General features: G+C 66.9%; 82 protein-coding genes, 3 tRNA genes, 1 other RNA gene and 1 pseudogene (2 of these 87 running past the window's edge). 57 read left to right on the top strand and 30 right to left on the bottom strand.

The window, feature by feature from the left end; translation table 11 throughout:
• On the bottom strand, positions 1 to 1429 hold the 5' portion of the coding sequence (gene dnaK / locus Pla108_RS15885; RefSeq protein ID WP_146445936.1) for a molecular chaperone DnaK. The gene continues 479 nt to the left of window position 1, outside the view; only the first 1429 of its 1908 coding nucleotides appear in the window; the start codon lies at positions 1427 to 1429; its stop codon lies beyond the left edge, outside the window.
• 418 nt (positions 1430 to 1847) lie between these two features.
• Here dnaK and pheA point away from each other — a divergent pair, with 418 nt between their 5' ends.
• The 9 genes from pheA (at position 1848) to Pla108_RS15840 (ending at position 8198) form a co-directional block, all read left to right on the top strand.
• The gene (gene pheA, locus Pla108_RS15880; RefSeq protein WP_146445935.1) at positions 1848 to 2822 is read left to right on the top strand and encodes a prephenate dehydratase; all 975 of its coding nucleotides are present in this window, start codon (positions 1848 to 1850) and stop codon (positions 2820 to 2822) included.
• An 89-nt stretch (positions 2823 to 2911) separates the two neighbouring features.
• Positions 2912 to 3937, top strand: a complete 1026-nt coding sequence (gene aroF, locus Pla108_RS15875; protein WP_146446022.1) for a 3-deoxy-7-phosphoheptulonate synthase — start codon at positions 2912 to 2914, stop codon at positions 3935 to 3937.
• 144 nt (positions 3938 to 4081) lie between these two features.
• A complete protein-coding gene (tpiA, locus tag Pla108_RS15870; protein ID WP_146445934.1) occupies positions 4082 to 4834 on the top strand; it encodes a triose-phosphate isomerase in 753 nt (250 codons plus the stop codon).
• Positions 4835 to 4956: 122 nt separating this feature from the next.
• Positions 4957 to 5418, top strand: a complete 462-nt coding sequence (gene secG / locus Pla108_RS15865; protein WP_146445933.1) for a preprotein translocase subunit SecG — start codon at positions 4957 to 4959, stop codon at positions 5416 to 5418.
• A 46-nt stretch (positions 5419 to 5464) separates the two neighbouring features.
• Positions 5465 to 6352, top strand: coding sequence for a YicC/YloC family endoribonuclease (locus Pla108_RS15860; RefSeq protein WP_146445932.1), 888 nt, complete (start codon positions 5465 to 5467; stop codon positions 6350 to 6352).
• A 91-nt stretch (positions 6353 to 6443) separates the two neighbouring features.
• Complete coding sequence (gmk, locus tag Pla108_RS15855) at positions 6444 to 7052, top strand: guanylate kinase (protein ID WP_146445931.1); 609 nt, start codon at positions 6444 to 6446, stop codon at positions 7050 to 7052.
• A 94-nt stretch (positions 7053 to 7146) separates the two neighbouring features.
• The gene (locus Pla108_RS15850; RefSeq protein WP_146445930.1) at positions 7147 to 7407 is read left to right on the top strand and encodes a DNA-directed RNA polymerase subunit omega; all 261 of its coding nucleotides are present in this window, start codon (positions 7147 to 7149) and stop codon (positions 7405 to 7407) included.
• Positions 7408 to 7491: 84 nt separating this feature from the next.
• Positions 7492 to 8037, top strand: a complete 546-nt coding sequence (locus tag Pla108_RS15845) for a flavoprotein (RefSeq protein WP_146445929.1) — start codon at positions 7492 to 7494, stop codon at positions 8035 to 8037.
• 88 nt (positions 8038 to 8125) lie between these two features.
• A tRNA-Asn gene (locus Pla108_RS15840) sits at positions 8126 to 8198 on the top strand.
• A gap of 135 nt (positions 8199 to 8333) precedes the next feature.
• On the opposite strand, the gene Pla108_RS15835 is transcribed toward Pla108_RS15840, so the two are convergent.
• The gene (locus tag Pla108_RS15835; RefSeq protein ID WP_146445928.1) at positions 8334 to 9143 is read right to left on the bottom strand and encodes an SDR family oxidoreductase; all 810 of its coding nucleotides are present in this window, start codon (positions 9141 to 9143) and stop codon (positions 8334 to 8336) included.
• A gap of 150 nt (positions 9144 to 9293) precedes the next feature.
• Here Pla108_RS15835 and Pla108_RS15830 point away from each other — a divergent pair, with 150 nt between their 5' ends.
• The 3 genes from Pla108_RS15830 to Pla108_RS15820 all read left to right on the top strand — a co-directional run bounded on the left by Pla108_RS15830 (position 9294) and on the right by Pla108_RS15820 (position 13073).
• Entirely contained in the window at positions 9294 to 10598 is a 1305-nt protein-coding gene (locus Pla108_RS15830; protein WP_146445927.1) for a glucuronate isomerase, read from the top strand.
• Positions 10599 to 10788: 190 nt separating this feature from the next.
• Positions 10789 to 12084, top strand: a complete 1296-nt coding sequence (locus Pla108_RS15825; protein WP_146445926.1) for a lactate racemase domain-containing protein — start codon at positions 10789 to 10791, stop codon at positions 12082 to 12084.
• A 329-nt stretch (positions 12085 to 12413) separates the two neighbouring features.
• On the top strand, positions 12414 to 13073 hold the full coding sequence (locus Pla108_RS15820; RefSeq protein WP_197526614.1) for a PEP-CTERM sorting domain-containing protein: 660 nt from the start codon (positions 12414 to 12416) through the stop codon (positions 13071 to 13073).
• 118 nt (positions 13074 to 13191) lie between these two features.
• Here the strand turns inward: Pla108_RS15820 and Pla108_RS15815 are convergent, their stop codons facing one another.
• Positions 13192 to 14031 carry a sugar phosphate isomerase/epimerase family protein gene (locus Pla108_RS15815; protein ID WP_146445924.1) on the bottom strand — a complete coding sequence of 280 codons (840 nt, stop codon included), beginning with the start codon at positions 14029 to 14031 and terminating at the stop codon, positions 13192 to 13194.
• Between the two features lie 121 nt (positions 14032 to 14152).
• On the opposite strand from Pla108_RS15815, the gene Pla108_RS15810 reads away from it, so the two are divergent.
• Positions 14153 to 15847: a divalent metal cation transporter gene (locus Pla108_RS15810; protein WP_146445923.1), complete on the top strand. Its 1695-nt coding sequence runs from the start codon at positions 14153 to 14155 to the stop codon at positions 15845 to 15847.
• A 178-nt stretch (positions 15848 to 16025) separates the two neighbouring features.
• On the opposite strand, the gene Pla108_RS15805 is transcribed toward Pla108_RS15810, so the two are convergent.
• Both Pla108_RS15805 and Pla108_RS15800 read right to left on the bottom strand, forming a co-directional pair.
• Positions 16026 to 17102, bottom strand: coding sequence for a Gfo/Idh/MocA family protein (locus Pla108_RS15805; RefSeq protein WP_146445922.1), 1077 nt, complete (start codon positions 17100 to 17102; stop codon positions 16026 to 16028).
• Between the two features lie 66 nt (positions 17103 to 17168).
• Positions 17169 to 18170, bottom strand: a complete 1002-nt coding sequence (locus tag Pla108_RS15800; RefSeq protein ID WP_146445921.1) for a sugar phosphate isomerase/epimerase family protein — start codon at positions 18168 to 18170, stop codon at positions 17169 to 17171.
• Positions 18171 to 18334: 164 nt separating this feature from the next.
• On the opposite strand from Pla108_RS15800, the gene ssrA reads away from it, so the two are divergent.
• Positions 18335 to 18706: a transfer-messenger RNA gene (gene ssrA, locus Pla108_RS15795) on the top strand.
• Positions 18707 to 18812: 106 nt separating this feature from the next.
• On the opposite strand, the gene Pla108_RS15790 is transcribed toward ssrA, so the two are convergent.
• Positions 18813 to 19793, bottom strand: coding sequence for a hypothetical protein (locus Pla108_RS15790; protein ID WP_197526613.1), 981 nt, complete (start codon positions 19791 to 19793; stop codon positions 18813 to 18815).
• Between the two features lie 235 nt (positions 19794 to 20028).
• On the opposite strand from Pla108_RS15790, the gene Pla108_RS15785 reads away from it, so the two are divergent.
• Positions 20029 to 20691: a tetratricopeptide repeat protein gene (locus Pla108_RS15785; RefSeq protein ID WP_146445919.1), complete on the top strand. Its 663-nt coding sequence runs from the start codon at positions 20029 to 20031 to the stop codon at positions 20689 to 20691.
• Between the two features lie 33 nt (positions 20692 to 20724).
• Here the strand turns inward: Pla108_RS15785 and Pla108_RS15780 are convergent, their stop codons facing one another.
• On the bottom strand, positions 20725 to 21888 hold the full coding sequence (locus tag Pla108_RS15780) for a thioredoxin family protein (RefSeq protein ID WP_197526612.1): 1164 nt from the start codon (positions 21886 to 21888) through the stop codon (positions 20725 to 20727).
• Between the two features lie 1331 nt (positions 21889 to 23219).
• On the opposite strand from Pla108_RS15780, the gene rho reads away from it, so the two are divergent.
• From rho to Pla108_RS15735, 9 genes are all read left to right on the top strand, one after another.
• Entirely contained in the window at positions 23220 to 24545 is a 1326-nt protein-coding gene (gene rho / locus Pla108_RS15775) for a transcription termination factor Rho (RefSeq protein ID WP_146445917.1), read from the top strand.
• Positions 24546 to 24786: 241 nt separating this feature from the next.
• A tRNA-Ser gene (locus tag Pla108_RS15770) sits at positions 24787 to 24869 on the top strand.
• A gap of 306 nt (positions 24870 to 25175) precedes the next feature.
• Positions 25176 to 32786 (top strand): hypothetical protein, encoded by a 7611-nt coding sequence (locus tag Pla108_RS15765; RefSeq protein ID WP_146445916.1) that lies wholly within the window; start codon positions 25176 to 25178, stop codon positions 32784 to 32786.
• Between the two features lie 38 nt (positions 32787 to 32824).
• Entirely contained in the window at positions 32825 to 34681 is a 1857-nt protein-coding gene (locus Pla108_RS15760; RefSeq protein ID WP_197526611.1) for a biotin/lipoyl-binding protein, read from the top strand.
• On the top strand, positions 34644 to 35582 hold the full coding sequence (locus Pla108_RS15755; protein ID WP_146445914.1) for an efflux RND transporter periplasmic adaptor subunit: 939 nt from the start codon (positions 34644 to 34646) through the stop codon (positions 35580 to 35582). The genes Pla108_RS15760 and Pla108_RS15755 overlap by 38 nt, the downstream gene beginning before the upstream one ends.
• A 29-nt stretch (positions 35583 to 35611) precedes the next feature.
• Complete coding sequence (locus tag Pla108_RS15750; RefSeq protein ID WP_146445913.1) at positions 35612 to 37789, top strand: site-2 protease family protein; 2178 nt, start codon at positions 35612 to 35614, stop codon at positions 37787 to 37789.
• 102 nt (positions 37790 to 37891) lie between these two features.
• Entirely contained in the window at positions 37892 to 43594 is a 5703-nt protein-coding gene (locus Pla108_RS15745; protein ID WP_146445912.1) for a protein kinase domain-containing protein, read from the top strand.
• A 123-nt stretch (positions 43595 to 43717) separates the two neighbouring features.
• A tRNA-Lys gene (locus Pla108_RS15740) sits at positions 43718 to 43790 on the top strand.
• Positions 43791 to 43949: 159 nt separating this feature from the next.
• The gene (locus Pla108_RS15735) at positions 43950 to 44954 is read left to right on the top strand and encodes a tyrosine-type recombinase/integrase (protein WP_146445911.1); all 1005 of its coding nucleotides are present in this window, start codon (positions 43950 to 43952) and stop codon (positions 44952 to 44954) included.
• 3 nt (positions 44955 to 44957) lie between these two features.
• On the opposite strand, the gene Pla108_RS15730 is transcribed toward Pla108_RS15735, so the two are convergent.
• The 4 genes and pseudogenes from Pla108_RS15730 to Pla108_RS15715 all read right to left on the bottom strand — a co-directional run.
• On the bottom strand, positions 44958 to 45200 hold the full coding sequence (locus tag Pla108_RS15730) for a helix-turn-helix domain-containing protein (protein WP_146445910.1): 243 nt from the start codon (positions 45198 to 45200) through the stop codon (positions 44958 to 44960).
• The gene (locus tag Pla108_RS15725; RefSeq protein ID WP_146445909.1) at positions 45197 to 46720 is read right to left on the bottom strand and encodes a hypothetical protein; all 1524 of its coding nucleotides are present in this window, start codon (positions 46718 to 46720) and stop codon (positions 45197 to 45199) included. The genes Pla108_RS15730 and Pla108_RS15725 overlap by 4 nt, the downstream gene beginning before the upstream one ends.
• Positions 46721 to 46729: 9 nt before the next feature.
• Complete coding sequence (locus Pla108_RS15720; protein WP_146445908.1) at positions 46730 to 47236, bottom strand: hypothetical protein; 507 nt, start codon at positions 47234 to 47236, stop codon at positions 46730 to 46732.
• Between the two features lie 219 nt (positions 47237 to 47455).
• A pseudogene (locus tag Pla108_RS15715) lies at positions 47456 to 48552 on the bottom strand (IS3 family transposase); the annotation flags it as partial.
• 389 nt (positions 48553 to 48941) lie between these two features.
• Between Pla108_RS15715 and Pla108_RS21040 the strand changes: the two are divergent.
• The 9 genes from Pla108_RS21040 (at position 48942) to tsaE (ending at position 58264) form a co-directional block, all read left to right on the top strand.
• Positions 48942 to 50471, top strand: coding sequence for a hypothetical protein (locus Pla108_RS21040; protein WP_197526610.1), 1530 nt, complete (start codon positions 48942 to 48944; stop codon positions 50469 to 50471).
• A 1-nt stretch (position 50472) separates the two neighbouring features.
• Positions 50473 to 50832 (top strand): DUF7674 family protein, encoded by a 360-nt coding sequence (locus tag Pla108_RS15705; RefSeq protein ID WP_146445907.1) that lies wholly within the window; start codon positions 50473 to 50475, stop codon positions 50830 to 50832.
• Between the two features lie 106 nt (positions 50833 to 50938).
• A complete protein-coding gene (locus tag Pla108_RS15700; protein WP_146445906.1) occupies positions 50939 to 51565 on the top strand; it encodes an IS110 family transposase in 627 nt (208 codons plus the stop codon).
• A 619-nt stretch (positions 51566 to 52184) separates the two neighbouring features.
• On the top strand, positions 52185 to 52598 hold the full coding sequence (locus Pla108_RS15695) for a hypothetical protein (RefSeq protein ID WP_197526609.1): 414 nt from the start codon (positions 52185 to 52187) through the stop codon (positions 52596 to 52598).
• 699 nt (positions 52599 to 53297) lie between these two features.
• Complete coding sequence (locus tag Pla108_RS15690; protein WP_146445904.1) at positions 53298 to 54542, top strand: outer membrane protein assembly factor BamB family protein; 1245 nt, start codon at positions 53298 to 53300, stop codon at positions 54540 to 54542.
• Positions 54543 to 54723: 181 nt separating this feature from the next.
• Positions 54724 to 55179, top strand: coding sequence for a hypothetical protein (locus Pla108_RS15685; protein ID WP_146445903.1), 456 nt, complete (start codon positions 54724 to 54726; stop codon positions 55177 to 55179).
• 179 nt (positions 55180 to 55358) lie between these two features.
• Positions 55359 to 56741: a trypsin-like peptidase domain-containing protein gene (locus Pla108_RS15680; RefSeq protein ID WP_231934529.1), complete on the top strand. Its 1383-nt coding sequence runs from the start codon at positions 55359 to 55361 to the stop codon at positions 56739 to 56741.
• Between the two features lie 144 nt (positions 56742 to 56885).
• Entirely contained in the window at positions 56886 to 57812 is a 927-nt protein-coding gene (thiL, locus tag Pla108_RS15675; RefSeq protein ID WP_197526608.1) for a thiamine-phosphate kinase, read from the top strand.
• A complete protein-coding gene (gene tsaE / locus Pla108_RS15670) occupies positions 57809 to 58264 on the top strand; it encodes a tRNA (adenosine(37)-N6)-threonylcarbamoyltransferase complex ATPase subunit type 1 TsaE (protein ID WP_146445901.1) in 456 nt (151 codons plus the stop codon). The genes thiL and tsaE overlap by 4 nt, the downstream gene beginning before the upstream one ends.
• On the opposite strand, the gene Pla108_RS15665 is transcribed toward tsaE, so the two are convergent.
• From Pla108_RS15665 to hslV, 3 genes are all read right to left on the bottom strand, one after another.
• Positions 58261 to 58992: a hypothetical protein gene (locus Pla108_RS15665; protein ID WP_146445900.1), complete on the bottom strand. Its 732-nt coding sequence runs from the start codon at positions 58990 to 58992 to the stop codon at positions 58261 to 58263. The two genes, tsaE and Pla108_RS15665, sit on opposite strands and share 4 nt — an antisense overlap.
• Before the next feature lie 185 nt (positions 58993 to 59177).
• On the bottom strand, positions 59178 to 60524 hold the full coding sequence (hslU, locus tag Pla108_RS15660; protein ID WP_146445899.1) for an ATP-dependent protease ATPase subunit HslU: 1347 nt from the start codon (positions 60522 to 60524) through the stop codon (positions 59178 to 59180).
• The gene (gene hslV, locus Pla108_RS15655) at positions 60517 to 61080 is read right to left on the bottom strand and encodes an ATP-dependent protease subunit HslV (RefSeq protein ID WP_146445898.1); all 564 of its coding nucleotides are present in this window, start codon (positions 61078 to 61080) and stop codon (positions 60517 to 60519) included. The genes hslU and hslV overlap by 8 nt, the downstream gene beginning before the upstream one ends.
• Positions 61081 to 61411: 331 nt before the next feature.
• Here hslV and Pla108_RS15645 point away from each other — a divergent pair, with 331 nt between their 5' ends.
• On the top strand, positions 61412 to 61993 hold the full coding sequence (locus tag Pla108_RS15645; RefSeq protein ID WP_146445896.1) for an isochorismatase family protein: 582 nt from the start codon (positions 61412 to 61414) through the stop codon (positions 61991 to 61993).
• A 134-nt stretch (positions 61994 to 62127) separates the two neighbouring features.
• Here Pla108_RS15645 and Pla108_RS15640 read toward each other — a convergent pair whose 3' ends face one another.
• The 4 genes from Pla108_RS15640 to Pla108_RS15625 all read right to left on the bottom strand — a co-directional run bounded on the left by Pla108_RS15640 (position 62128) and on the right by Pla108_RS15625 (position 65228).
• Entirely contained in the window at positions 62128 to 63081 is a 954-nt protein-coding gene (locus tag Pla108_RS15640; RefSeq protein WP_146445895.1) for a cell division protein FtsQ/DivIB, read from the bottom strand.
• Positions 63082 to 63157: 76 nt separating this feature from the next.
• Entirely contained in the window at positions 63158 to 64039 is an 882-nt protein-coding gene (murB, locus tag Pla108_RS15635; RefSeq protein WP_146445894.1) for a UDP-N-acetylmuramate dehydrogenase, read from the bottom strand.
• A 124-nt stretch (positions 64040 to 64163) separates the two neighbouring features.
• On the bottom strand, positions 64164 to 64640 hold the full coding sequence (locus tag Pla108_RS15630) for a tRNA (cytidine(34)-2'-O)-methyltransferase (RefSeq protein ID WP_146445893.1): 477 nt from the start codon (positions 64638 to 64640) through the stop codon (positions 64164 to 64166).
• Positions 64641 to 64904: 264 nt separating this feature from the next.
• Positions 64905 to 65228, bottom strand: coding sequence for an HU family DNA-binding protein (locus Pla108_RS15625; protein ID WP_146445892.1), 324 nt, complete (start codon positions 65226 to 65228; stop codon positions 64905 to 64907).
• Between the two features lie 302 nt (positions 65229 to 65530).
• Here Pla108_RS15625 and Pla108_RS15620 point away from each other — a divergent pair, with 302 nt between their 5' ends.
• From Pla108_RS15620 to Pla108_RS15560, 13 genes are all read left to right on the top strand, one after another.
• Complete coding sequence (locus Pla108_RS15620) at positions 65531 to 69616, top strand: outer membrane protein assembly factor BamB family protein (RefSeq protein ID WP_146445891.1); 4086 nt, start codon at positions 65531 to 65533, stop codon at positions 69614 to 69616.
• Positions 69617 to 69653: 37 nt separating this feature from the next.
• Positions 69654 to 70691, top strand: a complete 1038-nt coding sequence (locus Pla108_RS15615; RefSeq protein ID WP_146445890.1) for a prenyltransferase/squalene oxidase repeat-containing protein — start codon at positions 69654 to 69656, stop codon at positions 70689 to 70691.
• Positions 70692 to 70737: 46 nt separating this feature from the next.
• On the top strand, positions 70738 to 71784 hold the full coding sequence (locus Pla108_RS15610; RefSeq protein WP_146445889.1) for an AAA family ATPase: 1047 nt from the start codon (positions 70738 to 70740) through the stop codon (positions 71782 to 71784).
• The gene (locus Pla108_RS15605; protein WP_146445888.1) at positions 71750 to 72739 is read left to right on the top strand and encodes a DUF58 domain-containing protein; all 990 of its coding nucleotides are present in this window, start codon (positions 71750 to 71752) and stop codon (positions 72737 to 72739) included. Before Pla108_RS15610 ends, Pla108_RS15605 begins: the two co-directional genes overlap by 35 nt.
• Before the next feature lie 95 nt (positions 72740 to 72834).
• A complete protein-coding gene (locus Pla108_RS15600) occupies positions 72835 to 75030 on the top strand; it encodes a BatA domain-containing protein (RefSeq protein WP_197526607.1) in 2196 nt (731 codons plus the stop codon).
• On the top strand, positions 75027 to 77369 hold the full coding sequence (locus Pla108_RS15595) for a vWA domain-containing protein (protein ID WP_146445886.1): 2343 nt from the start codon (positions 75027 to 75029) through the stop codon (positions 77367 to 77369). The genes Pla108_RS15600 and Pla108_RS15595 overlap by 4 nt, the downstream gene beginning before the upstream one ends.
• A gap of 29 nt (positions 77370 to 77398) precedes the next feature.
• Positions 77399 to 79582 carry a hypothetical protein gene (locus Pla108_RS15590; RefSeq protein WP_146445885.1) on the top strand — a complete coding sequence of 728 codons (2184 nt, stop codon included), beginning with the start codon at positions 77399 to 77401 and terminating at the stop codon, positions 79580 to 79582.
• Positions 79583 to 79687: 105 nt separating this feature from the next.
• Complete coding sequence (locus tag Pla108_RS15585; protein ID WP_146445884.1) at positions 79688 to 81148, top strand: hypothetical protein; 1461 nt, start codon at positions 79688 to 79690, stop codon at positions 81146 to 81148.
• Between the two features lie 50 nt (positions 81149 to 81198).
• Positions 81199 to 82287, top strand: a complete 1089-nt coding sequence (locus tag Pla108_RS15580; protein ID WP_197526606.1) for a hypothetical protein — start codon at positions 81199 to 81201, stop codon at positions 82285 to 82287.
• Positions 82288 to 82316: 29 nt separating this feature from the next.
• Positions 82317 to 83561 carry an NPCBM/NEW2 domain-containing protein gene (locus Pla108_RS15575; protein ID WP_146445882.1) on the top strand — a complete coding sequence of 415 codons (1245 nt, stop codon included), beginning with the start codon at positions 82317 to 82319 and terminating at the stop codon, positions 83559 to 83561.
• Positions 83558 to 85288, top strand: coding sequence for a S1C family serine protease (locus tag Pla108_RS15570; RefSeq protein WP_146445881.1), 1731 nt, complete (start codon positions 83558 to 83560; stop codon positions 85286 to 85288). Before Pla108_RS15575 ends, Pla108_RS15570 begins: the two co-directional genes overlap by 4 nt.
• Entirely contained in the window at positions 85285 to 86328 is a 1044-nt protein-coding gene (locus Pla108_RS15565) for a S1C family serine protease (RefSeq protein ID WP_146445880.1), read from the top strand. The genes Pla108_RS15570 and Pla108_RS15565 overlap by 4 nt, the downstream gene beginning before the upstream one ends.
• Positions 86325 to 87362, top strand: a complete 1038-nt coding sequence (locus Pla108_RS15560) for a S1C family serine protease (RefSeq protein WP_146445879.1) — start codon at positions 86325 to 86327, stop codon at positions 87360 to 87362. Before Pla108_RS15565 ends, Pla108_RS15560 begins: the two co-directional genes overlap by 4 nt.
• Before the next feature lie 71 nt (positions 87363 to 87433).
• Here Pla108_RS15560 and Pla108_RS15555 read toward each other — a convergent pair whose 3' ends face one another.
• The 5 genes from Pla108_RS15555 to Pla108_RS15535 all read right to left on the bottom strand — a co-directional run bounded on the left by Pla108_RS15555 (position 87434) and on the right by Pla108_RS15535 (position 92490).
• Complete coding sequence (locus Pla108_RS15555; RefSeq protein ID WP_146445878.1) at positions 87434 to 88120, bottom strand: PEP-CTERM sorting domain-containing protein; 687 nt, start codon at positions 88118 to 88120, stop codon at positions 87434 to 87436.
• Between the two features lie 519 nt (positions 88121 to 88639).
• Positions 88640 to 89239 (bottom strand): amino acid kinase family protein, encoded by a 600-nt coding sequence (locus tag Pla108_RS15550; RefSeq protein WP_146445877.1) that lies wholly within the window; start codon positions 89237 to 89239, stop codon positions 88640 to 88642.
• Positions 89232 to 90302, bottom strand: a complete 1071-nt coding sequence (locus tag Pla108_RS15545; RefSeq protein ID WP_146445876.1) for a hydantoinase/oxoprolinase family protein — start codon at positions 90300 to 90302, stop codon at positions 89232 to 89234. The genes Pla108_RS15550 and Pla108_RS15545 overlap by 8 nt, the downstream gene beginning before the upstream one ends.
• Positions 90303 to 90424: 122 nt before the next feature.
• Positions 90425 to 91441: an ATP-grasp domain-containing protein gene (locus tag Pla108_RS15540; RefSeq protein ID WP_146445875.1), complete on the bottom strand. Its 1017-nt coding sequence runs from the start codon at positions 91439 to 91441 to the stop codon at positions 90425 to 90427.
• Positions 91441 to 92490, bottom strand: coding sequence for a lipoyl synthase (locus tag Pla108_RS15535; protein ID WP_146445874.1), 1050 nt, complete (start codon positions 92488 to 92490; stop codon positions 91441 to 91443). Before Pla108_RS15535 ends, Pla108_RS15540 begins: the two co-directional genes overlap by 1 nt.
• 94 nt (positions 92491 to 92584) lie before the next feature.
• Between Pla108_RS15535 and Pla108_RS15530 the strand changes: the two genes are divergently transcribed.
• The gene (locus Pla108_RS15530) at positions 92585 to 92824 is read left to right on the top strand and encodes a hypothetical protein (protein ID WP_146445873.1); all 240 of its coding nucleotides are present in this window, start codon (positions 92585 to 92587) and stop codon (positions 92822 to 92824) included.
• Between the two features lie 47 nt (positions 92825 to 92871).
• Here Pla108_RS15530 and Pla108_RS15525 read toward each other — a convergent pair whose 3' ends face one another.
• Complete coding sequence (locus tag Pla108_RS15525; protein WP_146445872.1) at positions 92872 to 93927, bottom strand: ABC transporter ATP-binding protein; 1056 nt, start codon at positions 93925 to 93927, stop codon at positions 92872 to 92874.
• A gap of 333 nt (positions 93928 to 94260) precedes the next feature.
• On the opposite strand from Pla108_RS15525, the gene Pla108_RS15520 reads away from it, so the two are divergent.
• The 5 genes from Pla108_RS15520 to Pla108_RS15500 all read left to right on the top strand — a co-directional run bounded on the left by Pla108_RS15520 (position 94261) and on the right by Pla108_RS15500 (position 103921).
• The gene (locus Pla108_RS15520; RefSeq protein ID WP_146445871.1) at positions 94261 to 95892 is read left to right on the top strand and encodes an AMP-binding protein; all 1632 of its coding nucleotides are present in this window, start codon (positions 94261 to 94263) and stop codon (positions 95890 to 95892) included.
• A gap of 115 nt (positions 95893 to 96007) precedes the next feature.
• Positions 96008 to 97009 (top strand): acyl-CoA desaturase, encoded by a 1002-nt coding sequence (locus Pla108_RS15515; protein ID WP_146445870.1) that lies wholly within the window; start codon positions 96008 to 96010, stop codon positions 97007 to 97009.
• A 67-nt stretch (positions 97010 to 97076) separates the two neighbouring features.
• On the top strand, positions 97077 to 97931 hold the full coding sequence (locus Pla108_RS15510; protein WP_146445869.1) for a deoxyribonuclease IV: 855 nt from the start codon (positions 97077 to 97079) through the stop codon (positions 97929 to 97931).
• Positions 97932 to 98226: 295 nt separating this feature from the next.
• On the top strand, positions 98227 to 98781 hold the full coding sequence (locus tag Pla108_RS15505; RefSeq protein ID WP_146445868.1) for a GNAT family N-acetyltransferase: 555 nt from the start codon (positions 98227 to 98229) through the stop codon (positions 98779 to 98781).
• An 832-nt stretch (positions 98782 to 99613) separates the two neighbouring features.
• Complete coding sequence (locus tag Pla108_RS15500; RefSeq protein WP_146445867.1) at positions 99614 to 103921, top strand: PAS domain-containing protein; 4308 nt, start codon at positions 99614 to 99616, stop codon at positions 103919 to 103921.
• Between the two features lie 81 nt (positions 103922 to 104002).
• On the opposite strand, the gene Pla108_RS21650 is transcribed toward Pla108_RS15500, so the two are convergent.
• The 4 genes from Pla108_RS21650 to Pla108_RS15485 form a co-directional block, all read right to left on the bottom strand.
• A complete protein-coding gene (locus Pla108_RS21650) occupies positions 104003 to 104239 on the bottom strand; it encodes a hypothetical protein (RefSeq protein ID WP_390615857.1) in 237 nt (78 codons plus the stop codon).
• Positions 104209 to 105423, bottom strand: coding sequence for an IS4 family transposase (locus tag Pla108_RS15495; RefSeq protein WP_390615855.1), 1215 nt, complete (start codon positions 105421 to 105423; stop codon positions 104209 to 104211). The genes Pla108_RS21650 and Pla108_RS15495 overlap by 31 nt, the downstream gene beginning before the upstream one ends.
• 393 nt (positions 105424 to 105816) lie before the next feature.
• On the bottom strand, positions 105817 to 106827 hold the full coding sequence (locus tag Pla108_RS15490) for an FHA domain-containing protein (protein ID WP_146445866.1): 1011 nt from the start codon (positions 106825 to 106827) through the stop codon (positions 105817 to 105819).
• An 87-nt stretch (positions 106828 to 106914) separates the two neighbouring features.
• Entirely contained in the window at positions 106915 to 107559 is a 645-nt protein-coding gene (locus tag Pla108_RS15485; protein ID WP_146445865.1) for an RNA polymerase sigma factor, read from the bottom strand.
• 244 nt (positions 107560 to 107803) lie between these two features.
• Between Pla108_RS15485 and Pla108_RS15480 the strand changes: the two genes are divergently transcribed.
• Both Pla108_RS15480 and Pla108_RS15475 read left to right on the top strand, forming a co-directional pair.
• Positions 107804 to 108439 carry a hypothetical protein gene (locus tag Pla108_RS15480; RefSeq protein WP_146445864.1) on the top strand — a complete coding sequence of 212 codons (636 nt, stop codon included), beginning with the start codon at positions 107804 to 107806 and terminating at the stop codon, positions 108437 to 108439.
• On the top strand, positions 108436 to 110427 hold the full coding sequence (locus Pla108_RS15475) for an Hsp70 family protein (RefSeq protein ID WP_146445863.1): 1992 nt from the start codon (positions 108436 to 108438) through the stop codon (positions 110425 to 110427). The genes Pla108_RS15480 and Pla108_RS15475 overlap by 4 nt, the downstream gene beginning before the upstream one ends.
• Positions 110428 to 110486: 59 nt before the next feature.
• Here Pla108_RS15475 and Pla108_RS15470 read toward each other — a convergent pair whose 3' ends face one another.
• Positions 110487 to 111368: a hypothetical protein gene (locus Pla108_RS15470; protein ID WP_146445862.1), complete on the bottom strand. Its 882-nt coding sequence runs from the start codon at positions 111366 to 111368 to the stop codon at positions 110487 to 110489.
• Between the two features lie 206 nt (positions 111369 to 111574).
• Between Pla108_RS15470 and Pla108_RS15465 the strand changes: the two genes are divergently transcribed.
• Together Pla108_RS15465 and Pla108_RS15460 are read left to right on the top strand one after the other, a co-directional pair.
• The gene (locus Pla108_RS15465) at positions 111575 to 112522 is read left to right on the top strand and encodes an FHA domain-containing protein (protein WP_146445861.1); all 948 of its coding nucleotides are present in this window, start codon (positions 111575 to 111577) and stop codon (positions 112520 to 112522) included.
• 125 nt (positions 112523 to 112647) lie between these two features.
• On the top strand, positions 112648 to 114609 hold the full coding sequence (locus Pla108_RS15460; RefSeq protein ID WP_146445860.1) for a TolC family protein: 1962 nt from the start codon (positions 112648 to 112650) through the stop codon (positions 114607 to 114609).
• Positions 114610 to 114619: 10 nt separating this feature from the next.
• Here the strand turns inward: Pla108_RS15460 and Pla108_RS15455 are convergent, their stop codons facing one another.
• Positions 114620 to 115343, bottom strand: the 3' portion of a protein-coding gene (locus tag Pla108_RS15455; RefSeq protein ID WP_146445859.1) for an HD-GYP domain-containing protein. It continues 446 nt past the right edge of the window; 724 of the gene's 1170 nt are visible here — the last part of the coding sequence; its start codon lies beyond the right edge, outside the window; the stop codon is at positions 114620 to 114622.

The following is a 115343-nucleotide window of genomic DNA, read 5'->3' as shown; positions in this document are numbered from 1 at the left end:
TGGCGTCGATGTCGAACTTGACCTCGATCTGCGGCACGCCGCGCGGCGCCGGCGGGATGCCGTCGAGGTTGAACTGGCCGAGCAGGCGGTTGTCGGCGCACATCTCGCGCTCGCCCTGGAAGACCCGGACGGTGACCGCTTGCTGGTTGTCGTCGGCCGTGCTGAAGACCTGCTTCCGCTCGGCCGGGACCGTGGTGTTGCGCTCGACGAGCTTCGTCATCACGCCACCGAGGGTCTCGATGCCGAGCGACAGCGGCGTGACGTCGAGCAGCAGGATGTCCTGGACCTCGCCGGAGAGGACGCCGCCCTGGATCGCGGCGCCGATGGCGACGACCTCGTCCGGGTTGACGCCCTGGTGGGGGTCCTTGCCGAAGATCTTCTTGACGACTTCGCGCACCTTGGGGATGCGGGTCGAGCCGCCGACGAGCACGACCTCGTCGATCTTCGACGGGTCGAGCTTGGCGTCCTCGAGCGCCTTGAGGACGGGGCCCCGGCAGCGCTCGATCAGGTCATCGACGAGCTTCTCGAACTCGACGCGCGTGATCGACATCTGCAGGTGCTTCGGCCCGCTGGCGTCGGCCGTGATGAACGGCAGGTTGAGGTCGGTCGACTGGGCGCTCGACAGCTCCTTCTTGGCCTTCTCGCACGCCTCTTGCAGGCGCTGCAGGGCCATCGTGTCCTTGCGGAGGTCGATCCCCTGGTCCTTCTGGAACTGGTCGGCGACGTAGTTGATCAGCGCCTCGTCGAAATCGTCGCCACCGAGGTGGGTGTCGCCGTTGGTGCTGATGACGCGGAAGACGCCGTCGGCGACTTCGAGGATCGAGACGTCGAACGTACCGCCACCGAGGTCGAAGACGCAGATCGTCTCCTGGCCCTTCTTGTCGAGGCCGTAGGCGAGGCTCGCGGCGGTCGGCTCGTTGATGATGCGTGCGACCTCGAGGCCGGCGATCTGGCCGGCGTCCTTAGTCGCCTGACGCTGGGCGTCGTTGAAGTAGGCCGGGACGGTGATCACCGCCTTGTTGACCTTGTGGCCCAGGTAGCTCTCGGCGGCTTCCTTGAGCTTACGGAGCGTCTTGGCGGAGACCTCCGGGGGGGTCATCTCCTCGGCGCCCGCTTTGACCTTCACGTAGTCGGTGTCGCCGCCGACGATCTCATAAGGGACCATCTTCTCTTCGCCCTTCACCTCGTCGTGGCGACGACCCATGAAGCGCTTGATCGAGTAGATCGTCCGCTTCGGGTTGGTGACGGCCTGGCGGCGCGCGGGCTCGCCGACGAGGACGTCGCCCTTGTCGGTGAAGGCGACGACCGACGGGGTGGTGCGGTTGCCTTCGGCATTGGGGATGACTTTCGCTTCGCCACCTTCCATGACGGCGACCACGCTATTGGTGGTGCCCAGGTCGATGCCGATGATTTTTTCTCCAGCGGCCATGCTTACAGCTCCTTGGCGTGAGGTGGCGTTTTTTGCGCTATGGGTTGGTTTCGCCTGACCCTCCGCCGGCGGCAGGTCGCCGGTCCGGCAGAGGGGGGCGGGGTGGATTCGTCGAGCCGAGTCGTCCCGAGTGTTCTGTGGGGCAAGCCTCCAGACGTACCCGTAGCGACTCGTGCCTCTCCCATTGGGCAAAGAGCGTGCCAGCAGGGACAATTCGGGGCCGCTTGACTTAAGCCGCTGTGGGGGCAAGAGTTACGTCACGGGCCGCCAGTGGCCGCAGACGGCAGCCGGCTGCCAATTTGGTGGCCTCCCACTGCCGCCCGCCGCGCCGTGGTGAGCGAGAGTTGTCAGAATGGCAGTCGCGATCCCTGGCGGATGACCCAAGTCCCGTCGCTGTAAACCGTTAGGCGTTCCCCCGATGGCGAAGAAGGCCCCGTCCAAGACCGAGTCGCCGACGCCTGAGATGGGGGCGCGGGAGCGGCTCGACCTGCTCGATCGGCAGATCGCCGACGCGCTGGCCCAGCGGCAGGCCCTGGTGGCCCAGCTGGCGGGGGGCGTGCGGCGGGTGGCGTATCTCGGCCCGGAAGACTCATTCAGCCACCTGACGGCGCTCGAGCGGTTCGGTGAGGCGGCCGACCTCGTCCCCGTCGCGACGATCCATGCGGTGTTCGAGGAGGTGGCGGGCGGGTCGTGCGAGTTGGGCGTGGTTCCGCTCGAGAACTCGACCCACGGCCGCGTGACCGACACGCTGGAGGCCTTCGCCGGCACGGCGGTGGCGATCTGTGGCGAGGCGCCGATGCGGATCCACCATTGCCTGTTGGGGCAGGGCCCGCGGTCGGCGATCGGCCGCGTCGTGAGCAAGCCCCAAGCGCTGGCCCAGTGCAGCCACTGGCTGGCGGAGCACCTGCCGGGCGTCGAAACCGTTCCCTACGGCAGCACGAGCGACGCCGCGCGGCTGGCGTCGGAGGACCCGAGCGTCGCCGCGATCGCCAGCAAGCAGGCGGGCCACCGCCACGGTTTGGAGGTTTTGGCTCCGAACATTGAGGACCAGAAGGACAATGTCACCCGGTTCGCGGTGATCGGTCCCAAGGCGGCTGCGCCGACGGGGGACGACAAAACGGCCCTAATGTTCGAGCTGGCCCACGAGCCGGGGGCCCTGGCCGACGGGATGGCGGTCTTCAAGAAAGAGCAGCTCAACCTTACCTGGATCGAGTCGTTCCCGATCCCCGGGAGCCGGACGGCGGACCTCTCGGGGGGGCGGTATCTGTTCTTCGTCGAGCTGGTGGGGCACCAAGACGACGCCGGAGTCGGCCGGGCCGTGGCGTCGCTGGGGGAGAAATGCTTGCAGCTTCGGGTGCTGGGGTCCTACGCGCGGGGTAAGGTGCTGGGTTAAAGTGCTGGGCTCGCAACAGCGGTCCCGGGTCAACGACGGTCCGGCGCGTGAAAGCCTCTCAGCCACTGGTCTCCAGCCTCAGCCTCCCGATGCTCATCATCCTGCGGGAAACCGCGACCGACGCGCAGATTGACCACGTCGTGCAGCGCGTCGAGACGCTCGGCCTGAAGGCCCACCTCAGCCGCGGCACTTACCGCACGGTGATCGGCGTCATCGGCGACGAAGAGATCATCGCATCGGCCCCGCTGGCGGCGATCCCCGGCGTGTCGGAGGTCGTGGCCGTGCAGCCCGCCTTCAAGCTGGCCAGCAAGACCGCCCACCCCGAGCCCTCGATCGTGTCGGTGGGCAAGGGCAAGACCGCGGCCAAGTTCGGCGGCGGGCACATTGGCATGATCGCCGGCCCCTGTGCGATCGAGTCGGCCGAGCGCCTCGACGAGATCGCCGGCGCCATCAAGGCCGCCGGCGCGACCGTCCTCCGCGGCGGCGCCTACAAGCCACGGACCAGCCCCTACGCGTTCCAGGGCCTTGGCGAAGAAGGCTTGCGGATCCTCCGCGAAGTGGGCGACAAGCACGGCTTGCCGGTCGTGACCGAGGCGATCGACCCGCGGCACGTCGAACTCGTCGCCGAGTACTCGGACATGATCCAGCTCGGCGCGCGGAACATGCAGAACTTTGTCCTGCTGACCGAGGTCGGCAAGACCGACAAGCCGGTCCTCATGAAGCGTGGCATGGCCGCCACGGTGAAGGACCTGATGATGTCGGCCGAGTACGTCCTGTCGCAGGGCAACCCGAACGTGGTGCTCTGCGAACGGGGCGTGAAGGGCTTCGACAACGCGTGCCGCAACATGTTCGACGTAGCGGCGGTGCCGCAGGTGCACGAGCTTTCGCACCTGCCGATCATCGTCGACCCGAGCCACGCCACGGGCCGCCCCGAGCTGATCCCGGCGTGCGCCCTGGCGGGTGTCGCGGCCGGAGCGGACGGCGTCCATATCGAGGTCCACAACCTGCCCGAAGACGCCATGTCCGACGGCCCGCAGGCGCTGCTGCCGGAGCAGTACGCCGAGCTCGCCGCTCAGATCAAGAAGGTCGCCGAGGCGATCGGCAAGACGATTTAGTGATAGTCCCCCTCCCCTTGATGGGGAGGGGTTAGGGGAGGGGTGACGACACCGGGTACCCGCTTCATCCCCCCTCCCTAACCTCCCCACCAGGGGGAGGGGCATAAACAGAAACTCTTACTCCGGCCCAAAGAATCTTGACCCATGCGTAAAACCCTGATCGCCGGCAACTGGAAGATGAACACCGACCGCGCCACCGCGGTCGCGCTCGCCAAGGCCGTGGCCGAAGGCGCTGCGGAGGTCGAGGGCGTCGACCTGCTGGTTTGCCCCCCCGCGATTTATCTATCGGCCGTCGGCGAGGCGCTCGCCGGCAGCCCGGTCGCCCTGGGCGCCCAGAACATGTCGCCCGAGGACAACGGCGCGTTCACCGGCGAGACGTCGGCCACGATGCTCGGCGACGTCGGCGCGGAGTACGTCATTCTTGGCCACAGCGAGCGGCGGACCTTGTTCGGCGAGACCGACCTCGACGTCTGCAAGAAGACGCACAAGGCTCTCGCCGCGGGCCTCGCCCCGATCGTCTGCGTCGGCGAGTTGTTGGAAGAGCGGGAGGCGGGCAAGACCGCCGAGGTCATCAAGTCGCAGTTCGAGGCCTCGCTAGCGGACATCAGCGAGACCCAGATCACCAGCATCGTGATCGCCTACGAGCCGGTTTGGGCGATCGGCACCGGCAAGGTCGCGTCGCCGGAGCAGGCCGAGGAGGTCCACGCTGATCTTCGCCGGCTGCTCACCGAACGCTACACTGCGGAGATCGCCGAATCGATCCGACTGCTGTACGGTGGCAGCATGAAGCCCGGCAACGCGGCCGAACTGCTCGCCAAGCCGAACGTCGACGGCGGCCTGATCGGCGGCGCCGCCCTAAAGGCCGAGGACTTTCTCGGCATCGCCAAGGCGAAGTGAGTTCAAGGAGGGACGAGGGATCACGGACAGGCGGCGAAGGCGCCTTCCTTCGGACCCGCAGCGTGTCACGGTCCTGTGATCTTTCCCTCGTTACCTGCCCCTAACCCCTATCCCCCGTCGCTATGAGCAGCTTTCTCCAATCGGGCGCCGCGGCCTTGCTGATTCAGCTCGTGCTGTCGATCACGGCCATCTTCATCATCCTGCTGGTGCTGGTGCAGCGGGGACGCGGTGGCGGTTTGGCCGGCGCCCTCGGTGGCCCCGGCGGGTCGAGCGCGTTCGGCGCCAAGGCGGGCGACACGTTTACACGCATCACGATCATCGTCGTGTCGATCTGGATCGTGATGTGTCTGCTCGCCTCGATCTGGGCCGCCCATCGCGGCGACGCCTTCGCTGGCAGCGACGCGGCTCTGGCCGGATCGGTCAAGACCGCCGAAGAGCCCGGTATCGGCGCCGCGACCACCGATGAGACGTCCGCCGACGAGACGGCGACCGAGGGCGAGACGACGGCCGATGGCCCGTTCCTCGGAGAGGGCGCCGCTACGGAAGAGAACGCCGCCGCCGACGACCAGCCGGCCGACGAGTGACCCCCCTGTGGCCCGCTAGGTCGGGCCGCCAACCGGAGAATCGTCGATGCTGCTGAGTATGACCGGCTTCGGCGAAGGCCGCGCCGAATCGCCGACGATCGCCGTTGTTGCCGAGCTGCGGAGCATCAACAACCGCCACCTCAAGATCAGCTACCGCTCTAGCGACGGCTATCACGGCCTCGAGCCCGAGGCCGAACGCCTCGTGCGGGACCGTGTCCGTCGCGGCACGGTGCAGCTGAATGTCCGTGTCGACCGTCGCTCAAGGGCAGGGGACTACCGGATCAATCACGAGGTGCTGCTCGCCTACCAAGAGCAGCTGACCGAACTGGGGGGCGTCCATGTTCAGCCGACCCTCGACAAGCTGCTGACGCTCCCCGGTGTGATCAGCGCCCCCGACGCTACGGGCGCCGACCCCGAGGCCGACTGGCCGACCATCCAGAAGGCGATCAACGCGGCGCTCGAGTCGCTCGACGAGATGCGCCGCCGCGAAGGCGAAGCCCTCGCCGCCGACCTGCTCGCCCAGACGGCGGCGGTCACGACAGAGCTTGCCGGTATCGAGGTCCGTTCCCCGCTGGTGGCCGACGCCTACCGCGAACGGTTGCAAGAACGGGTTGGCCAAGCGATCGAGAAGGTCGGCGTGACGCTCGAGCCGTCCGACTTGGTGCGCGAGGTCGCCCTGTTCGTCGACCGCAGCGACATCTCCGAAGAGATCGTCCGCCTGCGGAGCCACTTGGTGCAGTTCGAGGCCACCATCACCGAGGCGGCGAAGAGCAAGGACGGCGTCGGCCGCAAGCTCGAGTTCATCGCCCAGGAGATGGGCCGTGAGGTGAACACGATCGGCTCCAAAGCGAACGATTCGGAGATCTCGGCCCGCGTCGTCGAGATGAAGGCGGCGCTCGAGCGAGTCCGCGAGCAAGTCCAGAACGTCGAGTAGACACGAGCCACCACCGAGACGGAGCGACCCGGCCCCGGCTGTTGGCCGCTCGGTCGGCGCCCCGGCGGTCGCGGCTCGAACTTCCAAGAACATGGCCCCCACACCCGGCAAACTTGTCGTCCTCTCCGGTCCTTCGGGCGTCGGCAAGAGCACGATCGTGCGCAAGCTGCTGGCGATGACGGGCGACCGAATGCGACTCAGCGTGTCGGCGACGACCCGCGACCCCCGTCCCGGCGAGGTCGCGGGCCGGGAGTACCACTTCCTGACCGATGACGAGTTCACCCGCCGCCGCGAGGCGGGGGAATTTCTCGAATGTGTCGAGGTTTTCGGCCGCGGCCACTGGTACGGCACGCTTCTTGCAGAGGTGACTCCTAGCCTGCTGCGGGGCCAGTGGGTACTCTTAGAGATCGATGTCGATGGGGCGAAGCGGGTTCTGGCGGCCTACCCGGGGGCGGTGAGCGTCTTCGTGACGGCGGCGCCGGACGAGGCTCAGGCCCTTGAGGTGCTCCGCGAGCGCCTCCAAGCCCGGGGCACCGAAGCCCCCGACGCCATCGAACGCCGCTTGGAAGTCGCGAAGCACGAGCTCCAGCAGGCCTCTCAATACCAGCATATTGTCGTCAACGAAGGCCTCGACGACGCCATCGACCACATCCACGAGCTCCTCATCGCGGCCGGATTGCCGTCGAAAGAGATTCCCTGAGAAGAGGTTGGGGCGCTCTCCCTGAGTGACGCCCCAACGTCCTACCGCCCGAGGCCCGCGCCTTGGGCTCAAGACCCCTTGCCCCCCCACTCGCATGATCGAAGCGCTGAAAGAAGAAGAGATCGTCAACAAGGTCGGCGGCCGCTTCAAACTGTCGACGCTGATCCAAAAGCGCTTGGTCGCCATCAACGGCGGCGCCCGCCCGTTGGTGCATGTCGACACCAATGACAAGATGGAGATCGTCGTCCAGGAGATCCTCCAGGATAAGATCTACCTCGACGCCGCCAGCGAAGTGCAGATGACCGGTGACGTCCCGCGCAGCGGGCCGGTTGATTTCGACTTCGACAGCATCTGAGGCGGACGGCTAGAGCCGTACGTCTGGAACGATCCGGCGCGGCGCACCCCTCACCTCTCAGGACTCGAGCCTCATCGTCTCCCGATGGCAGAAATCCTCCTTGGCGTCTCTGGCGGGGTGGCGGCTTACAAGGCCGCGTACCTGACGAGCCGCCTCGCCCAGGCAGGAAACGCTGTCACGGTGGTGCTGACCGCGTCGGCCGAGCGGTTCGTTGGCGTCGCGACGTTCTCGGCGTTGTCGGGCCGGCGGGTGCATACGGACGCGTTCGACCTGTCGGACCACCCGCTGGGACCGCACATCGAGCTCGCCCGCCAGGCCGACCTGCTGGCGATCGTCCCTGCGACCGCAGACGTGATGGCGAAGGCGGCCCACGGCCATGCCAACGACCTCCTGAGCACGCTGCTGCTGTCTTTCACAGGACCGGTTGTCTACGCCCCGGCGATGAACAGCGAGATGTGGCGGAAGCCGGCGGTGCAGCGCAACCTGGAGCAGCTCCGGGAAGATGGCGCCGTGATCGCGGAGCCGGGTGACGGCTGGCTCAGCTGCCGCGACCAAGGCCCCGGAAGGATGGCCGAGCCCGACGAGATCGCCGCTCTGATCGCGGCAACCCTCGCCAGCGGCGCATCCTGACCCGTCGGCCCGAACCCGAGCCCCCAATCAGGCGTCCCTAGGTCTAGACGGGCCCCGCCGGTGACGACATAATTTTCACTGCTACTGATCCCCTGTAGCTCAGTTGGTAGAGCAGGCGGCTGTTAACCGCCTTGTCGCAGGTTCGAGTCCTGCCGGGGGAGCTTCGTTGGACTTATCGAGCCCCGTGAACGCAAGGTTCACGGGGCTCTTTTTTTTGAGAGGCGGAAATCAGGCGTTGGACCCCGCTGGGATCCTTGAGATCTCAGTCGTACGGGGCGCCGCTAGTTCGATCCGCTCTAGATCGTGGTTGATGAGAAGCCGCCGTCGACGACGATGTTCTGCCCTGTCACGAACGACGAGCCGTCGGACGACAGCCACGCCACGGCGCCCGCCAGTTCCTCGGCCCGGCCGAACCGCTTCATTGGCGTGTGCTGGATGATTTGGCCGCCGCGCTCGGTGTAGCTGCCATCGTCGTTCATCAGGAGCTTGCGATTCTGGTCGGCGGGGAAGAAGCCGGGGCTGATCGCGTTGACGCGGACCCCCTTCTCGGCCCATTCGCGGGCCAGGAACATCGTCAGGTTGATCACCGCCGCCTTCGCCGCCGAGTACGCGACGACGCGCGACAGCGGGATCATGCCGCTCATCGACGCGATGTTGATGATCGAACCCGCGCCGCGCTCGACCATCTTGCGACCGAAGGCCTGTGAGGGGAGCAGCGATCCGCCGACGAGGTTCAGGTCGAACACGTCACGCCAAGCGTCGAGCGGCAGCTCGCAGAAGTCGGCGCCCGGCGGCAGCGTCGCCTCGGGCCGGTTGCCGCCGGCGGCGTTGACGAGGGTGTGGACCGGTCCGAAATCGGACTCGATCCGGGCGGCGGTCTCGGCCGACGCGGCTGGATCGAGGGCGTCGAGCTGGAAGAAACCGGCCTCGACGCCTGATTTGGCTAGCTCGGCGACCCGAGCTTCGCCCCGCTCTTCATTGCGGCCGCAGATGGCGACGCGAGCCCCGGCGTCTCCGAGCGCCGAGGCCATCGCCCCGCCGAGCGTGCCGGTTCCACCAATGACGACCGCAACGCGGCCATTGAGATCGAAGAGCGAGGACGCCATAGGGGGACCAGTTCCAACAAGAGGGCTGAGGGGGCGGACGCCGTACCGCCCGGCGTCGCGTCCGGATAGTCTGTACGGAGCCGCCCTTGAACGCTACCGAGGGGGTCGGAAAGCAAGCCCAATCAAAAAGAGACCCAATTTCGCCAAGATATGCCTGCCCTCACACCATCAGCGATCACCACCGCCGTCGAGCAAGCGGTCTCCGAGGCGTCGGTCTGGGATTTTCACACCCACCTCTACCCTCCCGCATTCGGAACGGCGATAGGACGGGGTGTGACGGCCGACCCGCAAGGCCTGTTGCTGTGGGGCATTGATGAGCTGCTCACCTACCACTACCTGATCGCCGAGGTTCTCCGCGAAGCGGCCGGCGACGGGCTCACCGCCGAACGCTACTACGCCCTCTCGAAGACCGAGCAGGCCGACCTGATCTGGCGGAAGTTGTTCGTCGAGGCGACCCCGCTCTCCGAGGCGTGCCGTGGCGTGGTGACGACGCTCACCAAGTTGGGCCTCGACCCCAACGAGGCGACGCTCGACGGCCACCGCCGCTGGTTCGCCGAGCAGTCGCCCGAGGAACAGATCGACCGCACGCTCGAGTTGGCAGGCGTCGATACGGTCACCATGACTAACGACCTGTTCGACGACAACGAACGGCAGCGCTGGCTTGCCGACCCGGCGCCGCTCCGGGCCGACCCACGGTTCCCGACGGTCCTGCGGTTCGACGCCTTGGTGACCGACTGGGAGCACGCCGTCCCGCGGCTCAAAGCGTGGGGCTATGACGTCGATCGGCCGCTCTCCGCCGCCGCGATCGATGAGGTCCGGCGCTGCCTGTCGGACTGGATCACCCGCATCGGCCCCGTCTACTGCGCGATGAGCCTCCCACCGACGTGGCGGTATCCGAGCGACGACCCGGGAGTCCGCTGCCTTACCGAAGCGATCCTCCCCGTCTGCGCCGAGCACGGCCTGCCGCTGGCGCTGATGATCGGCGTGACGCGGCAGATCAACCCGGCGGCCCGCTTGGCGGGCGACACCGTTGGGTCGGCCGACGTCGAGTCGATCGCCCTCTTATGCCGAGACTTCCCGGAACAGCGGTTTCTGGTGACGCTCCTTTCGCTAGAGAACCAGCACGAGCTCGCCGTCACGGCGCGCAAGTTCGCCAACCTCACGCCGTTCGGCTGCTGGTGGTTCCTCAACAACCCGTCGCTGATCGAAGAGATTACGCGGATGCGGCTGGAACTGCTCGGTCCGACGTTCATACCGCAGCACTCCGACTGCCGGGTGCTGGAGCAGCTGATCTACAAGTGGGACCATTCGCGGCGTGTGATCGCTGCGGTTTTGGGCGATCAGTATGCAAAGCTCGCCGCCGCCGGCTTGGTCGTTACCGATAGTATGATTGAGCGCGACGTCCAGCGCCTGCTCTACGGCAACGTGGCTGGCCTCCTTCAGAAGGACACTTGATGAAGGGGGATGGGGGGATGAATTGGGGATAAGGAGATGGCCTGTCCAACTGCTTGCCGCTAACGATAGCCAGACATCCACATGAATATTTTCTCTTCTATTCGTAGCCATTCCAAGAAACGCCGCCCCACGAAATACCATCCCCCCATCTCCAATTCATCCCCTTATCTCCCTTCCTAACGCATCTCCCATGAACGCCGCTGACGAACCGTCGCTGCTCGCTGACCTCGGGGGCCCCGAAGGGCTCGACTCGTGCGACCTTGAGGACATTGTCGAGCGGATCGCCGACAAGTGGGTCCTGCAGGCGGGCGTCGAGCGGCTGCTGCTGCTGCCGCCGGACCACACACGGCTCTATTCGCAGGCGGGGCGGATCACCGACTCGCTCTGGAAGCTGCTGTCAGACCGCGTCGCGATTGATGTCATGCCGGCACTCGGCACGCACCACCCGATGAAGCCCGCGCAGCTGCGGATGATGTTCGGCGACGCGATTCCGCTGGAACGCTTTATCGCGCACAACTGGCGCGACGACCTCACGCCGCTAGGGGTCATCCCGGGCGAACGTCTCGGCGAGCTCTCCGGGGGGCAGATGAACGACCCGGTCGAGGTGGCGGTCAATAAGCGAATCGTCAGCGGCGAGTACGACCTCGCCCTCTCGATCGGCCAAGTGGTGCCGCACGAGGTGATCGGCTTCGCGAACCACAGCAAGAATGTCTGTATCGGCTGCGGCGGCGGCGGCATGCTGCACCAGTCGCACTTCCTCGGCGCCGTCTGCGGCATCGAGCAGGTGCTGGGCGTCTCCGATACGCCGGTTCGCCGGCTGATGAACCAGGGGTTCTACGACTTTGTCCGTCCCAAGGCCGACGTGCGGTTCGTGCTCACCGTCGTCGAGGACAAGCCGACCGGCCCGCAGCTCGCCGCGGTCACCGCCGGCGCCGGGACGGCCTGCTTCGACTGGGCCGCCGCCTTGGCGGGAGATCGGAACCTCAACCACCTCGACCGGCCGATCGACCGGGCCGTCGTGTGGCTCGACCCGCGCGAGTTCACTTCCACCTGGCTCGGCAACAAAGCGATCTACCGCACGCGCAAAGCGATGGCGGACAACGGCGAGCTGATTGTCCTGGCGCCGGCGGTCGACACCTTTGGCGAGGACAAGACGATCGACATGCTGATCCGTCGCCACGGCTACTGCGGCACGCCGGGGACGCTGGCCGCTTTGGAGAGCGACCCCGAGTTGGCCGCCAACCTCTCCGCCGCCGCTCACCTGATCCACGGCTCGACCGAGGGCCGCTTCAACGTCACCTACTGCACGGGCGACGGTCTCAGCGCCGAAGAGATCCGTAGCGTCGGCTACGAGCACCGCCCCGTCGCCGAGGCGATGGCCGCCTTCGGCGTCAGCGACAGCCTCGCCGATGGCTGGCAAGACGCCCCCGACGGCAAGCCGTTCTACTTCATCCGCAACCCGGCGCTGGGGCTGTGGACGAGTTAGCCGATTGGTTGGTCCGCAGCTTAGCTCGCCTCCTTCGGTCTCTCGGCCCTTCCCCAGGTCAGCGGATCGTTTAGCCCGGCGATTGTCGCGCTACTTCGGGTTGGAATCCGTAGGAGACGGTGGGGCCCGGCGATTTTTCGCTCTCGGCGGCCGGCAGCCAGACGGCTTAGTCCAAGCGAAAGTATAAAATAAATGCCGTTTTTCGGTCCGCCAGAAGGACGGGCTGGTTATTCTGCTGGAGGAATCCAGGGGCGGGTCCCAGCTCATCAACCTAGAGAATTGACGTTCGTCAACTGATGTCCTCCTCTCACATCTTGGAGCAATTGCTAATGTCTCGTCATGAAGTAAGCCTCTCGCTAGCGAATCCGTTCGCTGTAGCGGCCGCGATTCTGGTTGTGGCGACCAGTGCCCAGGCAGAGCTTATCACCTCGTTCAACAACCTTGATTTCGACGCCGGTGTGGCGAATATCGGCGGTTTCGATAACCCAGGTGCTGATGTCCCGGGTTGGATGGATGGCGGGCCCATAGTCGATGCCGGCGTTGAAGGGCCAGGCGCTTGGTGGGCCCCCCACGAAGATCACGCCGCCTTCATGAGTAGTGGAGACTCTGCTTACACGATGAGCACCTATACCATTCAGACAGGCGACGTTTACGAGATCGGCTTTTATGCGAAGCATTGGGAATGGACCGGCACCGGCGAATGGACGGCCACCCTGTTCTACGACAATCCCGCCAATGTGATCGGCGCCTACACCCAGGGTGGTCTCCCCGACAACGGATCCTGGAATCAGTTTTCTGATCCGGTTGGGATCGCAGCGACTCCCGCCTCGGTCGGTGGCACGCTTGGTATCCTCATGACGAGCACGGGGACAGGCATCGCGCAGGTGGACGAGATCACTGTGAATCTCGTTCCAGAACCAGCGACGACCGGTTTGGTTAGCCTCTGTGGCGCGGCCCTTTTGTTGATCCGCCGCCGTGCGGTTTGCTAGGTCTTCCTAGCTCCCTACGATTCAGACGATGCCCGGCCGTCGAAATGACGGCCGGGCATTTTGTTTGGATAGCAGTTCGCCCGACAGCAGTTCGCCCGACAACCGTCGCGCGGCGAATCTATCCCGCGGCGACAAGGTTCGCGTAGCTAATCCGTGCAATCTCTTCCGGCGACGGTTCGTAACGAAAAACCTCGACCGAGACCCAGCCGTCGTAGCCGGTTGCTTCGAGCGCCTGGTAGATCGGCGGGAAGTCGACTTCGCCCATGCCGGGGCCGAGCAGGTTGGGGTCGTTGGCGTGGAAGTGGGCCGTGTGGGCGGCGTTGGCGGTGACGATGTCGACGATCGGCGTCGGCTCGCTCGCCATCGCCTTGACGTCGAGGTGGAGCCGGCAGGCGGGCGAACCGAGCCGGTCGGCGAGCGCCACCGCCTCGGCGGCCGTGTTGAGGAAGTCCCCTTCGGCGGGGCCGAGCGGCTCGAGGGCGAGCGTCACGCCGCGGTCCTCGCAGACCGGCAGCATCGCCCCCAGCACCGTCGCGGCGTGGTCGGTCGCTTCTTCGAGCGAGACGCCCGGCAGCCGGTTGCGCTGCTGCGGCGAGCCGAGCACCATCACCTTGCCGCCAAGATCCGCACAAAGAACGGCGAGGGCGGCCAGGTAGTCGGCGGTCGCCTGCTGCACAGCGGGGTCGGGCGACGTCAGGTAAAAACCCTCGGTCTTGGCGAGCAGCCAGTGGAGGCCGACGACTTCGAGGCCGGCGTCGGTTGCGGCGGCTTTGATCTTTTTGCGGTCACTTGCGGAGAGTTGCCGGGCGTCCCGCAATTCACCACCGCCCGGAGCGGCGGGATCACCAAGCGTGAACGGCGCTAGTTCGATCCCCGTGTAGCCGATCTCCGCCGCTAAATGAAAACCGTCGGCGAGGGGGCGGTCGGCAAAAGTCTCGTTGCAGAGGGCGAATCGCATCGGTGGAGTGGTTCGGGGGTTGGCGGTGAATCTGGCGTCAGGGGGTCGCTTCGTTTAGTTTAACGCCGCAACGGGTCTCTTCTCACCGCCTCTCGCTATTTCTGTCAATCCGACCGACCGCATGTCTGAAAGCTCACGTCTCGATCGCGACCGCGCCGCCCTTGAGGCCGTTGCCGACAAAGGGCCCGCCGCCAAAGCGGGGACCTACCTGCGGATGTCGGGGCCCGGCTGGCTGCAGAGCGCCATCACGCTCGGCGGCGGCTCGCTCGCCGGCGGGCTCTATCTGGGCGTGCTGAGCGGCTACGGCATGATGTGGCTGCAGCCCCTGGCGATGCTGTTGGGCGTCGCGATGCTCTCGGCGATCGCCTATGTGACGCTCTCGACGGGGCGCCGGCCGTTCCGGCTAGTGGTCGAAGAGGTGAATCCCGTGCTCGGTTGGGCGTGGGCCATCGCGACGCTGATGGCGAACGTCGTGTGGTGCCTGCCGCAGTTCTCGCTCGGCACCGCGGCGCTCCAGCAGAACCTGGCGCCCGGCCTGTTCGGCGGCCCCACCGGAAAGGCGGTCGCGGTGACGTTGCTCGGCGTCGCGGCGCTGCTGACCATCATCTCCTACGAACGGGGCGGCGGCGGGATGAAGGTCTTTGAGAGCATTCTTAAAGTCCTCGTCGGCGTCATCGTGCTTTGCTTTATCGGCGTGGTCGTAAAGCTCACCGGCGTTGTCGGCGGCATCGACTGGTCCGAAGTGTTCCGCGGTTTTATCCCCAATTTTGCCTCGTTGGGGGGCGTCCCCACCGCGTTGCAAGAAGCCGCCGACGCGACGGGCGACGCCGGGTCGTTCTGGGCGGGCCTGGTGAAATCAGAGCGGCAGGACGTGATGCTCACCGCGGTCGCGACGGCGGTTGGCATCAACATGACCTTCTTGCTGCCCAACTCGCTGCTCGATCGCGGGTGGGACAAGAAGTTCCGCGGCCTGGCGACGTTCGACCTGGCGATCGGCCTGTTCGTGCCGTTCCTCATCGCCACGAGCTGTGTCGTTATCGCGGCCGCCGCCCAGTTCCACGGCAAGTACAACGAGGGGGTCGTCACGGCCGAACCGACCGCCGCGGCGGTCTCCGCGGTCAGCACCGGCAAAGCGGCCGGGAGTTACCTCGGCCTGCTCGACCGGAGGCTCGCTTGGGAGCATGGCGCCGAGACGGTCGCCGAGTGGAATAAGAGCGACGAGATCGTCGCCCAGCGGGCCGCCCTCTCGCCGAGTGACCGCAAGATGGCCGCGATCCTGGTGCAGCGCGACGCCGACGACCTGGCCGACGCCTTGACGCCGCTCACGGGCAAAGCGGTCGCCCAGTTGGTGTTCGGCGTCGGCGTGTTGGCGATGGCGCTATCGACCATCGTTGTGCTGATGCTGATCAACGGCTATGTCTTTGCGGAGATCTTCGGCGCGCCGCACCGCGGGGCGGTCCACTTTGTCGGGACCTTGATCCCGTTGGCGTTCGGCGCCGTGGCGCCGTTCGTCTGGACCAAGGCGATGTTCTGGCTCGCGGTGCCGACGTCGGTCTTCGGCATGGTCCTATTGCCGATCGCCTACGTGACGTTCTTGATGCTGATGAACAACCGCCGCGTCCTCGGCGACGCCACGCCAACCGGCGGCAAACGTGTCGCGATTAACACGATCCTCGGCGTCGCCGTCACGCTGGCGACGATCGGCGCCTGCACGAGCATCTACAGCAAGACGGGCTGGGCTGGGTTCGCCGTCGCCGGGGCGTTGATTGCTTTGGCGCTGGTCTTCCGCCGGCGAGAAACGCCAGCGGTCGTGTAGACATTCGCACGGCGACAGCGTCGCCAAATCCCCTTCCCTCTGGTGGGGAGGCCACTTCCCCGGATAAATGGGGGGAGGGGGGCGTCCCTGGTACCCGGGTTCCTCACCCCTCTCCGACCCTCCCCATCAAGGGGAGGGAGCTGAGGCGACGACGTCGCCAGGAGAAGGTCAGCACAACCTAGCCAATGGTCGCCACCGTGACGGGTTTACCCGACTCGGCCGATTCGTAAATCGCCCGGATCACAGCGAGCGCCTTCCAAGCCTCGCCGGCGTCGATCGACGACGGCTTGCCCGCCTCGATCGCCGACAAGAAGTCGGCTAGGTTGCGGGTGTGGTTCGAGTAGTCGATCGCCATCGGGTCGGCGCCGCCCCCCTTGCCCGCCTTGTTGGTGAACTTGGCTTTGACCGCTTCGTCATCGGGTTGTTCGTCGCGGAACGCCCAGGTGATGAGCTCTTGCTCGTGGACCTCGATCGTGCCGTCGCGGCCGCCCAGGTGGAACCGCATCGCCCCGCCGGGCCACATCGCGGTCGTGCCGAGGATGACGCCGACGGCGCCATTCGCGAACCGCACCGTCGCGGCCGCCGCGTCCTCGACCTCGATATGCTCGGGGTTGTGGCAGAGCAGACTCGTGTAGCCAAACACCTCGACCGCCCGGCCGGCGCCGGCCGCTTCGGCGAGCCAGAGCATCGCGTCGATGGCGTGGATCGACTGGTTGATAAGGGCGCCGCCGCCGTCGAGTTGCTTGGTCCCCTGCCACCGGTTGGGGCCGTAGTAAGCGTCGTCTCGCCACCAAGGGACGTAGGCGTTGGCCACAGCGAGCTTGCCGAAACGGCCCGCCTTGGCGGCGTCGTGGGCCGCGACCACAACCGGGTTGAACCGCTGCGGAAAGATGCCGCCCAGCGTGGCCGACGACGCCCGCTCGGCGTCGATCATTTGCTGGGCGCGTTCAAGGTTGATCTCGATCGGCTTCTCGCAGAGGACATGAATGCCCCGCTCGAGCGCCGCGATAGCCGGCTCGAGGTGCGCGCCGCTCGGGGTGCAGACCGTCACGACGTCGGGCTTGGCTCCGTCGAGCAAGGCCTCGGCCGTCGGATACCACTCCCCGCCGTACTTTTGGCAGAACTGGCGGCCTTTTTCTTCCGACCGGCAGCAGGCGGCGACCAGCTCGGTCCCCTCAATGTCGCCCAACGCCTTGGCGTGCATCCCCGCGATGGCGCCGACGCCAATGATTCCGATACGGTGCTTGGTAGCCATTTGTCACCACAGAGAGCACGGAGAGTAGAGAGGACACGCAGAGAACGGCGGATGTCCTCGCAAGGTTCAGAGCAGATCGTCGGCCGTCTTTAGATCGTGCGACAGTCCGAGGTAATCGATCAGGTCGCAGAGCGAACGCAGGGCGATCCCCATGCCGTCGGCGCCGCTGTAGCCACCGAATTGGCCGCCGCCCCGGACATGCGGTTCGAGATCGAGCAGCACGCCCGGCAAGCCGATCTTCTTCATCCGCTTCAGCATCGGGCCGCCAGCCGTCTCGGCCAGGTCCCGCAGCACACGCTCGTAAACGCCACTGCCGCGGCTGACGGGGCAGAAGTCCTTGAGGGCGTCCTCGTCGATGTGCCCGCCCCGCGCGGCCGACTTCATGGGGCGGTAGTCCTTAACATGGATCCACCCGAGGCCCGCCTTCATCGCCTCGTACTCGGCGAACGATTCGTCGGGCGAGTAGCCTTGCGCCAGCAGGTTGCCGGCGTCATAGATCAGAACCATCGCCGGGTGGTTCACTTGCTTATGGATCTGCTGCAAGAGCTGTCCGGTCTGGCCAACGAGGTTAGCCTCGACTTCCAGTCCAAAGACCAAGTCGGCGGCGGCGCACGCCTCGGTAATCTGTCCGAGCTGATCGACTACCTGCGCCAAGTGATCACCTGGCTCGGTCCCTTTGGGGTGATAGTAAGAGAAGCCTCGAACGAGCTTGGTCCCCACACCGGCAGCGATGTCACACGCCTTGGCGACATCCTGCTTGAGGTACTTGGGGAACGGGATGTACTGGTTGGAGGTGCCGTCCTCGACATCGAGGAGCTTGACTTTGCCGATCGGCGAGCCGAGCGTCGCGACCTCGAGGCCGAAGTCGTCGAGCCGCTGGCGGACCTGCTTGACCTCTTTCTTCGTAAGGGCCATTGCGTTCTTGACGCCGTCACCCAGGTCGACGAACCGCAACGAACATCGCCGCAGGCCGATGGCCGCCATCGCCGCCAGCTCTTCGCCGATCAGCTTCGTCGCGGAGGCTTCGTCGGCGAAACCACTAAGAAGGAACGGTGGGAGCGTGGCCATCGGCAGATTCGTTTGCGGGGCGGGAGCTAGTGAAGAAGCGGCGATAAGCCGGCTAGTTTCGCCAACCCGTCGGACGGCGTCTACCGGCGCCGACAGCCTTCTCTCAAGGCCCCCGTGCGTGTAGGATAAGGTGTCGGCCGTGTCACGGCGGCCGGGGCTATCCTGGGGGCGAACTGGGTTCGACCGGGTTGTCGAAGCGTGAGTGGCGTGTCGTGGTTGATCGGTGGCCCACGTAAAAAGCCGATCACACACCTTCAATTGCCGAAGGTAACTACGCTCTCGCTGCCTAGTTTAGGCTAGTTCCAGCGACGTAGCCTGGTCGCTCGCCGGAAGCTTCCAACGCAACGTATAACCCCCTCCGGACCGCTGTGATTCACCGCCCAGTACGGTCACAGTTAAAAAAGTTCTGAGCTAGTGCGGCGGTAGCCGGGTCCGTGAGGGCGCCCGCCGTGCGAAATCAAATCCACGGGACACACACGTAGAAGCTCCCGTGGAGCGATCGCGGGACGCGGGTTCGATTCCCGCCGCCTCCACTTTCTTCACCGGTTGTCCCCTTCAGGGCCAACCGGTTTTTTTGCGCTGTGACATCGCTGCGTTTGACATCGATGTAATGCCACACGCCGTTGGATCACCGCGCGCCGGTCATCTTGGCGAGACGCGGATCTCTTCGTCGGTCGCCGAGACGTCCAGGCCGGCCGCTTCACCGATGGCGGCGAGGAGCTCTTCAAGCGTCGCCTGACGCACCTCAAAGCTGGCGCGCTGATTGGGATCGTTAAGGGCGTCGGAAACGCGCAGTTGGCGTCCCAGTTGATTGGCAAGCTGTCGCAGGACCGGCACGACCGGTTGTTCCACGACGCGAATCGAGTAACGGCTTTCGCCAACGACGCCGTCGTCCGACTTCAGCAGCGAGGCGAGCGACGCCGGCGGCTCTTGGGACGCCGCCTCGAGGGGCTCGAGCCGGATCGTGTTGGCGTCGCTGGCGTCGCGGGTCCAGCGGAGTCCGAAGCCGAGGGCGACGAGCGTGAGGCGGTCGCCCGCGGCGAGCCGGGGCGTCGATCCGGCCGGCCAGAGGTCGTGCGGGATCGCCTCGGGGTTAGCGAGCTGACAGCCCGCCTCGGCGGCGATCTGTTCGACGAGTTGTTTTGGCGACGTGAGCCGGGGCCAGTCCATCTTGTTGGCGCGTCGCATCCCGCGGGGCGCGCCTTGGCGCCACTGCTCGGCTAAGCGGGGCAGGGCGGCGGCCGCGTCGGCAGGTCCGACGTAAACGATCCCGTCGATCGCCGCGACGCCGAGCCCGGCCTCAGCGGCGATCGCGTCGAGCAGCGCTGCGATCGGCTCGCCGTTCGACGAGAGATCGATCGTCGTGCGGGGGTCCGTACGGCGATCGATCCAGAGGGGCGTCGCGGTCTCCGCCGCGAAGCGTCGCAACGCGTCGCGCGTGGGGACGTCGCGCCAGTGCAGCGTTGCCGGCGTCGCTAGCCGTCGCAGCAAGAGCACGGACGGTTGCTGGGCGGCCGCTACGGGGGCGAGTAGCAGCGACAGCGTCGCCAGCCTAACGAGGCGACGCAGCGGCTCGCCGCACAGACGCTTTGCCCCGTCCAATGTCAAGCGAAAACTGGTCAAGTCGATCGCCTTTCGTGCGGTCACTTCTTTTTGATTGAGCGGATCGCTGACCTGATTAAACTCGGGACTGCAGGAGAGGTCACGCCCCTGTGGGACCTCGCCAGACGGCTTGCGGCCCCGCGCCCCTGACCGAACTCGTAGCGGCACGAAGCAAGGCCCAACCAATCCGACGGCGAGCAGTGAGCGTTGGATCGCTTGCCGAGCCCGAACGCCAAGAACCGAAAGGCTTCGATCCGTGGAAGACCGATCCCTCCAGCCGCCACTGATCGTCGCCGCCTACGAGCGGTACCTGCACGATCAAGACTCGGCGACTTTCATCAAAGAAGTCGCGGGCGCCTACACGTGCCCGACGCTTGAGCGCTTGGCCCAGATGTCGGATCGAGCCGGCCGCCGCGCGGCGGTGTTGGCGCTGGGCTTCATGGGAGATTACGGTTCGAACTCCGTTGTCGGCCGCGCATTGACCGACCGCGACCGCGGTGTCCGGACGATCGCCGAGAACGCCGTCCAAGACCTGTGGCGCCGCGTCGGCAGTCGCGAGCAGCGGTTGACGCTCCGCTGCATCGAGCGGATGAACCTGACGAAGCGCTACGACGAAGCGATCCGGATGGCGACCGACCTGATCCACGAGTCGCCCTGGATCGCCGAGGCGTGGCGGCAACGGGGGGCGGCGCACTTCCACCTCTCGCAGTACGAGGCCGCGATCCGCAACTGCCATCAGGCGTTGGAGATCAACCCGTACCACTTCGCCGCCGCCGCCGGCATCGGCCAGTGCTACCTGATGCAGGACAACCCGGTGGCGGCGCTCGACTCGTTCCGGCGGGCGTTGCGATTGAACCCCGGCTTGGAAGATGTCCGCGCCGAGGTCATCAAGCTCCAGCGTTCGATGCGCGACGAGTAAGGTAAAAGCCGCCCCGATCGAATCGCCCCGCCTCTAGCGGATAAACGCCGCGTCGGCGGGTAGCGAAGCAACCCGCTGGGCGCCTTGGGCGTAGGCGGTTGGGTTGCTCCAGAACTTCTCGAGCGTCTGCTCGTTCGAGAACATGTAGAAGCGGCCCTCGAACTCGACGGCGAATTCACGCACGCCCGGCACGCTCTGGCGTTGGTCCACCGCGGCGACGGGGTCCGAGCCGGCCAGCACCGGGCTGTAGGCGTCCGGCTTGCTCAAGAAGGCCTGCTGCGCTTCCTGGCTGGCGAATAGGTAGGTGCGTCCCTCGTGGATGGCGCCCCAGCGGACGTCTCCCTTCGCCCAACGCCATTCATTCTTCATCGTGACGGGGCAGTAGCCGTCGAAGCCCAGGGCGGGGCTCCCCTGCGGCAGCGCCGGCGTCGTCTTGGCCATGACCGGCTCGACCTGCTGGCGTGGCTGCTGGGCCACGGGCGCCGGGGCTACCGGCTGTTGCGGCGCGGCGGCGTACTGGTTGGCTTGCGGCGCGGCGGCTTGCTGAGCCGCGGTCGTCGGAGGCGTCGCCGTTGTCGGCTGACTGGCGTACGGATTGCTCGCCATGGTGGTCGCCGGAGCGGCCGCGGCGGGGCGGTTGAACGATGCGTAGGCAGGGTTCGCCTGCGAATCGCCGGGGCCGGCGTTGGTGGGCGTCGTGGTCGCGTTCGACTGGAAAGCCGACCCGGAATCGGGCGCGCCGGCGGTCGCCGCGGCGTACGCCTGCCCTGACTGCGTGTGGTAATAGGCCGCGACCTGGGTGGTCGCGCTGATGTACTCCATCGGGGTCGCCGGGCTGACGAACGACTGGACTACCTGCCCCTGCGGCGTGACGACCACGTCGGTCGGCACACGGGTGACGCCGTAGGCCTGAGCGAGCTGCTGCGCTTCGTTCGCGTTGACCTTGACCGGGACGAACTCGTTACTGACCGCCATGCCGACCTGCGGCTGGTTGAAAACGCGGGCGTCGAGCAGCTTGCACGGGCCGCAGCTTTCGGTCCAGAAGTGAACCAGCAACAACTTGCCGGTCTGCTGGGCTTCGGCGCGGGCCGCCTGGTAGTCGGACCGCCAAGGCATTCCCTCGGATTGGGCCAGGGTGGAGGTCACGCCGAGCGCGACCAACCAAAGAGCGACCGAGTTGCAAACCAAAGCACGCATGGCGGAGACCCCAGGACGGGCGATTTCGTAGAAAAACAGGAGGGCACGGCTGACTCGACGGTGAGCTTGAGCCGATCCGCGCCTAGTCTGTACATCGGCCGCTGGCGGGCCGGTCTTTGTGCGATTTCGACGGATTGTTCGGGGTTTTCGGATTGGGAGGATCGTGCTGACGGCGCGTCGCTCCCCCCGGCGAAGGGGCAAAAGTGCTGACTCTTGCGCTTGACAGGCCTGCATTGGGGGGGAATACTCCCGGAAGTGACGCGTCCCGAGTGCTTCCGCCTCGTTGCGACGGAAGACGGTTTCCCTTGCGTTCGGTTTCCTTTGCAAGGGTCGCCGGGATACCCCCCGCCAGTCCGTATTGACTGGTGGATTGTCGCTCTCCCCGCTTCAGCCCGGTTATTGTGGCGAAATAGGCCAAGCTTCTTCGTAAGCTGCCTTGCCTTGACCGTGTGCCGGGACGATGAGAGCAACCGACTCGCGTGCGTCACGACCGAGTGGCCTTCTTGGCCCGGTGGCGATACTCTCCGAGTGTCTTCGCTGGAACTCCATGGAGAGTCCGCCCAAGAGAATCGTTCGAGTCGGGTCCTCTCGGGGCCCAAGCTAGCTCGCGGCGAGCACCAACGCTTGCCGTATCGGAAGCGTTCGGTTACCACACCAGTACCTCGGCGCGTGCCGACTTGTTGGAGAACCGTCGCTGCGAGAGTCGGTGAGGTCCAGTTGGCTGCGTTCCCTTTTGGGTGACGTGGCTCCGGTGGTCCAACCGAGCTTGTTCTTTCGTAACGCCCGGCCCGTTGTTTCGCGGACCCGATGGATTGGTTTCCTGAGTGGTTGAAAGTTGCGAGGCGGTCCGGCCGGACAGCTACTACCAGATCTTTGGGGCGTCCCCTAGAACGGCGTGACGTCGCGTTTGACCGTCACGTTCTTAGTAGGAACGCACGATCCCAAAGGCCGCTTGCTTCGTAGGAGAACCGGCAGGACGCCTGCTCCGTCTGTGGAATTGTCCACGAGCCCTTTAAGACACCGTGAGTTTCGTTTCGAAACGATTCTCACTACCGCCAGCACAGGATGCCGCTGGGCGAACCCTTCGCTAGGCCGACCGACGCCGCCTCGATAGCGCAACCGGACGCCTTCTGACGCGAAACGAATCGCCCCCACCGTCTCAAATTGACGTCTTTCTGCACCGCGGCCGCGTTCGGCCGCGATCTCCCCCCACGGCGATCTTTCAAGAAGAAAAAAGTCGACTCCTCCGACGCAACGTTTGACCCCGATCGCCCTTGGTGGCGAGGCAGTCAGGCGGGCGTCTCCTTTGAAGTGTTTCCCCCCTTATGGCGATGGCGAGTAAGAAGCGATCTGGCGGCCGATTCCGCGGCCGGAATAACAACCAGAACAACAATCAAAACAACAACCAGGGCGGCGGCCAGAACAACGGCCGCGGCGGGTACCGTGGCGGGCGTGGTCAACGCCGCCGGGGTGGCGGCCAAGGTGGCGGCTACGACCAGCAGAACGACCAGGAAGGCGACTTCCAGGTTTCTGCCGACCTGGTCCCCGCTTCGGGCGTGCTGGAGATGCACCCCAACGGCTACGGCTTCCTCCGTGACCCCTCGACAAACTTCGTCCGCGAACGGACCGACCCGTTCGTCCCCGGGACGATCATCGAGAAGTACGGCCTCCGCGAGGGAATCCTCCTCAGCGGCATGGTGCAGCAGCAACGCCGCGACCAAGGCCCGCGGATGCGCGAGTTGCTGGATGTCGAAGGCTTGACGCCGGACGATTATCTCTCGGTCAAGGCGTTCGACAGCCTGACGCCGATCACTCCGCAGGAGTGGTACCGACTCGAGACGGGCGCCGAGCCCCTCACCACCCGTGTGATGGACCTCCTCTGCCCGCTCGGCAAGGGCCAACGGGCGTTGCTCGTGGCTCCGCCGCGGACCGGCAAGACCGTGCTGACGCAACACATCAGCAACGCGATCGCCGAGAACTACCCGTACGTGAACCTCATCGTGCTGCTCATCGACGAGCGGCCGGAGGAAGTCACCGACATGCGACGCAGCGTCAACGGCGAGGTGCTCGCGAGCAGCCTCGACTGCGACGTCGAATCGCACGTCCGCCTCGCTCAACTCACGATCGAGCGTTGCAAGCGCCTCGCCGAGATGGGCAAGGACGTCTTCCTGCTGATGGACTCCATCACACGGTTGGCGCGGGCCTTCAACAAGTGGGTCGGCAACACGGGCCGCACCATGTCGGGCGGCGTCGACATCAAGGCGATGGACATCCCCAAGAAGCTCTTCGCGACCGCCCGGGCGTTCGAGGAGGGGGGCTCGCTGACCGTCGTCGGCACCGCGCTGATCGACACCGGCAGCCGGATGGACGACCTGATCTTCCAGGAGTTCAAGGGGACCGGCAACATGGAGGTCGTCCTCGACCGCCGTCTCTCCGACCGCCGCATCTGGCCGTCGATCGACATCGATCAGTCGGGCACCCGCCGGGAAGAGAAGCTCCTCCCGCCAGAGATGCTGCACGCCGCGACGATGCTCCGCCGCACGCTCAGCACGATGCACCCGATCGACGCCATGGAGCAACTCACGACGAGGCTCGGTAAGTTCAAGACCAACGAAGAGTTCATCGCCTTGATCCAAGGCGCCCGGGTGATGGACTGATTCGCTGGCGGCTGACACCGACGCTTCGCTTCGGCTAGAATCCCGCCCGCGAGCGGGAACTCGCCCAAGGCGAGGCGAGATCTTGGCGAAGCCAAGTCGAGACCGCCCAGGCAGCGTTTGGTTCCGGCTCCGCTCGGCTAACACCGAGACGTCGCTTCGGCTAGAATTCCGCCCGCGAGCGGAAGCTCGCCCAAGGCGAGGCGAGATCTTGGCGAAGCCAAGGCGAGACCGCCCAGAAAACGGAGGGTAGGCGAATTGGCTAGCGGCCTGATTGGAATTCAGGTGCCGGGCAACCGGTTGCGGGTTCGAGTCCCGTGCCCTCCGCTGACTGAACAACACGAAGGGCGGCTCCGAAAGGGGCCGCCCTTCGTCGTTTTTTCGCGATGAGACTTGGCGTCATTCGGGCCGAAATGACCATCCCTCAGGTCCTCATGCGGCCATCCTCTTTTCTGACAGAGGGGCCGTTTCGCCGGCACTCTTGGGTGGGCTGGCCGCGTTAGTTTGACAGTTTTGCCGCCTGTGATTATCACGGCGATAGCCGTTTTCTCTTCGCGGCGGCGGCCCGTGGTGCGTTTCTGGGCGGGACCGGCGCCGCGGCCGCGTCACGCCAAGCCCCTCAGGCGCTCCTCGATGGACCCGTTTCGCGCCGTCCGGCGGCTGTTGTCTCGCGCCCGGCAAGACTGGGAAGAAGCGGTCGAGGGGCTGTTCGCCCGGCCGGCCCGCCCGCCGGGGCCGCGACCTCTGCGGATCATGCGGCTCGAGCGCCGGCGCGTCCTTAGCGCCGACTTTACGCTCACCGCGTCGGGACTAGTTCTCAGCGGCTTCGACGGCGCCGATGGCGACACGCTGGCGATCACCCAGCAAGACGACGCCTACCAGTTCACCAACTCGGGTGGGTGGGAGCAGCCCCCGGTCGAGCAGTTGCCCGTGGGGGTCGCGATCGAGGGGAACACCCTCTCGATCGACCGCGGCTTGCTGGCGTCGCTCGACGACGGCCTGGTGGTGCAGAACGACCTGGGGCGGCCGCTCGACGTCCGCTTCGGTGACGTCGATTTCTCAGCACTCTCCGGGCCCGTCACACTGGTCGGACCGTCCGCGGTTGGGCAACAGCAGCCGTTCGCGTTGCTCACAGCTCCGTCCGACGGCTTCCGCCTCGCGGTGGCGCCCTCCGGGACGGTGATGTCGAGCATCAGCGTTTCGGGCGACATCGAAGTCCTTGCGTTCGGCTCGATCACCGACGCCCCCGGCACCCAGATTAACGTGACGGGGAACGCCACGTTCATCTCTCGCGCTGCGAGTCCGGCGGGCGATTTCAACGGCGACCGCTTCGTCAACGACGGCGACTACGCTCTTTGGGCGTCCGCGTACGGGATGACAACGGGCGCGTCGAAATACGACGGCGATGCGAACGGCGATGGCCGAGTCGACGCCGCCGACTACACGGTCTGGCGGGATACGGTGGGGCAACTCGGCCAAGGGGGCATCCAACTCGCCGATACGCCGGGTGACCGCCTCGTGATCGGCGGCGTTGCGACCTTCGACGCGGCCGAGCCGGCGGGCGTCCACGATGTGCTGATCGGTGGCGAGGGGTGGACCGAGTTTGGCTCCATCAACGCCTATGGAGCCAACGTGTTGATTTCAGAAGATGCGACGCTTGAAGACGTTGCGAACGGGTCGCCGACCACCATCGTGGGCACGATCGAGGCGTACAACCTCAGTCTCACCACGGCGGGCCAGATCGAGGTCGGCGCCGGCGCGCGGATTGTGGTTGAGAGCGACGCCTCGTTGACCTCGTCGTACGCCGACTTCCGCGCGGATTTCAACGGCGACCAAGTCATTGACGCCGCCGACTACGCCATCTGGGAAGCGTCGGGCGTGATCGCTTCGGGCGCCATGCGTTCTGACGGCGACGCCAACGGCGACGGCGCCGTCAACGGCGCCGACTATGTGATCTGGCGTGACGACGCGGTGGTGTTTGGTGGAATCGTTGACCCGGCCATGGCCGCCCGCGGCGGAATCCACGTCGCCGGACAACTCGAGGCGGGCGGATTGGTTTCGCTCGTCGCAACCGGTGGGGAGGCGCCTGAGGACCGCTTTGAGATTGCGGTCGACGATGCGGCGACGGCGAACTTCGGCAGCCTCAAGGCAATCGGTGGCGCCGTCACCGTTTACGAAGACGGCGGTACGTTCAAGCCGCACCGCGACGGCTCACAAGCGGGCACGCACCTTGACAGTGTGACGGCGCAGCAACTGCGGCTGGTGTCGGCTGGCCCGATTACGGACCGTGCGGGGGCGGAAATGACGGTCGGCGGCGGCGAGTCGGTTGGTCTTGCCCCGGACGCGACCTTTATCGTCTCGGATGCCGCGCTGATCGCCGATGGCGGACTCGTGCAGGCGATTGTGCTCGCCGATCAAACGACAGGCAGCGTCCGCATCGAAGGCGTCGCGACCTTTATCGTCGAGCCAGTTGCTACCGCGTCGCCTCTGTATGACGGGCCGAAGGGGATCGACGTTGGCGTCGCCGCCAACGGTGCGCCCGCCGTCGCGTTGTTCAATGCGGGTAGCCTGCGGTTCTCGGCGCCGGGGGCGTCGGTGCGCATCGCGGAGGACAGCGACACGGTCTTGGCCGGTTGGGGCGTCTCGACGGAGGCGTTCGCCGCGATCACCGCCTCGCCGATTGCGAGCACCGCCCAAACGCTGGAGCTGTACTCCGCCGGCGGGATTACTGACGACTCCAACGCCGTGGTCATCGTCACGGGCGTCGCGGCCGACGGCAGTCCCCAAACGGACCCCACCGCGAATGCGACGTTTTTCGCTAGCGGGGTCATCAACCTAGCGAACGAAGGACCTAACAACACGCTTTCGGTCGACGGATTGGCGACCTTTGTGACGACCCTTGGGATTTCACGGCCTGGGTTGCTGCTTGGTGTTACGCCTTCCTCGACACCTGCAGAAGCCGATTTGAATTTCGGCCGCCTTCGATTTTACGCCCCGGGCACCGGCGTCACGATCGCCGAGGATAGCGGCGTGCTGTTGGCGGGCTGGGACGCCGACCCGCTGTCCCCAATCGTCGTGGGAATCGCGCCGACGATGAGTCGAGCGCTCAATTTAGAACTCGCTTCAGCGGGTTCAATACGCGACGAATCGACGTCGGACCTTCGCGTTGGCGCCCGCGGTGGATCCGCTACGTTTGTCGCCGCGGAAGACATCGTCCTCGTCGATGGTGGCGCTGGCAATTCTTTGATCGTTGCGGACTCGGCGACCTTTGTTGCCGGACTCGGACGCACCCTGACGGTTGGCGTCATTCCGACTGGCATGGCCGCCGCGGGCGTCTTCGAGTCAGGGTCCCTACGCTTCGCCGCGCCGGGTGGCCTAGCTCGCATCGCGGAGGACGGAGCCACCATTTTGGCGGGTTGGCCGATGGGATCGACGTCGGCTTTGATCGCCACGCCGCCGATGGCGAACGAAGCGCGGACCATCGAGATTACCTCCAGCGGCGCTATCACCGACGCGGTCGATGCGGTCGTGCTGGCGACCGGCCGCAACGCCACGGGCGACCGCGTCTACGACCCCACCGCTTCGGCGAGCTTCGTGAGCGGGTCGTCCATCACGCTCGCCGATCAGGCGGCGAACAACAAGCTCATCGTCGATGGTCGGACGACTTTCGTGGCGTCAGCCGGCGTGTCGGTTGGCGTGACGAACGCAACCACCGTGGCCGCCGCGGAGTTCGTCGCGGGGAGCCTCCGCTTTTCCGCGCCCGGCGCCGCGGTGCGGATCGCCGAGGATGCGGACGCGACCTTCAAAGAAGTCGCCTACACCGAAACCCCCGGCACGCATCTTGCTGGCTGGACGGGACCCGTGGCGTCGCAACAGCTCGCCTCGCCGCCCTCCCGCAGTTTGTCGCAGTCGCTTGAAATCGTCTCGGACGGTCCCCTCACGGACGCGGCCGACGCCATTATCGAAGTGACCGGTGACGCCGGCTTCCGGGTGACGGGCGAGGATTCTCTTCCCCCGAACACGGCGGCGATCGACCTCGCCAATGGCGGCGGGTCGAATCAACTCCTCGTGACGGGCGCCGCGACGTTCGTCTCTGCAGGCGGCCTGTTGGTCGATATCCGAGTCGGCGTCGATACGTCCGGCGCGGCGGCGGCAGCGACGTTCAACGCCGGCACACTTCGATTCCATGCGATCGAAGGCGACGTCTTCGTCGCGGAGGATAGCCCGGCGGTGCTTGGCTCATGGAACAACTTGAACATCGGGCTGATTCGGACGGCAGCAATCAGCGACCTGAGCTGGGCAGGATCGTTCGAGTTGCTGGCGACCGGATCGATCACCGACGCCGACACCGCGATGCTGCGTGTGAGGGACGCGACGTTCGTTTCACAAGGAGGGGTGTCGGGCGATCCCTGGCGGATCAACGTCGCGGACACCGCAAGCAGCCGGATTGTCGTTGAAGGAGTCGCCACCTTTGTCGTGCAAACGCAAGGGAAGGGCGTCAGCGTTGGCGTCAACAGTGGGGGCACGCCCACCGAAGGCGCCTTCTCTGCAGGCTCGATTCGTTTTTCAGCTCCCACCGGCGACGTTCGTGTTGCCGAGGCCCGTACGGTGACCCTCGGGGGTGGGACCTATGGCCTGAATCCTGGGACGGTGCTCGCCGGTTGGCCCGCGACAGGTCTGTCACCCCTGATTGGCTCGCCGACACCGACCGAAAGTTCGGCGCGCTCGCTCGATCTCGTTTCCGTCGGATCGATCACCGACGCGATCGACGCCCGGGTGGCGATCACCGAAAACGCCGCCTTGCTTGTCAGGGAGGCGGCGAACGTCGGCGTCGGCGGCACGGCGATCCGGCTCGCGGACGACAACACGGCCGGTTCTCCCAATTCGTTCCTCGTCGGGGGCGACGCATCCTTCATTTCGCAGGGGGCGTGGGGCATGGACCTAGGAGTCGTTGCCACTACCGGCGCGCCGGCTGCGGCGACATTCCAGACCGGGGCGATCCGCTTCTCGAACACCGGCGGCCTCATCCGGATCGCGGAAGACAACGGCGTCCAACTAGCCGAGTGGAGCGATCTGACGGGCGGCGTCCTTGGGCAATCGGCGGGTCTGGTTCAGAGCTCGGCTGGCGCTCTCGAAGTCGCCGCCGCGGGAGCGATCATCGACGAGCCCGGCGCCGCGGTGGTTGTCCTCAACGACGCGACGTTCCGGGTTCTTGCCATTGCAGGGGTCTCAGGTAACAAGGCGATCCAGCTGGCGGACAGCGGAGCCGCGAATCGCTTGGTCGTGAACGGGCTGGCGACCTTCGAGGTCGTGCAAACGGCGACCAACCCCAACGCTAAGGGGATCGACGTCGGCGTGATCGAAAGTGGCGCTCCGGCCAACGCGACATTTACGGCCGGCTCGCTCCGCTTCCGCGCGCCGGGCGGCATGGTGCGGATCGCCGAGGACAACGGCACGCTTCTCACCAACACGACGGGCGACGCCAGTCTGGCCGACGAGCTGTTGCTGCAAACCAACGGCGTCATCACCGACTCGCCAACCGCCAACTTGCAAATAACGGGCGACGCGACGTTCCGTGTCCTCGCCACCGGCGACCTTTCCAACACGGTGGTGATTGTTCTCGCCAATGCGGGGTCGGCCAATCAATTGCTTGTTGACGGCGTCGCGTCGTTCGAGGTCGTGCAGCCGGGCGCCAAGGGAGTCGATGTCGGCGTCGCCGAGACGGGCGCCCCCGCAGCGGCGATTTTCCAGGCCGGGTCGCTCCGCTTTCAGGTCGATGGCGGAAGGGCACGATTCGCGGAGGACAACGACACGATGGTCGCCAGTGGCCAGAGTTTGGCAAGCGACCTTGAGTTGTTCGCCATCGGCTCGATTGGCGACGACGACGACGCCACAACTACCATTGAGAATACGGTCGCCTTGAACGCTTTCGCGACAGGTGACGACGCGCCGCTGGGCGACGTGGTGCTCGGCGACGGACCGGCAAAGTTCTCGATCACCAACACGCAAATCTTCGACGACGCCCAGTACCTGGCAGTCCGTGCGAACAGCGTTTCGGTCGAGGCCGACTCGGCAATCAACGTTCTGACCGGTTCGGAGGCGCTGCCGAATTTGGCGGGCTACGGGCAGTTTGCGGGCGTGTTTTATCTGTCGGCGAAGAACGCCGTTTCGCAAGTGAACCGGGGCGAGCTGACTCCGCTGTCGGCCTCCCACGTTTCGGTAGCTTCGGACAACAGCGCGGTGTTGCTGCGGTTGCTCGAGGTGACGAGCACCGACGGCGCCCCGAACCTGCAGATCAAGGCGGGCGCTCCCGAGTCGATCGGTAGCCCGCTGGCGGCGGGAGGGACGATCTCGGACCGCTTCGAAGTCGCCGCGATCCCGACGCCGAACAACTCGGTGGTCACGCCGGTGATCGTCGAGATCGACAGCCCTGTGGACGGCAGCCGGCCCGATCAGGCGCCACGAAACCCCGACCGCGGTCGGCCCGTACCCGCCGGCACGACGCCGCGCACCGATCGCGGCTTTGAGGACTTGCTCACGTCGACCGGGGACAACGCCCAGCTGTTCGAAACTCGCAGCGACGGCACGAACGCCAACACCGGCGTCGCGGTCGCGCGGACCATCGACGACGCTTACTCGGCGATCGTCATCGTCACTGGCGACGTGGTGGTAGGCGACGTCGCCGACCCGGCGGGCCGAGCGGTCGACGCCGACGCGGCCCGTGGCTTTGTTGTCGATGAGGTCGGCAACGCTTACTTGGCGACGCAGGACGGCGGCGACGTGCTCTTCACCAACCGCGGCCGGCAGGGCGATGATTCGCCCGACGCGACCGTCGTGCAGATGGCGGGGGGCGTCTTCACCGCTGTCGCCGCCGGGGCGTTGACGATCGACACCGTCGAGCCCGACCAGCAAGGTTCCGAGTCGGTCGTCTACCGCACGACCAAGTTGCAGAGCAAGACGGGCGTCGTGACGAGCGTCGCGGCGCAGGACGGCGTCGACTCGTACGGCCCGCGGGCGATCCTCGACCCCTCGAGCGAACGGGCCAACGCGGCGACCACCGGCCTCGTGCGGGCCGACCAAGACTTCGAGCAACGGCTGACGCTCGCCCTCGGCTCGCGCGGCGAAGATAACTTGCTGGTCGAGATCGAGTGGGCCGACGTGGCCGACATCCGCGAGGCGAGCGAGGCGAACCCGCGTGACCTGCCGCGCGACCCGAACGGACCGGTCAACGAGGTCGGTTCGACCAGCGTCCCCGGTACGACCGAGCACGCCGACCTGACCCAGGTCGTTCGCAATGAGATCGAATCGAACGTCGCCGATCCCGACGTGACCGGCTACGAGTACCAGCAGCTCGAGGGGGAGTTCCGCGTCGGCACGCTGCGGCACCTCTACTCGCGCGAGTTCGTGCCCAGCAACCCCGCGCAAGACACGCTGCCGACGACCGTCCGCGTTTACAACGACCCGGCGATCAACCTCTACGACCAGGGGGGCGCCCGCGATCTCAACAGCGCAAGCTTCGTGATCGCCCCGCGGATCATCACGCTGCCCCCTCCGGGGTACTTCCTCATTTCGCAGCCGGACTTGCCGCAAGAGTACGAGCCGGTGACGACGCCGGTCGCCCGGAGCGAACCGACAGCGACGGGACAACAAACTAGCGTCGATATCGGGAAGGCCGCCGTCGCCTCGACCGCCGAAGAGGTGCTCTACGGCCGGGTCGATAGCGACAACGAGTGGCTCACCGACATCCCGGGCGAGTCGTGGCCCCAGTCTCGCGACGATGCCGAGGGGAACTTCTTGCGAGAGATCCGCGACGAGATCGACGACGGGCCCTACTCCGAGGGCCGTTACATCATCAAGGTGGTGACGCCCCGGAGCGAACAACTGCTCGAAGAGTGGGTGAAGGGGGACGACGGGGAGTCGGAAGCGGCCGCCACGCCGGTGGATGCGATCGACGTCCCGGTTGACCCAGTCGCCCCAGAGGGCCCGATTGACGGAGCCGATGGGAACGCCGTCGGCGATCCCGTGGACGCCGCGGCGCCGCTGATCCAGCCGGTCGACAGCCCGCTCGGGGCTGACTTGACCGGTGGCGCCGAACGTAGGGCCGCCGGCAACGCCGCTTTTGCCGCGATGGCCGCGGTTGGCGTCTGGCGGCGTCGCCTCGATCAGACCGGACCGTTTACACTGGACGCCGATGGCGTGGCGTTTACTCGATTGAAACGACAGCGGCGGAAGCACGGCGGCTAGCGAGCCGCCGGCCCTCCGTGGCGAGGGCCCAAGAGTCGATGACGGAAGTCGATGCGTTCCTTGACGACCTCGACCGTCTCGCCGCGACATCGGCGACTGACGCTCCCGCGGCGTTCTATCGCCAGCTGCTCCCCGCCGCCGCCATGGCGCTCGGGAGCGACGCGGCGGAATGGTTCCCCCTGGCAAGTGGCGGCGACCTGCCGACACGCTGGCCGGCGCAACCCGGCAAAGCGACGCCGCTGATTGATTCCGAGCGCGTCGAACGGGTCCGCTTCGACGGAATCCCTCGCATCGTCGTTGGCGAAAATGGCGCCCCTGCCGTTGTGGCTCCTGTCGAGGGCGCCAGCGACGTCGTCGGCGTGCTGGCGATACGGCTTGGCGATGGCGCCGCGACTCCCGAACGGAGCGTTGAACTCGCCGCGGCTGTCGCCGAGATCGCTAGCCGCTACGAGCTCCGCCGCGAAGCGGACCGGGTGGCCGCCGCCCAGTCGCGGCTTGCCCGTGTCGAAAACCTGCTCGTCCGCTTGCACTCGCGGCGGGGACGTTCAGCCATCGCCCGTGAAGCGGCGGACCAAGGGCGCCTGCTCGCCGGCTGCGACCGGCTGACGGTGCTCGCTCCATCAGGCGGCGGTTGGCGGATCGTTGCGGTGAGTGGGGTCCAGCAGGTGAGTCGCCGCAGCGACGCGGCACGCCGCATCGAAAAGCTCACGCAGGCGGGCCTCGCGGCGGGCGAGCCGCTGGTGGTCCCCGTTCCGACCGGCGCCGAACCGCCTCCGCAGTTGGCCGAACAGGTCGACCGTTACTGCGACGCGGCGGGCGTCCGGGCTCTCCGCGTGCTGCCCTGCGAACCACCCGCCGAAGCCGACGAGGCGCCGAGCCGCCCCCGCCTGGCTCTGATGGCCGAGTGGTTCGACGAAGCGATCGATCCGGAGGCCGACGCCCTGCTCGCGGCGCTGGCCCGCCACCTCGGCGTCGCCTCCCAGCGCGACGGCGCCGGCGGCGGATGGCGCCTCGGTCGGACGGCGACGGCGCTCGTCCTGGCGGGGCTGCTTGCCGCGGGTGCAATCATCGCGATGGCGACGCCCGCCACGCTCTGGCTGCCGGTCGACGGCCGTTTCGAGCCGATTGACCACGCGCGGGTGTTTGCGCCGCTCGACGGCGTTGTCGAAGAGGTCCTCGTCAAACAGGCCGATCACGTCACCGTGGGCCAGCCCCTCGTTCGGCTCGCGTCACCCGACCTGCTGCTCAAGCAAGAAGAGGTGGCCGAGGCGATCGCGGCGACCGAGGCGGAGATCGCGTCGCTCGAGACCGAGAAACTGCGGGCGTCGCTGCCGGGCCGCAACGAAGACGCCGCCGACGCCACCACGCTCGCTAGCCGCGTTGCGGCGTTGCGCGAGGGGCTCGGCCATCAACAGCGTCAACGCGAATTACTCGAGGCCGAGGCGGCGAAACTCGTCGTCGCGAGCCCGCTGGAGGGCGACGTCGTCAGTTGGCGCCCCGACGATTACCTGGCGGACCGGCCGGTCCGGCGCGGGCAACGCCTGCTCGAGATCGCCGCCGAGGGGCGTTGGCGGATCGAGCTCGAGGCGCCCGACCACCGGACGGGGCCGCTGCTACGTGCCCACGAGATGGGCGAGCCGCTTCTCGTCGAGTACGTGGTGCGGGCCGACCCGGCTTCGACCCACACGGGCCGGGTGGCGTCGGTCGCTCCCTCGACCCACGCCGACGCCGAGGGGAGTCCGGTTGTGCGGGTTGTCGTGGACCCCGACGACGCCCCCCGGGCGAATCCTCGCAGCGGATTGGGGGTCTCGGCTAAGATCGATTGTGGTGAACACTCCCTGGCTTACGTCTGGCTGCATGAAGCGATCGAGGCAATCCGTCGTCGCTGGTTCTGAAGCGTGGCGTGCTTGCGCCGCGACGCTGGCGCTCGCTCTTTGCCTTTCATCGGCGTCGCTTGAAGCCGCCGAGGTCTCCGTCGCCTCGTCGATCCTCACCGTCTCCGAGACAGTGAAGGTCCCCGCCCCGGAAGCGGGCGTGCTCCGCGAGTTGTCGATCCACGAGGGCGCGCGGGTCCGACGGGGCGACCGCATCGGCGAGGTCGACGCCCGCGAACAGCAGCTGACCGCCGAAGTCATCGAGCAAGACCTCCTGCTGGCGCAGCGAGAGTCCGAGAGCGACGTCCGCGTCCGCCTCGCCGAGAAAGAAAACAAAGTCGCCGAGGCGGAGCTGATCCGCGCCACGTCGATCAACGCCGAGTTGCCAAACACGGTCTCAATCAAAGAGGTCGACCGCTTGCGGTTGGCGATGGAGCGGACCGAGCTTGAGATCGAGTTCGCCCGCTTCGAGCGCGACCTGCTGGGGGCGAAGCTCAAACGGATCGAGGCCGACTTGCGGCTGGCGCAGCACCGCGTCGAGCGGATGAGCGTGACGGCGCCGATCGCCGGCGTCGTCGCCGAGGTGTACCGCCATTCGGGCGAGTGGGTCGATGCGGGGGAACCCCTGGCGAGGCTCGTGCGGGTCGACCGCCTCCGCGCCGAGGGGTACGTCGGAATCGATGACGCCTTGTTGGGGTTGGTCAACCGGCCGGTGACGGTCGAAGCCGACCTGCCTAGCGGCGAGACCCTCCGCGCGACCGGCCGTGTGGTGTTCGTTAGCCCCGAGGCGGAGCCGGTCGACTCGAAGGTCCGCTTCTGGGCCGAGATCGACAACCGGGCGATGCGGCTGCGACCGGGGCTGACGGCGCGGGTCGTGATCCTCGACGCGCCGATCGAATCCGACGCCTTGTCGGTCAAGTAAAACCCCCCGCCGTCCCACCGAGCGATTCTGTGAATCGAGCCGCCTGGTTGACGAACGGCCGCCTCCGGGCGCGACGCGACCTGCTGCTGTCCGCCAGCGGCGAAGCGACCGTCGTCAAAGACCCGCTGTCGCTTGAGTACTTCCGGCTTGGCGACCGCGAGCGCTTCTTGCTAGAGACGCTCCGCGAGCCGATGACCATCGGCGAGCTCACACGCCGTTTCCAAGGGCGTTTCCCCAATGAACGGGCGACGGGCGCCCAAGTGCTGGGGTTCTGCGCGTCGCTCTACGACTGCGATCTGCTGCAATCCGACCAGCCAAGTGCGGTCTCCGCCGCGACGCAACGCGCCGTTGGTCAGTCGCCCTGGTGGGCGCCGGCGCTCAATCCGCTGGCGATCCGGCTGCCTGGGTTCGACCCCACACGGCTCTTGCATTGGCTGACGCCTCTCGGGCGGCTCCTCTTCAGCCGTGGCTTCGCTGCGACCTTGTTGATCGCCGCGATCATGGTTGGCGTTACTCTGGTGGGACGTGCCGAGGAACTCGCCCTCGAACTCCGACGGCTGCTCGATCTCTTCGACCCCAGCCACGCCGCGCTGGCGGTCGCCGCGGTGGTGATCGCCAAGGCGTGGCACGAGTTGGGGCACGCGCTGGCTTGTCGGCGGATGGGGGCGGAGTGCCACGAGGTGGGCGTGCTTCTGCTGGCGCTGATGCCGTGTTTGTACTGCGACGCGTCGGACGCCTGGACCTTGCCGAGCCGATGGCGCCGGACGCTGGTGGCGCTCGCCGGGGTTTACTTTGAGTTGATCCTCTCCGTCGCCGCGGCGGCGGCGTGGCTAGTCCTGGCGCCGGGGCCGACGCGTGTGCTGGCGCTCTACCTGGTGGGGGTGGCGTCGGTCTCGACCCTCTTGGTGAACCTCAACCCGCTGCTTCGTTTCGATGGCTATTACGTGCTGGCCGACCTTTGGGGGGTCGCCAACCTGCACCAAGCGAGCCGCGAAACTCTCTGGGGTCCGGTGCGTCGCTGGATACGGGGCGAGATGCGCCCGCCCGAGCCCGCCCCCGCATCGCCTTGGCTGCTCGCGTTGTATGCCTTGGCGTCCACGGTTTACGGCTGGGGCCTGCTCGCCGTGATCTTGTGGGTGACGCACCTCGCGCTGACAGACGCCGGGTTCCGCGCCGCCGGCGATTTGGTCGTCGCGTTAACACTGACAGGGGTCGTCTTCGGGATGGTTCGAGCGCTCGCCGCCGTCACGCCAAAGGGGCCTCATGGCCGGGCGTTGGGGATCAGCCTACGACTCGGCGTGGCGGTCGTTCTGGGGCTGGTAGCGTTGTGGGGGATTGCATCGATTTCGTTCGATCAAACGCTCCACAGCGTCTGCCGGGTCGAGAGTCAGTCGTTCGCGGATGTCGTCGCCCGTAGCTCGGGCGTCTTGAGCCATCGCGTCCGGTACGGCGACGTCGTCGAGCCGGGCCAGCTGCTGGCGGAACTGGAAGACGCCGACGCGCGACTCCGGCGGCTCGAGCTGCTCGAACGCGAGGCGTCGCTCGAAGCACAGATCAACGGCCTTCGGACACGGTCGCAACGCGACGCCCGGTTGCTGGCGGAGATCGCCCGCCTTGAGCCAATGCGGTCGGAGACGCGGCGGCAGCTTCGGTCGCACGACGAGCTGACGGAACGCCGCCGTCTGCGGGCGCCGATCGCGGGGCGTGTCGATCCGCCGGCGCAGAGAACGGCGACTGCCGACGCCGAGACGCCTGACGGCGATCTCCCGACTTGGAGCGGCGCGCCGCTCGACCCGGCGAACGACGGTTGCTGGCTCGAAGCGGGCGAACCGTTGTGTCGCGTCGCCGGCGCGGGGGTTCGAGTCGTCCTGTTGCTCAGCGAAGACGATAGCGGTCTGGTGCGGCTCGGCGCGCCGGTCCGCGTGGCGCTCGATCGCGCGCCGGGGGAGACCTTCCAGGGGGAGGTCACCAGCGTGGCGTTGGCGGCGGCCGACGCCGACCTCGCCGACCCCGAGCGTCGTGTCGAGGAAGGGCTCCGTGGACCGCTAGAACGGGGCGCCACCTATCGGCTGACCGTCGAGCTGAGCGGCGACTCGTCGCCGTTGCTCCAGCCGGGGGCGATCGGTCAGGCCCGTGTTGTCACCGGGCGCGAAACGCTCGGCGGCTGGCTCGCCCGCTGGCTACGCCGGCTCGTTCGTCTGGCTTGAAGACGCAGAAAACAAGGCATTTAGAGGCGGTAACCCCCTCAGCCGACTAGACTGGGGAGCGGTCCCACCACGCCGCCAACGGTTCGTCGAAGAGACGTCACAATGATCCACTGCCCCCACTGCGACGCCGAGCTGACCGCCGAAACGCTCAAGGGGAGCAGCGACCTGTTCTGCCCTTCGTGTGGCGAGCCGCTCGCCACCGACTCGGACGATTTCGGTCTCTCGAGTCTCGGCGGGTCGCCCGCCGACCAGACCGCCCGGCCCGACGCGGGGGGCTCTTCGTCGAGCCTCGGCGGCTCGAGCTTCGCCAACTCGGGCTTCTCGGAGCTTGAGTCGGCTTCCGAGGATATCTCGGGCGACGAGCCGCGCGACGCCACGCTCCAGGCCTCGGACGGAGAGCCTTCAGAGGAAGCGTCCGACGACGATCCCCACGACGTCACGATCGCCTTCGGCGAGCGGTACGACGCCGGCGAAGAGTCCGAGGACCTCCTGCTGCTGAGTGATGACGAGGACGAATACGCCGACCTCGCCGCCCGCGACCCGGGCGAGAGCCTCAACGCGACCGTTGACTTCGGCAGTTTCGAGCGGCTCGATCGCGAAGCGGACGACGACTCGGGCGCCGACTTTACGATGGCGCTGGGGGGCAAAGAGCCGACGCCGCGTCCCGACAAGCCGGCGCCGAGCGACAGCGACGCCCCCGACCTGACCCAAATGGTGGGCAGGCCGGGAATACTCGATGGCGGTCGGCCTCAGCCCCCGTCGGACGCCACCTTGCCCGTCGACCCCAATCTCCTCGCGGCGGGCCTCTCCGATTCGGGCGCCTCGGGATCGAGCGATTCGGCTGGCGGCGACTCGGCCGGCGACCGGACCGAGTCTCCCAGCACCCACGCCGAGGGGGCGGGCTCGTCCGAGCGCGACTCAGCGACGCTGGCGTTCGACTCCGAGCGTCGCAGCGATCGGGTCAGCACACCGCAGCCACTCGACATCACGGGGCTTTCGAGCGGAGGCACGATTCCCCGTGGCCCGCTCGAAGAGGGACGCGGCTCGCAGCTCATGAAGCCGGGCGACTCGCAGATCGTCGGCGACGAGTCGGTCCGGCTGCGGGCGTTCATTCTCGCGGCGCCGGAGGGGGCCGATCCCTTCGGCATCGACTACGCCCTGGTCGGCGAGGCCGGCAAGGGGGGAATGGGCGTCGTCTACAAGGCCCGCCAGCAATCGCTCAACCGGCTGGTCGCGATCAAGCAGATCAAGTCGGACCTCGGCGCCAGCGTGTCGGACTGCAACAAGTTCATTAGCGAAGCGGTCATCACGGGCCAGCTAGAGCACCCTAATATCGCGCCGCTCCATGACCTGGGCCTCGCGGCCGACGGGTTGCCGTTCTATGCGATGAAGTTCGTCGAGGGCGCCGATTGGGAGGACTCGATCAAGGGGCTCAGCGAGGAGGAAAACCTCGCGATCTTGATTCAAGTGGCGCAGGCGATCGCGTTCGCCCACTCGAAGAACGTGCTGCACCGCGACCTCAAACCGGGCAACGTCCGCTTGGGGGCGTTCGGCGAGGTCCTGGTGATGGACTGGGGACTCGCGGCGCGGCTCGACGACGGGTCCGAGATCCAGCCCGCGGGGACGCCGATCTACATGCCGCCCGAGACGGCGTTGGAGTACCTCGACTACGCGAAGGGACGCGTTGTCGGACGCAAGGTCGAGTCGTCGCGGCGCCGCATGCCGGCGGGCACGTACTGCGACGTTTATCTGCTGGGGGCGTTGCTCTTCAAGATCGTCACCGGCCGGGCGCCGCATCGCGGCAAGACGACGTTCGAGTGCCTGAAGGCCGCCGCGAAGAACGAAATCGTCAAGGTCAAGCGCTCCAGCGAGCTGCTCGACATCGCTTACAAGGCGATGGCGACCGACCCCGAGAACCGCCACACGTCGGCCCTCGAGTTCATTGAGGCGATCAAGGCGTACCAGGCGCATGCGCAGAGCATTAAGATCGCACGCCGCGCTTCGCAAGAGCTCCGCTCCGCCGAGAAACTGGTCGAGTCGCCCAGCGCCGACGCGACCGAAGTCTACGCCTGCTACTCGCGCGCCCAGCACGGCTACCAAAACGCCCTGGAGTTGTGGAGCGAGAATAGCAAGGCGCGCCGCCGGCTTAAACGGACCCTGCGTAGCTTCGGTGAGGCGGCCTATCGCAACGGCGACTTCGACCTGGCGCTGTCGCTCCTCGACGACCCGACCGGTGAAGACGACGCCTTGCGGGCGTCGATCGTTAAGGATCAAAAGTCGCGGAAGTCGCGGCTCGCTTGGTTCAAAACACTGCAGTACGCCACGGCGGCGTCGCTGATGGTGGCGCTGGGGTTCATCGCGTATAGCGTCGTTCTGCGCCAAGACGCGATCAGCTTGACGGCCGACCTCGAGGACAAAACAAAACTTGTCCAGCAGCGTGAAGCCGAAGCGACGCAACTCGCGGCCGAGGCCGAGACGCAGCGAGGGATCGCCGAGGAACAGACCCTGATCGCCGCCGCCAAGACCGACGAGGCGGCGGCGAAGACGGTAGAAGTCGAGCGGCTTTCCAAGCTCGCGAGCAGCAAGGCGAAGGCCGCCGAAGAAGCGACCCTTTTGGCCGATGAGAAGCAGCAAGAAGCGGCCGACGCGATCCGCCTCGCCGAGGCAAAGTCGCAGGAGGCCCGTGAACAGTCTTACTACGCGGCGCTGGGACGCATCCGCGCCGTGCTGGCCGACAACGGCGTGTTCGCCGCTTGGAAGGAGATGCAGGCCACCCAGGATTCGATCCCGCAAGAGCGCACGGACGACCCGGAATGGGTGTCGCTGAGCCGACGCATCGACTGGCGGTCAGAAGCGACCGAGTTGGTAGGCGAAGCCGCCGCCGTGGGGCCCACGTACGCCGCGGTGTCGAGCGATGGGTCGACGCTCGTGACCGCCGCCAACGCCAAGGGGGGCCGGATTTTACTAACGGTTTACCGAGAGGGCGTCGCCGCGGGTCCGTTGACGGTTGAGGGTCCGCCGATAACGGAGTTGGCGATTGACGGCGCCGGTCGCTACGCCGCCCTTGTCGGGGGAGGGCTGCGTCTGCTGGACCTCCAAACGAGCGCCCCGATCGAGGTCATCGACGCCAAGCAGGCCGGCGACGCGGCGTGTGTCGCGTTCCACCCGAACCGCCCGGAGCTCCTGGTCGGCGACGCCAACTCGCGCGTCACCAGCTGGCGGCTCGAGGGCGCCACGCTGCGACTCAACCGGACCGACCCGGTGGTGAACGCCGGCTCGGTCACAGCCGTGGGGTACTCGCCCGACGGCCAACAGCGGTTCTCAGTGGACGATCGCGGGCGGATCGTCCTTTGGCGGACACAAGACTCAGGGACGCTCGACTCCCGCGAGACCTATTCCCACAGCGAAGTCGCTTCGGGTTCGCCCCATATCACGGGGGCCGTGATGTCGAGTGACGATCGCGGAAGGATCGCTTACGGTTGCGCCGACGGCGCGATTTACGAAGTGGCCGGCTGGTGGCCGGCAGAAGATCAGCCAGCGATCGTCATCGACGAGGCGACCGGCCAGCAACGCCCCGCAACGGCGTCGCGGCTCGACGGCAGTGGATTTCTCGACGCCCGGCCGACCCGTCTGACGGCGACGCACGCCGGCGCGGTTGAGCAGATCGCCTACGCCGAGGACGAGAGCGTCCTGCTGTCGGCTGGCGGCGATACGCTCCTCGTGCAGCGTTCTCCGACCCGGCTCGAGGGCGAGGCGACGAAGGTCGAGCGGCGTTACCACGACCAACGCGTGCTCTCGCTTGCCGTCACCGGCGACGGCCAAGCGGTCAGCAGCGACGAGGCCGGCCGCGTCGTGCGGTGGCGTGTACGCGTGGCGCCGGATCAGTACGCCGTCGATGGCGAGGCGACCTCCGGCGTCGTCGCCATGCGATTCGAACCGGGCGACGGCGGAGCCGGGACCCTGGCGGTCGCCGACGAAGCCGGCTTCGTGCGTCGCTGGGCGGATGTCGCCCTCCCTGCTCAGAGCGTGACGCAGTACGCCGGGCACGCCGACAACCGCGACATGCAGGCGTGGCGGATCGGCGGGACCGACCCCCAACTACTAACGGTTGCCGCCGATTCGCGGACTGTTCAAGACCTCGATGGCGTACCGCGATCGGTCGCGATCGCCCGGGCGTGCCTGTGGGACGGACAAACGGGTCTGCTGCGGCGATCCATCGATCTCGGCGAACGGCGAATCGTCGCCTACGACGACGAACGCCGACTTCTCTACGCCGCCTGCGCTGGCCGAAAAATCGACGCCCGCGACTCCCGGGCGGTCGCGATGGCGTTCTCGCTTGATGGCGGAGAGCCGATCCCGCTTTGGAATGAAAAAGCCCGGGTGTCGGCGATCGAGCCACTCCACGGGCAGACGCCGCGCGGCGCAACCGTCGCCGTTGGCTTGCGCGACGGCCAGGTTTTCTTGTGGGGCGCCGAAACGGGCCGAATTGAGTTGGTCCGCTCGTCCTTCCGACCCCATTGGCGGCCGATCCGCTCGCTCGCTTACGACCCCGCATCGAAACGTCTTTACTCGGGGGACACAGTGGGCCTCCTCGCCGCTTGGCCGATGGAGGGGGGCGATCCGACAACCACCCTCTTAGCCGCAGGCGCGAGCGGCGTCGCGCCGATCGTCCGTCTCACGCCACACGACGGCAAAGGCGTGCTCGCCGTGCAACGTCGCGGCAGTCGGCTGGTGACGCCCATTCTTCTCGACGAAACGCTCCGGACGGTCGCCACGGCCGGCTCTGCCCTCGACTCAGCCATCGATGCGGCGATCGACCCGGTCACGCAACAACTCGTCGTCCTCGGGGAAGGAACCAGGGCAAGCGAAATCGCGTTCATGCAGCGGGGAGCGACGTCGTGGACAAAGCAATCGTCCGTCGCCTCGACAGAGAAGCTCACGGGACTCACTGCCGAACCGGAGGGCCTCTTGGTGTGGGGTGACGGGGTCGTCGAGTGGCGACCGAGCGACGGCGGCAGCTACGCTGTGGCGACCCGCGTGACCTCCCGCCCGCGACCTCTCGCGTTCGTATCCGGCGCCGACGATAACGGGTTGGCGGCTTTGACGACGGTCGGCTCGATCGACGCCTGGGACGCCGCGGGTGACCTCGTCTCGCAGCGCCCGTATGGCGAGGGATCGCGACCAACAGCAATCGCCATGGGCGAACGTCGCGACGAGTGGTTGGTGGCGCAGACAACCGGCAGCGGCGCGACGCGTCTGGAACGGTGGGACGCCGCCACCCGTCAATCGATCGGCGTGGTCGTCGACGAACTCCCCGGCGTTTGCGTCGCGCTCGCGTCGGCTGGCGGCAAGGTCTTCGTCGCGTTGCCCGACAGGGTCGCCATCGTCCCGGTCGGGGGAGGCGCGCCTACGGAAGTCGATTTCCCGCCCACGGTCGGCGCTCCGCTCGCGATCGCGGCTCGGCCCGACGGGGAGGGCTTCGCTCTCGCGACCGAGTCGGGCGCCCTCTGGATCGCCCGCCGCAACGCCGGCGCTTGGCGTCTCGCCCCGGCGGACCAAGCGGGGGTCACGTCGGTCGCCTACACGCCTGCCGGCGACCGCTTGCTGACCGGCGTCGATAGCGGCCGCGTCTTGCTCTTAGAGGTCTCGGGTCTGTCGACCGACGGCGTGACGGCGCGGCCGCTGCTGAGCTATGCGGGTCATAACGACCGGGTAACGCGACTCGACGTCGCTGTGACTCCCGCGGGGACCTCTACCCTGGTGAGCGGCGACGCGTCGGGCCGGGTGATCGTCCGCTCGCTCTGACCGGGCGCGTGGCGGACCCTCGCTTGGCACGCTACGAGTTGGTGGACTAAACTACGCCTTCGGTGAACACCGGCGCCCTTTCGCCGGTCCTACCGAGAGCCGCCCCCCGATGGGGCGGCGAGCGAGCCTGTAGCTCAGTCGGTAGAGCAACGGACTTTTAATCCGTTGGTCGTGGGTTCGAGTCCCACCGGGCTCATAAGGACTTACGTCAATTGCGGTTGCCTCGTGGCACGGTAATTGGCACGGTATTGGGAAGCGAAGAAGCCCCGCCCGGGTTGCCGCCCGGGTGGGGCTCGGCAGCAAGCCTTCGGCTCACTGGACACTGGTTTGTCTCAGTAGCTTTGGAGGTTTGAAGATGGCTCGACGAGCGAAACCCTGGCTCCGCAAGGGGCGAGGCTGGTATGTGCAGCATCACGGCAAGCAGATCGCCCTTGGTAAGGACAAGGCCGCGGCGTTCCTGCGGTACCATGAACTGATGCAGCAAGGCCCCTGCCAAGCAGTGGCGGGCGACTCTTTCTTCGCGGTCTGCGATGCGTTCCTCGAATGGACCCACCAGCACCGCGCCCCACGCACGTACGAGTGGTATGTCGACCGCCTGGGGTCGTTCGCCCGCTCACTGAGCCGTTCTGGTGGCGAGATCCGTATCGCCGCGGTCCGGCCGCTCCACGTGCAGCAATGGCTCGACGAGAACCCACGCTGGGGGGCCACGACGCAGCGGCAAGCGATTGTTGCGGTCCAGCGCTGCTTCAATTGGGCTGAGCGGATGGGGTACCTCGATCGATCCCCGGTGCGGCAGATCGAGAAGCCCCGTGCCAACGTTCGGGAGACGATCATCCGCCCCGCCGAGTACGCCGAGATTCTGCAGACGGTGGGTGACGACGCCTTCCGTGATTTGTTGGTCGTCTCTTGGGAGACCGGTTGCCGGCCCCAGGAATCGCTGCGCGTCGAGGGGAGGCACTTCGACCGGGCCAACTCGCGATGGGTCTTCCCGCCGTCCGAGGCGAAGGGACGGCGCAAGCCGCGTCTCGTCTACTTGCCCGAAGCGTCGCTCGCGATTACTCAACGCCGTCTCTCTGAGTTCCCGACCGGGCCCCTCTTCCGCAATACGGCGGGCAGGCCGTGGCAGGCTTACGCCGTGAACTGCCGGTTCCAGAGGTTGAAGAAGAAGCTGGGACGTTCGCACTGCCTCTACCAGTTCCGCCATTCGTTCGCCACGCGGATGCTCGAATCGGGACTCGACGCCCTCACCGTCGCGCTGCTGCTAGGTCACTCCAACCCCGCCATGCTCTCGACGACCTACCAGCACCTGGCCCACAACCCCCAGCACCTGCTGGGGCAGCTCTCGTCGGCCACCAAGTAGGTGTTAGAACCGCAGGTGCCGGAGCCGCCGCGCTGGTGGCTTCGGCGCTTGCGTGTTGTTCGCTGCGGTATCACGGCACCGCTGGAGGTACGCCGCGAGCTCATCTTCGGAGACTCGGATCGCGCCGCGTCCGCCACCGATCCGGTGGGCGCCGAGCTTTCCCGACTCGACGAGTTGGTAGACCGTCGTTCGGCTGACTCGTAATCGTTCGGCAACCATTGCGACCGTCAATAGAGGCGGCGTCATAGGCCCAGCCCTCCGAGGCCCTTTTCGATGATCCGACGCGTGATCTCGTCGGCCATGTTCCGGTCGATGATGAACGCCGCGATCAGGTCCATTGTCACCGCTAGGAAGTCGTGATTGGTTTCAATGGGGTATCCCATCTCAACGATTGCCGTCTTGAGGACCCCGACCGCCACCGCCAACCGCTGCTGCGGATCGATCGCCAGGGAGGGGAGCGGGGTCATGTCGGCGCCGAGGGGTTGTCCGTAGCATTCTTCGAACAAGACGCGAGCCGCTTCCCAGGCCGGGTGCGTCGGCGTGCGATCGGCGTGCTTGCGATCGACCGGGCCGCTGGTGAGACGGAACCAACTCGTCATCAAGTAGTTCACGACGTCGGACCGTTTGGCGATCCAGTCCTCGACCGTGTCGACCCCTAGCTTCTTGAGCCTTCCTCGTCCCAGCTGAAACTCGATCCGGGTCGCCAAGTCGGGCAGACCTGCCCATCGCGCGGTAGCGAGCAGTTCGAGCTTGAGTGGTCGCTTTCGGGACTCGTGGAGTTTGTCGTAGACCCGCAGGCCCAGCGGTGACTTGCCCACGCTGAACCCGGTGTCTTTATGGCCATCGAAGTGACGGCCCGCTGAGAGACCGTCCTCGTGGCGGCGCCGTTTGCGCGCCCGGGTGATGACCCAGCCGCGATCGAAGGGCTCGGTGAACACCGCGACCGACGTGCCTGGCAAGTCGAGACAGGGATCGACTCGGGAAAGCTTGTTGGAGACGATCGTCGCCCCGAGCTGTTCGATCAGGTACTGGAAGAGACCCCAGACGCCGGCGAATCCGAGACGCATCAGCGGGGCCGACGGCGCGCTGATCTGGACGCTTGGGTGGGTGCGGTGAGGGACGGCGCGGTCGGCAATCAGGAGGGTGATGCCGTGGTCGGTGGCGACACGGAAGGGCACATAGAAGGCTTTATCACCCGATCCGACCCGGGCACCGCCGGGGGCGACTAGGCCGGTGATCTCACCTAGCTGGATGACGTTGGCTTCGCTGCCGCGGATGGCGGCTTCTCGCGCTTCGAAGAGCTGGTTTCTTATGACAGTAAAGCTTTCATACTCCAGGTAGAAATTGACGGTTAGGTAATCCTCTCCCCCTAATGTGGTTTTTGGAGGGGGTGTGTTACTGAGACTACCCCCTCCGTCGAAGATGGCCGGGTCGAACGCTGTCGCCGCATCGATAGCGGACTGCTCCGCAGTAGGGTCTTCGCCTTTGGCGGTTGCTGGGGCGCCCCCCGCCGTCTCCCCAGACCCCTGACCCGCCACCTCTTCTCTGTGCCGTGGGGACGCCTCTCGGTTTTCCGCCGCTCCTCGCGGCTTAGGCCGCCGCTGTGCGCGGTCGTCGGCCGGGTCGTCCGCTTGGCTCGGGGAAGTGCTCTCGTCTTCGCGGTCGCGATCGAGCGGCCCGTCGGCCGCCGCTCCTCGCTCCTTACGTCGCTGTGGGGCGTCGTCCGCCGGGTCGTTCGATCGATCGCTGGGGTTTTGAGTGCTCATGCCCCAAAACTACGCGGCCCATGCCCTCAGCCCCCGGACCACCGCAGGAAGAGTTTTGTCCGGGTCCAGCCACTCGCCTAGTTTGTTGCGCTTTCGGAGGATCTGCTTCTGTAAGGTGGCGTCGTTCTTTGGCAGACCGGGCTCACGTTTTTGGCGTCTGCCGCTGCGCCAAGCCTCAGCGGTATCAAACAGTTCGCGGATCTGATTGGCTGTTAGCGGTTGCAGCAGGCTGTACGAAAAAAAAGAGATCAGACCTGCTAGAACGATCATGACCTCGCTGCGGGTTGGCGCCTTACTCGGCCGGGTCAGGCTTTTGGCGCCATGTCTAAACCGCTTTGCGGTCTCGTCGCGATCCCGGTCGAAAAGCACCGGGCGGACGGCTTCCGAACGAATGAGGTCGGGATCGTACGCAAGGAGGCTGTCGAGCGTACGGAGGTGTCCGCGTTGCCCCGATGTCGCCTTGTGATAGGCGGTCTGGGGGCATCTGTATTCGGCGACGACATGTGGAATCGCCACTCGGAGCAAGTAGGCGATCGCCTGATTACCAAAGATTTCGTTCAGCAGCTGCTCTGGTGGCTCTTCTGGGTCTGGTCTTCCCCCGATTCATGTACCAGTCGCTATGAGAGAATCGAGATGATTTGATAGTAGTCCGTTGGGCTGCTGGAGCGGAGGGGCCTGCGAAGCCGTAGGCTGAGCAGGGCCCGGAGCGGAAGCGGCCCAACGGGCGGCGAACTCGGCCGGAGGGGTGTACCCCAGCGAGCTGTGCGGCCGGTAGTGGTTGTAGTCCAGACGCCACCGATCAACGCACCAGCGGGCGTCTTCTAGCCCCAAGAACAGCTCGCGGTCCAGCAGCTCTTGGCGGAAGCGGCTGTTGAAGCTCTCGATGTAACCATTCTCCCAAGGGCTCGCCTTGGCCACGAACAGTGTCTGCACACAGGCTCGATCGAGCCAGCGACGGATGCTCTTGGCGACGAACTCGGGGCCATTGTCGCTTCGGATGTGCTCCGGGGCACCACGCACCGCGAACAGGTAGCCCAGCACGTCCTGCACCTGCCGGGCCGTGAACGACTTCTGCACCTCGATCGCCAGGCTTTCGCGGGTGAACTCGTCCAGCACGCACAGCATCCGCAGCTGACGGCCACGCTCGGTGAAGTCGGTGACGAAGTCGTAACTCCAGATGTGGTTCGGGTACTCAGGCCGCTTCCGCACGCAGCTGTTCTCGCTCCCGCCCAGCGATAAACGCAGCCGTTTGTGGCGTTTCTTCGGCACCTGCATCCCGTGCTCACGCCACAGGCGTTCGACCCGCTTGTGGTTCACCTCGTGGCCACGCCGACGCAGGGCCTCGTAAACCTGAGGGCTGCCCCAACAAGGCCTCTCCGCGGCAAGGCTCCGCATCTCCTTGAGCAACTCCGCGTCGAGCGTCGGTCGCCTCGACTCGTAACGCTGCGTCGACCGTGGCTGATCCAGCACGCGGCAGACGCGACGCTGCGATGCCTTCTTGGGCCCCAAGCGGCGGCGGACCGAATCGACGGTCCGCCGCTTCCGCTCGGGGCCTACCAGTTTCCCTTCGCGGCTTCCTTCAAGATCTCCATGTCGAGCGCTTGATTGGCCACCAGCCGCTTCAGACGAGCGTTCTCCTTCTCAAGCGAACGCATCTGCTTCGCCAGGTCGGGGGCCATGCCCCCGTACTTCTGACGCCATCGGTAATAGGTCTGCTCGGTGATCCCAAGCGTCTTGCAGACCTCCGGGACCTTCTGCCCCTTCCCGAGAGCTACATCCGCCTCACGCAGCTTCTCGATGATCTGCTCCGTCGTATGTCTCGTCCTCTTCATCGCAAGAATCCTCCAAGAACCGGGGACCGCCCGGCACGGGATTCTCTCATTCAGAATGGCTTGGTTTCAGGGGGGAAGACCAGGTATTCGAAGCGTTCTTGAGCAGCAACAAGAGCTGGTCGAAGGGATCGGCCAGCGAAACGGTGACGCACAGCGCTGAGGGCTCGTCGGGGTCGGCCAAGAGCAGCGCGGAGGGGGGCTTCGACGACGCGACTGTACAGTTCACGGAGGGGAAGTTCTATGAAACAACGGCTGAAACACGTACAGGCACCAAGCAAGATTGGAAATCGAGTTCGAGCTACACCTCGTCGCACGAGAACGGCCTCCATGGCGCCAAGGGTGGGCAGTACGACTCGAGCCGCTCTTTCGAGCAGTCGACCGCCGACTACTTGACCTCGAAAGTACACGGGCAGTCCACCATAGGGGAGGCCTCCGGCGGGTCGTTCGGCGACGAGTACGACCGCATGTACACGTACAATCGCTACCTCACTGACGCCGACGGGGCGGTGACGGGTTCGGCAAGCGACGAGACCTATTACCGGAGCCACACCTCGGATAAAGGGAAGTACGAAGACACGGCGCAGGGCCGTCAAGAGACGGGGAAGCAGACGACTTCGACCCTCTCCCGGCAGGGGCTCACGATCGATCGTTGGGACGAGCTGTACTACCAGAATTACGCTCCCGACGAGCTGATGGAGACGGGCGAGTGGCATTTCCAGAGCAAGACCTCGAGCCGATCGACCACGGAGGTCGACTACTCGCCGGACGCGTCGAGCTCGCAAAGCTCGTCAACCAGCGACACCAAGGAGGAGCACAACAAGGTCATCGAGCTTTATGCCGACTTTGGCGAGGGCAGCGAGGTTGAACGCCGACTGGCTGAACGCCTGGAGGAAGAGCTGCAATCGACGACGAAGGTCACCGACGGGGCCGCGTCGGGGCGTGAAAGGTACTGGAAGCAGACGACCGACTACGCGGCCGATCCGACCACGGTCACGTTGAGCTCCTACAACTACAACGTCACCTGGCCCGAGACCAGCTCCGCCGCCATGGCGATGGGGGGCGGGGGCGATGAGCCGGGCGACGATGAGCCGATGGTCCCGGCGCACCAGGAGCAGCAGGCCAATGGCCAACCGACTCCCGGGGGAGGCGTGGAGGGGCGGCTCAACACAATCAAGGTTGATAGGCAGGGGGCCGCGGTTGGCTCACCGCCGGAATCGCCGACAACGAGTGGCCTGGATGAAATCAAAGCCGAACGGAACGGCAAACTTCGAGCTGGCTTTACTCCGCGGTATTTTGACCACCAACGAGCCGCTAACGCCGCGGATGCGGGATTGCGTGGGATCGGCGGTCCCGTCAACACGGCCCGAGACCTCTATGAACTCGGCACACAAGAACGCTCGCTCGACAGCAAACCGCTCACGCTTGGGGACAACGCAGAACGCGTGGTCGAGCAGGCCGGGACGTTGGGGTGGCTGATGGCCTTCCTGCGAAGGGGCAAGGGGAGTCAGGCCGCTGCCGTGGTTGAAAATGCGGTCGAGGCAGCGGATGATGTCAAGGACGGTCGAAAGGCATTGGGAGGGTCCAAGCCCGTTGCGGCGGTTAAATCGGCGGCAAAAACTGCCCCAAAGACGTTGCCTATCCCTAATGTTACCGATCCAAAACTGAAGAACTATGTAAACGACTTGTACAAGGGTGCTAAAGGTCCGAATCCGATTGGAACGGGATCAACGGCTGATGCGGTACGAAATGAGTTGCGGACAGGTTTGCCGACGCATGGAAGGTTTCATTCAATAAAGGCCAAGGAAGTCATCAACGGTCTGACGAACTGGCTGCGCAAGAACCCGAATGCGTCACATCACGACCGCTTGGTCGCCCAAAGCCTGTTGGATGATCTGAAGGCGGCATTAGGAGGTAACTGATATGACACAAGATTCAGAGGATTATAAAACGCCCCCTGAAGGCGTTGCCTTCGTTGAAGATCTTGTCGAACGTTTTGACGACCTCCGTACGATTTTTCAGGAGCATGTCGCTGACAACGACGAAATCCTTCCTCACCTATTCATGGGGGACGTAACACGATACGTCCTTTCTGGCGGCTCCCAGCGCCAGGAGCTTGTGCGTCATCTCAATGACGCTTTGAGGACAGGAGAGGAGTACATCGAGAACCTGATTGCGGTTTCGTTTGTTGAGAATCTTGAAAGTGAGGAAGAACTGGAGCGTGCGTTGCGAGACGCTCAGGCAGACGCACTGCGCGAAGAGTGGCGTCGCCAACGTTTATAGATCGCCGGGTGAACCTATGAGAGGAGGCCGCGCCGAGTAGGCGGTTCTTCGGATTGGTGGTAAACGAGGGTAGTCACCCTCCCCGTTTCCCCCGCAGGAGACCGTCATGAATTACGTCGGCGTGGACCTCCACAAGAAGTCGATCAGTGTCTGTGTCGTGAGTCAATCGCGTGAGGTGCTCCAGTCGCGGCGGTTCTGGTGCGTCGAGCCCGATCGAATCGAGGCCTTCTTCGGCGAATTGGGGCCCCACGAGGTCGTCGTCGAGGCGACCGTTGGCTACGAGTGGTTCTTGCGGCTGGTGGAGCCCCACGCCCAGCGGGCCGTGCTCGCCCACCCGGGCATGCTCCGCGTGATCGCCCAGAGCACGCGTAAGAGCGACAAGCTCGACTCGCGGGTGCTCGCCGAGTTCCTCGCCGGGCGCCACTGCTGTCGCTGCTATCGCCAAGGGGTTCACGGCGTAGTGTGCCACTGGCTCCGCCAGTGCGAGGTGGGATCGGACTCCAACCTTGGCTCTCACTGGCGGAGCCAGTGGCACACATCAAGGCTGCCAGGGCCACCCGCCGGGTATATTCTGGCGGGGCCCTCTTCACAAGCTCTCGCCTTGGAACCGGTTGGGGGTTGGGGGTTGGGTTGCAGGCAAGGTTCTGAAGGCGGCCCTGCCGGTGATCAAGAGCACCCACCCGAAGGCGAGAGAGGTTCTGGAGCAGGTCGCGGGTGGCCCCGACTGTCGTGAGCGAGCGGTGTTGCCGGCCGAATCGTTCTGCCCGAACGATCGTCGGGGTGCGTAGCAACAAGAGGCGATCGACTCTCGCCCCCTCAGGTGAGACGCCCCGGTAGCGTCCCTTGCCGGCCACGCACTCAACTTCCATTCGCATAGAATCCCGCCTGCGCCTCTCAACGAGCCGAGGTGAACAAGCCCGACGGCACGCTAAGTGGCACGGAATCGCTGGCCAACCACGCTACCGCTGGTAAGATACGGCCTCGTAGTGAGTACGCTGGCTCGGTTGTCGCTTCCAAGAACCGTTTTCTCGTAGGGACTTTCGCCGATCGGATGACGTCGAGAGTCCTTTGCGGCCCTCGACTTTTAATCCGTTGGTCGTGGGTTCGAGTCCCACCGGGCTCACTTTGTTTTCCTTGTGGCTGGATTCTGGCCGTCGCCTTTTCTCGGGCGGATTTAGCCTGCGAGCTGAGGATAAGCCTGGCGCCAGGCGCCAGGCGCCATGCCCACGCTCGCGTGGGCATGTAAGCTAAGGCGAACTTGCCCGTACGGCTCATGGCCACGCAAGCGTGGCCTCCTCTCATAGGTTCACCCGGCTCGGAGTTCCGCAAGCAGCAACGCAAGTATTGGCAAGATGAGTTTGACAGCGGGCGATTCGATGAGCTTCTTGATTAGCAGAGAGTCCCCCGACAGCCGCTACACGCTCGTCATCGAAGATAATGGACGAGTGGCCTACGCCTACTTGCAGGAAGGCGATGGTATTGTGTCGGACGTTTGGCTCTACAATCGCTGTGAGACACCTGTGGAACCCGAGTGGCGGAATCGAACGAAGATGCCGTTTGCGAATCCGCTCGGCTTTGGCAACGAGAATGATCTCGGGCCTATCGAATCGGAAGCCGATGTGAAGGTGCGGTGGGAAGGACCAACGGCCCAAGTCGAGCTTCATGGATTGTTGTGGGCGATCCTCCAGAACGGCGATAAGCCTGGACGTTGCCGCTTGGCCTTGAAGAATGGACCGCTCGCAAAACTTCTGGGTGAAGCATCATGAAGGCTCGGGAGATTCTTGAGAACCGACAAGGTGAATTAACCGGCGGCGTCCTAACTTCTCGCGGGTGGCCCCGGCTGTCGTGAGCGAGCGGTGTTGCCGGCCTAATCGTTCTGCCCGAACGATTGTCGGGGTGCGTAGCAACAAGAGGCGATCGACTCTCGCCCCCTCAGGTGAGACGCCCCGGTAGCGTCCCTTGCCAGCCACGCACTCAACTTCCATTCGCATAGAATCCCGCCTACGCCTCTCAACGAACTGAAGGGGACAAGCCCGACGGCACGCGAAGTGGCACGGAATCACTGGCCAACCACGCTAACGCTGGTAAGATACGGCCTCATAGTGAGCACGCTGGCTCGGTTGTCGCTTCCAAGAACCGCTTTCTCGTAAGGACTTTCGCCGATCGGATGACGTCGAGAGTCCTTTTCACCCTCGACTTCTAATCCGTTGGTCGTGGGTTCGAGTCCCACCGGGCTCACTTTGTTCTTCTTGCGGCTTTGTTTTTTCTTGCGGCGGGTTTCTTGTCGCCACCTTTCTGCGGGATGGGTTGGGCCTGCGGTCCGGGCCAGCGGGCTGGGGTTGAGGCGCCGCTCTTTTCGTGGGTCGGTGGGGCCGTCTGGTAGCTTGCCGCCGTTCTGTCGCTGGCGGAAATCGGGTTCGTCGCCTACAAAAAGTTGCCTGCCAACTTTCTTTGGAGCCGACCCGATGCGTTTTTTTTCGATAGCGCTGGCCCTGTTCCTCGCCTCGGCCGTTGACGCCCAAGATTGGCCTCAGTGGCGGGGGCCGACTGCCGACAACCACGCCGCCCCCGGCGCCACGGCGCCGGTGGCTTGGTCAGAAGACAGCGGGCTGGCTTGGAAGACGCCGGTCCCCGGGCGGGGCCACTCGTCGCCCACGCTGGTCGGCGACCGCATCTACCTGATCACGGCCGACGAGTCCGCCCAGACGCAGTCGCTGCTCATCTTCGACCGCTCGAGTGGCGAGTTGCTCCGCGAAGTGTTGACGCACCGAGGCGGACTCGCCGCGCGGATCCATCCGAACAACACGCACGCCAGCTCGACCGTCGCCTCGGACGGCGAGCGGGTCTTCGCGTTGTTTTGCAACGAAGACGCCGCGATTGTCACGGCCTACGACCTGGCGGGCGACAAGCTCTGGCAGAAACGGGTCGGTGGGTTTGATCCGCAGCAGTTCCAGTTCGGTTTTGGTTCGTCGCCGCGCTTGGTCGATGGCCTGCTCGTCTTGTCGACGGAATACGACGGCCCGGAGAGCGGCCTCTACGCGGTCGATCCGGCGACGGGCGATACCGTTTGGTCGGCGCCGCGCGTCAAAGAGCTGTCGTACTCGACGCCGTCGATCACGCCGGTCGATGGCGAGAAGCAGTTGCTGATGAGCGGCAACTACTCGGTCTCGTCGTACGACCCGCAATCCGGCAAAGAGCTCTGGAGCGTCGAGGACATCACCGCCCGCGCGACGTGCGGCACGATGGTGTGGGACAAGTCGCTCGGCTTGGGATTCGCGAGCGGGGGTTTCCCCGACCCGTTCACGCTGGCCATCGAACTCGGCGGCGACCACAAGGTTGTCTGGCAGAACAGCGTGAAGTGCTACGAGCAGTCGTTGCTCGCGGCGGACGGACACGTTTACGCCGCGTCAGACAACGGCGTCGCCTACTGCTGGCGCGCCGGCGACGGCAAGGAGATGTGGAAGAGCCGGCTTGGCGGCAAGTTCAGTTCGTCGCCGCTGCTGGTCGGCAAGGCGATCTATGTCACGAGCGAGCAGGGGACGACGCACGTCTTCGAGGCGAACCCCGAGCGGTTCGTCCGGCTCGGCGAGAATCAGCTGGGCGACTCGGGCTTCGCGACGCCGACGCCGGCCGATGGCCGCCTCTATCACCGCTACGGAAAGACCGAGGGGGGCAAGCGGCAGGAGTACCTCGTGGCGATCGGCGAGTAATTGGCGATACGCAAGTCGTCGTGAATCGGCCGCTGGGCGGCGCCTTCGACAGTGGGCTTGCTGACGAATTGTGAAGCTGGGCAAGGTCTGCCGGTTTTGCCGAAGAGGGCGGCCATAACGGCCGATACCTCTGAGGAGCCGCTCGGTCGTCGGGCGGCGGGTTCCTCCTTCGGCGTCAACGATGCGACTCAGCGGGCTCACTATCGTCGCGGCGATGGCGTTGCTAGCCACTGGCTGCGCCGTCGCGCCGCACCCGCAAGGGCCGTCGAACGGCTCGGTGACGCATGACGTCGTGGACTACCTGCACCGCGAGTGGCCGCTCAACGGCCGCCCGGTGGTGCCGGCGGACGCCTGCCAAGGATCGTGCTCTTGCTGCGGCGGAGGGGCTGTGCGGGCTCACCAGAACGGTTACAGCGCGACGCCAGCGACCGAGCTGCCGCCCGAAGTCTGGAGGGACGATTGGAACCAACCGGGCTGCCTGGGGCACTCCCGGGGCTACACCGACGACCCGCCACCCGCGGTGCCGCTCGAGGCGGGGGGGCCGGGTCGCTTCTTCCCGGCGCCGGTGAAGCCGGTTTTCGCCCCACAGGCCACTTCTGAAGTTGGATTTGGGCCGATCGTGAAATCAGCCCGTTAAGGGGTGTCAAACTAGGGCGTCTGTGAGGGGGGCCGAATCTGCGGCTGGAGACGAATCTGCGGAGGGCCGATCGACGATCGTGCCGACCGCACCGATCGGCCGGTTGTAGGGAGCTTCACGCGGCATGCCGCGTGGACGATCCCGGCCGCTCGCCACGCTCCCGCCCGCCGCCGCACCCTATGCCCGTCGCCGAGTTGTTACGTCGCCGTTTGTTGTGTGGGGCTGGCCTGCTGGCTGTCGCCGCGTCGTTGACCGTTGGCTCCGCTAGCGCGGCGGAAGTTTCGTCGATGCGGATGACGCCGATCGTCCGCGCCGTCAAAGCGGCCCGGCCGGCCGTGGTCAATATCCAGGGGCAGAAGTCGGTCCCCGACGAGAAAGGCCCCACCGGCGCCGTGCGCCAGGTCAATGGCATGGGGACCGGCGTCGTCATCGATCCGCGCGGTTATGTCCTCACCAACCACCACGTGGTTGACGGCGTACGCCAGATCCGGGTGACGCTCGACGACGGGACGATGGATATCGCCCGCGTCGTCGCCCACGACAAGCGGACCGACCTTGCCGTGATCAAGATCGAAGTCGGCCGGCCGCTGCCGGTGATCGAGGTGGGCAGCTCGCTCGACCTGATGCCGGGCGAACCGGTCATCGCGGTTGGCAACGCTTATGGCTACGAGCACACCGTGACCCGCGGCATCATCTCGGCCCTCGGCCGCGACGTGCAGGTCAGCGACACCCAGGCGTACGACGACCTGATCCAGACCGACGCCAGCATCAACCCGGGCAACTCGGGCGGACCGCTGCTCTCGATCGAGGGCAAGATGATCGGCCTGAACGTGGCGGTCCGGGCCGGCGCCCAGGGGATCGGCTTCGCCATCCCGATCGATCAGGCGCTGCAGGTGGCCGCCGACCTGATGAGCGTCGAGCGACTCGAGAACAAGTGGCACGGCATTGAGATTGGCACGACCCGTGACGGCTCGAGCACGATCGTCCGTCGGGTTGCGCCCGGCAGCCCCGCCGCGCAGGGCGGCGTGCGGCCCGGCGACGTCATCACTCGGCTGGGCGATGTCGATGTCGCCCGCGCCCTCGACGTGGAACGCGCGCTGCTCGGCCGGCCGGTCGGCGAGCGGGTCGCGATGGAGGTCCGCCGCAGCGGTCAGGCGGTCGATCTTGGGCTGACCGTCGCCCGTCGCGGGAGCGGCCCCGTGCGGGAAGTCGCGGCCCGGTTGGCGTCGAGCACCACGCCGACCGAAGACGACGGCGCCTGGCAGGTGCTCGGCATGAAGCTCAATGTCGAGCCGAAGTCGACCTTCGAGTCGCGTAGCAGCCGCTACCGGGGCGGGATGCGGGTGGTCGACGTGCGGGCCGACGGCCCCGCCGCCGCCAAGGGGATCCGCTCGGGCGACATCCTGGTCGGCATGCACCGCTGGGAGACCGCTTCGGAGGAAGACATCCGCTACATCGTCACCAACGACGCCCTGGGCAGCTTGGACGAGGTGAAGTTCTACATCCTCCGCGGCGACGAGACGCTCTACGGGGCGATGCGGGTCAACGTGACCCGCCGGTAGGGTCCGCTGTACGGACCGTGCCGTTGACGACGCGGCGCGGTTGACTCGCCTCCGGGCAACCCGGGCCGATTTGATCGCCGCCACGATGTTCGGGCCTTCTGTCCCCCTTCGACGGTCTTCACACTCGACCCTACGATGGCGGGTATGGAACTCGATTTTGTCGAATGGCTGCGTCAGCGGATGCCGAAGAGCTCGCAGGTGCGGATCGGGATCGGCGACGATGCGGCGCTTCTCACGTTAAGCCGCCCCGAGCTGGTGGCCACGGCGGATTTGCTGATCGACGGCGTCCACTTCTTGACCGCCGAGCACCCCCCCGAGGCGATCGGCTACAAGGCTTTGGCGGTGAACCTCAGCGACCTCGCCGCCATGGCGGCGAAGCCGGCCGGGGCCTTGGTGAGTCTGGCGTTGCCCCGCGACGGAGCGGGCGGCCTAACGCCTAGCGAGCTGGCGAAGCGTCTCTTCGACGGGATGCTGCCGCTCGCCGAGGAGTTCGGCAGCCCCATCGTTGGCGGGGACACCAATGTCCACGCGGGTCCGCTGGTCGTGTCGGTGACGGCGCTGGGCGAGCCAACCGGCCGCGGCGTGGTTCGCCGCGACGGCGCCCGGCCGGGGGACGTCTTGCTCGTGACGGGGGAGCTCGGCGGCAGCCTGGCGGGCAAGCATCTCGGTTTCACGCCGCGCGTGACCGAGGCGTTGACGCTCCACCAGACCGTCGAATTGCAGGCGATGATGGACCTTAGCGACGGCCTGTCGCTCGATCTGGCGAGGCTTTGTAAGGCGAGCGGCGTCGGCGCCGTGGTGGAAGCGGCGGCGGTCCCGATCAGCGCGGCGGCTTCGGCCCTCGCTATGACCACCGGCGATTTGCCGCTTAAGCACGCTCTGTCCGACGGCGAGGACTTCGAGCTGCTACTCTCTGTTTCACCCGATGACGCCGATCGTTTGCTCTCCGACACGCCGCCCGGTTGTCGACTGATCGCGATTGGTAAGGTGGTGGCCAGCGAGGGCGTTACGCTTCGCCAGCCAGACGGCACGATGGAGCCCCTCCTCACCTCCGGATACGAGCACCGATGAGCCAGACCATTGAAATCGCTGACGAGGCCGGCACGGTCGCCCTGGGCGAGCGGCTCGCCACGGCGCTGACGCCGCCGGCGGTCATTGCGCTGGTGGGCCCGCTGGGCGCCGGCAAGACGCGGCTCGTGCAGGCGGTCGCGTCGGCGCTGGGCGTCACCGAAGAGGTCACGAGTCCGACATTCGTTCTGGTAAACGAGTACCGCTCGGGCCGCACGCCGATCTACCACCTCGACGCCTACCGCCTCAAGGACGAGGACGAGTTCATTGAGCTTGGCGTCGACGAATACTTCGCCGGACTCACGTCGGCGGGCCCCGGCCTGACGTTTGTCGAGTGGGGCGACCGCTTCGCCGGCTGTATGCCAGCGGGGACCGTCACGATTCGGATCGAAGTCGTCTCCGACACGCGGCGACGCGTCACGATCGAAGGGTTTCGCCTCTTGGCGACGGCCTAAGCGTCGACGGGCGTCATGTCGGGCGTTGGCGCGGCGTCGGAATCGACTTCGGGCTTGCCGCCCACGATCTTGTCGACGCCGACGTGCTGCTCGATGAGGTAGAAGATCCGGTCGGTGGTCTTCTTGTGGTACTTGTAGTTGTCGATAACGAAGGTCCGCTGCCGCCCGTTGGCGCCTTGGTACCGTAGGCGGGCGATCCCCTTGTCACGCCATTGCTTCTTGTCGATGGCGGTGACCTGATCGAGGGAGAACGACTCGCCCCAGCGGCTGGTGATCCCGTTCTCGTTCAGCTCGAACCAGCGCCCATTGGTGCGCCAGACGGTGAACAAGAACCATAACCCACCCAGGCCGGCGAAACCCGCCATCACGTACTGGCCGAGGATGTCGCCTTCGGTGCGGAGTTTCGCCGGAGGAGCCAACAGCCAACCTTCGGCGGTCGCCTTCGCTTCCCACGCTTCTTTCAGCTCGGGGAAGTCGGGAAGCTGCTTCTTAATCAGTTGATAGGCGTCGTGCGCGCCGTGGCCCGCTTGGGCGATCTCCTTCTTCTTGTCGTTCGGCAGGATCTCCTCCGCCAACTCCATCAGCGCCACGCCCCGGACCTGCTGGTCTGGGTAGTTGATGTACCCGTCGTAGAGGCAATAGAACATGAAGGCGATCGCCCCCAGCCCCAGCCACTTGAAGCGGCTGTAGAACTTGGGGTTATTCTCGGCACGGAGGGGGAGGCTCACGTCTCGCACTCGTGGGGTCGCGATGAAGAAGGTGGAGGAAGGAGACGGCGTGCGTCCAATCACGCTGCTCCGATATTCTGATCGGACGGACCTGTTTCGCTCAACGCGTTCTTGGTTTTCAGCCCCCCTGGAGGGAGGCTGCCGAGCATCGAAGCGGTGCGACCGGTGCGACCGGAACCGCGGGACTACAGGATGTAACGGCTGAGGTCCTCGTCTTGGGTGACTTCTTCTAGTCGCTGGCGAACATAAGCGGCGTTAATGGGTACGGCCGCCCCCTCCATGTCGGATGCCTCAAAGGAGAGTTCTTCGAGCAACCGCTCCATAATCGTGTAGAGCCGGCGGGCGCCGATATTCTGGGTCGATTGGTTCACCTGGTAGGCGTATTCGGCGAGGGCGTCGATCGCGTCGTCGCCGAACTCGATCTGGACCCCCTCGGTCGCCATCAACGCCGCGTACTGCTTCGTGAGCGAGCCGCGGGGCTCGGTGAGGATCCGGACAAAGTCGTCCTTCGTCAGGTCGTCCAGCTCGACGCGGATCGGGAACCGGCCCTGCAGTTCGGGCATCAGCTCGCTCGGCCGCGTCTTGTGGAACGCCCCGGCGGCGACGAACAAGATGTGGTCGGTCTTGATGTAGCCGTAGCGGGTTTGGACGGTCGTCCCCTCGACGATCGGCAGCAGGTCCCGCTGCACGCCCTGCCGCGAGACGTCGGCCCCCTTGCCCCCCTCGGTGGCGACCACCTTGTCGATCTCGTCGAGGAAGATGACGCCCGACTCCTCGGCCAGCTCGATCGCTTCGAGGTTGACCTTCTCGCCATCGATGAGCCGCTCGCACTCTTGCTCGAAGAGCACGCCGCGGGCGTCCGCCACGGTCATCCGCCGGCGTGACACCTGCTTGGGGAGCATCTTCTCGATCATGCCCTGCACGTCGATGTCCATCTCGCCGCCGCCCGGGCCGCCCATGCCGGGGATCATCATCGCGGCCGCCTTCTTCTCGATGGCGATCTCGACGGTGCGGTCCTCCAGCTCGCCGGCGACGAGCATCGCCCGCATCTTCTCGCGGGTCCGCTCGTGTCGCTCGGCGCTGTCCTCGACCCCGGCGCCGGCGTCGAACGAGTTCGGCGTCGGCACGAGCTTGTCGAGCAGCTGCTCGTTGGTGCGCCGTTTCGCCTCGTCTTCGACGTCGGCCCGCATCCGCTCCCGCACAAGGCCGATGGCGTTCTCGACCAGCTCGCGGACCATGCTCTCGACGTCGCGGCCGTAGTAACCGACCTCGGTGTACTTGGTCGCCTCGACCTTGATGAACGGCGCGCCGGTCAGCTTCGCCAGCCGGCGGGCGATCTCGGTCTTGCCGACGCCCGTCGGGCCGATCATCAGGATGTTCTTCGGCGAGACCTCCTTGCGGAGCTCGTCGTCGAGCTGCCGCCGGCGCCAGCGGTTGCGGATCGCGACCGCCACGGCGCGCTTGGCGTCGGCTTGCCCGACGATGTAGCGGTCGAGTTCTTCGACGATCTTCTTGGGCGTCAATTCACGCACGGGTTGGGTCCACCGCCTGGACGGTCTCCACCACGATGTTGTGGTTGCTGTAAACACAGATGTCCGCCGCGACACCCAGAGCCGCCCGAACGATCTCCTCCGCCGAGAGCGACGAGTGCATGGCCAACGCCCGGGCGGCGGCGGTCGCGTAGTTGCCGCCCGACCCAATTCCCAGGATGCCGTCCGAGGGTTGGATCACGTCGCCGGTCCCGGAGATCAGCAGCGTGTCGCGGGCGTCGGCGACGGTGATCAACGCCTCGAGCCGGCGCAGCGCTCGGTCCATCCGCCAGTCCTTGGCGAGCTCGGTCGCGGCCCGCGGCATGTTCTGAGGGTAGTCCTTGAGCTTCGCCTCGAACCGCTCCAGCAAAGCGAACGCGTCGGCCGCCGAGCCGGCGAAACCGGTCATCACCCGGCCCTCGCCCAGCAGCCGCACCTTGCGGGCGTCGGCCTTCATAACGGTGTCGCCGAGGCTCACCTGCCCGTCGCCGCCCATGGCGACGACACCATCCTTGCGGACGGTGAGAATGGTGGTCGAACGGATGCGCGGAAGAGCCATAGAAGGGATTGTCGGCGGCTCGCGACGGCTTGCCCAGGGGCGCTGAGGGCTCCAGGGCCACTCAGCGAGCGGCATCGCCCGGTGAATCGAACGGTTTGGGCTTACAGAGCACCGACTTTTTCGCCGCTGCCCGACCGCACTTGAGGCAGGCGTGCTTTGGGCATTCGACCAAGGCGCGCAGCTCGTCCCAGTTCTCACGGAGGTCTTTTTTCGACCAGTCGCAGAGGGACTTTTCTTTCGACAAGGCGGCAGGAGGACGCTAAACGCTTCGGCCGGTAGGATGTCGGGTTCGTAGCCTTCATTGTACCCCGACGGGGAAGGAACCGCGGCGATGCCAAGCGAAACAACGTCCCGCAGCCCTCTGCTGATGAACCGCAACGAGACCGCCCTGCTGGTGGTCGATCTCCAAGAGCGGCTCCTGCCAGTCCAGCCAGACGCCCCGCGGGTCGTCTGGAACGCGCGTCGGCTGATCGATGGCGCGAAGGCCCTCGGCGTGACGGTTGCGGTTACCGAGCAGGTTCCGGACAAGCTCGGCCCGACGACGGCCCTTCTCGCCGAACGACTGCCGCCGCCTCACACGAAAACCGCGTTCAGCTCGGCGGCCTGTCAGGACCTGATCTCGGCCTGGCACGACGCGGGCGTCAGGCACGTCGTGCTAACGGGAATCGAGACGCACGTCTGCGTCGCCCAGACCGCCCTCGACTTGCTGGCGGCGGGTTTCGAACCGAAGGTAGCCATCGACGCAGTCGGCTCACGCCACTCGATCGACCACGAAACGGCTCTCCGCCGACTCGACGCGTCGGGTGTCACCCTGACGACCACCGAGGCGGTCCTCTTCGAATGGTGCGAGACCTCGGCCGACCCCGCGTTCCGTGCGATCAGCGCGTTGGCGAAGGAGAGGCGTGAGGCTTGAGGCCCTGAGGGTCGCACGGTGGGTATCTGTGGGAGGGGTCTCCGACCCCGATTACGGCGCCCACCTCGCATCGGCATGGAGCGCGGAATCGGGGTCGGAGACCCCTCCCACAGAAATGGGGCGCGGATTCTCGACTATTTTGTCGCAGTCTCGTCATCGTCCTTCGACGCGACGCGGTTGCCTTCCTTCTTAACGACGCGCGGATAGGCGGCGTCGCCGTCGCGGACGTCGATCATCGCGGGACTCTTCGCGACCGAGTCGAGCGGCCCGTGCTTGGCGATCGCGCGACGCAGGTTGCCGAGCTTCTTGGCGAAGGGTGCTTCGTCCGGCGGCGAGAACCCGGGGGCTCCGCCCCAGACCACCACCGTGTTGCCGGTGGAGACGACGTTGTAACTCCAAAACCGCTGCCCGGCTCGCACGCCGGGGGTGTGGTCGATACGGACCAGGAACAGGTCCAGCTCGCTCCAGGCGGACCCGAAGGAGCCGACCAGCGCCAGGGCGCCGGCGAGCCGCGGCTCGAGCCACAGCTCGCCCACGGCGGGCGGGCGGACCGTGGCGTCCGTCAGTTCGATTCTCGGCAAGTACCTGACCGCGTCGGCCGATAGGTCGCGCGTCGGCAGCAGGGCGCCGTCGAGATCGACCGGCAGCAGCGCGCCGCCCAACTCGACCGCCGCCAGCGGCGTGCGGTACTCCAGTTCGAGCGTCACCCGGTTCGGTGGCGTTTTGGTGATGGCGCCGACGCTCCGGACCCACGGGTGGGTCACGAAGGTCTGGGCGAGGCGTTCCTCGAGGCCCGCCGGCGGGTCGAGCACCGAGAGCTGTCCGTCGAGCCCGCCGACGCGGAAGACGTCGGCGGTGACGTCGCCCCGCACCCAAGCGGGCGGCGCGGTGACGGAGACGCTGGCGGGCGTCAGCAGATACTGCGGGCTGTGGGCGACCTGCGGACGGACGGCCAGCCAGGCGCCGCGGGTGGCGAGCCCCAGGGCGGCGAGGATCGCCAACGAGAGCAGCACGCCGCGGCGCGCACGGATGGTCTCGCTGAGCCAGCCGGCGATGTCGCGCGGCGGGTTAGGACTTGGCGCGGACATGGCGACCCCCTCCGTGGGGCGCAGGGCAGGGTGCTAGCTGAGCCGCGACGCAGCGGACGCGGCTCGACGACCTGCCTTACCAAATCTCGATCGCCAGCTCCAGCTCGATCCCCATCCGCTCGTCGATCCGTGAACGGACCAGATCGATCAGCTTGAGCAGGTCGGCGGCGGTCGCTCCTTCGGCGGCGACGAAGAAGTTGGCGTGCTTATCGCTCACGGTGGCGCCGCCAACCGACGAGCCCTTCAGGCCCGCCTGGTCGATCAGCATGCCAGCACTCATGCCGCGCGGGTTGAGGAACACCTGGCCGCGGCGTTCGTGGCTCAATGGCTGGGCCGCTTTGCTGACGATCCACTGCTTCTGCATCCGCTTGGTGAGTTCCGACGGGTCGGCCGGGTCGAGCTCGAACACCACTTCGAGAATGGCCAGTTCGTCGAGGCTGCTCTGGCGATAGCCGAAGACCATCTCGTCGCGCGAGCGGGTGATCGTCTCGGCGGTGCGGGTCATGACGGTGGCTTCGACGACCCACTGACCGATATCGCCGCCGCGGCCGCCGGCGTTGTGATGCAACGCGGCCCCGACGGTGCCGGGGATGCCGACCAGCGTGTCGAGCCCCGCCAGGCCGGCGCGGACGGTTTCGTTGATCACCGCGGCGAGCGACGCGCCGCCGCCGACGATGGCCCGTGTGCCCTCGATACGGACGCCGCCGAAGGCCTCGTGGTCGAGTTGCAGGACCGCGCCGCGGACCCCTTCGTCACGCACCAGGACGTTCGATCCGCCCCCCAGCACGCGGGTCGGCGCCGACGCGTCGCGGCAGCGGCCGATTACCGTCCCCAACTCGTCGACATTGGTCGGGCGGACGAGCCAATCCGCCGGGCCGCCGACGCGCAGCCAAGTCCGGTCGGCCAAGGCCGCGGAAGGGACGAAGATCGATTCGAGACCGGCGTTGAGTTCGGGCATAAAGCGTATTCAAGGCGAATTGGGGGCCCAGTGGAAGGCCGTCGTGGTCGGTGATTCGCTCCCGGCGCTGGCGCTGAGGGCTCCCACCCCCCCCTTTGCGATCCAATCCGCGGCTTTGAGAGCCCTAAGCGCCAGCGCCGGGAGGCAGCGTCCCCGCTTGGCGGCACGCCTCGTACCCCGCCAGCGCCACGCTGACCGACAGGTTGAGGCTCCGCACCTCGGGCAGCGTGGGGATCCGCAGCCGACGGCCCTCGGCCTGCTGGATCAGGCTCGGCGGCAATCCGGAGGACTCGCTGCCAAACACCAAAGCGTCGCCGGCGGCGTAGTCCGCCTCGTAAAAGCCCCGGTCGCCGTGCTTCGTGAAGAGCCAGAGTCGGTCGGTCGGCAATTTCTGTAGGAGGTCTTCCCAGTCATCGACGACTTCCCACTCGAGGTGCTGCCAGTAGTCGAGCCCCGCCCGGCGGAGTTGTCGGTCATCGACTTGGAAACCAAGCGGCCGAACGAGCCACAGCTTCGCCCCGAGCGCGACACACGTGCGGCCAACGCTCCCCGTGTTGTAAGGGATCTCAGGCTGGTACAGAACAACATGCAACGAAGACATCAGCGCATCGAAATAAGATGGCAATAACAGAAGGCTAGAGAGCCCTAAGCGTCAGCGCCGGGAGTTGAAGCGGGGACCCGGCGTCACTCCCGGCGCTGGCGCTTAGACCTCCCGAACGGCGCGCTAGGCAAGGTAACTCGCAGGGCAGGCGACGCTGGGGGAACGTTGTGTCGACAACGAAGATCAAAAAAACGAAAAAATGGCGGGCCGGAATTCCGGCCCGCCATTTCGCCTGGCTTGGTTCGACGCGAGTCCTTGTGGAACTCAGGCGACCATGTCCTTGAGCTTCTTCAGCGGACGGACCTTGACGACCGTGCGGGCCGGCTTGGCCTTGATGGTCGTGGGCTCACCGGTGAAGGGGTTGATGCCTTCGCGTTCCTTGGTGGCCGGCTTGTGCTGCAAGGTGATCTTGCAGAGGCCGGGCAGCGAGAACATCTTCGGGGCGCCACGGCCGGCGAGGGCCTTCTGGATCTGGGCGTCGAGCGCGTCGAAGACTTCACCGACTTGCTTCTTCGTCAGGCCAGTGGCCTCGGCGATGCCAGCGTAGATTTCGGTCTTGGTGGGCGCTTTGGGTGCGGCTTTCGCCATGGGGGGGTATCCTCCGGTCGTAACGATTAGCTCGCTTGGCGAAAGCCTAGCGAGACGCAGGTAAGTGATAGCTACGTCGGGCCGACGACTCGACGGGCGTGATTAAAACGATCCAACTCCGCCTGCCACAAGCCGGAAAAACGCGTTACCTCCGGGAAATACGGCCTTTTCGTGACGACCACCCTTTGCCGCCCCCGCTTTTTCAGTGCAAAAGGAACCGTCGTTGCGAGCCGAATCGGTCTCTGCTTGCTATGCTGTAAGTGCTTAATAAGAAAGACTTTAACGCTGGCGTGAAGGGATCCATGGCCCCCCTCCGAACGAGCCTTCGACTGCTTCGCCTGCCGGGCCGACGGAGCCTCGTCGCCACGGCCGTAATAGCGGCGGTTTTTTCCGCTAATTTCGCCGTCCGGGGGGGCGAAACCCCCGCGGCGGGCGACTCGGACGCCTTCAGCCGCCTCTATTTCGCCCTCCAACCGCCCTCGGATCGCGAGGCGCAACGGCGTTTTGAGCTGGCGAAAGAGCTCCTCGAAAGCGGCCGATTCGGAGAAGCGGCCCCCCTCGTGGCGGCCCAGCTGGCGGTCGAAGCGGACAGCCTCGACGTCGATGGGGGGAGTCTGAAGCAGCATCTGCTGCAGTCGGTTTTGGGCGCCGGCGCAAAGAGTCGGGCCGTCTTTCGTTCGGTGCTCGAGGGACAGCATCGGCGCGCCTTGGAAGAGGCTGTCGACGCGACCGACTTGCGCCGCGTTGTCGCCACCTACCCTCCCGAGTTGTTTGGCGTCGCCGAACTCGAACGGCTCGCTCGTGCCGAGTCGGACGCCGGGGCCTATCGCAACGCGGCGCTAGCCCTCTCGGCGGCTAGGCAGATCGCCGAGCAAGCGGGTGACCCGGTCGCCGAACGCCTAGCGGCCGAGGAACAGGTGCAGCGACTGCGGCTTGGGCAAAGCGTTTCCGCCCCATCCACCGACCCCACGCAGCAGGAGTGGCCCGCGCAGCGGGAGTGGATCGAAGCGACGCAGGCGGTCGCTTCGTCGGCCGCGTCGCGGACAGCGCCGAACGCTTGGCTGAGCGCCGGCGGCGACGCGAGCCGGCAGGTGGTGGCTCCGGGCGGCCTGCCGGTCCCTTGGCGGCTCTGGAGCGCAACGGTCGACACTAGCGACGCCGAAGTCGATGCGACCGACGGCGCCGCGTCGCTCTCAGCTCACGAGGCGATCGCCACCGGTGGTGAGATCCTCACCAGCACGAGCGATCGGCTGATCGCGCTTTCGGCCGAGTCGGGCCGTCGGCTCTGGGAGGTTCCGTTCCCCGTGAACCCAACCTCGTGGCGCGGCGACAGCGTCGCGTCGGGGCTCTCGACCGACACACGAGCGGCCTTTGTGGTCACGCCGAGCTCGGGCGCGCGGGGGGAGGAAAGCTCTGCACGGCGGCAGTTTGGCGATTCGCTGTTTGGCGGCGAAGACCCGGTCCTTCCCGCGAATTGCTTGGCCGCCTACGAACTCGCCACGGCCGGGAAACTGCGGTGGCGGATCGATGGCGGCGACCCGAAGGGCCCTGCGCCGGGCGCCCGCTTTTTGGGGCCGCCAGCCATCGCCGACGGCCGGGTCTATGCGCTCGCCGAGGCGGAGCAAACGATCTCACTCCTGGAGATCGACGCGACCTCGGGCGACGTGCTGTGGCGCCAGCCGCTCGCTCAGTGCCAACGGGCGGCGTCGCCGCTGATCGCGACGGCCGTGGTTTCGCCGACCATCGGGGAGCGGTTGATTTACTGCCCCACGGGACGGGGCGCCGTGGTCGCCGTTGACCCGCTCCGTCGCCGGCTGGAGTGGTTGGGCTACTTGGCGATCGACGAGAAAGACGCCCGCCCCGCGATGCAGGGGGGGTGGGGCGCTGTGCGGGATTCACGCCGCTGGGCAGACGACGCGACGGCGTGGCGCCACTGCCGGGTCGTCGAAGTCGGCGATCGTCTGTTGGTCGCCTCTCCCGCCTTGCCGTCGCTGCAGTGCTTCGACGCCGCGACGGGCGAGTTCCTTTGGCGCCGCGACTTCTCGGACGCCTTGCTGCTGGCGGGGATCACGGAGCAAGCCGCCCTGGTCGTCGAGGCGGACGCCGTCTCTGCTTGGCGCCTGAGGGATGGTGAGTCGGTCGCGACGTTACCGCTCCCTGGCGGCGACTCGCCGGCGGGTGAGGGCCTGATGGTGGACGGCCACCTCTTGCTCCCGTTGCGGTCGGGACGCCTCGCGATGCTCGACACGTCGCGCCTCGAGGCCGAGGAGGCTTGGCGCTTGGCGGACATGGGTCTGAACCCCCTGGTCGACGCGCCGAAGCTCGGCAACCTGCTCTACCACGCCGGGTTGATCGTCTCCCGGTCGGCGACCACGGTCGAGAGTTACCCCCAAGCCGCCATTCTCCGAGCGGTCGAGAAGCAAGCGATCGACGCCCTGCAAACCAACGATCCGGCGGCGGCACTACCGGCATTGCAAGCGGCGTATGACGCGGACCGCACCGACCGCCGGCTGGCCGAGTTGCTGGCGGTGACGCTGCTGCGTAGCGACGGCGTCGCGCCGGCGGCGCTCGGACAGCTGCCCCACCTGGTGGCTGGCCAACGCGCCACGGCTTACGAGGCCGCGATGCGTCTTGCGGCTTCTCCAGGGATCGACGCCGCCACCGCGCTCGACGACGCCCGATCGCTAGCGGCGAGCGACGCGGGCGACGTGGTGCTACGGATCGAAGACCATCTGCAAGTCACCGCCAGCCGAATCGCCGCCCGCCGCGCCGAGTTGGCCGGCGCCGATCCCCGTCAGATCGAGGCAATCGCCGCCCGTTTCCGCCCGACCGGCGACGTCGCGCCGGCGGCCGAACCTTTAGCGACAACCGCGTGGACCGAGCGTCAGGTCACGGCGCAGGTCGAGTCCTTCCCGAAGTCCACCTCGATGCGGCGTCGCTCGAATCGGGTCCGCCAAGACCGGGCGTTCAAATCGCGTCCGATCGCGCTGGTGGGCGACGCGGTCGAAGGGGTTCATTGGAGCTACGAGTCACGCGGCGGGGATTGGTTGTTGGTTGGCGCCAGCGGCTGGGGGGAACGGTTGCTCGCCGACGAGTTGCCGGGCGATCCTTGGTCGCCGAGCCCCGACGCGGCCGGCGCCGTGGGGGTGCCGGGCGACCGGGTCTATGGCGAGTGGCTGGCTCTGAAGCTCGACACCGGCTTCGTCGTTTGCCACGCCCGCAGCGGCGTCGTTTGGGAGACAACCGACACGTCCAACGCCGCTTGGCCCGGGGTCGTGCTCGATCCGGCAGAAACTCCCGCCGCGGCCGGGCCGTGGGGCGTCGTGTCGGTCTCCGGAGCGACGCTGCAGTGCCGCGAACTTTCGACAGGGCGGATGGTTTGGCGTCGCGAGCTGGTAGAGCTGGGGTCGGATTCGCTGCGGGTGCTCGAGAACGACGGCGTTCTTTACGTCGTCGGCTCTACCACGAGCGGCCTGCGGCTGGCGGCGTGGAGTGGTCAGCGGCTGGGCGAGTGGGCCGCCCCGCCCGCCCGCAATTGGCGACTGGCGGCGGGAGGCAACCTGCTCACCGAAGAACGTTCCGCCGGCCGGCGCCAGTTCCGAGTCGTCACGATCACCGACGCCGCGACGGACCAGCCGGCTTGGGAGCACGACTTCGACCTCACCACCCGCTTTTTGCCGAACGGCGACGTGGCGGCGTTCGTCACCGACAAGCGTCGCCTCACGGTGGTGGATGTCGCGGCCGCGGCGGTCCGTTTCGCGACCTCGCTGCCAGGTAACCTCGAAGCGCCGGTGCGGTCGGTGCGGCTCCGCAACCACGGCGCGCGGCTCTTGGTGGAAATCGACGGCTCGAATCCGATGGTCGATCGGCTCCGCGGCGCGTCGCCAATCGGCGGCGATCCGTTGTTGACCGGCGACCTCTACTGCCTCGACGGGCAAACCGGCGCAGCGCTATGGCCCGCCCCGGTGCAGGTCGACGGGATGGCGATCGTTGAGACGGCCGTCAGCGACGCGCCGCTCTTGCTCTTAGCGCGGCGCCGAGCCCCCGACGCCAACGAAGAACAGGCCGAGGCCGAGATCGCTCTGGCGGCGATTGATTTGGCGACCGGCGCCACGGTCTATCGCAACCATCACCTGCCGGCGGGTGACGAGAACGACGGCCCGGCGCCGCTGTGGGCCGTCTACGAGCGGACCGACAGCGAGCAGATGCTGATCCGAGCGGGTCGCTCCTGGGTGACGCTCGAAACGACCCCGCAGCCCGCCCCCCCGCGGCCGTTGATGCGGGCCCAGGTCGAGGACCCCGAGGCGTCGCGACCGAAAGGGCCCGATGAGATCGGCCAAGGTGTCGAGCGTCTCTTCAAGTCGTTCTGGGATGGGGACGACGATTGAGGCGGGCCGTTCCGTTGTCATCGGGTAGGATACCAGCATGCCGTTTCGATCGATCCGCCGAACCCGCTGGCTTGCCGTCACCGCGGCGGTAATGCTCCCCGCCGTTGGCTTGGCGAACGACGTCGACCGGGTCACCGAAGGGGGGCTCCGTTGGCTCGCTACGTCCCAGAGCCGCCTCGGCTCGTGGGACGCCGGCGGGCGCTACCCCGCGGCGATGACCGCTCTGGCGGGCATCGCCCTATTGGCGGAGGGCTCCACTCCCAGCGGCGGCCGCTACGCGCCCGAAATACGACTGGCGGTCGATTACCTTCTGGCCCAGGCCCGCCCCAACGGACTGATCGGCGACCCGCTCCGCGACGACCGCTACACGTACGGCCATGGATTCGGGATGCTGTTCCTCTCGCAGGTGCTCGGCGAGGAGGAAGACGCCCGACGCCGTGAGGAGTTGATCCGCGTCCTCACCGCCGCGGTGCAGTTCACCGGTCAGGCGCAGACGGCGGCGGGGGGCTGGGGCTATGTCTCGGCGCGCGACGGCAATGGCTTCGACGAAGGCTCGACGACCGTCACCCAGGTGCAGGGGCTCCGCGGCTGCCGCAACGCGGGGATCCCCGTCCCCAAGGGGATCATCGACGGCGCGGTCGGCTATATCCACGGCTGTACGCAGGCCGACGGCGGCGTGCAGTACAGCACCAAAGGGGGGAACGGCCGGCCGGCGATCACCGCCGCCGCGTTGGCGTGCCTCTACGAGGCCGGCAGCTACGACGACAACTTCGTCCCCCGGATGAAGGAGTACTGCCAGCTCCGCCTAGCGGGGGACGACTCGGGCAGCCACGGCCACTGGCACTACGCCAATTTCTATTACTCGCAGGTCCAGTACCGCGAAGCGGGTGATACATGGGACGACTACCGCCGCGCGACCTACGGCAAGCTAGTCGCCGACGCAACGCCGGTCGAAACGCCGCTCGGTCCCGGGTACCGCTGGAACCAAGGCTACATCGGCCCGGTGTATACGACCGCCCTGAACTTGATCATGCTGCAATTGGACGAGGGCTGCTTGCCCATCTACCAGCGCTGACGCCTCAACTAGTCGACGCCACGCGTCGCGGATTCGGGAACCCTTCATGACCCACGAAGAAACGCCGCCGCCTGACGCCGAGCGCCTGTGCGCCACGGCGACCCGGATTCGCGAGCAGTTGGCCCGCGTCATCGTTGGGCAGGATGGCGTGATCGACCTGTTGATGATCGCCCTGTTCTGCCGCGGGCACTGCTTGTTGGAGGGCGCGCCGGGGCTCGCCAAGACGTTGCTCATCAGCACCCTCGCCAAGACGCTCGGCCTGACGTTCAGCCGTATCCAGTTCACGCCCGACCTGATGCCGGCCGACATCCTCGGCACCGAGATCATCGAAGAGGACCGCGCCACGGGGCGCCGCGACCTGCGGTTCCTCGCCGGGCCGATCTTCTCGCACGTGATCCTCGCCGACGAGATCAACCGCACGCCGCCCAAGACACAGGCCGCCCTGCTCGAGGCGATGCAAGAGCGCCAAGTCACCGTCGGGCGCGTGCGGCGTGAGATCGGTCACCCGTTCTTTGTCCTCGCGACGCAGAACCCGATCGAACAAGAGGGGACCTACCCGCTCCCCGAGGCGCAGCAAGACCGCTTCATGTTCAAGGCGATCGTGCGCTATCCGACCTTCGCGGAAGAGATCGAGGTCGCCCAACGGACCACCGCCGGCGAGACGGCCGAGGTCGAAGCGGTGTCGGACGTCGAAGAGATGATTGCGCTGCAGAAGCTGGTGCGGACCACGCCGGTAGGGGACGACTTGGTGCGTTACGCCGTCGCCTTGGTGCGCGGCTCGCGGGTCGGCGAGCCCGACGCCGCGCCCGAAGCGGCAACCCGTTTGGCGTGGGGGGCGGGGCCGCGGGCGGTGCAGTTCCTCATCCTCGGCGCCAAGGCGCGGGCGCTGATGGCGGGGCGGCCTTGCGTCGCGATCGAGGACCTTCAGACGCTCGCTAAGCCGGTGCTGCGGCACCGGTTGCTGCTCAACTTCCAGACCGAGAGCGAGGGCCTCACCGCCGACGACGTGATCGACGGGTTGCTGACCGCCACGCCTACGCGCGACGAGAGTCTCAGGGATGACCCCCGCTTCCGCGGCGTCCTCGCCGGCTGACGGGGGCGGCGGGCCGCGTCCGTCGTCGTCGAGCCAATCGCTCCCCGAGGTGCTCAAGCGTCTCGGCCGGCTCGAGGTCCGCGCCGCCCGCGTCGTCGATGGCTTTCTGTCGGGCCGGCACAGCAGCCCCTTCCTGGGCCGTTCGCTCGAGTTCCGTGAGCACCGCCAGTACGCCGCCGGCGACGACCTCCGGCACATCGACTGGAAGGCGTGGGGCCGCCAAGACCGGCTCTTCGTCAAACAGTACGAGGAAGAGAATAACCTCCGCGCGACGCTGTTAGTCGATTCGTCGGCGAGCATGCGTTTCCGTGGCGAGGGCGCGTCCGGCAGCCCCGGCGACGCGATGAGCAAGCACGAGTACGCCGCGACAGCCGCCTGCGTGCTGGCGTACCTGCTGACCGCGCAGCACGACGCGGTCGCCTGCCGTGCGTTCGCCGGCGAGGTGATCGCCGAGACGCCCCACCGGACCGGCCGCGCGCAAGTCAGCGCGATTGCCGACCTGCTAACCGCGTCGCTCGAAGGATCAACCGACGCGGCGAAGACCGACCTGGCGGGCCTACTGCGATCGACCGCCGAGACGATCCCCCGGCGCGGCGTTGTCGTGTTGCTCTCCGACCTCCTCTGCCCACTCGAGGGCCTCGACACCGGGCTGGCGATGTTGCAGGCCAAAGGCGCCGATATGGTCGTGATGCAGACCCTGTCGGACGACGAGATCGACTTCCCGCTGGAGGGGGCGACCCGTTTCGTTGGGCTCGAAGGGGGCGCCGAACTCGACGCCAATCCCCGCGCCCTGCGACGCGAGTACCTGGCCGCTCTCGCCCAGCACCAAGACGCGATCGAGGCCGCCTGCGCCCGCCGCGGCGCCAACCATCAATTGATCCGCACCAGTCAGTCCCTCGAGTCGGTGCTGATCGCGCTGCTGTCGAGCCGTCTCCGCGGCCCGCGGCGGCGGTAGATATCACCCACCGAACCGCGACCGTCAGGGAGCGGCCAACAGCTCGACGGCTCCCCAACCGTCGTGGCTCACCAGCAAACTTCACCTCACGTTCTGTGTCTTTCACCTTCCCAGCCTTGGCGGTCGCCGGCGCCCTCTTGGCGTCCCTGCCGATCGTCATTCACCTGCTCAACCGGCGGCGCCGGCGGCGGGTGGCGTGGGCGGCGATGGACTTTCTCTTGCAGAGCGACCGCAAGAACCGCACTTGGGTGCGGCTGAGCGAGTGGCTGCTGCTCGCGGCGCGGGTCGTCGCCATCGCCCTGGCGGGCCTCCTGGCGGCGACGCCAACAACGCTCGACCTGCTAAAAGGCTACTTCGGGCAGCAACGGGCGCGGCACGTCGTTCTTCTCGACGACACCTGCAGCATGCAACGCCGCGGCGCGGGGGGCTCGGCTTGGGACGAGGCGCTCGGCGCCGTCGAACGGCTCGCCGACGCCGCCCGCCAGAGCGGCGACGAGTTGCTTGTTGTCCGTTACGCCGACACCTCTGTCGGCGGCGACGTGGCGACGCTGGTGGGGTCGACGCCAGCGGGAGAGTCGTCGAGCGGCGTGGCGACGCCCACCTCGCTGCAGGTGACCAACGCCAGTGCGTCGCCGAGCGACGGCCTCGATCGGGCGATCGCTCTCTGCGAAGCCGCCCCGCCCGGCGTCCCGGCGTACGCCTACGTCGTTTCCGACTTCGCCGAAACCGCGCTCCGCGCCGACGGGGCGTCGCGACTCGACGCCTTGAGCGACAAGACTGCTGGCTTGGTGCTCGCCGTCTGTGGCGACGCCGCCGCGACGGGGAACCTCGCCATCGAGTCGGTCAACCTCGCCCCGGGGCCGTTGGCGTCGGGCGTGGAGACACGCCTCGTCATCGAGGTGGTCAACCATTCCATCGAGCCAGCGCCCGCCGTGGCGTTGTCGCTGCGCCGCAACGGGCAACCGCTGACGGCGCTCGAGGTGGGCCCGTTCGGGGCCGGTGAACGCGTCGCTGTTGAAACCCCGGTCACGTTCATGGGGATCGGGCCGCACGCCATTGAGGCGACGCTCCCCGCCGACCGGTTGCCGGCCGACGACCAAGGCTGGCTCGCGGTTGACATCGCCGCTTCGCAACCAGTCCTTTTGGTGGACGACCAGCCCAAGGCGATCGAGTCACGTGTCTTCGCGGCGGCGTTGCGGCCGATCGGCGCCACTCGCAGCGGTTGGGCGCCGCGGCGTGTCGAGCGGCTCGCCAGCGACGACCTCGCCGGCGCCGCGGCCGTGATGCTGCTCGACATCGAGCGGCTTAGCGACGCCGACACGCAGCGGCTCCGCGACTACACAGCCGACGGCGGCGGGCTGCTCATGGTCCTGGGCCCTCGGACCGACGCCGGCTGGTTCAATCAACGCATCGCCAGCGCCGTGGCGGGCGAGCCGCCGCTGACGCCGTGGCGGCTGGGCCCCGCGACGTCGGGCCCGGTGGCCGAACCGGGCCGTCCGGTGATCAGCGTCGTCGATCATCCCGCCGTGCGTGTGCTCGCCGGCAAGCAGAACGGCTTCCTGCCGCTGGTCCGGTTGCTCGCGCAGCGGCGACTGGCGACCGACGACGATGTCGCCGCACTCCGGCAAGTTACAACGTCCCCGTCCGCCGAGACGCCAAGCTACGAAGTGCTAGCGCGGCGGCTCGACGGCCAGCCGCTCTTGGTCGAGAGCCACTACGGCGCGGGTCGTGTCCTCGGGCTGATGACCACCGCCGCGACCGGTTCGGGAGGTTCCGAGCCGTGGAGCAATTTGGCGACGCTGCCGATCTTCCCGGTGCTGGTGAACGACATAACGGGTTGGTTGGCCCAAGAACGGCTCCGGCCGCGGGCCGAGCCGATCGTCGCCGTCGCGAGCGACACGCCGCCGAGGTCGTCGCTGCTGCGCTGGGACGCGGCCGATGGGCTGATGGAAGCGACGCCGCTCGGCCCCTCCGCGACACTGACGCCGGCGACGCCGGGCGTCTATCGCCGCGTCCTTGGAGGCGTCGAAGAACCGTTGTTCGCGGCGCAAGTGTCGCCCGCTGAGAGCGACCTGCGGTCCGCGTCGATCGCCGTGCTCCGCCAGCGTTGGGGCGACGTCGCCCGCGTCAGCAGCGCCGACGAGTTGTTTCGCGACGCCCCCACACCCGCCAGCCGCGGGCCATTGTACGCCTGCGCGGCGGCGCTGCTCGGCCTGTTGGTGGGGGAGCGTTGGCTCGCCTACCGCAACAGCTACGTCCAGTCGGCTGCCCGCCGTGGGGGCGCCGTATGAACGTTTACGACGCCGTCGGCTATGAGACGCTCACGCAGTCGCCCGGTTGGGCGGCCACGCTGATCGGGCTCGCTGTCGCGGCGATCGTCTTGGCGGTGGCGTGCGGCTGGCGCGAGCGGCGGGTTGCGCCGCGTGGCTGGGTGGTGCTGCTGGTGCTCCGCGTCCTGGCGGTCGCCGCCGCGGGATTGGTCATCGCCGGAGTCGAACGCCGACCCCTGAGCGAGCAAGAGGTCCCGTCGCGGGTGGTGCTGCTCATCGACCGTAGCGCGAGCATGACCCTGCCGGCGACGGACGAGCCGGGCGACACCACGCCGCGATCGGCCCCCACGAAGGCGGTCGCCGATCAGCTTGCCACGGTGTTCGCCGAACGGCACGACGTGAGCCGGGCCGGGTTCGACGTCGCGGTGAACTATCAGAGTCCCACGGCGTCGCCCGAGGCCGCGCCTGGTGCGACTGACAACACGACTGACGCCGGGGGCGCCACGCGCCTCGGCTCGGCGCTGCAGCGGGTGCTGTCGGACTATGGCGCGTCGCCGCTAGCAGCGGTTGTCGTTGTAAGCGATGGCGGCTGGAACGCCGGACCCGATCCAGTGGATCCGGCAGCGCTCGCCAAGAGCCGTGATGTGCCGGTCCACACCATCGGGGTCGGTCCGCTACGCGAGCCGCCGAGCATCGGCTTGCGCGACTTGGCGGCGCCCTCACGGGCGGCGACAGGCGACGCGTTTCAGGCGAGCGTCACGGTCGCTGCCAACGGCGCGGGGGCGGCCGGAGCCGGGACGCCGCGGGTGACGCTGACGCTCCGCCCCTTGGGGGCCGATGGCAAGACCGGCGCCGCGGTGCTTGAAGAACCCGTCGAGTTCGAGCTGCCACGCGAGGGGGGGCTCGCCGGCGGGACGGCGGAACTCACGGGCCCAGCGCCCGGTCTCTACGAACTAACCGCGACGCTGGTCCCCGCCGGACGGGACGCCGACCTCACCGACAATGCGCTCTCAACGCCAATCGAGTTCGTCGATCAACCGACCCGGGTGCTGCTCGCCGCCGGCGGTCCCGCGCGGGACTACCACTTCTTGCGGGACCAGCTCTACCGCGACGAGCAGTTCACCTGCGACGTGCTGCTGCAATCGGCGACCGGCGCCGTGACCCAAGACGCCGGCAAGGTGCTGGTGGCGCTCCCGGCGACCGCCGCCGAATGGGAGGCGTACGACGTGCTGGCGGCGATCGACCTCGACTGGCGGCAGGTCGAGCCCGCGACGCAAGCCGCGCTCGCCGAGTGGGTGTCGAGCCGGGGGGGTGGGCTGGCGTTCGTCGCCGGCCCCGTCGCAATGCCGGGCGTTCTCCGCGCGGGGCTCGAGACGCCATTGCGGACGCTGCTGCCGGTCATGCTCCGTGACGATCCGTTGGCGCTGGGCAGCTCGCTTGGAGTTAGCCGCGATCCCCGGCCGATCTACCTCACCGGTGCGGGACGCGGGCTCGGCTGGCTCGACCTCCGCCTTCCCAACGAAGAAACCACCAGCGTCTGGCGACGGCTCGATGGCTTCTATTCGCCGACGATCCCCGCCGAGCCCAAGCCGGGCGCGACCGTCCTAGCGAAACTCGGCGAGGAGGACTCGGCGCCCCCGCTGCTCGTCGAACAGCTCTACGGCGCCGGCCGGGTCGCGTATCTGTCGACGCCCGAGACGTGGCGTCTCCGGACCGTTTCTGCCGATTCGTTCACCGCGCTGCACGTCGGCTGGCTCCGGCATTTGACGCAGGGCCGGCTGCTCGGCGTCGCGGCCGAGGGAAGTTTGCTTTTCGACCGTCGGCGTTACGACCTGGGCGAGACGATGACGCTCCGCTACGTGGCCCGCGAAACAAGCACGCCGACGCCCCCGCCGCCGGCACGGCTGATCGTCGGCGACGGGCCCGCCGAAGAGGTCCGCCTCGATCCGGTCGAAGGGCAGCCCGGTGTCTTCTCCGCGTCGGTCCGGGCAACCGCGACGGGCCGCTGGACGGCGACCGTTGATCGCGGCAGTAGCGGTCGAGAAGGTAGCGATCGACTGACCGCAACCGCCGAGGCGTCGCTGCCGGCGCTCGAGAACGAGACCCGCGTCCAGAACGCCAAGCTCCTCGCCGCGATCGCCCAGCGGAGCGGCGGCCGCTACGTCGATCTGGCGAGCCCCGGCGCTCAAGACCAATGGCTGGAGATCGCCCGGAACACCCTCTCACTCGCCGAAACCACGATCGACCTTGGGGCCCCCGACGAGCGGTTCGCCGAACGGCTGAGTCGTTTCGCCTTGGCGGCGATGGCGGGCGCCCTGCTGCTAGAGTGGTTGCTGCGACGCGCCTGGCGCCTCGCTTAGTTTAATCTTCCAAAGGATCTCGAACGACGTTGTCTGCCGACTCGCCATCCTCCGACCGACCCGCCCGCCCGCCCGGCGCGGCTGTCGACGCGCTGCTTACGCGGCTCGCCGAGCAACTGCACAGGGCGATCGCGACGCGCGTCGGGTGGCAGGTCCTGGCGGCGGTGACGCTGGTCGGGTGGGTCGCCCTAATCGTTGACCGTCTTTTCGAGCCCTCCGCGACGGTGCGGCTGGTCGTAGAGTTGTCGCTGCTTGCCGCCGGGGTAGGCTGGTTGCTCCTTGTCGCCGCGCCGCGGCTGCTGCGGCCGATCGGTCCGCGCGACGTGGTGACGCTGCTCCACCGCGACCGACCAGGTGAGGCCGCGCTGATTGCAACGTCGCTCGACTTGCGAGCCCATGACCGCGGCAATCGTCAACTGGCCGACGCCGCGATCGCTGACGCCGACGCTGTGGCTGCGAAGCTGGGCGACCCGCGACTCGTCCGCCCGCCATCGACCACCGGCGCCGCTTGCTTCGCCGCCGCAGCGGCGGCGGCGGCGCTCCTCTTGGCGGCGTCACGCCCCGAACTGGCCGCCTCGTACGCCAAGCGGGTCGCGCTGTCCGACGCCCCCTGGCCACGGCGCGTTCAGCTCGTGGTCGAAGGCTTCGAGCGCGACGCTGCTACGAATGAATGGACCCGCGTGGTCGCACGCGGCGAGCCGGCGGAGTTCATCGTCGTGGCGGAGGTGGAAGCGGACGACGCCCCGCCCGAGACGCTCTGGGCCCGCGGCGCCCGGGCGACAGGGCAGCGATCGCTGACCAGCCTGACACGAATCGGCGCGCCCGAGACGGGCCCCGTGCTCCGCCAACGCTACCGGCGTCGTTTCGAGCGTGTCGATGACGACCTGGCGTTGACGGTCCGTGGCGGCGACGCCCGGCTGCAGCTGCGGCTGATCGCGGCCGACCGGCCGGCGCTGACCGACCTGACCGTCCGCTGCGAGCCACCCGCCTATCTCGACGCGACGCCGACCAGCGCCGGCGCCTCGACGCTGCAGCCGCTCCCCGAGGGGAGCGTCGCCCGCCTCATCGCCGGCGCCTCGAAGCCGCTCGCGTCGGTCGAGGCGACTTACCGCGACGGCGCCACGCCGACCGAAACGCCTCTCGACGCCCGTCTCGAGAGCGAGGGGACACGCCTTGTCGTCGCCACGCCGCCGCTCTCGGGGTCGTTAGTAGTCACCCTCACGGCGACGGACGCCGACGGGCTCACGTCGGAGCCGATCGAGTTGCCGCTTGAAGTCGCGCTCGACTCGCCGCCGTCAGTGCTGCTGTCGCTTGAGGGAGTCGGGCGCTCGGTGACGCGCGACGCCCGCCTCCCGGTCGAGATTCGGCTGCAAGACGATCACGCGCTGGCGGATGTCCGGCTTGAACTGCGTCGCGGTGACGAGACGATCGTTCTTCCGCTCGACCCGCCCGCGACGCTCCCCGGACGCGTCGCGGCAGAGGCCGACCTGCTGTCGCTCCGCTCCGCCGACCCCCGCCGCCGGCTGACGCTCGATCCGGGCGACCGCTTCACCTTGGTGGCGACCGCGGCGGATCGCTACGACTTGGCCGAGCGCCCCCGCGCGGAGAGCCGGCCGATCGAGATTGAGGTGACGACGCCCGCCGAGCTCTTGGCGAGGCTGGGTGACGCGCAGCGGGAGCTGCGCGGCTCGCTCGAAGCGATACTGTCGGACGTCCAGCGGCTGGAGTACCAGATCGATCTCCGCCGCCGCCGGGCCGCTGAGGGGCAGGGCGACGACGGCGGACGGCGTTGGGCGGCGGAGCGCCAGCTCGACGCTCGCAAAGCGGCCAACGGCGTCGCCGAGGCGGCCCAGCGCGCCGACGGGCTACGCCTCCAGGTGGTGAACAACCGGCTCGACCAACCCGACCTCGTCGATCGCCTGAAACGGCGTGTCGTCAGGCCGCTACGGCTGGTGGAGGAGGAGCAGCTCGCCCAATCGGTGAAGGCCCTACAGCAGATCGGCGAGGGGACGCCCGACGACTCCCTGGCCGCCGCGCTCGCCGGGGTCCGCAGCGCCGAAGCCGAGCTCGAGCGCGTGCTGGCGAGCCTCGACACGCAGCAGACCTACAATGAAGTCGTCGCGTTGCTGCGCGGCCTGATCCGTGAGCAGCAACGCGTCAACGAGAAAACGTCGCGGCAAGAGAGCGAGAGCGTTCGGTCCTTGTTCGATTAACGATTCGCAACGACGACGGAACGAAGGGAAGCAGGGTAGTCAATCGGAGCGTCTTGCTTGGCGACTTCGTTCTCAAGTGCTACAAAACAACTGCGGAGCAAAACCGTGTCCTTGCTGAGAGCCACCTGTCTGGGAGCGGCGCTGCTAGCCATTGCGGCGAGCGCCACCGCCGCGGAGGTGGCGAGCGATCAACAACAGGTCGCGATTGGCTACGAGCGGCTCGAAACCCTCGCGCTGCGGATCGCCGACGCCGTTGAGGCGACCGACGCGGCGAGGGCGGACCAGATCCGCACCGCGATCGGCGAGGCGCGGTCGGTCGGGATCGGCGACCGGTTCGACAAGGTGATCGGTCTCCTCGAACGGGAACGCTACACCGCGGCCCGCCGTGATCAGACCGAACTGGCGACACAGCTCGAGGAGCTCTTGCGGCTGGTGATGGCCGACCCCAACGCGGCGCGGCTTGAGGAAGAGCGGCGGCGTTTAGAGAAGCTGCAGCGTGAGATCCGCGCCGCCCTCCGCGAGCAGCGGTCGCTCCGCAGCCGGACCCAGCGGGGCGAGATCGCCGAACTCGCCGAGCGGCAGCGCGACCTGGCCGACCGGGTCGAGCGTCTCCGCGAGCCGGCCGAGGAGACCGACCGCCTCAACGGTCAGAGCGGTGACGACGCCCCAACCGAACCTGGCGACGCACCCGGCGAGGGCGAAACGCCACCCGAGGGCTCCGGGGCCGAAGCGGGGGAGAAGGGTCCGTCGATCGCCGGGCGGCTGGAATCGGCCGGCGAGTCGATGCGCGGCGCCGAAGAGAAACTGGCTGGCGAGGACGCGTCGGCGGAAGAGGAGCAGCTCGAAGCGCAACGCGACCTCGAAGCGGCCCAGCGGGAGGCCGAGCAACGCCTCAAGCAGCTCCGCGAGGAGGAGCAGCAGCGGCGGCTGGCGTCACTTGCCGAGCGACTCCGCCGGATGCACGAGGCACAGACGGGGCTCGTCACCGACACCCAAAACCGCGTCGACGACCTCCAGTCCGACGCCGCCCCGGCCGATTCGCGTGCCGGCCAGCTGGCGGCCGCTAAGCTCGCGGGGCGGCAGGGAGATGTCGGCGCTTCCGCCGAGCAGGCCCTCCGGGTGGTGCGGGCGGACGGTTCGTCACGCGTCTTCGACGACGCCCTCAGCCAAACCGTGGACGACATCCGTTCGGCGGAAGACCGGCTCCGGCAGGGTCTGATCGACGCCACGACGGTCGCCCTCGAGCGGCTCGTGGCCGACGCCCTGACGGAGATGATCGCCGCCGTGGACGAGTCGCTCGATGACCTTGATAAACAACGCCAACCCCCCAAAGGGGCGCCACAGGCCCAGCAGGGGGGCGATCCCGGACTGGTGTCGAAACTCGCCGAACTGCGGATGATCCGGGCGATCCAGGCCCGCTTGATGCGGCAAACCGAGGTTTGGCGGTCCGCCGCGGAGACAGGCGAGGCGCCCGCCGCGGAGGTCGCCGAGCGGCTCGACGGGCTTGCTGCCGAGCAGCGACGCCTGGCTGTCGCCGCCGAAGCGGTCGCAGGCGGGGCGCCGTGACATCGCGCCGTGACGTTGCGGCGTTTGGTCCATCGGGCGATAGTGGAGTTATGGAATTCGCCCGCCTGCAGGATGCTTCCGCACGCCGCCGTCGCCGGCGCCGAATCTGGGGTCGGGTTGCGGTGACGCTATTCGCCGCCGCCATGGCATGCCCCGCGGCTCTTGCCGTCGATAAGTCAGCGAGCCTGCGTTCTTGGCGCGAGGCGCCGGGTTTCGTCTCGGCGAACGAAGCCATCGCGGCATGGCTCGCCCAGCAGCACCGGGGCCAAGCGCTGGCGGCCCGCTGGAACCGGGCGGTCGCCGCGACGCCTCGACCGTCGCGGCTCGCCGAGCCCTTGCGGACCCTTGCGGCGCAAGCGGACGAGCGGTTTGTCTCGCTGCTGAACGCGCCTGTCGACACGCCGCCCGTGTGGCTGACCTCGCTCGGCGACGCGGAGCCGTCGGTCCGATTGGCGGTGGCCGACGCGCTGGCCGCGGCTGACCGCTACGACGCGTGCCTGGCTTGGACCGAGGGGCTCGAGCAGGACCAAGTGTTTTCGCCCGCGCTGCTCAGCTACCTGCGCGCCGTCGCTTGGCGGATGACCGTTGACGACGATCGGGCGGCGGAAGCGATCGAGCGGCTGCCGGCCGATGACGAGGCCTTAGGGCCGGCTCGGAAGTGGGTGCTCGACGCGCTGCAAAATGAGTTAGAAAGCAAACCGCAGCCGATGCCGATCGTGGCCCGCAAGATGCGGGACGTGCAGCGTCGGCTCGCCCTGGCGGAGCCCGGCGCCGAGACCCAGGAGCGTCAGCAGGCGATCCTTGACGAACTCGACAAGCTGATCGAGAAGCTCGAAGAACAGCGCAAACAGCAGCAACAGATGGCGGCCGCCGCCCCCGGTGGTGGCGCCGAGCCGGGCGACCCCGCCGACGAGAGCCGGCCCAGCGAACTGAAAGGCCCCGGCGAGGTCGACCGCAAACGGCTGGTGGCCGGCGACGCTTGGGGCTCGCTCCCCCCGGCCGAACGCGAGCGGCTCACCCAGGCGATCACACGTGACTTCCCGCCCCACTACCGCGGTTTGATCGAGGACTACTTCCGCACGCTGGCGGCCGAGGCCGACGCGGCGGAGCCGGACGATCCCCCCGCCGCGGACCGCTGATCCCGCCTAACCTCCCACCGAGCGTCTCCATGCCCCCCGTCTGCCGCCGCTGCGCGATCGGCGCCCTCGCTGTGGGGGTCCTTGCCGCTTCGTTGGCGGTGGCCGAGGGTCCGCTCGTCACGGTCGAAACGACGGGCGAGGAAGCGGTCGGCCGGCTCGTCGCCTTGGACGCGGAGCGGGGCGTTTCGCTCCGCGACGATAGCTACGCAACGCTCCCGATCAGCGAGGTGCTCAACCTGACGGTCGAGCCGACACGTCGGGCTGCCTCGACAACGCCGCGCGCCGGGCGGGTGTGGCTTACCGATGCCTCGCGTTTCGACTACGCCGCGTACCGGTTCGTCGGAGGGCAGGTGGAGTTCTCACTCGTCGGCGGGGGGCAAGTCACCCTTCCCACCTCCTCGATCGAACTTTGGCGATTGGCGACGGAAGCGACGATCGAGTCTCAGGCGTTCGACAACGAGACCGACGTGCTCTGGGTGCGGCGCCGCGACGGCAGTCTGACGCCCGTCGAAGGCGTCCTACTCGACGTGTCAGCGGCGGGGGTCCGGTTCGCCCTGGACGCCGACGGCGGCGCCAAGCCGGTCGAGGCGCCCTGGCCGCGTGTCGCCGGCCTCCGCTACTACCGGGCGGCGGATCGGAAGCTACGGCCCGCGGCGACGGTACTCAATTTTAGCGACGGCGGCCGGCTGATCGTGACCGGCGTCGGCTACCGCGGCGCGGAACTCGAGTGGGAAGAGGGCCACACGCCGATCGAGGCGGTGACGTCGATCGACCTGTCGGCGGGCCGCGTCCTACCGGTCGCGTCCCTCGATCTCCTCGCCCACCGTTGGACTCCCTACTTCCGGACGAAGCCCGACAGCGAAGCGGGGGGCTACGCTCTCGACGAATCGCTCGGCGGAGGGCCGTTGTCGCTGCGCTACCCCGACCGACGCGCCCCGAGCGCCTGGCCGGGCGTCGTCTCGGTCCGGACGTTTGCTCGTGGCGTCGCGATGAAGAGTCGTGGCGAGTTGCGTTTTGCTCTGCCGAGCGGCGCGACCCGGCTGCGGGGCGCTGTGGGGCTCGACCCCGCGACGGCGCTCGCCGGGTCGGCCGAGGTGCGGCTGTTGGTCGACGGCGACGAGCGATGGTCCGGCACGGTCGACGGGGGGACGCGACCGTACGCCATTGATGAGCCGATAACGGCGGCCACGACGCTGACGCTGCAAGTCGATTACGGCGACAACCTCGACGCGGGAGACCACGTCCATTTCGGCGACCTGAGGGTGATTCGATGAACCGCTTGAGAATCGCCGTCCTGGCCGTGTGGCTCACGGGGGCTGCGTCCATCGCCGCTCCGCCGCTCACGCTTGACCCCGAGGTCGTCGCGGCGGAAGCGGCGCGGCGTGAGGTGATCGCCAAACTCAGCCGCTCGACGGTGGCGATCTTCGAGAGCACCGGCACGAACGGCGGATCGGGCGTCATCATCAGCGACGACGGCCTGGTCGTCACCAACTTCCACGTCACGGCGCCATGCGGCCCGCAGATGCTCGTCGGCACGAGCGATGGCCGGCTCCACCAGGCGGTGCTCTTGGGCCTCGACCCGACGGGCGACATCGGGCTGATTCAGCTTCAGGGCGAAGGCCCTTACCCCGCGGCCGCTATCGGCGACAGCGACCTCGTGCGGGTCGGCGACGAGGCGATCGTGGCCGGCAACCCGTTCCTGTTGGCCGAGGACTTTACACCGACGATCACGGTGGGCGTCATTTCGGGCGTTCATCGCTATCAGTTCCCCTCCGGGACGCTCCTGGAGTACGCCGACTGCCTGCAGACCGACGCGGCGATCAACCCTGGCAACTCGGGCGGTCCGCTGTTTGACGGCGCCGGACGGCTCATCGGCATCAACGGGCGTGGTTCGTTCGAGAAGCGGGGCCGCGTCAATGTCGGCGTCGGCTACGCCGTTTCGATCAACCAGGTGATGCGGTTCGTTTCGCACCTCCGCACGGGTCGGCTGGTCGATCACGCCTCGCTCGGCGCGACCATCGTCACCCGTCGCGGGCCGCAGGCGATCGTTCGCGCCATTGAGACCACCAGCGACGCCTACCGCCGGGGACTGCGGCCGGGGGATGAGATCGTCGCCATCGACGGCCGCGACACGCCGACCGCCAACGCCCTGCTGAACGCCATTGGCGTGCTGCCGGCGGGCTGGCGGACGCTCGTCGAGTACCGCCGCGACGGCCGACTCGACCGCCGGACGGTGCGGCTCGGTCCGTTGCATTCACCGGGCGAGATCGAAGAGGCGATCCAGGGCGAAACGCCCGACGAGTCGCCCGACGCCGCCGACTCCGCCAAGACGCCCGAGCTGCCCGCCGACATCTACGAGGCCAAGCCGGGCTACGCCAACTACGCCGCCACGCGTCGCGAGACCCGGCGGCTGCTCGATCGGTGCCGCGCCGACAGCGGCGTCCCGCTACGCGAGAGTGTCCGTTACGTGAACAACGACGGCGACGCGGTGACGCTCGAGGTGACCGCCGACGGTGCCGCTTGGCTGTCGGAGTCCGGCGAATTTCGGTGCGACGCCACCCGCGACCTCGCGGCGCAGGCGACGCCGCCCGAAGCGCCCGCATTGCTCGGCGGCCTCTGGGTCTGGAGCCGGCTCGTCGCGGGCGAAGAGGGGCTGCTCGACGACGCCGAAGCGCTCGGGCGCTTGCCGTGGCGCGCGGGCGAAACGGCGCACGACGTCCTTGTCGCCACCCACCGCGGTCTCCGTGTCGAGGTCTATCTCGACGCCGAGTCGGGGCGCCCGCTCGGCTTCGAGGCCTCGCGCGACGCGGCCGAGGAGGCGGTCCGTGTTGAGTTCACCGACGCTCCGACGGGCTTCGGGGCGTTGCCATCCGAGTTGAGAATCACGGCGGGGGATCGCCCGATCGCCGACCTGCAGGCTGCAGTCTCGGGACCGTCCCCCCAGAAGCCCCTCAGCGATAAACCCAGCAGCGATAAACCCAGCAGCGAGGAACGCCAATGAGGGTTCGGTCTCTCGCCGCCTGCCTGGGCCTCCTGCTTTGTCACGCCATGGCTTTTGGCGCTACGTCCTCGCCCGACGCGGAGCCGCTGCAACGGGCTCAGCTCGCGATCGCCAAGCTCTACGGCGCCGGCCGTGTCGCCGGGCTGGAAGGCTATCAGACGGGCGGTTTCTTCCCGGGCAGCCCCGTGTTGGTGGTCACCGCCGATAGCGCCGCGCTCGACGGCGGTCGAGTGACGCTGGTCGACGCCTACGGCGAGCGTTGCGAGGCCCGCGTCACGGGTCGTGACGCGTCCACCGGCCTCGTGCTGCTGGAGTGCCCCGAGAGCTACGAGGCGCCGTCCCACTTCCAACTGGCGGAGACTGTCACGCCACGTCCCGCACAGCGGGTCTGGGCGCTCTCCAACTGCTTCGGCGTCGCGGCGGGCGACGAACTCGTGACCGTGCAGCGGGGCCGGATCGCCGCGTTGGCGCCGATGCCGACCGCCACCGACCCGGAGCAGTACCGCCCCACCCTGGGGGTCCCCGAACCGGGCGCCACGGTGCTGATGCTCGACGCCGTGACGAGCAACCCCGGCGCGGCGGGGGGAGTTGTCGTCGACACCGACGGCGTCTTGCTGGGCGTTCTGGGCGCCGAGTGCCAATCGCCGACCACCGGCGCTTGGATCAACTACGCCCTTCCGGTGGAAGCCGTCAACGCGGCGATCGAGCGGATCCGGGCGGGCTCAGCCCCCGATCGTGACCCGCTTCGAGACGCGTTCCGCACGGGGCGGCTCTTCGCCCACAGTGGCCTGGGGCTGATCCCGCGGATCAACGCCCGCACGCCCGCCTACGTCGAACGCGTCGAACCCGGCAGCCCCGCCGACAACGCCGGGTGCGAGCCCGACGACCTGATCGTCGCCGTGGACGGCGCGACAGTTGGCGCCGTCGATAGCGCGACGGCCGCCATCGAGCGCGGCTTTACCCGCCGACAGACCGCCGTGCTGACGCTCCTACGCGGTGAGCAGTTGGTCACGATCACTTTACGAGGCGACGCTCCATGACTTCCCGCGGCCGCTGGCCCCTCGGTGTTTTTCTTTGTCTGCTCGGGCCCGCTTTGGCAGCGGCGTCGGGCGGACCGTCGCTCGAGGCGGCGATCGATCGGGCGGTCAACCTCACTGCGCCTCGCGTCGTTCAGCTCCGCTACTTCGGGGCGGGAGGCGACGCCCTCGGCGCCGCCGCGGCGCCGGTTACAGGCTACGCCCTCGACGACCATTGGGTCGTCACCAGCACTTACGCCCTCGCCGAGACGCCGGCCGGGATCCTCTGCCGCTTCGCGGACGGCCGTCAGAAGCAGGCCGAGCTCGTTTCACGTGACGTGAGTCGGCAGGTCGCGCTGCTCCGACTCGAAGGCGCCGGCGAAGCGACGCCAACGCCGCCCACGGGGCGCGACGGCTTGGTCGGTGAGACGGCGATCGCCCTCGGGCGGGTCTACTCGGCCGACAACGTCAACCTCACGGTCGGTGTCGTCAGCGCCGTCGGCCGGCTCGGGGGGCGGGCGGTCCAGACCGACGCGCTCGCGTCGCCGGTCAACTACGGGGGCCCCCTCGTGGCGCTCGACGGCGTGCTGCTCGGCGTGATCGTGCCGCTGGCGCCGCCGGGGCAGAGCGGCGTCGATCTTTACGACTCGGGGGTTGGCTTCGCCGTGCCCGTAGAGTCGATCGCCGCTCGGCTCCCACGGATGGCGGCGGGCGAGACGATCCGCTCCGGCTTGCTCGGGGTGACGCTGCCCAACGAAGACCCGCTCCGCGAGCCGCCAACCCTCTCGGCCGTCACCAAAGCGGGCCCCGCTGCTTCCGCCGGGCTGCAAGCGGGCGACATGGTCCTCTCCCTGGCGGGCGTCGCCACACCGACGGTCTGGGAGCTGCGTCGGGTCACGTCAGGACTGGACGCCGGAGACGAGGTCGCAGTGGTCGTCCGACGCGACGCCGACCTGCCGCCAAGGACGCTTCAATTGACGCTCGGCGAAGCCCCTCCGGAAGTCGCTCCCGAGGTTCAACTGCCCCTGATAGAAACGAAAAAACCCGACGAGCCTTGAAAGGCTCGCCGGGCTCATTCCGATTTCGGCTCTTACTTCCGTGAGAGCCCCTTGGTTCTTAGCCGGACGCTTTAGCGGCGGCGGAAGCAGCAGCTCGCGGCCGAGCCGAGCACCATCATCACGAGGCTGGACGGCTCGGGAATCATGTTGCCGGTGATGGTCATGACGCCGGACGCCACCAAGCTGCGGACGCCGGTCTGGCCCGAGAGGACCATCACCTCGGTCGCCGAGTAGCTGAGCAGGACGTCCTCGCCGTACTCCCAACCGCCGGGGAGCGACTGGCTGATGACCTTGCCTTCGGCGAAGAAGTTGAAGAAGTTCAGCCCGGGCAGGCCGGTCTGGACCACGGTGTAAGAGATGTCGTCGATGCCAATCCGCAGGTTGTTGCCGTTGCCGTCGAAGTAGTCGAAGCCATAGGCGGTCGGATTGCCTGAGCCGCCGACGTTGTTTTGGAGCGAGCCCGTCGCCAGTTCGGCGCCGAGGTTGGTGATCTTCAGGTCACCCCACAACGCGTCGGGGGGGTTCATCAGCATTTCTTCGCTGATGCCGTCCACCTCGATTTCGAGCGAGCTGAACGTCCGGGCTTCGGCCGGCAACAGGTTGCCACCGTCCGGCCGGTTGAAGTCGGTGATCTCACCGGTCTGGCCGTCGAAGGCGATGTCGAAGTTACCGATGATCGTGTTGATCATTCCGGCGTTGCCGGCGGAGGCCATACCAAAGATGGCGACCAGCATGGGGAGCACGTTTCGCAGCGTCATGGTGTTTCCTGCCTGGGTGTTTGCGTCGGAGGACGCACGTTGAGATCGGAATCGGAATGAATTCAGCTTCGGTTGCCGTCGGGGCCTTCTTGGCCCGTCGTGGCGTGTCTCGTTGCCGGAGCCTCCAGCAACTGAAAAAGCGGCGAGCAACAAAAAAAGAGAGCGGCCGCAAGACACCCATCAACGACCAGCGGGAATACCCGTCAGGCGTAAGGGAGGTCTTGTAGCCGCTCTCTGGATTAGGACTGCTCGGTTGCTCGGTGCGGTGTTACTTGGTGCGGTGTCGCGGTTCGTCGGGAATCAGCTAGCTGCTTTGAGCTGGGACAAAAAAGAAAGCGGCAATCTCATGTCCTCCTATCGCGGCCCTAGCAGGGCGCGGAGAGAACGAGAGATTGCCGCTTTCGGATTAGTTCTAACTCGTGTTGGGGGCGGGCAGAAAGTTGCCGCCCTCGCAGTAGAGTCGGCCCGGTGACGTGCGTCAAGCTTTTGAGGTGGAAAATCCGAAATACTTGCGGTCCCCTACCCCCGCAGGCGGGGGGGTGTCGGGGATAGCAGACCGGACGACACCGCCCCAAGGAGCGTGACCGAGCGCAATCCCGCTGCTAGGCGAGGGGTTTCGGGGTCGACGACGCCGTCCGCCGCCGCCTCGTCGAGCGACGCATAGGCCTCGCGGAGCGTGTGTTTGAGGAAGATCAGCCGGGCGTCCCAGCACGCGGCAATCCGGGCGGCGATGGCGTCGCTCGTCGTTCGCCAGCCGATTCGCAGCCGCTCACCGTCGGCAGACGGCTCCTGTTCGCGGAGCCAGCGGCCGCTACGCAGCGCCCAATCGCCATCGCTCACGGGGATTCGCTCGGTCAGCCGGGCGGAAGGGATCCAATCCGCTAGCAGGGCGGCGTTGGCGTCCATCAACGCGATCGCCCCCCAGTGGGTCGCCTCGGCCGACAGCGGGTTGGCGGCGTCGATTCGCCGCAACCCGTCGACCGCCGCGCCGCCGCCGGCAAGGAGCAGCCGCGTCTGGTCGGGCCGCGTCGTCGCGGCGAGCCACTCCGCGACCCGGCCCATCGCCCCCGGCTCGGCCAGCAGGCTGCCACCAATCTTGATGACGAGGCGTTCAGCCATGGACCGACCTCAACTCGGCCCAACCCAGTTCCGCCGCCGCTAGCACGGCCGCCGCATGGGCGGGGAAACAAGCCGCCGCTGGATCGCCGACATGGTCGGAAATCCGCTCGACCGGCGTCCGCCACCCGAGGCGCCGCTGCGCCCGGCGGGCGAGAAACTCTCCCTCGCCTGAGACGTACACCCGATGCGGTACGGGCGACTGCCGCTCGATCGCCGCGGCGACCAGCGCTTCCTGCGTAGCGGCGATGCACCGAGCGGCCGCCAACGCGTCGGCCTCGTCGAACGTCTCTCGATCGGCGCCGACGCAGCGGGCCAAGCGGTCACGCGCCGCCGGCGGTGTGAGCGGGCGGCCGTCGGCCGTGCCGGTGTCTTCCTCGTCCGCTTCGATCTCACCGAGCAGCAGCCAGGCGTCGGCCGTGGTCGCGAACCACTCAGCCGCCACGGGGCACGATTGGCCGCGGTAGGGGAGGGCGTCGACAACGGCGCAAACCGGCGTGCGTCGGACGCCCGTGTAAATGAGCTCGCCATTCATCAGCCGCTCGGTGTCGTTGATTCCGCGGGCGCCGCATCGGCCTTTGGTGAGGGGAATCACGTCGACCGTGGTGGAGCCCGTATCAATCCAAAGGGCTATCTCGGCTCCGCTGGCGAGTGCGACAAGCCGCGCCGCGACTCGCCAGTTGGCGGCCGCGACGGTGTGCGGTGTGGCGATCGCCTCGGCGGGTGGCAACCAGCGGTCGTCCACCGTGGCGACACGGATCGTGGGCGTTGGTGTGGCGGCAAGGGCGGCTTCGACGATCGATCGGACCCCTTCTGCTTTCGTTGCGTAGCAATCGGCTAGCTCGCCGGTCATTGTCAACGCCATGCCAAGGGCACCATTGGTGGCTCCACTGGTGCCGAACGCGGACAGCAGATCGCATAGCGCCCCGGACAAACGTTCGGGTTCTTGCCAAAGCGGAAATGGCGTCGAGACCGCTCGCCCGCGGCCGTCGGCGATTTTGAGATTCGCCCCGCCGATGTCCAGACCGATCCACGACGGAGCGTCGGGGGGAGCTAGCCAGGGCATGCGGCGTGGGTGGTGGGAAGCGGGTTGGGGATTCCTCCGGGAGCTGACGCTTCCCGGCTCGCTATTGACTCGCTGGCAGCGAGCCGGGAAGCGTCAGCTCCCGGAGTGCGCCACCAACGACCTTACGTCCAGTAGACCGCCCCATCGGCGTCAAACGCCAGCGGGCGCGGGTTGAAGTCGAAGTGGGGGCGATCGCCGCGAGCGGCGGCGATCATCGCCCCGGCGAGGCCCCCGGCTGTCACGCGCCGCAGCCCGACATACGACGTCGTCAGCCGCGGGTTCACTTCGATGACGACGTCGAGCGACCCGTCGGGGTCGTCGCCTAAGATCAGATCGACCCCCGCCCAGCCAATTAAGGGGGGCAACGCGGCGACAGCTCGAAGGGCGAGCCCCGTCGCCCGCTCGGCGAGGCCGGGCGCGAGCGGCGTCGAGCCGCCGAGGTAAGCGAGCCGGCCATCCGACGACAGGCGTTGTCGACAAGGCGGTAGCGGAAGTGGTTCGGCGCCGGCGACGCCGATCACCGCGACGCTCGCCGCGACGCCCGGCGTGTAGCGTTCGAGCCGTCGCGGCCAAGCGTAGGCAGGCGGCTGGTCAGAGGCGTGAGCCACGACGTGCGTGTCTTGCGAGCCGGCGCCGTCGATGGGCTTAAGCACCGCCGGGTAGGGGAAGTCAGTCGGCAGCGGCGTGTCGGACTCGATTCGCACCGCCTGCGGTACCGCGACGCCGGCCGCCATGAGAGCGGCGCCGGTTTGCTCCTTGTCCGCCGCGACCGCGACGAACGCCGAGCCGGGCGAGAGCAGCGGCACACGGTTCGCCTCGAGCCGTAGCACGGTCCGCAGCAGCACGCCGTCGGTTTCCGGGGCGATGACGAGCACGCCGTCCGTCTGGGAAGCGGCTTCGAACAACGCGGCGTCGTGGTCGGCACGGCTGGCGACCTCGATCACGTCGGCCCCCGATGTCGCGAGGTGCGGCAGTCGCAGGTCACGCAGCACGGTGGGCCGGACGCCTTCGATCCCCGCCGCGTCCGCCGTGACGGCCTGCACCATCGCAAGGCCTTCCCGCAGCAGGGAATCGGGCAGCGCCCCTTCACTCCCGACCAGCCCGCCGCCGGTGACCCACTCGTAGATCAGGAGCCGCATTACTTGGACGCCATCGAAACCTGCACCACGTCGGGCTCCGACTCACGCAAGAGGTCCTCGACACGGCGGCCGGTGCGGGTCGCTTCATAGAGGACGCCGGCCCGGAAACTGCTGCGAACCATCGGCCCTGAGGCGACGCCAGCAAAGCCAAGCTCGTAAGCCTGGTCGCGGTAGCGGTCGAACTGCTCGGGCGTCACGTAGCGGTCAACGGGCAGGAACCGCTCGCCGGGGCGGCCGGGCGTCAGGTACTGGCCGAGCGTGACAATGTCGACGCCCGCCTCGTCACGCAACCGGCGCATCGCGTCCCGCACCTCGGCGTCGGTCTCGCCGAGGCCGACCATCAGGCTGCTCTTGGTCGCCAAGTCGGGGCGGAGCCGCTTGGCCTCTCGCAAGATCGCCAGCGACTGGTCGTACGACGCCCGCGGGTCCCGCACGTCCTTATCGAGCCGCGGCACACACTCAACGTTGTGCGCGAACACCTTAAGAGGCAGCGGCGCGAAATCCCTCTCCTCCGTTTTCGGGGGAGAGGACGGGGAATAAGAAGTGGCGCCCCCTAGCAGTTGGTGCAGCGCGTCGAGGTCGCCAGCAAGGTCGCTCCCAAGCAGCTCGATGCCGACTTCCGGCAAGCGGGCGTGGACCGCCTCGATGCACGCCCGATAATGCCCGGCGCCGCCGTCGGGCTGGTCGTCGCGGTTAACGACCGTCACGACAACGAACTTCAGGCCCATCCGCTCCACGGCGTTCGCCAGGTGCTGTGGCTCGTCGACGTCGGGCAGGGCGGGGGCTTTGAGCGTCTGGATGCTACAGAACCGGCAACCGCGGGTGCACTCCTTGCCGGCGATCATGAAGGTCGCCGTGCCGCGACCCCAGCAGTCGTGGATGTTGGGGCAGCGGGCCTCTTCACAGACGGTGTTCAGCGCGTTGCCGTCGACCGCGTTGTGGGTCCGGTTATAGAGCCGTAGCGCGTCGCCCGACGGCAACTCGGCCCGCAGCCAGGACGGCAGGCGGGGGCGGGTGGTCTTGGCGTCGCGGGCAGTCGAGGGGGGCATGCTTTCCTAACCGTAGGCGGTGCGGTAAGGATCACAGTATCGCACCGTGCCGACTTCATGGAAACGCCCCGGCTTCAGCGAAACGCCACCCGCCATGCGACCGATTACGCTGCTTGTGATCCTCGACGAGGACGCCGATTGCGACCCCCACGCCGCCGAAGAGGCCGCCCGGGCGGCGCTGCCGGGCGTGGTGATCGAGCGGGTTCTGCCCCTGGAGGAGGAGCGGCTCGGCGCCTGGCTGCGGGCCAACCGGGCCCGCCGTTGCCGCACCGTGCAGGACGTGCTGCGGACCCCCGAACGCCAGCAGCCCGTCGTGATCGACATCGATCTTTGAGCCGCTAGCCTCGGGCGGCGTCACGCACCGTTCCACCAGAGCAATCGTCAGGCGATCCGCTCGCCCGTCTCATCGGAAGCAAAGAGGTGGACGCCGCCCGGGGCGATCCCCAACGGCGCCGTCTCCGGAACCGCGGCGCCCGCCGCAAGTCGCACCACCCACGGCGCCGCTGCGCCGCCGATGTCGTAGTGGGCGAGCGTCTCGTGGCCGAGGTGTTCGACGATCGCCAGACGACCGTCTCCAATCGCCGGTTCGCCGTCTCGGGCGAGGCGGAGGTCTTCGGCGCGGGCGCCGAGCGTCAACGGTCCGTCGGAGGCGTCCACGGACCAAGCGAATCGTCCCGCGACGAAGCGTCCCGCCGCGACGACGCCGTCGACGAGGTTCATCGCGGGGCTGCCGACGTAGGTCGCTGCAAAGCGGTTCGCCGGGCGTTGATACACTTCGAGCGGCGCGCCGACTTGGCGGACGACGCCTCGATCCATCACCACCAGCCGGTCGGCGAGGGTCATCGCTTCGGCTTGGTCGTGCGTCACGTAAAGCGTCGTCGTGCCCGACTCCCGAAGCAGCGTCGCCAACTCGGCGCGGAGCTGGGTGCGGAGCGGGCCGTCGAGACTGGACAGCGGCTCGTCGAGCAGCAGCACCGAGGGGCTCCGCACCAACGCCCGGCCGAGCGCCACGCGGCGCCGTTCGCCACCGGAGAGTTCCTCGGGCCGGCGGTCCTGCAACGCCGCGACGCCGAGCCGCTCGGCCATCTCGCCGACGCGGCGGTCGATCTCGGCCCGCGGCGTCCCGCGCATTTTAAGACCAAACCCGAGGTTCTGCCGCACGGAGAGGTGCGGGTAGAGCGCGTCGCCCTGCATCGCCATCGCGACGTCGCGCTCACCGGGCGCCACCCCGTTAACGACCCGCTCGCCGATCCGCACCTCGCCCGCCGTGGGCGATTCGAGGCCGGCCGCCAGCCGCAGCGTGGTCGTCTTGCCGCACCCACTGGGCCCCAGCAGCACGACGACTTCGCCATCGGCGACCGACAGATCGATACCCCGCACGGCATGGGCGCCGCCCGGGTAACGCTTGTGGACGGCGGAGAACGTGAGGGTGGCCAAAGGGGGAATTGTTGGAACGCGTCCCGGGTGGGGGTGCTGTTTGCTGCTATTTAATCGGGACCGCCAAGGCGCCAAGAACGCCCAGTTCCGCCAAAAGTCTTGAACCACAAAGGAACAAAGGAACAACGACGTTCAAGCTAGGGCGTAGGCGCCCTTTGTCGCCATTGTTCCTCGGTGGTTCCCCTTTTTTGAGTCCAGCAGCGGCTGCCCTCGGCGATTCTTGGCTTCTTGGCGGTTCTCAAAACCGGCCTGCCATCCTATCGGATCGTTTGCGACACTGCTGGTCTCGTTTTAGTCACTCTGCTCCGCCGCTCCCTACGCACGGTTCTCGTTGTGTCTAACAATTCGTCGGCCAAATCGGGCCTTGACCCGTCCAATCAACTCCCGCTGCCGCGCCAGATGCTGCGGGCCTGCGCCCGCAACCGGTTCCGCCGCAAGGTGACCGACTCGACCGGAGCGGAGCTCGCCGGCGGCCAGCTGCTGACGAAGACGCTCGTGTTGCGGCGGCTGCTGGAGCGGCACGTCCTGTCGCCGGATGAAAAGCGGGTCGGCGTGCTGCTGCCGCCGGCGACCGGGGGCGTGGTCGTCAACGCGGCGCTTGCGCTGATGGGCCGCGTCGCGGTGAACCTCAACTACTCGGCCTCCGAAGAGACGATCAACGCCTGCATCGCGGCCGCCGGCCTCAAGCACGTGCTCACCAGCGAGAAAGTGCTCGACAAACTCGGGATCACGCTGGCGTGCGAAGCGGTCAAGCTCGAGTCGTTCAAGGACAAGCCCACCCTCGGCGACAAGCTGGCCGGCGTCATTGGCGGCTACCTCACGCCGATCGCCACGCTCGAGCGCAAGCTGGGTCTCACGTCGATCGCTATGGACGAACCGGTCACGATCATCTTCACGAGCGGATCGACCGGCCGGCCGAAGGGGGTTGTCCTCTCGCACCGCAACATCGTTTCCAACATCCGCGCGTTCGAGAGCGCCGTCCACCTCGACGCCGACGACGTGCTGCTCGGCATCCTGCCGTTCTTCCACGCCTTTGGCTACACCGTGACGCTGTGGGCGCCGTTGATCCTCGACCTTGCCAGCGCGTACCACTTCAACCCGCTTGACGCCCGTCAGGTCGGCAAGCTCTGCCGCGAGACCGGGGCGACGATCCTATTGAGCACGCCGACGTTCCTCCGCAGCTACATCAAGCGGGCGCCGCCGGAGGACTTCGCGTCGCTCGACGTGGTGGTGGTCGGCGCCGAGAAGATGCCGATCCCCGTCGCCGAAGCGTTCGAGAAGCGCTTCGGCGTGCGGCCGGTGGAGGGTTACGGCGCCACCGAACTTTCGCCGGTCGCCGCGGTTAACATCCCGCCGTCGCGTTCGCGGACAACCGACACCGACCTCCGCGAAGGGAGCATCGGGCGGCCCCTACCGGGCGTGAAGGCCCGCATTGTTGACCCCGATACCGGCGTCGAGCTGCCCGCTGACACCGAGGGGATGCTCGAGATGGGCGGCCCGAACCTGATGTGCGGCTACCTCGACGACGACGCCAAGACGGCCGAAGTCGTGAAGGACGGCTGGTACGTCACCGGCGACATGGCCCGCATCGACCCCGACGGGTTTATTCACATCACGGGCCGCCAGAGCCGCTTCTCAAAAATCGGCGGCGAGATGGTCCCCCACCTGCGTGTCGAGGAAGAGATCCAAGAGATCCTCGCCGGCGAGGACGAGGAGCTCCAACTCGCCGTCGTGACCGGCGTCCCCGACGAGAAGAAAGGTGAGAAGTTGGTGGTGGTCCACCTGCCCGTCAAGCCGACTCCCGACGAGGTGATCGCCGCCCTCCGTACCCGCGGCCTCCCGAATCTATGGATCCCCTCCGCCGATTGCTTCATGGAGGTGCCCGAACTGCCGCTCCTGGGCTCGGGCAAGCTCGATTTGAAAGGGCTCGCAAGCGTGGCGCTGGCAAAGTTCGGAGCCAAGTAACGCGGCGATCGATTTAATAAGGAACTGGTGGATTTTGTGGATTGCCGGCGTCTTTTGGCGTATTTCCCGCCGCATTCAGCTAGGCCCGGCCCAGCCGTCTAGCTACTCTGCGGACATGATCGCCACAAGTGATTCGCCCGCTGCCCCTCCCGAAGCGGTCTCGATCGGCGACGGGCCCTCCACGCCGATGGCCGCCGCCGGCTCGGTCGATCGGCCGGCGGGCGTGTGTGGTCAGGTCGTCTGGCCTTATGCGATAGCCTTCCTGCTGTTCCATGCGGCGTTGCCGCTGATGGCGTTGCCCTGGCTGTTCAGTTGGACCGGGCTGCTGATGGTGCCGCTTGGGAATTACATATTTTGCTCGACCGGCATCGGGCTCTGTTACCACCGCACGCTGACCCACCGCGGTCTGGTGATGCCGAAGTGGCTAGAGCACAGTTTTGCGACGCTTGGCGTCTGCAGTTTGATGGACTCGCCCGCGCGGTGGGTCGCCGTTCACCGGCGGCACCACCAGCATTCGGATCATCAACCCGACCCCCACACGCCGAAGGCCGGCTTCTGGTGGTCGCACTTCGAGTGGCTGCTGCGCGAGAACGCCGAGACCCGTGGCATGGCGTTCTACGAAAAGTACGCCCGCGACGTGCTCGCCGACCGGTACTACATGGCGATCGAGCGCTACTACCTGTGGGCCTGGATTTACGGGATCCACGCGGCGCTGTTCTTTGCGACCGGTTTGGCGATCGGTTGGGCGACCAGCGGCAGCTACGCCGAGGGCGTCCGGTTCGGCGCCAGCTTGCTGTTCTGGGGCGTCGTCGTGCGGACGGTCTACACCTGGCACATCACGTGGGCGGTCAACTCCATCACCCACACCTACGGATACCGCAACTACGAGACCAGCGACAGCAGCACCAACCACTGGGCGATCGCGGTGCTGACCAACGGCGAGGGGTGGCACAACAACCACCACGCCGAGCCCCGCGCCGCGGCGCACGGGCACCGCTGGTGGGAATTCGACATGACCTGGAACACGATCCGCTTCCTGAAAGCGGTCGGCCTGGCGAAAGAGGTCGTCGAGCCCCGCGTCTGGAAGAAGGCCGCCGCCGGGGCGCTCCGCTCCTAGGGCCGGAGCCAGTAGGATCGTAGGGCCGGTTTTGGTCCCGATTCTTCCCGATTGAGCGAGTCCCACGATGCCGCTGCTTGGCGCCCACATGTCGATCGCGGGGGGCTACTACAAAGCGGTCAACGCCGCCGCGACCGCCGGTTGTGACTGCGTGCAGTTGTTCACCAAGAACAACAACCAGTGGGCCGGCAAGCCGCTCACCGACAAGGATTGCGAGGCCTTCAAAGGGGCGCTCGCCGAGCATGGGATCACGCACCCGATCTCGCACGACTCGTACTTGATCAACCTCGGCTCGCCCGCCGACGAGCTCTGGAAGAAGTCGATCGACGCGCTGGTGATCGAGCTGCAGCGGGCCGAGCAGTTGGGCATCCCCTACGTCGTCGCCCACCCCGGCGCCTTCACGACCAGCAGCGAGGAGGCGGGCCTCCAACGGATCGCGGCGGGGCTCGATGAGGTCCATCGGCAGACGCCGAAGATCGCCGCCCAGGTGCTGCTCGAGACCACCGCCGGGCAGGGGTCGAACCTTGGTTGGCGCTTCGAGCACCTCGCCGAGATCATCGCCCAGGCGGCCGACCCCGACCGACTAGGCGTCTGCTTCGACACGTGCCACGTCTTCGCCGCTGGCTACGCGATGCAGGACAAAAAGGACTACCTGGCGACAATGCGCGAGCTCGACAAGACCGTCGGCTGCGACCGGGTGAAGGCGTTTCATGTGAACGACTCGCTGAAGCCGCAAGGTTCCCGGGTCGACCGTCACGCGGCGATCGGCGAGGGCGAGATGGGCCTCGAGCCGTTCCGCCATCTAATGAACGACCGGCGGTTCAAAAAGGTCCCGATGTACCTCGAGACGCCCAAGGGCGACCGCGACGGGGAGGACCTCGACGTCATCAACCTCCGGACACTGCGGTCGCTTGTTGCGTAACGGAGTCAAGTAACCACGAGGCACAAAGGACACAAAAACTAAGAAAGCGCCCATGAGTAACGCGAATCGCTGCGAATCCTCTTGATCACAAATCATCCGCGGCGATTCGCGTTATTCGTGGGCTGACAGCCTTATTCTTTCGGTGTTCATTGCGCCTTGGTGGTTCGTTTTAAAGAGGTTGTGAGGGCTTGGCCTTGCAGACGATTGCTCACGGCCGGGTCAAAGTTTTGACCTGCTGGGGGCCTCGCGGTAGACTCGCGGCGTCCGAGTCCCCCGAGCCTCTAGGGCGTCGCCGATGGGCGTCACCTACTACAAGCGCTTCCGCATGGAAGCCGACCTCCGCCGTGATTGGCGGCGGCCGGCGCTTCCCGCCGGTTATCGGTACGCCCGCTGGTCGGCCGACCGGCTGCTCGAACACGCCGAGGCGAAGTTCCACGCGTTCCACGCCGAGATCGACGCCGGGGTGTTCCCCTGCCTCGCGGACGAGGATGGCTGCCTGCGGCTGATGGAAGAGATCGCCAGCAAGCCAGGCTTCTTGCCCGAGGCGACCTGGCTGGTGGAGTACGTCGACGCGCCGGGCCCGCCCGAGCCGATCGGCACCATCCAAGGGGTCCGGATCACGCCGCGGTACGGCAGCATCCAGAACGTCGGCGTCACGCCGTGGGGCCGCGGCCGGGGCATCGGCCGGGCGCTGGTGATGGCGGCGCTCGAGGGCTTCGGCGAAGTCGGCCTGCAGCGGGCGACGCTCGAAGTGACCGCCACCAACACGCCCGCCGTGGCGATGTATGAGTCGCTCGGTTTCCGCCGCGTACGGACCAGCTACCGAGCGGTCGAGTTCGATTACGCCTGAGCCGTCGCCCCGCTCACATTTAGTTAGAGGCTAGGGGAGGAGAAGGCCGCCCTGGTACGCAGGGGAGAGATTCGGCAACGCTCCGAGCTTCGATAGTTGGCGCAGGTTGGTTCCAGCGACTGGGTCTTTGATTCCGGGGCCGATTTTGACGCGAGCTAACTCGTGTTGAACGATGAAATCGACGCTGCCGTCGAGCTATCGCAATTGACGGAGGTGAGCTGCGGCTTGGTGAGCCCCGGAAAGCGGCCCAGCACGCCGCGTCCGGGTGCGGCACAACCTCAAAGGTCGTCGCGACCGACGCGAATTGGCGGTCTCGCTACCCGCGGTCGGTTGAGGCATCCGCTGCGCGGCATTCTGGCTACCGGAAGCCCTCGGTAACGATTCCCGATTCCTGAATAAACCCAATCGACTTGATCCGACTGTCCGTCCATTTCTCCAGATCTCACCGCCGGCCAGGCGAAAAGAGGCTGCGGAGAATCCGTCGACCCACCATACCACGTTGCCTAGAACGCCAACCATCTCCAGGCGAAACTCGATGCCTTCTGCGTGGAACAAGCTAACACATCTTCTCTGGAGCACTCCTGCTTCAGCCCCTGTACTGCTTCCTTGAAAGCAGGAAAGAGTACCGCAGCGGATTGAAGTGAGCGGCACGCTCCGCTATCCTAAAGTACACCAAAACTGCCGAAACGGGTGTGCTCAAGCTCGTGCACGCGACTGGGGGCTCAACAGAGCGGTCCTGTCCTATGTAAGGATAGAATTGTCAATCAGTGGGACCTGATAAAGACAATCCGCGGATCGGCGGACCCCAGCCAATTCGGCAGGAGAGATCGGAATGGGTGAGGAATTAGAAGCGACCGTTTGCGCAACGGCTTTGCAGCAGGAAGTTGCCGATCGGTTTGGCCTATTGCCGAACTTCTTCCAATTGGGCCCCGACACACCGGAAATTACCAGGAACCTGTGGGGCTTTGCTAAGTTCGGCTATCTCGACAACCCGCTCCCGTCTTCGTTCAAGGAACGGCTGTTCGTCTACCTCTCGCAGTTCTGTGATGTTCGGTACTGTATCTCCCGCCACGTTGGGTTCCTGGTTGGTCTTGGCCGACCCGCGGGCGACCGCGACTGTCCGCCCGAGACCATCGAGGAAGTCGTACGGCTGATTCGACGCCCTTTGCCTCGGGGCCGAGAGCTCGATCCTTACCTGGAATTCTGTCGTTCCTGTGAAGCTCCGCTCGACACGTTTCCCGACGCCGAGTCGTTCGCCGAGGAGGCATTGTTTGCATGCTGTTCCCATGTGTTCCTGCAGAACGAAGACGCCGCCAGGAGTCTCGAAGTGCTCCGCTGCGCCTGTGGAGAAACCAACCTGCAATACCTGCTGGTATTCCTCACGTTCGTAAGGACGGCACACTTCTGGACGAAGGTACACCCCGAGCTTCAACACGAACGCGACATATCTGAGCTGCTAAACGTACAGGAGGCCTTGGCCAAGTGCGTGTTGGACGACTCCAACAAAAGCGACGGCGAGACTGCCCAGGTCCTGGTTAAAGAGCTGATCGAACTGCGAAAGGATCGTGAGCAAGCCGAGTTGCTGAAGGTCACTCTCTCCTGCATTGGCGACGCGGTGGTCGTGACTGATGAGAAGGGACGCGTCGCGAGTTTGAATCCTGTCGCCGAGCAACTCACTGGCTGGTCGGGGCATGACGCTCACGGTAAGCCCGTGCAAGAGATTTTTCGGATCGTCAATGAGCAAACCCGGGAGGAAGAGGCTAACCCTGCCGAAAGGGCCCTCCGTGAGGGCTGCGTAGTGGGCTTAGCTAACCACACCGTTCTCCTCACGCGGGACGGCAGAGAGTTGCCGATCGACGACAGCGCCGCGCCCATCCGCAATACGGACGGTGCTGTGGTGGGGTGCGTGTTGGTCTTCCGGGATGTAACGCAGCGGCGTGACTCCGAGCTTCGCGTCCGGCATAGCGAAGAACGATACCGAGCGTTGGGGACCGCTACCTCGCAGATTGTGTGGACCACCAACCCGGATGGCCACACGATCGAGGACTCGCCTTCGTGGCGGGCGTACACGGGCCAGAGTTTCGAGCAGTGGAAGGGGTTGGGCTGGCTGAACGCGATCGACCCTGAGGACCGCGAGCGAACGGCCGAAGTCTGGTCGCGAGCCGTGCGAGACAAAAGCATCTATACCATCGAGTACCGGGTGCTGCGGCATGACGGAAAGTTCCGGTGGATGTCGGTGCGGGGGGTCCCGGTCATCGGCGACGACGGAAACGTTCGAGAATGGATCGGCGCCAACACGGACATCACCGTGCTCAAACGCGCCGAGTCCGAAGCAGCAGAACGGACGCGGCTGGTCGCTGTGAGAGCCGATGTAAGCACCTCACTAGTTCTGAGGGAGGAAACTTCCACGGCGTTGCAGGCCTGTTGCGAAGCGCTGGTGGAGCACCTCGGAGTAGCGTTCGTCCGCATCTGGACCATGGATCAACCGGAAGGCGATCTGGTGCTCAAGGCAAGCGCCGGTCAGTACACGCACCTTGATGGACCTCACAGCCGCATCCAGTACGGTGCGTTTAAGATTGGTCGTATAGCAGCCACCCAGCAGCCTCACCTGACAAACGACGTGCCGAACGACCCGAACGTCAGTGATGCTGAATGGGCGGCCGAGCAAGGCATGGTCTCATTCGCTGGATACCCGCTGCTGGCCGAAGGTAAGGTGCGAGGCGTCATTGCGATGTTTGGCCGCGAGGCATTCTCTGACGTGGTGTTTAGCGGCCTTGTGCCGCTCGCAGAGCAAGTCGCTCAGTTCTTGCAGCGCAAAGAGGCAGACGCCGCGCTCCGCGAGAGAGAATTGAGGTACCGGATGGTTGGCCAGGCGGCCAACGACGCGATCTGGGACTGGGACCTCGCAACCAACAAGGTCACCTGGAACGAAGGAGTGCAAGTCCGCTTCGGGTATTCGGAGATGCAGGTCGGCGAAGACGCTACCTGGTGGGTCGAGCACATCCACCCCGACGACCGCCAGCGAGTCGTGGACAGCATCCACGCTGTCATCGGTGGCAGCGACGACCTCTGGCTCGAAGAGTACCGTTTCCAACGAGCCGACGGCACCTTCGCATCGCTGCTCGACCGAGGCCGAGTGCTCCGTGACGAGCAGGGCCAGCCGATCCGCATGGTGGGATCTATGCTCGATCTCACTGAGAAACTCGAGATCGAGCGAGAGTTGCAAGAGGCCCGATCCCGCTTGGATTCAACCCTCTCGGCCGCCGAAGTAGGAACCTGGGAATTCGATCCGATCAAAGATGTTGTTAGGGCCGATCTGAACCTTGCGAAAATGTTTGGCATTTCTGTCGACGATTCCAACGGCCAATCACTTTCGGCCTTTATCGGTTCGATACATCCCGACGACCGGCAAAGGGTGATCACCGCGGTCGAAGAGTCGCTCGAAGGAGGGGAGACCTACGAGACTGAATACCGGCTCGCGATCGGCGATTCCGGCGTTCGCTGGGTGATCGCCCGGGGGAGGGTCGAACGAGACGCCGCCGGGCAGGCCGTACGAATGCCGGGCGTTGTGGTGGATATCACCGACCGCAAACAGTTTGAAGAAGCGCTGCTGGACAGCGAAGAGCGGCTGCACCTGGCTCTGGAAGCAGCTGAGCTCGGCACTTGGAACATAGACCCCTCTAGCGTCCAACTCACCACTGACGAGCGGTTCCGCATTATCTTCCAAGGACAGGATCAGCCTATTAGCTACGAGGAGGCTGTAGCCGCTCTCCACCCCGATGATCGTCAACGAGTGATTGATGCGATCGCGGCCGCCACCTCTCCAACCGACCCAACAACCTATGCGGAAGAGTACCGCGTAATTCATCCCAGCGGAGACGTCCGCTGGGTCTACGCGAAGGGGCGCGCAAGCTTCGAGGACGGTGAGCGGGGCCGCCGCGTCACTAGCTTTGACGGGACCCTGATGGATGTCACGGAGCAACGCCGGATGCGGGAGGAACTGCAAGAAATTGCCGCTAAACTTGCAGAAGCCGACCGCCGCAAAGATGTGTTCCTGGCGACCCTGGCGCACGAGCTCCGCAACCCGCTCGCTCCGATCCGGACCGGTCTTGAGTTGTTGCGACTATCAAAGGATGACCCAGATGCTTCGGAGGCGACGCGCCTAGTGATGGAGCGGCAGACGTTGCAGCTGATCGCGCTAGTCGACGACCTACTGGACGTCTCACGGATCACGCGTGGCAACCTTAACTTACGCCGGGCCAGGGTGAGGTTGGATGAAGTAGTGCGTAGCGCGGTCGAAGCCTCGACTCCACTAATAGAAGAGGCGAATCACCGGCTCACGGTGGCGCTACCCAACACGCCCACTTGGCTAGACGTCGACCCAAATCGGATGGCTCAAGTCTTCTCGAACTTGCTGACCAATGCGGCCAGGTACACGCCGCCTGGGGGAAGCATCGATCTAACATGCAGCATCGGTGACGGCGAAGTAGTCGTCAGCGTCAAGGATTCTGGCGTCGGGATCCCGGCGGATTTGCAGCAACGAGTATTTGACATGTTCGACCAGGGAGGACGATCTATAGAGAACGGCCACGCGGGACTTGGGATCGGCTTGACGCTAGTGAAGACTCTGGTTGAGATGCACGATGGAACCGTTGAGGTCGAAAGTGAAGGCGCGGGCGCAGGCAGTGAATTCCGCATCCGGCTTCCGCTCCCAGCCGATCACGCTGATGCCGAGAACGAGCGAGATTGCGAAGCGAACATCGAGGAGCTACCAACCGACTTCGGGCTCCGCGTTCTGGTGGTCGATGACAACCGAGGCGCAGCGCACTTGCTAAGCGTGCTTTGCCAGAAGTTTGGCAATGACGTCCGCAAGGCAAGCGATGGACTCCAAGCTGTCGAGGAAGCGGCGCACTTCCGCCCACAAGTTGTGCTGATGGACATGCACATGCCGGTGCTTGACGGGTGTGAAGCAGCGCGTCGGATCCGGACCGAGCCCTGGGGAAAAACGATCACCCTGGTCGCCGTCACGGGCAACGGCCAGGAGGTAGACCGGCAGCGGTCCAAGGCGGCGGGCTTCGATAATCACCTTGTGAAGCCTATCGGCGCCGCCGATCTACAGCAGCTATTCTTGAGCATTTAGTCTCGAATCGACTTTACTGCTGGATATCAACTCACCGGCGCCAAAGATTGAATCAGCAGAGGTTGGTCCACCGAATGGCATTTAGTTCTTGCTAACCCCTTTGAGGATATCGAGTTTGGTTTCAGCTCGTGATTTCATGAGGAGGTCGTACGGGGCCTTTCGCTTTTTCTTCCGTCGGGGCTCGAAGCGATCGGGCCGGTCGGCGACCCGGTGGGTGGCGATGGCGTCGAGCAGCTCTTGGTAGAAGTGACTGCGACGTGAACGGTTGCGTGGCCCGATCTGCGTGATCAAGGGTTGGAAGGCTTCGAGCGTTTGCATTGCTCCCTTGAAGCTGAGCGTCCGAGGCAGCCGCCGTGCTTCGCGGCGGCCTGCGCCATGACCGTCCGGATCAGGTTGTAGGCCAACAGATGGGCCCAAGCTTCCTTACGGACCAGCTCGGGCGTCTTGCATCGCAAGGCATCCATCTGCATCGTCGTCTTGATCGACCGCAGGTCGAGCTCTTGGTTCCAACGCGCCCGGTACAACTCGGCCAAGTCTTCCTTCGGGTACTGTTTCGGGTCGAGCAGCGTCGTGACGACGATGATCTCCTTCGTCCGGAAGCCGGGCGTTGTGATGCGAACCCGCGCCTCGCGGACCGTCAGCCAGTCGGGCAGTGCGTGATAAGTCGGCCAGTCGATGGTTCGGATCGAGCTGGGCTTCGACCATTGGACGATGTGATCTTCCTTCCCGAGCCGCTGCCCAAGTCGGAAGTCCGCGCTGCGGTGGGCTCGGTTCATGCGGCTCACGAAGTCAATCCCCCGCCGCTTCAGCGTGAGGATCTCCTTCCAAGTCCCCAGCTTGCAGTCGGTCAATAAGACATCGCCCTCGACGAGCACGCCCCACAGACGTTGAAGCAAGGTGACCTCCCCGGTCCCTTTGCCGGCGTACGGGCAGAATCCCAGGTTCAGCACCGCGCCCGTGCACAACGACGAGATTACGCCCAGCCGAGCGATCGGGAAGCCGGCGCCCGGCTTCGACTGACTCGTCTGCGGGTACTCGGCTTGGTTGGCCGCCGTGTCGGGCATGGTGACGGTCGATCCATCGAACATCCGGACCCGGCGTCCCTTCCAGAGCCACTCTTTCTTAACGTGGGCGTCGAGCGATCGCCCTGTCTCGCGGACCGCTTCGGCGAAGAACGCCTCCGGCAGTCGCTTGCGAGCTTGGCAGTACGCGCCGGTCTCAGCGGAGCAACGGCTCTCGCCACCGGCAACCCGGTGAGCGATCAACCTCGCGACGGCCGCTCGACACGAGTGATCGGCGCTGAGCACCTGGCCGAGGAAGACCCACAGCGTCACCATCGGCGTGTAGATCCGATCGACCCAACCGCCCTCGATAGCGGCGAGTGCGGTTGATAACGTCTGCGCGCCGAGAACGTCGCCAAACGGCAGGCCGTCGTCTTGCAAGAACTGCCGGCGCAGAAAGCTGATCTGGCTCCGACAGCGTCCGTCGGTAGCACTTCGCATCGCGGGGCCTCCTTGCCTTGGATGGGTTGTCTGACAACTCCCATCTAGGCGAGCGAGGCCCTTCTTCGTAGGTCAATTCCACGCAACGACTTGCGGCGAACTAAGTGCCATTCGATGGACCTGCCGCATGGAGTTACGCCCGCCGGTAGGTCGCTTAGGTCCTCCGCCGGCTGGGACACCGCCCCTAGTTCCGCAGGGCGTCACGGGGGCCTGCCGGCCGTCTCGCATCGGCGGGAGTTGACATCACCGCGGTGAGATGCCGCTGGGTTCGACGAAGCCTCGGCGTGAAGTGGCAGAGCGACTTACCATGCGCAAATCCGCACGACGGTGGGCGGTCCCGCAGATCGACGGATACCCGCCCTATCCCCTCCCGGAAACGGAGCGCACATCTTCCTACGGCAGCTGGAAGCCGAAGCGTTGTTCGCCGATCTGGAACGCCGCGCCGCTTGTGAGCTCGGTCCGTTTGGTGATCGCGACCCAGAGGCCGTTGGTCGTGCCGAGGTCGACGACCTGCCAGCGGCCTTTGGTCACTTCGAGCCGCAGGCCCTGCGGGTCGAGGTAGGGGCTGTCGAGCAAGAACGGCAGGCACGCCTTCGGGTCGGAGCCGATCGAATGGACGCCCGGCGGCAGCGCGATCCGCTCTTCCTCCGCCGACGGCGCCACCCGCACCAGCGACGCCTCGCCCGTCGCGCTTTGGACGAACCGCACGAGCTCGCCGGCGAGCAGCACCTCGTCGCCGTCATCGAGCGTCGTTTGACGGGCCCGCAGGAACGTGCCGTTGGTGCTGCGGAGGTCGCCGAGGTACCAGCGCCACGTCTCCCCCTCCTGGACACGGTCGATGCGGGCGTGGCGTCGCGACATCTGCCGCTCGTGACCAACAACGAGGTCGCCGTCCTGCCGACCGATGACGAAGGGGGTCTGCCTTATCCGAACCGACTCGTAGCCACGCTGGTCGTCGTCGTAGAGGTGCAGCACGGCCATTGGTGGCCGCCGGGTGGGCCGGAAGGGGGGCGTCGCGAGAATCGTCGGGCGTGTCGAACTCCGCGCGCGATGGCTCGACGGCGAGGGGTCGCTGAGGCTCGGCTGGTCGGCTTGGCTGTCGGTCGAGGACTGCCCTTCGGGGAGTTCGATCGTTGAGTCGACCGAGAAGTCGATCTCGGCGAGCGTGCCGCTCGATGGCGGGTCGGACCGTTCGCTGAAGCCGTCGTCCAACGAGTCGGGGTTGAACGAATCGGGCGCCGGCGGCGTGTCGGCCGAGGCGTCGACGCCGAGCGAGTCGTCGTGCTCGTCGTCACGGGCCATCCGTCCGATCGCGTTCTGCACCTGGTCCTCGCGCGCAATCCGCGCCGCGCGCCGGATGAACTCCAGCGGGTCGTTCGGCGGCGATCCGTCGCGGGGGGGCATAGCGGCTGGCCGGCTTAACGAAGCGAGCCGATTAAATCGAGAGGGGCCGGATTAATAGAAACGTGTCGACTAAATAAACCTTGCCATCTAAATAAACCTCGAGAGCCGCATGATCTCGTCACGCAACGCCTGTCGCGCACGGTGGCAGAGGCCGCGGGCGGCGCCGGTGCTGACGCTCAGACGCTCGGCGACCTCCTCGAGCGAGAGGTCGTCGAGGTAGCGGAGTTGGACGATCTCGCGGTAGTTGTCGGGCAGGTTGGCCAGGGCGACCTGGAAGGCGCCGCGCAGTTCGCCCGACATGGCGAGCGTTCCGGCGCCGGGCCCTCCCTCGGCGACCGCCCCCATGAGGCTTTGATAGCCCGATTGCGAAGCCGACCCCGCGGGGGCGCCGGCCTGTTTGGCGAGCTGCTCGCGGCCGCGCGACCGCGTCGCGTCGATCAACTTACGGCTGGCGATGGTCTTGAGCCAAGCAAAGAAGGCGCCCGGTCCCTTCGATTCGAACGAGCCGATCGACTTGAAAACCTGCAGGTAGGTCTGCTGCAGCAGGTCGTCCGCCGCGACCTTGGCCTGGAGATTCGCCGGGACGCTGCGCTCGATAAACCGCAGCAGTTGGTCGTGCCGGCCAACGAGCAGCGTCTCGAGGGCCGCCTGATCGCCCTGGACCGCCCGCCCGACAAGGGCCTCCTCGTCGGGACCGGTCGGGGGCGGCGATTCGTTTAGCGGCGACGCCATGCAACTCGGTAACAAGAGGGGCAGCGGTACGCTAGGAGAGTGAGCGGCGCCTGGCACGGGCCGCCGACTTTCCCTGTTATACCTGCTAGCGAGCCGCGCTTCGACCGCCGCGGCGCCATCCCCGCTAAAACCACCTTCCTGACGCCACCCGGCTGGCTAAGCTGGGGCGTTAGAGCCAACCTTGCCGATCGCCAAGGGCGGTGATCGGCCGCGGCGTCGAACTTGCCACCCTCGGTTCCCGACTATGGCGACGCGCCCCAACACCTCGAACCACGACGCGGGCCGGGGCAACCCCGTCCGGACCGCGGCGCCGCTGTTGGTCCGTTTCTTCGGCGGCGGCGACGAGATGCGGGGCGTCAACGGCGACTACTTCACGGTGGGCGATTCGGGTGACGAGGATGTCACGCTACCCACGGCGATGCGGCGACGCGAGTCGACGCGACTACGGTTCAGCCGCGGCGCCGAAGGCTGGCGCGTGACCGCGGCCGACGATGTCCCGCTGTATGTCAATCAGCGGCGCGTGGTGGGCCTTACCGCGATCGAGTCGGGTGACGTCGTGCGGATGGCCCCCGGGGCGCCCGGTCTGCAGTTCTTGATGCGGCGGCAAGACGCCACGCTGGCGCGCCTCGCAACCCGTAATGCGACTCGCCGCACGGCTCCGCCGGCCGCGAAGTTGCCGTCTACGATCGAGGCGTCGGCGGACGCCGCTGCCACACGGCCGGCGTTCGCGTTTTCATTGACGCTCCCGGTCATCCTGGGCCTCGTTGCGGTCGTGCTCGGCGCGTCGCTGTTGGGTTACCTAGCGGGACAGATGCGAACCGCGCCAGCTGTCACGACCCCGTCGGTGAACGACGCCCCGGCAGCGGAGTCGAACGAATGAGCGACGCCCTCGCCGCGAGCCCACCGACAAATCCGGCCGATGGTTCAACGTCGGCGATCGGCATCGACCTCGGCACAACCACCTGCGCGGCGGCGCGGCTAACCGCGGCGGGCGAACTCTCCTGCTACTTGCTTGAGGAGGGCCGCTATTTGCTCCCCAGCGTGTTGCACCTGGGCGACGCCGTCACGGCGGGCGAGCAGGCGCTGCGGCGCGGCTACGACGACGCCGAGGGCGTTGTCGAAGCGTTCAAACGCGACATGGGCCAGCCCCACTTCAACCGCCAGGTACGGGGCCACTGGACACCTCCCGAGGTGCTCAGCGCGCTGCTGCTCGACGCGATCCGCAAGACCGTCCAGGCCGACGCGACGACCCGCCGGGCCGTCATCACGGTTCCGGCTTATTTCGACGAACGCCGCCGCAAGGCGACGCTCGAGGCGGGCCGGCTCGCCGGTCTCGAGGTGGTCGACCTCGTCAACGAACCGGTCGCGGCCGCCCTGGCGGAGCTTCACCACTCCGGCCGCCTCGACCCCGCTACGGCCCCGGCGAAGCCGCAGAATGTCGTCGTCTACGACCTGGGTGGCGGCACGTTCGACGTCTCGGTGCTCCGTGTCGAGGGGAGCGAAGTGACGACGCTTGCCTCGGATGGCGACGTCCGGCTCGGCGGGCGTGATTTCGATCAGCGGATTCTCGACTACGTGGCGGACCGTTTCCGCGACCGCCACGGGCTCGACCCGCGGAGCGACCTCGCGCTGGTGCAGCGGCTCTGGCGGCAATGCGAGCGGGCCAAGCACGAGCTCTCGGAGATCGAAGCGACGAGTGTCGCCTGTTCCTTCGCCGGCAAGGAGTTGGCGGTCGAGCTGTCTCGGCCGGTCTTCTTCGGGCTGATCGCCCCGCTGCTAGAGAGGACGCTCGCCACGTCGACCGACGCGATCGAGCAAGCGGGCCTCGGTTGGGAACAGATCGATCAAGTGCTGCTCGTCGGCGGTTCGAGCCGTATCCCGGCCGTCGCCCAACGCGTCGAGGCCGAGACCGGCATCCGGCCGACCTTGTCGCACGACCCCGACCTCGCCGTCGCGCGAGGGGCCGCCCTGTTCGCCGCGCTCGACACCGCGCCGACGCTCGCCAAGCTCACCGTGGTGAACGTCAACGCCCACAGCCTCGGCGTCGCGGGGGTCGACCCCCGGACGGGCGAGGGGGTCAACCGCATCATCATCCCGCGAAACTCTCGGCTGCCCGCGGCGAAGCGGCAGAAGTTCGTCACGAAGTCGGCCGGACAGAAGTCGATCAAGATCAACATCGTCGAGGGCGAGAACGAGAACCCCGAGTACTGCGTCCCGGTCGGGACCTGCGTCGCGACGCTCGCCCCGAACCTGCCGGCGCAGACCGAGGTGGTCGTCACCTGCCGGCTCGGGACGAACGGGACGCTCTCGGTCTCCTGCCTGGTGCCGGCGACCGCCGAGGGCGCCCACGTCGAGATCCGTCGCGACGGTCTGCTGGAGCTCGAGTCGCTCGATGTCTGGCGGAGCCGCCTTCTCGGGCGCGCCGTCGACGAACGTGACGCCGACGCGCCCGACTCGGCCGCGGAGCTCCCCTACGCCCCGCCCGTCGATAGCGACGACCCGGCCGCCATCGTCGGGCGGATCGACTACCTGTGCCAAGGCGCCGCCGACCTGTATCTGGGCGAGTCGGTCTCGCATCCGACCGAACGGGCGCGCGAGCAATGGCTCGCCGCCGAACAAGAGCACGCCGCGCTCGCGCAACTGCTGAGCGAGGTCCTCCGCGACTTGCGGCGAGAGGCGGATCAGACAGAGAAGACTCGCCTGCAATCCGCCGCGGCGGCGCTGCGGATCCAGCTCGGCGAAGCGGAGAACCTGCTGCGCTACGCCAAGGTGGCGTTCGGGGGCCTCTGCCTCGAGAACGAGCGGACGCTCCCCGACGCGGAAGACGCGGCTGACGAGCTTTATGATCTGCGCGGGATGCTCGCTTAGTCCGCTCGCAGGGGCGACATCACGTGGGATCGCAATACGGAAGGGCAGGGCCCAACGGCTTACGGCAAGAAGAACACCATGCCCGTAGCGGTGAGTCCCTCAAACAACAGGCCGCGGAAGCTCCATTCGGGCTTCAGCAGTTGATGAGGATTACACGAACCGGGCCGGTAGTTGCCGAGTACATAGCTACACTCGTCGGGCGGGCTAGCGCCCATCGCGTAGGGGAGGGCGGGCACGACCGCAAAGAAATGGGCCGCGCTGAGGGCCGACTGCGAGAGGTTGTCCCCTTCGCAAACGGCGACGTAGTGGCCGTAACGCTCGACATTCGGCTGCTCGAAGTAGAGCGGCCGTGTGTAGACAGCGGGGGCGGCCCAGGTCAGCAGCTGCGGCGCGAAGCGGGCCGGGGCGAGCGACGCCTCGGCGGCCGGCGCGTCCCACGAGCCGAACTGATCGAGCGACGCGTCGCGGATCGCGACCTCGTCCTTGAGCTTGGCGAGGTTCGCCACGAGCTCGGGGTCGGCGGCCGCGTCGAGCGTCAGCGTCACGATCGGGCGGTTCAGTCCCGAGCCGCTCGCGGCGGTCTCTTGTGGTGAGGGGGCGAGGGTTGGCATCCACTCGGTCGGCGCCGGGATCCGCTCCAACGCTTGCGCGAACCGGACGATCTCGTCGTCGTTGAGCTCGATCGCCTGCACCGCGGACTCGCCGGCCGGCGTTGGGTCGTTCGTCGGTTCTTCGGCGCCGTCGTAGGAACCGTTGACGACGATGTCGAACAGGTCGGGCGATTCGGAGGTTTCCCCCGCGGTGTCGCTCGCGATGACGACTCCCGCCGCGGGCTGCGGGCCCTCGGCCCTGCCCACCGACGACGACGCCAGCGCGGCGAGGATTGTCACGTAGCCCAGGATTGTCACTCGGACAAGTCGATTGGTGAGTGAGTATCGCATAGCAACTCGCCCGTTACGGAGGTTCGCGCGGCGCGGGAAGAGCGGGAAGAGACCGTCTTCTGGGGTAAATCGGCCCGCCGGCAGGGTCAGGTTGTGGCAAAGTGTGCCGATTGTGCCGATACTGCGGCCTCGGGGCCGACCGCCACGCCGCCATTCGCAGGTTGGAAGCTGCCCGGAGCCAGCTATCGCCGCTACCGTCGGGGCCTATGGACGCCTACCACAAACTGCTGGGCATCCCGCCGAACGAGCGGCCGCCGAACCACTACCGCCTGCTGGCGATCGAGCTGTTCGAGACCAACCGCGAGGTCATCTCCAACGCCGCGCGGGGACGCTGCCAGTTCTTGCGGAGCGTGAGTCTCATGTCGCCCGAGGTCTCGGAGCCTTTGCTCAACGAGATCATGCAGGCCAAGTGTTGCCTTCTCGATCCGGTGCAGCGGGCCCAGTACGACCGCGAATTGCGGGCCCAAATGGCGGCCCCAGAAAGCAAGTTGGCGGTCGCCGAAAGGCCGGGCCCGGCGCCGGCCGAGGCGGCCCCGCTCGGCAGTCGCCAGGCCGCTCCGTTGTCGAATGGCGACGACGTCGCGTCGAGCTTCTCCTCCGAGTCGTGGCTGCTGGCGCCGGCTAAGACCGATGCATCGCTCCTCACCGAGTGGATCGTCGGCAGTGGATCGAAGGCCCACATCCGCGTCCGCGCCCCCTGGGTCTCGCGGCGTCACTGCCGGCTGTGGCGTGAGGGCGGGGTCGCCTGGATTGAGGACCTCGGCTCGACCAACGGCACCTTCGTCAACGAGGTCCCGCTCGCCGAGCCGACTCGGCTGTACGACGAAGACCTCGTGTCGTTGGGCCGCAAAACCCGGCTCCCGTGGCCGCTGCCCCGCGACTGTGCGGGCCGCGATCTGGAGGTCTACTCAATCGGTCGGGCTCCCGACTGCGACTATGTCCTCGATGACAAATCGGTGTCGCAGCATCACGCCCAGTTGCTCATTGAGGGGGACACCGTCCTGTTGCAAGACCTCGATTCACTCAATGGGACGCGCGTCGGCAGCCTTGCGAATCGCATCACCGAGTGCGAGTTGCCGGGACACGTGTCGGTCTATTTCGGCGGCGTGAAGTTGTTCGCCCAGGACTTGGTCCGGTCGGTCCGCCAGCGCTAGAGCGGCGCCGGGGGCGGCTTTCTCTTCAGACGGCCGGCGCCAGCTGCCGATAGCCTAATCGTCAAAGTCGACGAGAGCGGCAAACGCTGCGCAACCGGCATGACCGTGTCCACGGGAACCCCGCGATGACCAACCGATCCCCAAGCCGCCGCCCCTGCTGGCGCCGTTGGACGTCGTGCTGGCTCGTCGGCGTGGTGGCCGTGTCGGGGTGCCAGAGCTACGACCCCGGGTGCACGTTCTACGACTCGGCCGCGGCGGAGGTTTGTTACACCACGCCGGCCGGCGCCGCGTCGCAACTAACGATCGAACAGCCCGTTTCGTGCAACGAAGAAGGCGTCGACATGGAGGGGCCGATTGCGATCGACCCCAACACGCCGGTCGAGCACCAAGACATCTCGCTCGAAGAGGCGATCCAGCACGCGCTGCAAAACACCCGGGTGATGCGGGACCTGGGGGGCGTCATCACGACGCCCGACGCCCTCGTGTCGACGGTCTACGACCCGGCGGCCCAGTACAGCAATCCGCTGTCGGGCGAAGAGGCGGCGTTGTCGGCGTTCGACGCCACGTTCGCCGCCGGGGCGTTCTTCGAGAAGAACGACCGCCAGTTCAACAACAGCTTCATCGGTGACGGCGGCCAACTGACGCAGGACCTGGGCAACGCCAACTTCGAGCTCCGCAAACAGGCCGCCACCGGCACGCAGATGTTCATGCGGCATCTGCTCGAATCGGACTTCAACAACAATGTCGGCAACCGCTTCGGCAGCCCGAGCCAGTCGTTCCAGTCGATCGTCGAAGGCGAGATCCGCCAGCCCCTGCTGCAAGGCGCCGGCGTGCAATTCAACCGGATCGCCGGCCCCAACGCCCAACCGGGCCAGCTCAACGGCGTGCTGCTCGCCCGGACCCGCACGGATATTTCGCTTGCCGAGTTTGAGTCCGCGGTCCGCGATCTGGTGGCGAATGTCGAAAACGCCTACTGGGACCTCTACTTCGCCTACCGCGACCTCGACGCGAAGAAACGCGCCCGCGACTACGCCCTCGAGACCTACGAGAGCGTCGCGGTGCGGGCCCGCTTCGGCGACGAGGACGGCACGAACGAGAACATCGGCCAGGCGCTCGAACAGTACTGGCGTTACGAGTCAGAAGTCGTCAACGCCCAGACGGGCCGCACGCTCGATGGCACCCGCACCGGCAACGGCAGTGGCGGCGGCACCGGCCGCGCGCCGGTCGGCGTCCGCTTGGCCGAGCGGCGGTTGCGGCTGATCATCGGCATGCCAATCAACGGCGGCGCCGTGCTACGTCCCCGCGACGAGCCGCAGGTTGCGCCCGTCTCGTTCGATTGGTCGCGTCTCGCGTCGGCCGCTATCAACGAACGCCCCGAACTACGGGCCCAGCGCTGGCGGATCAAGCAACTCGAGCTCGAGCTGATCGCCGGCCGCAACCTGCTGCTGCCCGATCTTGACGTGGTCGGCCGGTACCGCTGGCGTGGTTTCGGCGAGGACCTCGTGAATCAGTCGAACCAGCCGTTCAGCAGCGCCTACGGCGACCTGACCGACGGCAACTTCCAGGAATGGCAGGTCGGCGTCGAGCTCGAGGTGCCCCTCGGCTTCCGCCGGGCCCATACGGCGGTGCGGAACTCGGAGCACGCGTTGGCCCGGTCCCGCGCGATCTTCAAAGAGCAGAAGCGCGACGTCGTTTTCGGCCTCAGCAACGCGATCGCCGATGTCCAGCGCGCGTTCGCCGTCGTCCAGGCGCAGTACAACCGCTTCCAGGCCGCCGAGCGGCAGATCGCGGCGCTCAACCAGCTCGAGAAGTCGGGCGAGACGTCGATCGACCTCAAGCTCGAAGCGCAACGCCGCGTGCTCGACACCGAGATCCTCTACCACCAAGCGACCGTCGACTACGCGCTCGCTTTGCGGAACGTCTACTTCGAGACCGGCACGCTGCTCAATTACAACAACATCGTGCTGGCCGAGGGGGCGTCGCCGTCGTGCGCCTACGCCGACGCGGTCGACCTCTCGCAGCGTCGCACCAAACCGCTCGACTACACACGCCGCGACGCGGTGATCTCGGCCGGTCCGGCGCTGTAGCGCGCCACGCCTACTCGTCGTCCGCGTACTCGATCTGAACTTGAACGATCGCGTCACGCTGGGCCTGAAAGGCGTCGAGGACCTCCGGATCGAAATGCTTGCCGCGGCCCTCTTCGATGATTTCGAGGCACTTGCCGAGCGGGAACGCCGCTTTGTAGGGACGCCGGCTGCTGAGCGCGTCGAAGACGTCCGCCACGGCGGTGATGCGGCCCTCGATCGGGATATCCGCCCCGGCCAGCCCGAGCGGGTAGCCGCTGCCGTCCCACTTCTCGTGGTGGGTGAGAGAGATCCGGCTTGCCAATTGCAGGACCGGAGAGGTGCAGTCCTCGAGCAAGATGGACCCGAGTTTCGCGTGCCCAATGAACGCCGCAAACTCGGAGGCGTCCATCGACGTGACGATCTTCTTCCCGAACGCGCTGTGCTTCTGCATCAGCTCAAACTCTTCCGGGTCGAGTTTGCCAGGCTTCAACAAAATGGCGTCGGGGATGCCAATCTTGCCGATGTCGTGCAGGGTCGCAGCGACCTCGATCAGCTGGGCGTCGTTCTCGGCGCTTCCGAGCTGACGAGCGATTAAGCCGGCGTACCGACCGACACGGAGGACGTGGCGTCCGGTCTCGTTATCGCGGAACTCGGCCGCCCGGGCGAGGCAATGGATCACTTCGCGGCGTGACCGCTCGAGCTCCACCGTGCGGCGCGCGACAAGTTTCTCCAGCGCGTCTTCACGGCCCTTCACC

It is taken from the genome of Botrimarina colliarenosi, from assembly GCF_007859955.1.
In the GTDB taxonomy this organism is placed as follows: Bacteria; Planctomycetota; Planctomycetia; order Pirellulales; family Lacipirellulaceae; genus Botrimarina; species Botrimarina colliarenosi.
Note: the sequence above shows the minus strand (reverse complement) of the source record. Positions and strands in the feature narration are given on the sequence as shown.

What these genes read in the sequence shown, in the direction of transcription:
- pheA (WP_146445935.1), top strand. Translation starts at nt 1,848, where the DNA reads ATGGCGAAGAAGGCCCCGTCCAAGACCGAGTCGCCGACGCCTGAGATG.
- aroF (WP_146446022.1), top strand. Translation starts at nt 2,912, where the DNA reads ATGCTCATCATCCTGCGGGAAACCGCGACCGACGCGCAGATTGACCAC.
- tpiA (WP_146445934.1), top strand. Translation starts at nt 4,082, where the DNA reads ATGCGTAAAACCCTGATCGCCGGCAACTGGAAGATGAACACCGACCGC.
- secG (WP_146445933.1), top strand. Translation starts at nt 4,957, where the DNA reads ATGAGCAGCTTTCTCCAATCGGGCGCCGCGGCCTTGCTGATTCAGCTC.
- Pla108_RS15860 (WP_146445932.1), top strand. Translation starts at nt 5,465, where the DNA reads ATGCTGCTGAGTATGACCGGCTTCGGCGAAGGCCGCGCCGAATCGCCG.
- gmk (WP_146445931.1), top strand. Translation starts at nt 6,444, where the DNA reads ATGGCCCCCACACCCGGCAAACTTGTCGTCCTCTCCGGTCCTTCGGGC.
- Pla108_RS15850 (WP_146445930.1), top strand. Translation starts at nt 7,147, where the DNA reads ATGATCGAAGCGCTGAAAGAAGAAGAGATCGTCAACAAGGTCGGCGGC.
- Pla108_RS15845 (WP_146445929.1), top strand. Translation starts at nt 7,492, where the DNA reads ATGGCAGAAATCCTCCTTGGCGTCTCTGGCGGGGTGGCGGCTTACAAG.
- Pla108_RS15835 (WP_146445928.1), bottom strand. Translation starts at nt 9,143, where the DNA reads ATGGCGTCCTCGCTCTTCGATCTCAATGGCCGCGTTGCGGTCGTCATT.
- Pla108_RS15830 (WP_146445927.1), top strand. Translation starts at nt 9,294, where the DNA reads ATGCCTGCCCTCACACCATCAGCGATCACCACCGCCGTCGAGCAAGCG.
- Pla108_RS15825 (WP_146445926.1), top strand. Translation starts at nt 10,789, where the DNA reads ATGAACGCCGCTGACGAACCGTCGCTGCTCGCTGACCTCGGGGGCCCC.
- Pla108_RS15820 (WP_197526614.1), top strand. Translation starts at nt 12,414, where the DNA reads ATGTCTCGTCATGAAGTAAGCCTCTCGCTAGCGAATCCGTTCGCTGTA.
- Pla108_RS15815 (WP_146445924.1), bottom strand. Translation starts at nt 14,031, where the DNA reads ATGCGATTCGCCCTCTGCAACGAGACTTTTGCCGACCGCCCCCTCGCC.
- Pla108_RS15810 (WP_146445923.1), top strand. Translation starts at nt 14,153, where the DNA reads ATGTCTGAAAGCTCACGTCTCGATCGCGACCGCGCCGCCCTTGAGGCC.
- Pla108_RS15805 (WP_146445922.1), bottom strand. Translation starts at nt 17,102, where the DNA reads ATGGCTACCAAGCACCGTATCGGAATCATTGGCGTCGGCGCCATCGCG.
- Pla108_RS15800 (WP_146445921.1), bottom strand. Translation starts at nt 18,170, where the DNA reads ATGGCCACGCTCCCACCGTTCCTTCTTAGTGGTTTCGCCGACGAAGCC.
- Pla108_RS15780 (WP_197526612.1), bottom strand. Translation starts at nt 21,888, where the DNA reads ATGCGTGCTTTGGTTTGCAACTCGGTCGCTCTTTGGTTGGTCGCGCTC.
- rho (WP_146445917.1), top strand. Translation starts at nt 23,220, where the DNA reads ATGGCGAGTAAGAAGCGATCTGGCGGCCGATTCCGCGGCCGGAATAAC.
- Pla108_RS15765 (WP_146445916.1), top strand. Translation starts at nt 25,176, where the DNA reads ATGGACCCGTTTCGCGCCGTCCGGCGGCTGTTGTCTCGCGCCCGGCAA.
- Pla108_RS15760 (WP_197526611.1), top strand. Translation starts at nt 32,825, where the DNA reads ATGACGGAAGTCGATGCGTTCCTTGACGACCTCGACCGTCTCGCCGCG.
- Pla108_RS15755 (WP_146445914.1), top strand. Translation starts at nt 34,644, where the DNA reads ATGAAGCGATCGAGGCAATCCGTCGTCGCTGGTTCTGAAGCGTGGCGT.
- Pla108_RS15745 (WP_146445912.1), top strand. Translation starts at nt 37,892, where the DNA reads ATGATCCACTGCCCCCACTGCGACGCCGAGCTGACCGCCGAAACGCTC.
- Pla108_RS15735 (WP_146445911.1), top strand. Translation starts at nt 43,950, where the DNA reads ATGGCTCGACGAGCGAAACCCTGGCTCCGCAAGGGGCGAGGCTGGTAT.
- Pla108_RS15730 (WP_146445910.1), bottom strand. Translation starts at nt 45,200, where the DNA reads ATGACGCCGCCTCTATTGACGGTCGCAATGGTTGCCGAACGATTACGA.
- Pla108_RS15725 (WP_146445909.1), bottom strand. Translation starts at nt 46,720, where the DNA reads ATGAGCACTCAAAACCCCAGCGATCGATCGAACGACCCGGCGGACGAC.
- Pla108_RS15705 (WP_146445907.1), top strand. Translation starts at nt 50,473, where the DNA reads ATGACACAAGATTCAGAGGATTATAAAACGCCCCCTGAAGGCGTTGCC.
- Pla108_RS15700 (WP_146445906.1), top strand. Translation starts at nt 50,939, where the DNA reads ATGAATTACGTCGGCGTGGACCTCCACAAGAAGTCGATCAGTGTCTGT.
- Pla108_RS15695 (WP_197526609.1), top strand. Translation starts at nt 52,185, where the DNA reads ATGAGTTTGACAGCGGGCGATTCGATGAGCTTCTTGATTAGCAGAGAG.
- Pla108_RS15690 (WP_146445904.1), top strand. Translation starts at nt 53,298, where the DNA reads ATGCGTTTTTTTTCGATAGCGCTGGCCCTGTTCCTCGCCTCGGCCGTT.
- Pla108_RS15685 (WP_146445903.1), top strand. Translation starts at nt 54,724, where the DNA reads ATGCGACTCAGCGGGCTCACTATCGTCGCGGCGATGGCGTTGCTAGCC.
- Pla108_RS15680 (WP_231934529.1), top strand. Translation starts at nt 55,359, where the DNA reads ATGCCCGTCGCCGAGTTGTTACGTCGCCGTTTGTTGTGTGGGGCTGGC.
- thiL (WP_197526608.1), top strand. Translation starts at nt 56,886, where the DNA reads ATGGAACTCGATTTTGTCGAATGGCTGCGTCAGCGGATGCCGAAGAGC.
- tsaE (WP_146445901.1), top strand. Translation starts at nt 57,809, where the DNA reads ATGAGCCAGACCATTGAAATCGCTGACGAGGCCGGCACGGTCGCCCTG.
- hslV (WP_146445898.1), bottom strand. Translation starts at nt 61,080, where the DNA reads ATGGCTCTTCCGCGCATCCGTTCGACCACCATTCTCACCGTCCGCAAG.
- Pla108_RS15645 (WP_146445896.1), top strand. Translation starts at nt 61,412, where the DNA reads ATGCCAAGCGAAACAACGTCCCGCAGCCCTCTGCTGATGAACCGCAAC.
- Pla108_RS15640 (WP_146445895.1), bottom strand. Translation starts at nt 63,081, where the DNA reads ATGTCCGCGCCAAGTCCTAACCCGCCGCGCGACATCGCCGGCTGGCTC.
- murB (WP_146445894.1), bottom strand. Translation starts at nt 64,039, where the DNA reads ATGCCCGAACTCAACGCCGGTCTCGAATCGATCTTCGTCCCTTCCGCG.
- Pla108_RS15630 (WP_146445893.1), bottom strand. Translation starts at nt 64,640, where the DNA reads ATGTCTTCGTTGCATGTTGTTCTGTACCAGCCTGAGATCCCTTACAAC.
- Pla108_RS15625 (WP_146445892.1), bottom strand. Translation starts at nt 65,228, where the DNA reads ATGGCGAAAGCCGCACCCAAAGCGCCCACCAAGACCGAAATCTACGCT.
- Pla108_RS15620 (WP_146445891.1), top strand. Translation starts at nt 65,531, where the DNA reads ATGGCCCCCCTCCGAACGAGCCTTCGACTGCTTCGCCTGCCGGGCCGA.
- Pla108_RS15615 (WP_146445890.1), top strand. Translation starts at nt 69,654, where the DNA reads ATGCCGTTTCGATCGATCCGCCGAACCCGCTGGCTTGCCGTCACCGCG.
- Pla108_RS15610 (WP_146445889.1), top strand. Translation starts at nt 70,738, where the DNA reads ATGACCCACGAAGAAACGCCGCCGCCTGACGCCGAGCGCCTGTGCGCC.
- Pla108_RS15605 (WP_146445888.1), top strand. Translation starts at nt 71,750, where the DNA reads ATGACCCCCGCTTCCGCGGCGTCCTCGCCGGCTGACGGGGGCGGCGGG.
- Pla108_RS15595 (WP_146445886.1), top strand. Translation starts at nt 75,027, where the DNA reads ATGAACGTTTACGACGCCGTCGGCTATGAGACGCTCACGCAGTCGCCC.
- Pla108_RS15580 (WP_197526606.1), top strand. Translation starts at nt 81,199, where the DNA reads ATGGAATTCGCCCGCCTGCAGGATGCTTCCGCACGCCGCCGTCGCCGG.
- Pla108_RS15575 (WP_146445882.1), top strand. Translation starts at nt 82,317, where the DNA reads ATGCCCCCCGTCTGCCGCCGCTGCGCGATCGGCGCCCTCGCTGTGGGG.
- Pla108_RS15570 (WP_146445881.1), top strand. Translation starts at nt 83,558, where the DNA reads ATGAACCGCTTGAGAATCGCCGTCCTGGCCGTGTGGCTCACGGGGGCT.
- Pla108_RS15565 (WP_146445880.1), top strand. Translation starts at nt 85,285, where the DNA reads ATGAGGGTTCGGTCTCTCGCCGCCTGCCTGGGCCTCCTGCTTTGTCAC.
- Pla108_RS15560 (WP_146445879.1), top strand. Translation starts at nt 86,325, where the DNA reads ATGACTTCCCGCGGCCGCTGGCCCCTCGGTGTTTTTCTTTGTCTGCTC.
- Pla108_RS15555 (WP_146445878.1), bottom strand. Translation starts at nt 88,120, where the DNA reads ATGACGCTGCGAAACGTGCTCCCCATGCTGGTCGCCATCTTTGGTATG.
- Pla108_RS15550 (WP_146445877.1), bottom strand. Translation starts at nt 89,239, where the DNA reads ATGGCTGAACGCCTCGTCATCAAGATTGGTGGCAGCCTGCTGGCCGAG.
- Pla108_RS15545 (WP_146445876.1), bottom strand. Translation starts at nt 90,302, where the DNA reads ATGCCCTGGCTAGCTCCCCCCGACGCTCCGTCGTGGATCGGTCTGGAC.
- Pla108_RS15540 (WP_146445875.1), bottom strand. Translation starts at nt 91,441, where the DNA reads ATGCGGCTCCTGATCTACGAGTGGGTCACCGGCGGCGGGCTGGTCGGG.
- Pla108_RS15535 (WP_146445874.1), bottom strand. Translation starts at nt 92,490, where the DNA reads ATGCCCCCCTCGACTGCCCGCGACGCCAAGACCACCCGCCCCCGCCTG.
- Pla108_RS15530 (WP_146445873.1), top strand. Translation starts at nt 92,585, where the DNA reads ATGCGACCGATTACGCTGCTTGTGATCCTCGACGAGGACGCCGATTGC.
- Pla108_RS15515 (WP_146445870.1), top strand. Translation starts at nt 96,008, where the DNA reads ATGATCGCCACAAGTGATTCGCCCGCTGCCCCTCCCGAAGCGGTCTCG.
- Pla108_RS15510 (WP_146445869.1), top strand. Translation starts at nt 97,077, where the DNA reads ATGCCGCTGCTTGGCGCCCACATGTCGATCGCGGGGGGCTACTACAAA.
- Pla108_RS15505 (WP_146445868.1), top strand. Translation starts at nt 98,227, where the DNA reads ATGGGCGTCACCTACTACAAGCGCTTCCGCATGGAAGCCGACCTCCGC.
- Pla108_RS15500 (WP_146445867.1), top strand. Translation starts at nt 99,614, where the DNA reads ATGGGTGAGGAATTAGAAGCGACCGTTTGCGCAACGGCTTTGCAGCAG.
- Pla108_RS21650 (WP_390615857.1), bottom strand. Translation starts at nt 104,239, where the DNA reads ATGCAAACGCTCGAAGCCTTCCAACCCTTGATCACGCAGATCGGGCCA.
- Pla108_RS15495 (WP_390615855.1), bottom strand. Translation starts at nt 105,423, where the DNA reads ATGCGAAGTGCTACCGACGGACGCTGTCGGAGCCAGATCAGCTTTCTG.
- Pla108_RS15490 (WP_146445866.1), bottom strand. Translation starts at nt 106,827, where the DNA reads ATGCCCCCCCGCGACGGATCGCCGCCGAACGACCCGCTGGAGTTCATC.
- Pla108_RS15485 (WP_146445865.1), bottom strand. Translation starts at nt 107,559, where the DNA reads ATGGCGTCGCCGCTAAACGAATCGCCGCCCCCGACCGGTCCCGACGAG.
- Pla108_RS15480 (WP_146445864.1), top strand. Translation starts at nt 107,804, where the DNA reads ATGGCGACGCGCCCCAACACCTCGAACCACGACGCGGGCCGGGGCAAC.
- Pla108_RS15475 (WP_146445863.1), top strand. Translation starts at nt 108,436, where the DNA reads ATGAGCGACGCCCTCGCCGCGAGCCCACCGACAAATCCGGCCGATGGT.
- Pla108_RS15470 (WP_146445862.1), bottom strand. Translation starts at nt 111,368, where the DNA reads ATGCGATACTCACTCACCAATCGACTTGTCCGAGTGACAATCCTGGGC.
- Pla108_RS15465 (WP_146445861.1), top strand. Translation starts at nt 111,575, where the DNA reads ATGGACGCCTACCACAAACTGCTGGGCATCCCGCCGAACGAGCGGCCG.
- Pla108_RS15460 (WP_146445860.1), top strand. Translation starts at nt 112,648, where the DNA reads ATGACCAACCGATCCCCAAGCCGCCGCCCCTGCTGGCGCCGTTGGACG.